The organism is Cobetia sp. LC6, assembly GCF_030264805.1.
GTDB lineage: Bacteria > Pseudomonadota > Gammaproteobacteria > Pseudomonadales > Halomonadaceae > Cobetia.
On sequence record NZ_JASSPL010000014.1, the window covers coordinates 1 to 109313 of the forward strand.

Below are 109313 nucleotides of genomic sequence, written 5' to 3' on the forward strand. Positions count from 1 at the left end.
TGCTGAGTTCTGAGTATGACATGAGCGCAATACCTTACAGGGAAACTCAGGTGTTGCACTCAGAATCTGCGGCCAAGCAGTACTATCCTTATTTGGTCTATTGTGTGCAGTGTATGCATTTTTTATATATGGTTTTAATTCTAGGGTGGTTTTAAATGGATAACATGTCTGAGAATGAAATTAGAGATTATATTTTCTCATCATACGGAGATGATTTTTTAGGCTTGGTGGAAGGGGTTAGACCGCCTATTTCTTGGCAACAAAATGGCTTTCCTACGTTAAGTTTTTTTATGCGCAGGTCTGCTGAGAAGAAAATAAATAGGCTTATAGACGCTCTTGGTTCGCTATCAATTACTGCTAAGGAATTAAGGTTAAAAAAAGTAGCAGACTCTACCACGCGTATCGATCTTTTTGGTAATTCAGAAGGTGATGGTTTAACCATTATTGAATTAAAAAAGTCTAATCAAACTGAAAGACAGGCTTTTACTGAATTGCTGGGATATGCTAACCACTTTTGCTCATTGTTCCCAGGTGTGTCGGAGTCTTGTATGACCTCAGTACTGGTAGCACCTATGGAGAATAGAGTTGTTAGAGATGCATACACTCAAGAGCTCTTGATAAACAATAAAAATATTGTTGCCTTTGTTCCTAACTTTGAAGGGGACAAGCTTTCCTTGAATGCCTGGTACCCCAAAGACACTTATTATTCATGGTTTGAGGAGAATATTTTCAGAGACGAATCAATGCTTGTTGTTGCTATATCTTTTCCTGTGATAGAGGGGTGGTTTGATACTGATCTAGTTAGTGAGGATGATGCGATTCCAGAGTATACTAAGTCTGCGCTAAATACTATTTCTAGTTTAATAGCAGGAAGGCTGGAGACGGAGAAACTTCATTCTTTTGTCTATGCTAGGCAAATGTGGGGTAGCGTTTCGCAAGGATTCCCTTATCCTAATACCATATTTGTTGTTTGTGTTAACCCCTTTTCCTCATTGCGAACAAGCGAAGCAGATGGCGAAATAGTCGGTGCCTCCGATTCTGAAAGGCTAGAAGCGATTCAGGGTTTATATGATCAGTTTCAAGATGGGGGCGAAGAAAATTGGATTGACTCTTTGGAAGGTGCTTTTAGGGGGATGCTGATTAGAAATGTAAAAGACGAATTTGAAAAATGTTTCATAGAATCTGGCGGTAAAGCAAATATTAGCTATGATATATCTAGCCCTTTATGGTCCGGGATTAAAGCTAATGCTATAGAGTCAGTTTATGTTCATAACTTAGATGTTTATGCCACGGGGTTGATAAGAGATATCTATTCAGAGTATATGCAGTATGTTCTTCGCGAAAAGTATGATCCGATTTACTATAGTGATGATCTTCCTAAATTCTTTTATCAGAGTCAAAGGGAATGGTTCCCTCTTTGGATGATCTTAAACGGAATCGGATTAGACGGTGATGATGAGTGACGGCGTTAATTAATGTAATTTTTTATAATCAGGAAAAGAGAAAATTTTTAATAATATAGCCACAAGGTGGTAAAAGCTTTAATAAAGTCATGGGGGGTAAAGCACGATAGTGATTTTTAGGTTTTTATAAGTGTTGTTTTGTATTTCCAATATTATATATCTTTATCTAAGGTGAGGGTCGTTAAAAAAACACCCTCATCCTAATTATGTATATACCTTCTTCACGGGTAAGAGCAACACCGACGGCAATTTCTAACACAATTTGTCTTAATGGCGCCCTTTTGGCAATTGACACTTTTGAGCCCGTCGTATCGGGCTTCCACCTGATAAATCATCGGCGCAACGGAAAAGGTACTGTCAATTGGTGTCGTCGGCATGGCAGTCATATCGGCTGGTTTGGGAGCAGGGATCGAAGCATCAGGTGCAGGCGCTATGGGAGCCACGAGCCATTGCTCCGCTCATGGCTCAATGCGTGTTGTTGACCTTCAGCGCCTCGATATCCTGGGCGATGTCTTCGGCGAGCTGGCGGACGGCTTCGCTTTCGCCTTCACGCTGGGCGTAGGCTCGCAGGCCCATGACTTCGGCCTGCAGGCGACGGCCGAGGCGTTCCGGCTGGTGCGCGGGGCGCTCGGGGTCGATGAGTTCACCGGCGTCGCGGGCGTCCGCGAAGGCCTGGCGGAAGCGGGCTTCCATGTTGGCGAGCAGCATCTCGACCTTGTCACGGGCGGCCTGTTCACGCTCGCCGAGTTCCAGCAGGCTCTTGGCCAGCATGCAGGCGCGGGACGGCACCTCGCAGTCGCGCAGTCCGCCTAGCTTGCGGATATAGGTGGCGAGGGCGGTCAACGGCGAGTCGTGGCTGGCCATCAGGCTTTCCATCTCGCGCAGACTGCGCGCGGAGTAGCAGTCCAGCGCTTCCTGGAAAAGGCCGTCCTTGCTGCCGAAGGTGGCATAGATGCTGCCGGGACGCATGTCGAGCGCGCGCTCGATGTCCTTCAGCGACGTGGCATGAAAGCCCTTCTGCCAGAAGAGATTGAGCGCCCGTTCGAGGGAATCCTGGCGGTTGTGCAAGGTCGCGCGTGGCATGGCTGTCCTGACGATGGGGCTCGCGAGCGACGCCTTTATTCGCGCGGCATGGCGAAGCGGGCGGTCTGCAAGGAGCAAGGTGTTGAGTGAGTACTCAATTTTAACTTGAATGATCGCTCAAATCCAGCTAGTGTGTTCCCCGACAACGCAGTGCAGCGGATTGTCAGGTTTGATTTTGAGCGTTCGCTCATGTTTTGTCCTGCATCTTCAGGGGCGCTGCTCAAGGCTTCATGCCACTGACTGGCAGCCCGCCCCTGAGACACCGCGCATCTCGCCCATCATTCCGAAGGAGTTCTCATGACTGATTTCACGCTGTATACCGCCGACAATGCCCCGCAGGACAGCAAGCCGCTGCTTGGCAAGTCCGTCGAAGCCTTCGGCATGGTACCGGGCCTGCACGCCGTGATGGCGGAAGCCCCGGGGCTGCTGGAAGGCTACCAGGTGTTGCACCAGCTATTCCTCGACAGCAGCTTCGATGATGAAGAGACCACCGTCGTGTGGCAGACCATCAACGTCGAGCACAACTGCCACTACTGTGTACCGGCGCATACCGGCATCGCCAAGTCGATGAAGGTGGATGACGCCATCACCGAAGCGCTGCGCAACGAGACGCCGCTGCCGACCGAGCGTCTGGAAGCTCTACGCACCTTCACGCTGGCCGTGGTACGTGAGCGTGGCTTCGTGGATGACGCTACCGTGCAGACCTTCCTCGATGCCGGTTATACCAAGCGCAATGTGCTGGAAGTGATTCTGGGCCTGTCCCAGAAGGTGATGAGCAACTACACCAATCACCTGGCCGAGACGCCGATCGACGAGCCGTTCAAGAAGTTCGAGTGGCACAAGCAGGGCTGAAGCTGAGGTGAGAGGCGGCGGCAAGTGCCTGACTCTCCAATGCTAATGAAAATATTTCTCATTAGTGTTGACGTCTGAGCCCGCGAGTCATATTCTGGGGTCATCGCTTCCCCGCCATGGGTAGCGGTGTCCCGGCCAGCGGAGTCAGGCCCCTGTCCGGGAGGCTTCTCATCAGACAGTTTTACGGTCCTTGCCAGCGGCTCATCCTACGGGGTGGGCCGCTTTTTTATGCGCAAAAAAAGACGCCTCCTTCGCTTGCACGAGGGAGGCGTCCGGAAGCGCTTTTCGATTCACTCACTTTCCGTCTGCCAATGACAGGGAGGAAGGCTTGCGAGTCGAGCGGTGCTTCGTGCTCGCCAGATTTGGATGTCAGGTCCCTGGCAAGCGTCTCATCAGGCCAGTCACGACCTTGATATTCTGGCGCCATGATACGTCAGCCGGTGAGGGGAGGCCAGCGACGCGTGAGATAAACGCTGACTCAATGTTAATGAAAATATTTCTCATTAGTATTGACGGCGTCTGCTGGAGAGCATAATCTGGATTCATCGCTTCCCGCCATGGAATGCGGTAGCCAGAACAGTGGAGTCAGGCCCCTGTTCGGGTTTCTCCTCATCAAGCTAGTCACGGTCTTAGGGCGACTCTCACGGGTCGCCTTTTTTCGTGTCTGGTGCTTCTTTATTCCTGTCTGGCGCTTTTCTCTGGCGCTCTATTCTGGCGCTCGATCTCGGTCTCCCTTCGGCCGCTCCCCGCTTGCCTCCCCGCTCACGCCTGTTGCGCCCCGTCGCTCGGCCTCCGCTGGCTCGCCATCTCGTTTAGAATGACGACACTCTATTCGTACGCCGCCAAGGTGCCCGGGTTTCGCTGCCTTTTCAGACGGTTGGCCTTGGTCGTCAGCCATCGCCATCGCTCAGTGCACAGGCGAGACCTGCGGGGCCTTTCGAGGAAGTCATCATGATCACACTCTATCGACTGCACGATGATGGCCGCCTGCGCGGCGAACATATCGTGTTGCCTGACCCGCAGCCCGGTCAGCCCGATGCGCCGCCGCGCCTGGCGGACAGCGCTGAAGAGGCGGCAGTCCTGCATGCCAGCTTGCTGGCCGATGACGAGCTGGCGCCACCGATTCTGGTGCGTAGCGATGTGCTGTGGATCGATCTCTGCGAGCCGGATGAGCAGGAAAAGCGCTGGGTGAGCGAACAGTTCACGGTGGAGCTGCCTGATGTCGAGGAGCTGGAGGAGATCGAGTCGTCGTCGCGCTTCTATCTGGAAGGCGATGGCATCCACGTCGTCTCGCTGTTTCCGCATCGCAAGGGGCGCGAGCCGCAGACGGCCAACGTCGCCTTTCATCTGCATGGGCGCCAGTTGATCAGCATGCGCCACGAGGATATCGGCCTGCTGCGGCTATTCCGCAACCACCTGCGTCGCCAGCGACTGAGCCCGGAGGATGGCTGGGAAGTGCTGTTGGCGCTGCTGGCGATGAAGGTCGATTACCTGGCCGATGAGATCGAGGATATCTACCGGGCCCTGGAGGCGTTGGGCAAGCAGGCGGTGCACCCCGAGGCGCTGGAAGACACCCTGCACGGCATCCTGTTGCAGGAGCGCTACAACGACAAGGTGCGCCAGTCGCTGCTGGACAGTCAGCGCCTGCTGCGTCAGCTGACGCGCCATCTGCCCTCGGCGCCACGTCAGAAATCGCGACGGCAGGAGATTCGCGACATGCTGCGCGACATCGACTCGCTCAATCCGCACACCACCTTCATCTTCGACAAGGTCAACTTCCTGCTCGATGCCTCGATCGGTTTCACCAATCTCGATCAGAGCCGCATCATCAAGATCTTCTCGGTGGCGGCGGTAGTCTTCATGCCGCCGACCTTGATCGCCAGCATCTACGGCATGAACTTCCACTGGATGCCGGAGCTGGACGAGGACTGGGGCTATCCCTTCGCGCTGTGCCTGATGGGGGTATCGGCGCTCTCGACCTATCTGTTCTTCAAGTGGAAGAAGTGGCTGTAAGTCACTGAAGACAGACATAAAAAAAGCGCCTGGCGTCGTGAGACAGCCAAGCGCACAAGAAACTTGCATTACAACACTGAAGATCGCCACCGAGGCCCGGGATGGGCCGACAGCGAAACCGCGCGTGGGGGCGTCGCCATGCAGACCAGTCACCGGGAATCGGTGGGATGAGCAGTGCAACTACCTGAGCGCGAACCTGGACGGTCGGGCTGCGCCACGCAGGCCCGGCCGTCGTCGGTCTAGTCCGGGAGCAGGCGGCCGATGCCGCGACGCGCCTGCTCCCGCATGTTCGTGGCGCACAGTATAGGGTGCCGCGCTTTGGAGAATAAGCGCGTACAATTGAAAACTAGGGTTTCCAATATGGAAACCTGAGAGATTGATGGGGTGTCTGGCCGGGTCCAGAGGGCCATGGCGATTGCAGAGCGAGGGAAAGGGAAAAACATGGCGACACTTGATGCATTGCGCGTTTTCGTCGAAGTCGTGCGCGCGGCCAGTTTCACGGCGGCGGCGCGCCGACTGGGAATTTCCAAGTCGCTGGCGTCCAAGCGGGTGGCGGCGCTGGAAGAGCAGCTGGGCGTCAGCCTGATCAATCGCTCGACTCGCAAGCTGCATCTCACCGAGGCGGGGCGCATCTACTACGAGCACGGCCTGCGCATCCGCGAGGAGCTGGAATCCGCCGAGGCCCGCGTACAGTCCGTGACCTCGCAGCCGATGGGCCAGCTCAAGGTCTCGGCACAGGTGTCGTTCGGCTTCATGTATCTGGCCGCGCCGACCACCGCCTTCATGCGTCGCTACCCGGATGTCAGCGTCGAGATTCTGCTCGAGGATCAGCGCTTCGAGCCCATCGATGAGTCAGTGGACCTGGCGATTCGCATGGGGCCGCTGCCGGATTCCTCGATGGTCTCGCGGCCGCTGTGCAAGGTGGTCTATGGCCTGTATGCGGCGCCGGACTATCTGGCGCGTGTCAATGCACCGCCGGTGCAGCCCCAGGACATCCGCGCCTTCGATACCATCTTCTACGGCAATTACGACCTGGGGGCGCATTGGCGCTTCACGCTCAATGGTCAGCCCTTCGATGTGGAGCCGGAGTCGCGGCTGGTGATCAACAATCTGCTCGGCGTGGTGGAGGCGGCCAAGGCCGGCTTCGGTCTCGCCTACCTGCCGACCTTCTCGGCCCGCGCGGCAGTGGAAAGTGGTGAACTGGTGCCGCTGCTGCAGCCCTACTGGAACGAGCATGGCTCGATGGTGGTGCTGTTCCGTTCACGCAAGTACCTGCCCGACAAGACCCGCGCCTACCTCGACTTCATCACCGAGTGGTTTCAGGAGCATCTGCAGCTCTGAGTCGCCTCTACCGAGAGGGTTACCAATCGATGGCCTGGCCGGCCCAGTCGTAGAAGCCGCCGCTGGCGGTGGGCGAGAGTTCGCAGGCGACGCGCAGCAGACGGCGCGCCACGAAACCCGTCGTGAATAACTTGCCCTCGGGCACGCGGGCCTGGAAGGGCGTCGACAGGCCGGTGTCGGTGGTGCCGGGATGCAGCGCGACCAGCAGCGCCTCGGGATTGCGCCGTGCGATCTCTATGGCGGCGGTCTTGAGCAGCATGTTGTGGCTTGCCTTGCTGGCGCGATAGGCATACCAGCCGCCGCTGCGGTTGTCGGAGATCGAGCCGACCCGCGCCGACAGCGAGGCGAAGATCACTGGCGTGCGTCGGCGCAGACGTGGCGCCAGCATCCCCAGCAGCAGGGCCGGGGCGAAGGCATTGACCTGATGCAGACGCGTCAGGGCCGCCAGGCTCAAATCCTCCAGGCGTTTCTCCGGCCATAGCTGCTCGCGCTCGTCATGCAGCAGGCCCAGCGCGTTGAGTATCAGCGCCGGTGGCTGCCCCGTCTCGCTCTCCCCATCCAGTTGCTGTGTCAGCCACTCCTCGAGGCGCGCGGTGCCTTGCTCGGTGGTCAGGTCGGCCTCCAGCGTCTCGAGCTCGGGATGCGCCGAAAGGCATGAGACATCGCGACTCACCGCCAGCACTTTTCTACAGTGCGGATGGGCGAGCAGCTCAGCGATCAGCGCCCGCCCGATCCCGCCGCTGGCGCCGGTGACCAGTGCGCAGAAGCCCTGTGGCAGGCGCGCGAAGGTGTCCGCCGCCAATGGCTGATCTTCCAGTCTGCTATCTGCCATGCATGTCTCCCTCCGTAGTGGCCGAATGTGACTGTCGTCAGGCAGTGCGCTCCATCAGCCTGGCGAGACGGGAATCGCGGCTCAGTGTGGTCGGGGTGGTGTCTTCCTGCAGGCGGCCCGCTTCCAGCAGTGCCAGACGCGCGAAGCGCTCCAGCCCCAGCGGCTGGTGAGTGATCATGATCAGGCTGCGGCCCTCGCAGGCGGCGAGAATCGCGCTCATCACCTGCTCGGCGCTGGTGCGGTCCAGTCCTTCGCAGGGCTCATCGAGCAGCACGATCGGCGCTGGTGACAGCAGCGCACGCGCCACACCGAAGCGGCGCAGCTGGCCACCGGACAATGAACGCCCCCCTTCATCCGGGAAGCCGGCAAGCCCCTGTGGCTGGCGGGCCAGCCAGTCGCCAAGGCCAAGGCTTTCCAGCATGCGCGTCAGTGCCTCATCGCTGGCCTCGGGAGCGGCCAGGCGCAGGTTGTCGGCGTAGCTGGCACAGAAGAGATGCGTGTCCTGCGGGCAGACCGCGAAGCTTGCACGCAGCGTGGCCTCGTCGAGTGAATCCAGCGCCACGCCGCCCAGCGTGATGCGTCCGGCGCTGGGGACATGGAAGCGACTGAGCACGTCCAGCAGGGTGCTCTTGCCGCTGCCGGACGGGCCGAGCAGTGCCAGATGCTCGCCTGCGGCCAGTGTCAGCGACAGCTCTTCAAGCACCGGCGTGTCGCCGTGGGTGACGCTCAGCTGCTCGATCTCCAAGGCGTGTCCCACCGGCGTGGCAGCCTCAGAGCCACTGGGGAACTGGGCCGCCGGCGTATTGGCCTGCACACCGTTGAGGCGCGCGGCCGCCGACAGACAGCGACCGAGCCCCTGCCAGGCCAGCGGCAGTGGCGCCAGTGCCTCGAAGGCGCCGAGTACCGCCAGCAGGAACAGCGCCAGCAGACGACCATCGAGCAGCTCGCCAGAATGCGTCGTGATGTCGTCGTTCGCATATGGCGCCATCTGCATGACGCCGAGCAGGGCGACCCCGGCCAGCGTCAGCCCCAGCAGACTGTGACTCAGCCAGCTGGCCAGTGCCTGACGGCGTGCCTGGGTGCGCTCGATGCGGTCCCGCTCGGCCTGTTGCTCGGCCAGGCGCTCAAGCTCTTCATTCCAGCGATCATAGATCACCAGCTCGCCCAGTCCCTGCAGGCGCTCAAGCAGGCGTGCGCGCAGGCGGCTGGCCGAGGACTGATGACGCATGGCGTCACGGCTACCCCGCCACCATGCCAGCCACGGCACCAGTCCGCCGGTCAGCACCAGCCCGATCACCGCCACCAGCGCCAGTGTCGGCGCAAAGATGCCGATCAGCGTGCCGGCGGCGAGGATGGCGCAGACCGCCACCAGCGAGGGAATCAATACGCGCACGTAGAGGCTGTCGAGGGCGTCGACATCAGCGCCCAGGCGGGTCATCAATTCTCCCTGTCCGGCATGCTGCAGGGCGGTGGGGGAGAGCGGCTCGATGGCCTCGAACAGGCGGCGGCGCAGGCTCGCCAACAGACGCAGCGTGCCCTCATGGGTGGTGACCCGCTCGCCATAGCGCCCGGCGGTGCGCGCCAGCGCCAGACCGCGCACACCTGCCGCCGGGGTGAAGAAGTTGAAGGCCTGGGTGGTGACGACGCTCAAGCCGGCTACGGCGGTGGCGGAGAGGAACCAGCCCGACAGCGCCAGCAGGCCGGTGGCGGCCAGCAGGGTGATCAGTGCCAGCAGGGCACCGATACCCAGCCAGCCGCGATGCTCGCGCATCAAGGCCAGATACGGCGTCAGTTCGCGCAGACGTGGGCGCTGTTCGACGTGTGGCTCGGCCAGTGCTGGCTCACTGGCCGTGACAGGCATGGGCGTGTCAGGCGCGGGCTTGCGGATGGCGCGGTTCATGCGTCACCTCGCGGCGTCGGGAGGGGGAGCGGGCGGTCCTGCACCAGTTGGCCATCGTTCAGATGAATCAGGCGCTGGCATAGCGTCAGCAGCTCTGGTCGATGGGTCAGCAGCAGCAGGGTGCGACCCTCGCCGAGACGCTTGAGCGCGGCGATCACGCGCGCTTCGCTGTCGGCGTCCAGGCTGGCGGTGGGTTCATCCAGCAGCACCAGTGGCGCGTCATGCAAGAATGCGCGGGCCAGTGACAGACGGCGTGCCTGACCGCCGGACAGCGCCTGACCGCCCTCGCCAAGGCGCGTCTCAAGCCCTCGCGGCAGGTGCTGGTACCAGTCGAGCAGGTCGGCATTGTCCAGCGCCGCTTCGAGCTGTGCGTCACTGGCGTGAGGCCTGGCAAGACGCAGGTTGTCGGCCAGCGTGCCGGACAGCACCACCGTCTCCTGACCGACCCAGGCCGCCATGCCCGGCGGCAGGCCGTGGCTCAGCGGATGGCCATTGAGATACAGCAGGCCGTCGCTGGCCTCGACGAAGCCGAGCAGCAGATTGAGCAGCGTCGACTTGCCGGAACCGGAAGCCCCGGTCAGCGCGACACGCTCGCCCTGGGTGATCCGCAGGGTCAGCGGCCCGAGTGCCGGTGGAGTCAACGTGCTGGTCTGGCGGTTCCACTGATTGGGATAGCGCACACAGACCTCTTCCAGCATCAGCGAGTGCAACTTGCGGGACTTAGGGCGTGCTGCGGGCAAGTCGCTGTCGGGGTTGCGCGTCAGTGCGCCCGCTTCACCATCCGACTCTTGGATAAATGGAGCGCTGCCGACGATGGGGGCGAGGTCACTGGCGGCAGCCTCGGCCTCGGCCTTGGCGTGATAGTGCACGCCCAACTCGCGCAGCGGCTGATAGAACTCGGGCGCCAGTACCAGAATGAAGAGTGCGGTCTGCAGGGTCAGCGGTGAGTCGCCCCAGGTGCCGAATTGCAGGTGGCCGAGGAAATGGAAGCCGAGGTAGACCGCCAGCAGCGCGATGGACACCGCGGTGAAGAATTCCAGCACCGTGGAGGACAGGAAGGCCAGGCGCAGTACGCGCATGGTGCGCTTGCGAAAGGCATGGCTGACTGCCTCGACCTGGGGGCCGCGTCTGGCGCTGCCGAACAGCTTCAGGGTCTTGAGACCGGTGAGCAGGTCCATGAAGTGACGGCCCATGCGGTCCATCTCCCGGAACTGCTCCTGCGAGCGCTTGCGCGCCGCGATGCCGACAAGAATCATGAATATCGGTACCAGTGGTGCGGTGGTGGCGAGAATCAGGCCGGCCGCCCAGTTGAGCGGAAACACCACACACAGCAGCATCAGCGGAATCAGCCCCGCGAGGCGTGTCTGCGGGCGGAAGTCGGCATAGTAGCCGTGCAGTGACTCGATCTGGTCCCAGGCGCGGTTGGCGAGACTGGCGCGATGCTGGCGACGCACCCACAGCGGGCCGAGTTCGGCGAAGCGCTGCAGCAGGCGTTCGCGCAGGCCACGACGGATCTGCTGGCTGGCGCGCGTGCCGGCATAGCCACGCAGGCCAGTGAGCGCGCCGCGCAGCGAGAGACTGGCGGCGAGTACCGCGATGGCCGGCCACAGTGTCGCCAGGCCTTCGCGGTCGATCGCGACGCCTTGGGCCAGGCGGGCGATGGCCCAGGCCTGGGCGAGCAGGACCAGTGTCGAGAGCAGGGCGCACAGGATGGCGAGCTGGGGCCAGCGGCCACCGGCACGTGCCAGTGTCTCCAGCCAGCGGCGTGGCACGAATTCTGCCGAGGCAGTGGCATCGGTGGGGGAGGGTGAAACATCGGGTACAGCGGCAGTTCGGGGCATTCATGCTCCTGCCGGTGGTGGCAGAGATAGTTGCAGGGAAGCGCTGGCGTCATGTCTCAAGGCAGAGAATGACGCATCTGGCGCAAGCTTACCGCCGAGAGAGCGTTGGTACACGGCGACGCACTGTCGCACATCTTCACCTTGCGTATAATATGCCCCAGCACTTGCTGCTGAGACAGCAGCGTGATTTCACGCCCCGGCAGTCAGTCATTGCCGAGACGCTTGTTGCCCTCTCTTCTCGAACTACTGGACTCCACATGACCGTTCGTACGCGCATCGCACCGTCGCCGACTGGTGATCCCCACGTCGGCACCGCCTACATCGCCCTGTTCAACCAGTGCTTCGCTCGTCAGCACGGTGGCGAGTTCATTCTGCGCATCGAGGATACCGATCAGACGCGTTCCACCGGTGAATCCGAGCAGATGATCCTCGACTCGCTGCGCTGGCTGGGCATCGAATGGGCCGAAGGCCCGGATGTCGGCGGTCCGCACGGCCCGTACCGTCAGAGTGAGCGTGGCGATATCTACGCCAGGCACTGCCAGCAGCTGATCGATGCCGGCCATGCCTTCAAGTGCTATCGCACCAGTGAAGAGCTGGACGAGCTGCGCGAGTCGCGCAAGGCCGAAGGTCTGCACATGGCGCTCAAGCCATCCGACCTCGCGCTGCCGGCAGAAGAAGTTGCTCGTCGTGAAGCGGCGGGCGCGCCCTTCGTCATCCGCATGAACGTGCCGGAAAGCGGCACCTGTGTGGTCAAGGACATGCTGCGTGGCGAGATCGAGGTCGATTGGGCCCAGGTCGATGCGCAGATCCTGCTCAAGTCCGACGGCATGCCGACCTACCACCTGGCCAACGTGGTGGATGATCACCTGATGGAGATCTCCCACGTGATGCGTGGCGAGGAGTGGATCAACTCGGCGCCCAAGCATCAGCTGCTGTATGAATACTTCGGCTGGCAGATGCCGGAACTGTGCCACATGCCGCTGCTGCGCAACCCGGACAAGACCAAGCTGTCCAAGCGCAAGAACCCGACGTCGATCCTCTACTACCGTCGCATGGGTTACCTGCCGGCGGCGGTGATCAACTATCTCGGTCGTCTGGGCTGGTCCATGCCGGACGAACGCGAGAAGTTCACCCTGAGCGAGATGCAGGAGCATTTCGATATCCAGCGTGTCTCGCTGGGTGGCCCGGTGTTCGATGTCGAGAAGCTCAGCTGGCTGAACGGTCTCTACATCCGCGATCTGTCCGAGGATGAGCTGCTGAGCGAACTGCGTCAGTGGGCCTTCAACGAGTCCTACGTCAAGCAGATCCTGCCGGAAGTGAAGCCGCGCATCGAGACGCTGTCCGAGGCGATTCCGCTGGCCGGGCACTTCTTCTCCGGCCTGCCGGCCATCACGCCGGACGACTTCGCCAAGGCGAAGCTGGAAGGCGAAGACCTGGTGCGTCAGATGCAGTTCCTGACCTGGAAGCTTGAAGCCGTGAGCCGCTGGGACAAGGAGCATCTGCTGGCGGAAGTGAAGCTGCTCTCCGAGCACTTCGGGCTCAAGATGAAGGACTTCCTGGCGCCGGTATTCGTGGCGGTGACCGGCTCGGCGACCTCCACCTCGGTGATGGACGCGATGGTCATTCTGGGCTCCGACATGACGCGCGCGCGTCTGCGCCACGCCGTGGCCGTGCTGGGTGGCGTTTCCAAGAAGGCTGCCAAGCGCTTCGAGAAGGAATATCGCGACCTGTAAGAATATCGCGACCGGCAAGGTGTCTGCGGTGTGCGGATGCCGGCCCCTGTGACGTCTGTCGTCATGGGGGCCATGCCTTGCAGCAGCACGATGAGAATTGTGTGAGAAAGAAGTTGACGACCCCGAGGGTTATCAGTAAGATACGCCTCGTTCCTGAGAGACGGGGCCTTAGCTCAGCTGGGAGAGCGCAACACTGGCAGTGTTGAGGTCAGCGGTTCGATCCCGCTAGGCTCCACCAAGTTTCTCAAGCGACTGCGTCCCATTCGTCTAGTGGTCCAGGACACCGCCCTTTCACGGCGGTAACAGGGGTTCGAACCCCCTATGGGACGCCACTCTTCAGACATCTCGAGTCACCTTTCAGGTCTCGTGAAGTCAACAAAAAAGCACACCTTGCGGGGTGTGTTTTTTTTGTCCCTGATTCTGGCTTATGCACAGCCTGTGTGTCGGCAGAAAGCATGTTATCCCCAAGTCGCCCTTGACAGACCTCGTGTCTTGTCCACTGTTCGCGCGCTGTCACATCTCCCCCTGCATCTCCTCCCAAAGTGCGGCCCCTGCGGCTGGCGCTTACGTCGTGTTGCCAAAAATTTCTTTTATATCAATGGGTTATGAGCTGGTTAAATTTTGTGCAATCTGTTGGTAAGCCCGCTGTCATGCTGGTTCGCCGCGCTTGTCTAGGGGTTATCAACGAGGTTATCCACAGATAGTGTGGAAAAGCACGCCGAGCGCCGCTGCTGTCTGGGATGTTGCGCTGCGGCACGAAAAAACGCCTCATTCCCGCGTCCATATGGCATTGGAATGAGGCGTTTTCAGTGCGAGGCCGTGTGATGCGGTTCGGCTCACTCGCTTGAGTTCAAGGCCGCTTCATCTGGAGAGGCGCTTGAGCAGCGAGGAGGTGTCCCAGCGATTGCCGCCCATGGCCTGCACGTCGGCATAGAACTGATCGACCAGCGCCGTCACCGGCAGGCTGGCATCGATGCGGCGTGCTTCCGCCAGACAGATATCGAGGTCCTTGCGCATCCAGTCGACGGCAAAGCCGTGATCGTACTCGTCCTTGATCATGGTGGCGTGACGATTTTCCATCTGCCAGGAGCCAGCGGCGCCCTTGGAGATCACCTCGATCACCGCCTCGCGATCCAGTCCTGCCTGCTCGGCGAAGTGCAGGCCCTCAGAAAGTGCCTGCACCAGCCCGGCAATGCAGATCTGGTTGACCATCTTGGTGGTCTGGCCGGCACCGGTCTCGCCGATGCGCTTCACCATGCGGCCGTAGTGCGTCAGCACCGGCTCGGCACGCGCGTAATCCGCCTCGCTGCCGCCACACATGATGGTCAGCACGCCATTCACGGCGCCTTGCTGGCCGCCGGAGACCGGCGCGTCGACGAAGCCGATACCGGCCTCGCCCGCGGCGGCGGCCAGCTCGCGTGCCAGGTCGGCACTGGCGGTGGTGTGATCCACCAGCAGACTGCCGCTCGCCATGCCGGCCAGCACGCCGTCGTCGCCGTAGGTGACGCTGCGCACGTCATCATCATTGCCCACGCACATCAGCACGATATCGGCGCCCTCGGCGGCTTCTCGCGGGGTGGCGTGATGGCTGCCGCCGTACTCCTCGCTCCACTGCTCGGCGCGTGCACGTGTGCGGTTGTAGACCCGCACCTGAAGGCCTGCGCGTTTCAGATGGCCGGCCATGGGGTGACCCATGACCCCGAGTCCGATGAAGGCGGCGGTACGTGGCGTGGTGTGTGTCTCTGACATGCTGGGAGGCTCCTTGCCATCGATCAGGGATGAGGTTGCGCCGCTCGCGGTGGGGCGCATGGCGTGCCGGCGCGTGCAGGGCGTGACGAAGCCGGTACATCAGCACGCTAGCACGTTCGGGGCGGGGCGGGGCGGCTTTATGACTTGCATCTCGACAGGGGTTGCACGCATGAGAGGCGACAGGCCAAAAAAAACCGCCTCCGAAGAGGCGGTCTGTCCTGCAGGCCGATGACCCGATATTGCCTGGTTGCCAGGCAACTGGTTACTTGGTCGGGTAGTCGCGCTGCGGGTGGCCGGTATAGAGCTGGCGCGGACGGCCGATACGGTGGCCGCCGGCGATCATCTCGTTCCAGTGGGAAATCCAGCCGATGGTGCGCGACATGGCGAAGATGACCGTGAACATGTTGGTCGGAATGCCGATCGCCTTGAGGATGATGCCGGAGTAGAAGTCGACATTCGGGTACAGCTTGCGCTCGATGAAGTACTCGTCTTCCAGCGCGATCTGCTCCAGACGCTTGGCGATCTTGAGCTGCGGGTCGTCCGCCATGCCCAGCTGCTCCAGTACTTCGTCGCAGGTCTCTTTCATGACCTTGGCGCGCGGATCGAAGTTGCGATAGACGCGGTGACCGAAGCCCATCAGCTTGAACGGGTCTTCCTTGTCCTTGGCCTTGTCGATGAAGCGCTGGATGTTTTCCTCGGACTCTTCACCGATCTCGTCGAGCATGGCCAGCACGGCTTCGTTGGCGCCGCCGTGTGCCGGGCCCCACAGTGCCGCGATACCGGCGCTGATGCAGGCGAACGGGTTGGCACCGGTGGAGCCGGCCAGGCGAACGGTAGAGGTCGAGGCATTCTGCTCGTGGTCGGCGTGCAGCATGAAGATGGTGTCCATCGCCTTGGCGAACACCGGGTTGATCTTGTACTCCTCGCACGGGTTTCCGAACATCATGTAAAGGAAGTTCTCGCCATAGGAGAGGTCATTGCGCGGGTACATGAACGGCTGACCGATGTTGTACTTGTGGCACATGGCCGCCAGGGTCGGCATCTTGGCGATCAGGCGCACGGCGCTGACGTAGCGTTCCTTCTCGTTGGTGATGTTCAGGTTGTCGTGATAGAAGGCGGCCAGACCACCGACCACGCCGCAAAGGATCGCCATCGGGTGGGCGTCGCGACGGAAGCCCTTGAAGAAGTTGACGATCTGCTCATGCACCATGGTGTGGTTGCTGATCAGCTGGGCGAACTTGTCGTATTCCTCGTCGCTCGGCAGTTCTCCGAACAGCAGCAGGTAGCACAGCTCGATGTAGTTGGAGCTCTTGGCCAGCTGGTCGATGGGATAGCCGCGATGCAGAAGCACGCCTTTCTGGCCATCGATGAAGGTGATGGATGATTCGCAGGCGGCAGTGGAGACGAAGCCCGGGTCATACGTGAACATGCCTTCGGCGGTCAGGCCGCGAACGTCGATGACGTCCTGGCCGAGCGTGCCGGAATAGACCGGGAACTCGATGCTCTTGTCGATACCGTCTACTGTCAATGTCGCTTTCTTGTCAGTCATGCCGACCTCCTCATTATTCGCGTAACTCTTTGACTTGCTTGCCATGCCGGGCTTGCATCAATCCCGCCCACTATAGAAGCCCGCCAAGGATTGTCAATTCGCCACACGGCGTAGAGACGCGCGCCATGCTGTTGTGCGTCAGTTCCCCGACGTTTACGTATCCCGTGGCGTCAGGTCGCGTCCTGTTCACTGCATTTTGTGCAATCCGTGGTTGCGGCCCTGCGACGTCATGCCATTTGTCATGCCAATGGCCAACCCCTATAATCCACCGTCGCGCGACTGGCGGGAAATTCGGCTCGGTACCGTGGATGGCCTGCGCCCGAGACCCTTCCTCAAACCACCGCCCCTGCGGGCTTGCGTCCGTGTTGGGCCAAGAGAGTGTGTAAGAGCCGTGAATAGCAAACGACCCGTAAATCTCGATCTGACGACGATAAAGTTCCCTCTCCCTGCGCTGACTTCAATCACCCACCGTATTACCGGCGTGATTCTGTTCGTGGGCCTGGTATTTGCGCTGTGGGCACTCGATGCCTCGCTGTCCTCCCCGGAAGGGTTCGAGGCAGTGCGCGACACCCTGGCAACCAACTTCCTTGCCAAGATCGTGGCCTGGGGCCTGCTGTCTGCCCTCGGTTTCCACTTCGTGGCTGGCATCAAGCACCTGCTGATGGACATGGATATTGGTGTCGAACTGGAAAGTGCTAATCGCAAGGCGCAGGTCACTGTCGTGATCAGTGCTGTTCTCGTGGTCCTGGCGGGAGTCTGGGTATGGTAAACAACATCACCAATTTCAGCCGCAGCGGTCTGTCCGACTGGGTGCTGCAGCGTGTCTCTGCCGTGATTCTGGCAGTCTATTCCGTGTTCATGGTCGGCTACCTGCTGCTCCATCCGAACCTCGACTACACCACCTGGAGTGGTCTGTTCGAGAACACGGCAATGCGTATCTTCTCTTTGATGGCATTCATCTCGATTGCCGCACACGCCTGGATCGGTCTGTGGACCGTGGCGACCGATTACATGAAGCCGACCGCACTGCGTTTCGGTTTCCAGGTCTTCGTCATCCTTGCGTTGTTCATCTTCTTGGTCTGGGGCGTTCAAGTCCTGTGGGGAGCCTGATACATGTCCACCATGCGTAGCCTGACATTCGACGCGATCATCATCGGCGGTGGCGGCTCTGGCCTGCGTGCCGGCCTCGAGCTGTCCCAGTCCGGCAAGAAGACCGCCGTGCTGTCCAAGGTCTTCCCGACCCGTTCGCACACTGTCTCTGCCCAGGGCGGTATCACCTGTGCCATCGCTTCTGCTGATCCGAATGATGATTGGCGCTGGCACATGTATGACACCGTCAAGGGCGGCGACTACATCGCCGACCAGGACGCCGCCGAATACATGTGTACTGAAGGCCCGAAAGCGGTCTTCGAGCTCGAGCACATGGGTCTGCCGTTCTCTCGCTTCGACAACGGCCGCATCTATCAGCGTCCGTTCGGTGGTCAGTCCAAGGACTTCGGCAAGGGCGGCCAGGCGGCACGCACCTGCGCCGCGGCTGACCGTACCGGTCACGCTCTGCTGCACACCCTCTATCAGGCCAACCTGAAGAATGGCACCGTCTTCCTCGACGAGTGGTACGCCATCGACCTGGTCAAGAATGCCAACGGCGATATCGTCGGCGTGATTGCCCTGTGCATCGAGACCGGCGAGACCGTGGTCGTGAAGTCCAAGGCGACCGTTCTGGCCACCGGCGGTGCGGGACGTATCTACGCCTCCACCACCAATGCCCTGATCAACACCGGCGACGGTATCGGCATGGCGCTGCGCGCCGGCCTGCCGGTCCAGGACATGGAAATGTGGCAGTTCCACCCGACCGGCATCCACGGTGCGGGCGTGCTGGTCACCGAAGGCTGCCGTGGTGAAGGTGGCTACCTGGTCAACAAGGACGGCGAGCGCTTCATGGAGCGTTATGCGCCGAACGCCAAGGACCTCGCGGGCCGTGACGTCGTCGCGCGCTCCATGGTGCTGGAAATCCTCGAAGGCCGTGGCTGTGGCGAGAATGGCGACCACGTCTTCCTGAAGCTGGATCACCTGGGCGAGGAAGTGCTGAACAAGCGCCTGCCGGGTATCTCCGAGCTGTCCAAGACCTTCGCGCACGTCGATCCGGTCAATGCACCGATCCCGGTCGTGCCGACCTGCCACTACATGATGGGCGGCATCGCCACCAACGTGCACGGCCAGGCCATCGCACAGAACGAAGACGGCAGCGACCGCATCGTCAACGGCCTCTATGCCGTGGGTGAAGTGGCCTGTGTCTCCGTTCACGGTGCCAACCGTCTGGGTGGCAACTCGCTGCTGGATCTGGTCGTCTTCGGCCGCGCCGCGGGCAAGTACATCGAAAGCGCGCTCAACGAAGGTGTCGAGTACCTCGAGCCGACGCAGAGCGACATCGATGCTGCCCTGGTGCGCCTGAACCGCTGGAACGAGTCCGAGAGCGGTGAGTCCGTGCCGGAACTCAAGCGTGAACTGCAGCAGATCATGCAGAACTCCTTTGGTGTCTTCCGTCAGGAAGACAAGATGGAAGAGGGCGTCAAGCAGCTGTCCGAGCTGCGTGAGCGTATCGCCAAGGCGGGTCTGTCCGACAAGTCTCAGGTCTTCAATACCGCGCGTATCGAAGCACTCGAGCTGGACAACTTGATGGAAGTGGCGGAAGCCACTGCCATTGCGGCCCTGACCCGCAAGGAAAGCCGTGGTGCTCACTCCCGTTACGACTTCCCGGATCGTGATGACGAGAACTGGCTCAAGCATTCTCTGTTCTTCCCGAACGAGAAGCGTGTCGGCAAGCGTGATGTGAACTTCGCGCCGAAGACCGTCGAGCGTTTCGAGCCGAAGATTCGTACCTACTGAGTCTGAACCCAAGGCGCGCGTCACGGCCCGTTGGGGCGCCGCGCCTTTCTTCAGACCAAGTTCGCACTCGCTCGAGTTCACTCTCGCTTGAGTTCGCCGTGATCGAGGTGCGTGCAGGTCACCGCACGCACCTGACCCGTTTGCCCGGAGGGGAAACCATGCTTCAGGTATCCATATACCGCTACAACCCTGAAACCGATACTGCGCCGTACATGCAGGAGTTTCAGGTCGACACCCAGGGTCGTGACCTGATGGTGTTGAACGTGATGGAAATGCTCAAGGAACAGGACAGCTCGCTGGCCTATCGTCGCAGCTGTCGTGAAGGCGTCTGTGGTTCGGACGGCATGAACATGAACGGCAAGAACGGCCTGACCTGTGTCACTGCGCTGTCCGAAGTCGTCAAGGACAACAAGCTGGTGCTGCGTCCGCTGCCGGGTCTGCCGGTCGTGCGTGACCTGGTCGTCGACATGAGCATCTTCTACAAGCAGTACGAGCGCATCCAGCCGTACCTGCTCAACGACACGCCGGCGCCGGCCATCGAGCGTCTGCAGTCGCCGGAAGACCGTGACAAGCTCGACGGTCTCTACGAGTGCATCCTGTGTGCCTGCTGCTCGACTGCCTGCCCGTCCTTCTGGTGGAACCCGGACAAGTTCGTCGGTCCTAGTGGTCTGCTGCAGGCCTATCGCTTCCTGGCGGACTCGCGTGACACCGCCACCAAGGAGCGTCTGAGCGAGCTGGATGACCCGTTTGCCGTATTCCGTTGTCGCGGAATCATGAATTGTGTCGCGGTTTGCCCCAAGGGTCTGAACCCGACACGTGCCATCGGCAAGATTCGTGAGCTTTTGCTGGCAAACGCCACTTAAAAGCCGCGCCTTAGCTTGCTATGATGCACGTCAGCTGCGGCAGGGTGTCACACCTTGCCGCAGCGCACAGCTTGCTGAAGCCGGTGCCTTGTGCACCGGCTTTTGACGATAAAAGAAGACTCAGATGGTGAAGGCCTCCATGGTTTCGCCATACAGGGCATAATCGAGTGACGCCGACAGCGCTTGTCAGGCGCCTACCCCACCCCATCAGTCAGGGTGACCGAGAGATGCAAGAAGGCACAATGGAGTTGATGTGGCGCACTTCCCATATGAGCGGGGGGAATGTCCACTACGTAGAAGATCTCTACGAGCGTTATCTTGTCGACCCGAATGAGGTTCCCGACGAGTGGCGCAACTACTTTGATACTCTGCCGCGTCATGACGGCAGCCCCTCCCAGGATGTTCCGCTAGCGCCGATCCGTGATCAGTTCTACGAGATGGGTCGCAACAGTCGCCGCCCGGTGGCTGTCTCTGCGGGCGAAAGCAGCGAGAACAAGAAGCAGGTTCGTGTTCTCCAGCTGATCAACGCCTACCGCTTCCGTGGCCACCAGAAGGCGGATATCGATCCCCTCGGTCTGCGCAAGCCGGCACCGGTACCGGACCTCGAACTGTCCTTCCATCAGCTGTCCGCCGCTGACATGGACGTCGAGTTCCAGACCGGCTCGCTGTTCCTCGGCAAGGATGTGGCACCGCTCAAGGAAATCCACGCCGCGCTGGAGCAGACCTACTGCCGCAGCATCGGCGCCGAGTTCATGCACATCGTCAACACGGAAGAGAAGCGCTGGCTGCAACAGCGTTTCGAGTCCGTGCGTTCCAAGCCGAACTTCTCACGCGATGTCCGTCATCACGTGCTGGAGCGTCTGACCGCTGCCGAAGGCCTCGAGAGCTATCTCGCCAGCAAGTACCCGGGCACCAAGCGCTTTGGTCTGGAAGGCGGCGAGTCCTTCATTCCGATGATGGATGAGCTGATCCAGCGCAGCGGCAAGTACGGTACCAAGGAAGTTGTGATCGGCATGGCCCACCGTGGCCGTCTCAACCTGCTGGTCAACCTGCTGGGCAAGAGCCCGTCCGAGCTGATCGAGGAATTCGACGGCAAGAAGCAGATCGCCAAGGGTTCCGGCGACGTGAAGTACCACCAGGGCTTCAGCTCGAACGTCATGACGCCTGGCGGCGAAGTCCACCTGGCGCTGGCGTTCAACCCGTCGCACCTGGAGATCGTCTCTCCGGTGGTGGAAGGCTCCGTGCGTGCCCGTCAGGACCGTCGTGAAGACGCCGAGGGTGACAGCGTACTGCCGATTTCCATCCACGGTGACGCGGCCTTCGCCGGTCAGGGCGTGGTCATGGAAACCTTCCAGATGTCGCAGACCCGTGCCTACAAGACGGGCGGTACCGTGCATGTCGTCATCAACAACCAGGTGGGCTTCACCACCTCGCGTGCCGATGACGCTCGCTCGACCGAATACTGCACCGACATCGCCAAGATGGTTCAGGCGCCGATCATCCACGTCAATGGAGATGATCCGGACGCCGTGCTGCACGCCGCCCAGGTGGCCATCGACTATCGCCAGCAGTTCAAGCGTGACGTCGTGATCGACCTCGTATGTTACCGCAAGCGCGGTCACAACGAAGCCGACGAGCCGTCCGGTACCCAGCCGCTGATGTACGCCAAGATCAAGTCCCAGAAGACCGCTCGCGAGAAGTATGCGCAGCGTCTGGTCGAGGAAGGTGTGCTCAGCGAGGAAGAGACCAAGCAGCTGGTCGACCAGTACCGCTCGGATCTCGATGCCGGCAATCATGTGGCCAACGCCCTGGTGAAACAGCCGAATACCGGCCTGTTCGTCGACTGGACGCCGTATCTGGGTCACGAGTGGACCGGCGTTGCCGATACCTCGATGGACATGAAGCAGCTGCAGGCGCTCGCCAACAAGATGTGCGAAGTGCCGGACGGCGTCTCGGTCCAGCGTCAGGTCAACAAGATCTATGAAGACCGTCGCAAGATGGCCGCCGGTGGCATGCCGCTGAACTGGGGTTTCGCCGAGACACTGGCCTACGCCACCCTGGTCGATGCCGACCATCCGGTACGTATCACCGGTCAGGATGTGGGTCGTGGTACCTTCTCCCACCGTCACGCGGTGGTGCACAACCAGAAGGATGGCAACACCTACGTGCCGCTGCAGCACATCAAGGATGGTCAGGCGACCTTCACCATCCATGATTCCTACCTCTCCGAGGAAGCCGTGCTGGCCTTCGAATATGGCTACGCCACTACCATGCCGAATGCGCTGGTGGTGTGGGAAGCCCAGTTCGGTGACTTCGCCAACGGTGCCCAGGTGGTGATGGACCAGTTCATCTCTTCCGGCGAGAGCAAGTGGGGCCGCCTGTGTGGTCTGACCATGTTGCTGCCGCACGGCTACGAAGGTCAGGGCCCGGAGCACAGCTCCGCACGCCTCGAGCGTTACCTTCAGCTGTGTGCCGAGCACAACATGCAGGTATGCATGCCGACCACGCCGGCGCAGATCTATCATCTGCTGCGTCGTCAGGTCATCCGCTCGCTGCGCAAGCCGCTGGTCGTGCTGTCACCCAAGTCTCTGCTGCGTCACAAGGAAGCGACTTCCACCCTCGATGAGCTGGCCGGTGGCCGCTTCGAGATGGTGCTGTCCGACAAGGGCAACCTGGAAGCTTCCAAGGTCAAGCGCGTCGTGCTGTGTGCGGGCAAGGTCTACTATGACCTGGCCGCCTATCGCGCGGAGCAGGGCCGTGAAGACGTTGCCATCATCCGTGTCGAGCAGCTCTATCCCTTCCCGAAGGAAGAGCTCCAGGCCGCCATCGCCGACTACGAGAATCTCGAGCAGGTGATGTGGTGTCAGGAAGAGCCGCTCAACCAGGGTGCCTGGTATCAGAGTCAGCATCACATGCGTCAGGTCGCTGAGCAGCACCGTCAGGGGCTTGGCATGAGCCTGGACTTCGCCGGACGCCCGGCCTCTGCGGCACCTGCCGCGGGCTACATGTCCGTTCATAACGAGCAGCAGCGCCAGCTGGTCGACGACGCCTTCAACAAGTAAAGGCTCGCGACCCGCAAGGGCACCGAGAGAGAATCGAGTTAAGGAACTCCAATGGCTATCGATATCAAAGCGCCGTCTTTTCCGGAATCCGTCGCCGAAGGCACTGTGGCGACCTGGCACAAGCAGCCCGGCGACAGCGTCGAGCGTGACGAGCTGATCGTCGAGATCGAGACCGACAAGGTCGTGCTGGAAGTCGTCGCACCGCAGGACGGCACCCTGGGCGAGATCAAGGTTCAGGAAGGCGACACCTGCGAGTCCGAGCAAGTGCTGGGCTCCATCGGTGATGCAGACGCCGCTGCGTCTTCTGACGCCAAGGACGACTCCGCCGCTGAGAGCAAGTCCGAAAGCAAGGACGACGCCAAGGCCGAGAGCAAGCCGGCCGCCGGTGGCGAAGGCAAGACGCTGGAAGTCAAGGCGCCGAGCTTCCCGGAATCCGTTGCCGAAGGCACCGTTGCCACCTGGCACAAGAAGGTCGGTGAGGCCTGCGAGCGTGACGAGCTGATCGTCGAGATCGAGACCGACAAGGTGGTGCTGGAAGTCGTGGCTCCGGCCGACGGCGCCCTGAGCGAGATCAAGGTCGAGGAAGGCGATACCTGCGAGACCGAAGCCGTGCTGGCACTGTTCAGCGCTGGTGCTTCCGGTGGCGCCGCGCCGGCCGCTGAGGCAAGCGACGACAAGTCCGAGTCTGACGAAGGTCAGGACGAGAAGGTCGGCGACAAGATCCTCGCCCCGGCAGCGCGCAAGATGGTGGCCGAGCACGATCTGGACGTCAGCAAGCTGGTCGGTACCGGCAAGGGCGGACGCGTGCTGAAGGAAGACGTGGCCAAGGCCGTCAAGGAAGGCACTGCGGCCAAGACCGCTGCCAAGCCGGCTTCCAAGTCTGATGCAAAGGCCGCGCCGAAGTCTGCACCGACCTTCGAGGGCGAGCGTCCAGAGAAGCGCGTGCCGATGAGCCGCATGCGTCAGACCATCGCCAAGCGTCTGGTCAATGCCCAGCAGACTGCCGCCATGCTCACCACTTACAACGAAGTGGACATGAGTGCGGTGATGGAGCTGCGCAAGCAGTACAAGGACACCTTCCAGAAGGTGCACGACACCAAGCTCGGCTTCATGGGCTTCTTCGTCAAGGCGGCCACCGAAGCGCTCAAGCGCTTCCCGGACGTCAATGCCTCCATCGACGGCACCGACATCGTCTACCACGGTTACCAGGACATCGGTGTTGCCGTGTCTTCCGACCGCGGTCTGGTCGTGCCGGTGCTGCGTGATACCGACAGCATGAAGCTCGCCGATGTCGAAAAGACCATCGTCGACTTCGGTCAGCGTGCCCGTGCCGGCAAGCTGGGCATCGATGAGATGCAGGGCGGTACCTTCACGATCACCAACGGCGGCATTTTCGGTTCCCTGATGTCCACCCCGATCCTGAATCCGCCGCAGACCGCCATTCTGGGCATGCACAAGATCCAGGAGCGTCCGATGGCCGTGAACGGTCAGGTCGTCATCCGTCCGATGATGTATCTGGCGCTGTCCTACGATCACCGCATGATCGATGGCAAGGATGCAGTCCAGTTCCTCGTCGCCATCAAGGACCTGCTGGAAGATCCGGCTCGTTTCCTGCTCGACGTCTGAGACCGCAATGTCTCACGGCCTTGAGGATCTCGAGGGCGTGAGCGGCCCCGGCGGGTGGCACTGACACGCGCCGGGTTGCCAACCCGAATCGAACTGCACCAACAGGAAGAGACATGGCCGATAAATTTGATGTGATCGTCATTGGCGCTGGCCCTGGTGGCTATGTCGCCGCCATCCGCGCTGCTCAGCTGGGTCTGAAGACCGCCTGCGTCGAGAAGTGGGTCAACAAGGAAGGCAAGGTCGTTCACGGCGGTACCTGCCTGAACGTCGGCTGCATTCCGTCCAAGGCATTGCTGGAAACCTCGCACAAGTACGTCGAAGCGCGTGATGAGTTCGCCGAACTGGGCATCAAGGCCGACGGCGTCGAGATCGACGTGGCCAAGATGATCGAGCGCAAGGCGCAGATCGTGAAGAACCTGACCGGCGGTATCTCCGGTCTGTTCAAGGCCAACGGTGTCACCGCGCTGGAAGGTACCGGCAAGGTGCTGCCGAACAAGCAGGTCGAAGTGACCGACCACGACGGTGGCAAGACGACCTACGAAGCCGAGAACATCGTCATCGCGTCCGGTTCCGTGCCGGTCGAGATTCCGCCGACGCCGCTGACCGAAGGTCTGATCGTCGACTCCACCGGCGCGCTCGAGTTCGAGGAAGCGCCGAAGCGCCTGGGCGTCATCGGCGCCGGTGTCATCGGCCTCGAGCTTGGCAGTGTCTGGAGCCGTTGCGGTTCTGAAGTCACCGTGCTGGAAGCGGTCGACAGCTTCCTGCCGATGGTCGATGCGGCCGTCGCCAAGGAAGCCCAGAAGCTGCTCAAGAAGCAGGGTCTGGACATCAAGCTCGGCGCCCGTGTGACCGGTTCCGACATCAAGGACAGCGAAGTCGTCGTCAAGTACACCGACGCCAACGGCGAACAGGAACAGACCTTCGACAAGGTCATCGTCGCGGTTGGCCGTCGTCCGTACACCCAGAGCCTGCTCGACAGTGATGTCGGCATCAATCTGGACGAGCGTGGCTTCATCCACGTTGATGACCAGTGCGCGACCAGCGTGCCGGGCGTCTACGCCATCGGCGACGTGGTGCGTGGCCCGATGCTGGCGCACAAGGCCTCTGAAGAGGGCGTGATGGTTGCCGACATCATTGCCGGCCACAAGGCCGAGATGAACTACGACGCCATCCCGAGCATCATCTACACCTTCCCGGAAGTGGCGTGGGTCGGCAAGACCGAACAGCAAGCCAAGTCCGAAGGCATCGAAGTCAAGACCGGCAGCTTCCCGTTCGCGGCAAGCGGTCGTGCCATGGCCAACAATGCCACTGAAGGTCTGGCCAAGATCATTGCCGACGCTGAGACTGATCGCGTCCTGGGCGTTCACATCATCGGCCAGCATGCCGGTGAGCTGATCGCACAGGGTGTGACTGCCCTCGAGTTCGGCGCAAGCGCCGAAGACCTCGCACTGATCTGCACGGCTCACCCGACGCTGTCGGAAGCCGTGCACGAAGCCGCGCTGGCCGTTGACGGGCATGCGATTCACATCGCAAACCGCAAGAAGCGCAAGTAAGCGTCCTTCCGAACAAGAGGCGCGTCGCCCCGGCCAGGCCGGGGCGAACGGTGGCAGTGGCATCTTGCGACTGCCGTTCGAGTCTAATGCAACCAATGGCATGACACGATGAACCTTCACGAATATCAGGCAAAACAACTTTTTGCCGACTATGGCCTGCCGGTGTCCAAGGGCTTTGCCGTTGACACCCCGGAAGACGCTGCTGAAGCGTGCAAGAAGATTGGCGGCGACAAGTGGGTCGTCAAGGCACAGGTCCACGCTGGTGGCCGCGGCAAGGCTGGCGGCGTCAAGCTGGTCGACAGCGCACAAGCCGCTTCCGACTTCGCGACCCAGTGGCTGGGCAAGAACCTGGTGACCTACCAGACTGACGAAAATGGTCAGCCGGTCACCAAGATTCTCGTCGAGAACTGCACCGACATCGCCGAAGAGCTGTACCTGGGCGCCGTCGTTGACCGCACCACTCGTCGCATCGTCTTCATGGCTTCCACCGAAGGCGGCGTGGAAATCGAGAAGGTTGCTGAAGAGACGCCGGAAAAGATCCTGAAAGCCGAGATCGATCCGCTGGTCGGCGCACAGCCGTACCAGGCGCGTGAACTGGCCTTCAAGCTGGGTCTGAACCCGACCCAGATCAAGCAGTTCACCAAGATCTTCCTGGGTCTGGCGAAGATGTTCGCCGACAAGGATTTCGCGCTGCTGGAAATCAACCCGCTGGTCATCACCGACGAAGGCAACCTCCACTGCCTCGACGGCAAGATCAACATCGACGCCAACGCCGTCTACCGTCACCCGGATCTGCAGGCGATGCACGATCCGTCCCAGGAAGACGAGCGTGAAGCGCATGCTGCCCAGTTCGAACTGAACTACGTTGCCCTCGACGGCAACATCGGCTGCATGGTCAACGGCGCAGGCCTGGCGATGGGCACCATGGACATCGTCAACCTGTCTGGCGGCAAGCCGGCCAACTTCCTCGACGTGGGTGGCGGTGCTACCAAGGAACGCGTTGCAGAAGCCTTCAAGATCATCCTGTCCGACGACAACGTCAAAGCTGTTCTGGTGAACATCTTCGGCGGCATCGTACGTTGTGACATGATCGCCGAAGGCATCATCGGTGCCGTCGAGCAGGTCGGTGTCAACGTGCCGGTCGTGGTGCGTCTGGAAGGTAACAACGCTGAACTCGGCGCCAAGAAGCTGGCCGAAAGCGGTCTGAACATCATCGCTGCTACCAGCCTGACTGACGCGGCGCAGCAGGTTGTCAAAGCTGCGGAGGGCAAGTAATGAGCATTTTGATCGACAAGAACACCAAGGTGATCTGCCAGGGCTTCACTGGCGGCCAGGGTACCTTCCACTCTGAACAAGCCATCGCCTACGGCACCAAGATGGTCGGTGGCGTGACGCCGGGCAAGGGTGGTCAGACTCACCTGGGCCTGCCGGTGTTCAACACCGTCGCCGAAGCCGTTGCCGAGACTGGCGCTGAAGCGTCCGTCATCTACGTGCCGGCACCGTTCTGCAAGGATTCCATCCTTGAAGCGGCCAATGCAGGCATCAAGCTGATCGTCTGCATCACCGAAGGCGTGCCGACTCTCGACATGCTGGAAGTCAAGGTCAAGTGCGACGAGCTGGGCGCGCGCGTCATCGGTCCGAACTGCCCGGGTGTCATCACTCCGGGTGAGTGCAAGATCGGTATCATGCCGGGTCACATCCACCAGCCGGGCAAGGTCGGTATCGTGTCCCGTTCCGGCACCCTGACCTACGAAGCCGTCAAGCAGACCACTGACCACGGTTTCGGTCAGTCCAGCTGTGTCGGTATCGGCGGCGACCCGATCCCGGGTTCCAACTTCATCGATATCCTCGAGATGTTCGAGAAGGACCCGAAGACCGAAGCCATCGTCATGATCGGCGAGATCGGCGGTTCTGCTGAAGAAGAAGCGGCTGCCTACATCAAGGCGAACGTCACCAAGCCGGTCGTCTCCTACATCGCTGGTGTGACTGCGCCTCCGGGCAAGCGCATGGGCCATGCAGGCGCCATCATCTCCGGCGGCAAGGGTACTGCCGACGAGAAGTTCGCGGCTCTGGAAGCGGCTGGCGTCAAGACTGTGCGTTCACTCGCGCAGATCGGCGATGCCATCAAGGAAGTCACTGGCTGGTAAGCCATTGATCTCCTGACAGCGATCGGCGCCAAGCGGATCGCATGTCACCGAAAGGGCAGGCCCACAGGGCCTGCCCTTTTTTCGTTTCTGGCCCTCAACAGTCTCTCCCGAGTGCATGCCGGCGGTTCTACCTGCAGCCGGTGACGTGCGCGAGGGCGAGGTGTTTCACAGGTACAGGCGCGACAGGTGCGTTCATATCAAGCAGTTGCTAATCTGATGACTGTTCATTGGCACCTGACCAAGCGACACGTGCAGATGCCCCACGGCGCAACACGACTCACTGATAAGGATGTTCCATGCTCAAGTCATTCCCCGCCCTCACGCGTTCCGCGCGCCTGCTGGCGCTGCTGTCCCTGCCGTTGGCTGCTGGCGTACCGCTGGCTGCCAGTGCAGATTCCGGCGCGGCGGCAGCCTCCGCCCCTGAAGCTTCAGCGAGCATGCAGGTGCCTGCCAAGGGCATCGAGTCGGTGACCAGTCGTGATGATGTCGCCTCCGTCCAGGCGCGTCTCGAGACGGCGATCGAGGCCAAGGGGCTGACGCTGTTCAGCGTCATCGATCATGAAGCGGGAGCCAAGAAGGCGGGCATGGAGCTGCCTGCGACGCATACCGTCGTCTTCGGCAATCCCAAGGTGGGCACTCTGTTGATGCAGTGCAATGGAGCGGCCGCCCTGGACCTGCCGCAGAAGATGTTGATTCGTGCCGTGGAGGGCGGCAGCGTGATCGAGTGGAATGACCCGCAGTACATGGCCAATCGTCATGATCTGGGCGACTGCAAGCTACCGCTGGACAAGATCGCCGGGCTGCTCAAGGGGCTGGCCGCCGAAGCGGCGGGTCAATGAAGGTAGCGCGCACCACGTGTCGATACTGATATCGTGAACTGACAACGGGAACTGACGATCGATCGCTGCCAATCAAGCAGGACGAGAAACAAGCAGGACGAGAAAGCCGGACTCCTCATGGAGTCCGGCTTTTTGATGGCCCCCTAACCACCTGTCTTGCAGGGAGGGATTGCAGACAGGGCTTGTAGACAGGGCTTGCAGACAGGGCTTGCAGGGTTTGCTTTCAGAGCTGCTTACAGAGCATCACCGTGCTGCTTCAGCCACTGCACGGCGCGGTCCGGGTAGTCCGTGAAGACACCATCTACCTTGGCGTCGATGAAGAAGGCGCGCAGCATGTCATCGTAATCGCTGGCCCAGTCGGGGATGCGCCCTTCATCGAGGCGGAAGGTGTAGGGCATCACGATCAGGCCCTGCGCATGGGCTTCCTCGACCATCGGAGTGACCTTGATGTCGTCCCGGGTCGAGCTGTCTTCGATCACCATCGGTTTCCATGGCCCGATGCCATCGGCGTAGGTGGCGATGCGCTGCATGCCGCCTTCCTGATACATCCAGTCATAGTCGTAGGGCTCAAGCTTGCCATCCGCATCCGGCTGGAAGGTCATGTCCCAGCTGGTCTCGCCCATCAGCTGTACCAGGCGCAGGTCCATCTCCAGCTCAGGCTGCAGCGTGTCGTGGATGCGCTTGAGGCCATTGGGGTCGAAGACCTGTACGACAGCGTTGTCATCGTGCGCGACGTAGCCGTACTGCTTGAGGGTCTCGAGCACGGCTCGGGAGACCTGCTTGCCTTCCGACTGGTGGAACCAGGGTGCCTTGATCTCCACGTACAGGCCGACATCGCGTCCGGTGGAGTGATTCAGGCCCTGGATCATCTCGATTTCTTCACTCAGGGTATGCAGGCCGAAGTGCGACTTGCCCAGCGGGAAGCGCTCAGGGTAGTCGGCGACCTGCTCGCCATCCTTGACGGTGAAGCCCTCGCTGAACGACAGCTTGCGCAGCTCATCCAGCGTGAAGTCGATGGCGTAGTAGCGGCCATCGTCGCGCGCACGCTCGGGGAAAACCTCGGCGACATTGGTCACGCGATCCAGGAAGCGGTCGTGCAGTACCACCAGCTGGTCGTCCTTGCTCATCACCACGTCCTGCTCGAGGAAGTCGGCGCCCTGGGCGTAGGCCATCGCCTTGGCGGCGAGTGTGTGCTCGGGCAGGTAGCCCGAGGCCCCCCGGTGGGCGACCACGACCTTGTCGGTGCCATGGCCGGGGTCGATGCTGCGCAGAGGCCTGTCATCAGCGAGTGCCGCTGAGGTCGAGGTGGCCAGCAGAGAGCCGACCACGCCCATCATGGCCAGCGGGCGACGAATGCGGGCGGAAGTCGGGTGACACTGGGAAGGATGCGGCATGTGAGATCACCTTGAGCTGTGGTTATTGTATGGCCGTTCAATAAAGCCGTCTGCCAACATAACAAATTCTTATTCATAAGGCGATGATCAAGTGTTTTTAATGATGAGCAAGAGCCGCTGCTCGGTCGTTCGGTCATGTGGTCGCCGAGCGACGCTTGAGCAAGCTTCCCAGCATGCTGCGTCCCGCCATCACGAAGAACACCGGAGCGCCGGCGATCAGGTAGAAATAGAAGGTCACGGCCCGCCATATCACCACGGCCGCCGCGGCACTGGCGGCGCCGATCATCGGGCTGAGCAGGGCGGTGGAGGACAGCTCCGCGCCTCCGGCACCGCCGGGCAACAGCGTCAGCTGGCCCGCTGCCAGCGAGAGCATCTGCACGATGAAGGTCCAGCTCCAGTCGATGTCCTGCCCCAGCCCGGACACGGCCAGATAGAGGATCGAGTAGCGCAGCAGCCAATGCGCGCAGCAGAGCAGGAAGATCAGGCTCAGTGTCAGGCGCGGCAGGGCGAGCGTCTCGACCAGCGCATGGCGAAAGTGGATCAGACCCCTCGCCAGCTTGACGCGTGAGCGATGGCGTACCTTGAGCCAGCGCAGCAGGCGTCCGCTGGTCTTGAGCAGGCGCCGATGGTGCTTGCCCAGCGCAGCCAGCAGGCCAAAGCCGATGATCAGCAGCAGCGCCGGCACGGCCAGCATCCACCCCAGGCGCAGGTCGATGGTATGCGAGAGGGCGTAGAGCCCGATGCTGGCCAGTGCCGAGAGGAAGAACAGCATGTCGGTGATCTGATCGACCGCGAATACTGCCGTGGCCTGCGCCGGGCGCACCCCCTGACGTGACAGCAGCCCCATCAGGGTAAGCGGGCCGCCGCTGCCGCCGGGGGTGGCGCTGATGGCGAATTCGGTCGCCATCACCATGCCGACGGCGCGCCGCTGCCCCAGATGACCGCCACGTCCGGCCAGCAGTAGACGCAGCCGGCCGGCGTTCAGGTTCCAGCACATGACGATCATGCAGAGCATCAGGAGGAAGGTGTCGAGGGGGAACTGGCGCAACTGGCCGCCCAGTCCACTGCCACCCAGCACCAGCGGTATCGCGATGACCATCACAAGGCCAGCACCCAGTAACCAGAGGGCACGATTCATGGCAGATTCCCGCAGCGGGTTGATACAAGGCCCATACAACGGGACTCATCGGGTGGGTGGGTCTCAGGCAGCACTGTGTTCCGCCTGGTGCGAGTTCAGTTGCGTCATGTCAGGCGTGGCGGGGGTGAGCAGCCCCTGCTGGGTCAGCCACCCGATCTTGGTCATCGGCAGGCGCCCCTCATCGAGCAGGCGCTCGACCAGCGTCAGCCAATACTGGCGTGAGCGTGCATGGCGCATATCGACCGGATGCAGGCCCAGACGCAACACTGGCGCCTGTTGCTCGCGGCTCAGCTTGCGCTGCGTCACCCACTGCGACATCAGACGGCGGGGCGCTGAGCGTGCGCTCCAGACCAGTCCGGGCGCATCGATGACCGTGAAGTCAGGTAGTCGATAGAGATGCTGGGGGTCGCTGGTGTAGCGGAAGTCGAGGGACTTCAGCGCCTGACGAGTGCCGTCGCTCATCAGCCAAGCGGGAGCCACGAAGCCCTCCAGCGGCCAACCAAGACGCTTGAAGAGTGCGGCGCCTTCCAACAGGCGACGTCTGGCTTCGGCCTCATCGAGGGGGTAGAACTCACCCTCCCAGGTCAGCACGCGGCGCATCAGGTAATCGCGCGGGGTGCGGGGGGCTGGCGCGTCATCGCAGTGATAAAAGCCATGCAGGGCAAGCTCGTCTCCCTGTTGGCGGCGAGAGTCCAGCAGGGCGATGAATTCGGGAGCGTCTTCCAGGGCGCTGCGATGATGGAAATCAGGTACCACCAGCCAGGTGATCGGACAGGGATGATTCAGGCGTGCCTGGCAGAGGGCATCCACCTCGGCGACGAAGTCCCGGTAGTCGGACCATGTCTCGGGCGCGACATCATGCAGGACCAGCAGAAAGTGCTGCTTGGCAGGTGGCGACTCAGCCATGGGTCACCTCTTCCAGTACCGGTTGCATGCGAGTCCCGGTGACCGCGTGATAATGCCCGAGCAGACCATCCACGACACGGTCCCAGGCGTGATGCTTCTCGACATGACGACGCGCCTGGCGGCCCAGTGCCACGGGGTCATTGGCGAAGACTTCCTGTACGGCACGCGCCATGGCATGCGGCGAGTGCGGGTTGCAGAGCTGACCGCAGCCCAGTGGCACATTCTCAGCCAAGGCGCCTGCGCGTGCCGCCACCACCGGCGTACCACAGGCCATGGCTTCCAGCACCACCAGGCCAAAGGTTTCCTGGGTGCCGGCATGCAGCAGCACATCCACCGAGGCCACCAGACGCGCCACTTCGGTGCTGCTGCAGAAATGCCCGGTCACGCTGACATTGTCGGGTAGATGTCGCGGCATGCCCGAGCCGATCAACAGCAGATGGTAGTCGGGGCCGAGCAGGCGAGCGGCCTCCAGCAGCTCATCCAGATTCTTCTCGCGTGAGCCGCGTCCGGCGAAGGCCAGCAGTCGCACGTGGTCTTCCAGACCAAGCTCACCACGCAGACCCTCATCGCGGCAGTCAGGGTGGAAGGTGGTGAGATCGACTCCGAGTGGCTGGATATGGACATTGGCGACACCGAGCCGGTCGAGTCGGTCGGCCATCACCTGGCTGGGGGCCAGTACGCGATCGAAGTGGCGATAGAGGCGTTTGACGTAGCGATCGACATTGGCCCCTGACCATTCACCCAGACGATTGGTGATCAGGCGTGGCAGGTCCGAGTGATAGAAGCCCAGCACCGGGGCATCGAGCTTGCGACCGGCATCGAGTGCTGCCCACGCCGTGACGTAGGGGTCGCCAGCCTCGATGACATCCGGCTGCAGTGCCAGCAGCGTGCTGACCCAGCCGCCCCGGCGCAGGGGGAAGCGATAGCCGTTGCCGAAGGGAATGGGCGGTGCCGGCACGCTGTAGAGGTCATCACTGACGCTGGTGGTCTCACCGGGGACCAGCAGGCTGTGACGAACATCAGGCCGCTTCCGCAGACGTCGTCGCTTGGCTTCCAGGTAGGTTCTGACCCCGCCACTGGAGGGGGCATGGAACATGGTCATGTCAGCGATATGCACACGGACTCCTCAAGACCGCTTTACCGGTCGTGCGCGATGAAGATGAATCCCGACGTCACTGCCTGCCATGGCTGCCTTGTCGTGCTTCAGAGGGCTAGAGAAAGACGCAATCGAACACACGGATTCCAGCTAGCCAGTGGCATTGACGAACGAGCCTCTGGTCAGTCATGGGGGGAACCCGACGTGAAACCAAGGGTACGAGGCATGACATGCGGTGTCGCGCGTGACGAGACGCCTCGCCACGCGATATTCCACACTGCGCCTGGCAGTGACGTTACATCAGGAGATGACTGGACTGTGTGACAACAGGGAACAAGGTTGGTGCGATGCGCTCCTGCGCTCAGTCTCTTGGCATAAGGCCCCTGACATCAGGCTTCTGGCATCCGGTTCACTGCGAGGGGAAGAAAGATGTTTCGCCATGCTGGCGATGGTTCAGGAGGGAGTGCGGCAGCTGGCCTCTCAGCTGCGCCGGGCAAGAAAAGCCCTACGACAGGCAAAAAAAGACCCTGTCCGGAGCCACCGGACAGGGCAAGTGCGTGCACTACAGGAATACAGGGGGCGACAGGGGGAGGGTCGCCGGAGCGGGCATTGCAGGATCTAGCAGTGGATCGACTCAGTCATGTCTGGCATCCGTGCCTGGTGTTGCATGGGGTCCTGGCATCGTTATCTGTCCTGATGGATGGAGATCGGGCGTCATCACGCCAGTCCATGCCGGGACAGGTGCAGGGCGCTGGGCATGGCCTGGCCAAGCTCCTGCGAGAAGGCGGCTTCCGGCTCGGCTGGGCGCTGGCTGGCGAGCAGCACAAGGCTCAGCAGCAGGCCGGCGGCCAGCAGCAGACGGTTGCGGGTCCGGCGACGATCACGTTCCAGCAGCATCGCGACATGTTCCATCGCTTCACGTTGAATCTCACGCTGGCGCTCCGGAGAGGTGGAGCTGCCATCCGAGCTTCTGCCTGAGCTGCTATCTGCTCCGGAGTCGACACGGGCATAGCTCATGGCCGGGTGACGAACGATGGCGGCATGCTCGGCCAGGTGACGCAGTGAGGTAGCTGCAGTGGAGCGATGAGTTTTCATTTCCGGGTCCTCGCATGGACGAACTTCATCAGGGACAGGCTTCAGTCATTCGCGCTTGGTCAATCCAGTAACGCTGCAGCAGTGAAAGCAGATGTCGTGTGTCGATGTGAGGAGTATAGCGTGAGCTTCTGTTTCACAAAATTACAATTTCTCACGCTTGGTACACGCACCGTATACGCAATACACGAGAACGAAAAACGCCCCGGGCGCAGAGCGCTCCGGGGCGTAGATGGCCGGGGCAATTGCCCATGATCACAAGGCAGTTACATACGGCAGTGGTGGGTCGCGGCTTATTCGGCCGGACGACCTACCAGTGAACGACGCTCTTCACGGGCTTCGGTCAAGGAGACCTTGATGATGTCGCCCAGTGAGTAACGCAGCTCGTCTTCGATGCGCACGCGGCCTTCCTTGTCATCGATCGCGACCTTCTTGCGATCGCTGTGGATCAGCGGTGCCGGAATGAAGACGCTGGCGCCATTCTCTTCCAGACGCACGCGCATGCCGCCACGACGGATGTCGATGATCTCGCCAGTGAAGACCTGCTGTTCTTCGGCGGCCTTGGTCAGGTAGCGCACGTAGAGCCAGTCCTTCACATCACGCTCGGCCATGCGGTTGAGACGACGACGTTCGCTGAGGTGCTCGGTCAGCTGCTCGGTGGCTTCCGCCGGCACGTCCTGGCCGAGAATCACACGCTTGATCAAGCGGTGGTTGACCATGTCGCCGTACTTGCGGATCGGCGAGGTCCAGGTCGCGTAGGCTTCCAGACCCAGACCGAAGTGCGGCCCCGGCTGTGCGGACATCACGGTGTAACCCTGGAAGCGACGCATGCGCACGTCCAGCCAGGTGTCTTCGCGACTGTCCAGCTCCTGACGGATCAGGCGGTAGCCTTCCAGGCTGCCCAGCTGTTCCGGCGTGGCGGTGATGTTCTGGCCAGCCAGGAACTCGATGGTGTCGTCGTACTTCTCCGGCGCGAAGCCCTGGTGCACGTTGAAGATACCGTGACCGATGTGCTTGGAGAGCAGACGTGCGCAGCTCAGGTTCGCGGTGATCATGGATTCTTCGATCATGCGATTGCTGATGCGGCGGTGGTCGGCACGTACGTTGAGCACGTTGCCTTCCTCATCCAGTTCGAACTCGAAATCCGGACGCTCGCGGAAGACCTGGGAATTGCGTGCACGCCAGGCGATACGCGCCTGGGTGAAGGCTTCCAGCTGACGCAGTCCTTCGGCCAGCTCTTCGGTTTCCGGCTTCCAGCTGCCTTCCTGGCCTTCGATCCAATCGGAGACGTTGTCGTAGGTCAGGCGGTGGTGGGAGCGCATGGTGGCCGCGAAGAATTTCGGCTCACCGATCACGCCATCGGTATCGATGTCGACGATGCACATCAGCGTCGGACGGTCTTCACCTTCCTTCAGCGAGCACAGGTCATCGGCCAGGATTTCCGGCAGCATGGTGACGTTCTGGCTCGGCAGGTAGACGGTGAAGGAGCGCGTGCGCGCCTCTTCGTCGACAGGGCTGCCTTCCGGCACGTAGGCGGTCGGGTCCGCGATGGCGATGCTCAGGGTCCAGCCGCCTTCCGGGCGCTCGACGATGTGCAGGGCGTCATCCATGTCACGCGTCTTCTCACCATCGATGGTGAAGAAGGGCACGTGGGTCATGTCTTCGCGGGTCAGGCCCTCATCCAGCAGCGGCCAGTCGTTGCCGCCCTCCGGTGAGGCCTGTTCCAGCGCATGGCGCGCCAGGGTGACACGCCATGGCACGCGCGGGTTGTCCACCTCGGCGATGACTTCCTCTATCTGGGCGAAGAAGCTGCGGTCATCCTTGCGCATCGGGTGACGCAGCAGACGTGCCACGACCCAGTCGCCATCATTGAGGGCTTCCTCATTGATGCCACGCTTCACGCGCGCTTTCATGCGCGTGTTGATGGACGGGTGATCCGGCATCACGTTCAGGCGGCCATCACGTTTGCCGACACGAGCGACGAAGCGATCGACACCCGTCTCAATCAGCACTTCCGGCTGTACGGACTTCTTCTCACCTTCCACCTTGACGGTCGCTTCGACGGTATCGCCGTGCAGTACCTGCTTCATGGCGGGTGGCGGCACGAAGTAAGACTCGCCGTCCTCGCATTCGAGGAAGCCGAAGCCCTTGTCGGTGCCTTTGATCACCCCCGTGACACGGGGAATTTCCTGGCGGATTTGATCTTTCAGCTGCGCCAGCAGCGAATTGTTCTGCAGCATTTCGGAAGTTCTGTTGGCGGGGTCAGTGGCTCACTATACGGACATGGAGCATGGGGGGAAAGCGGCCAGATGGCCCAACGCCCGCGCGGGCTGCGCGCAGGCGTGGATGAGCGGTGGGACAACCGCGGGCAACCCAGGTGAAAGCGGCCTGCCTGCGTACCTTGTCACAGGCTCAGGCGCGCGCTCAGTCGGCGGTCGCCGTGGCGTTGATCAGACGCGAAACCGGGGTATCACCGTCGAACAGGGTGAAGATGGGCGCCTTGCGCTGACGGCCACCGATCTCGCGAGCCTTGATCAAGCCAAGCAGGAACTCGGCGACATTGGCGCGCGAGACCTGCATCTCGTCGGAGTCATCGGCGTTCTGGGTCAGCTTGCCGCTGCCGCTGTCGTTGGTGAGACGGCCGGGCTTGACGATGACATGACGCAGGCCGCTCTCGGCGAGGCACAGGTCGGCCGCCTTCTTGGCCGCGAAGTAGGGGCGCATCGCTGCCGGGCCGGCCAGTGGTGTCTCGGAGCGGATCGAGCTGACCTGGATCACGCGCGACAGCCCGAATTCGGCGGCCAGCTCTGCGGTGCGCATCGCACCATGCAGGTCAATAGTCAGCGTCTTGTCCGGGCCGGTGTTCGGGCCGGAGCCCGCGACGAACACCGCCTGATCGCAGCCATAGAAGGCCTGGCGCATCTCGCCTTCCAGGTCGCCCAGTACCGTCGGGATGCTGCGATCATGGAACCAGCTCTGCTGCTCGGTCGAGCGGATCATCGCCACGATGGGTTCGCCGGCGGCCTGAGCCTTCTCGCAGAGTTGACGACCGATCTTGCCGTTGGCACCGATGATGAGCGTCTTGCGCATGCTGTCTGCTCCTTCGCGAATCAAATGGGCGAGGTGGCTTGCGAGTGGTATTCCCACTCACTGCCACGCCCCTCCTTGTAGAGCAAGGTCTGCGGGCTGAATCACGAGACTTCAAGGGGGCCGTTCAATCGCGGGCATTACGCGGCGCCTCGCTCGCGGGATGAAGTCTGCGATGGTCAAGCATTAAAGGCGGCTGTCATCTCTGTCTGTGGCACGGGAGCCTTGCTAGGATGGCGCTGCCAGGTACGACTCCCCAAAGATTGCGCCAACGACAAGGATGCCCGATGAGCCGCATAGCCCACCCCGATAATGATGAGCACAGCGACACTGCCGCATGGCACGGCGCCGCCTTCCCCTCCGAGAGCGCGATCCGGGTCGGGCTGATCGGTTATGGCATGGCGGTGCGCACCTTCCACGCGCCCTTGATCGAGGCCACGGACGGGCTGGCGCTGGTGGCACTGTCCACCTCGCGGCCCGAGATCGTCAGGGCCGAGCGTCCGCAGCTGGAGGTGGAGGCCACCCCTGAGGCCTTGCTTGCGCGTGACGACATCGACCTGATCATCATCGCGACGCCCAACGAGACCCACGCTCCGCTGGCCTCTGCAGCGCTGGCGGCAGGCAAGCATGTGGTCGTCGACAAGCCCTTCACGGTGACGCTTGAAGAAGGTGAGGCCCTGACCCGCCAGGCCGAGCAGGCCGGACGGGTGCTGGCGGTATTTCACAATCGGCGCTTCGATGCCGACTTCCTGACGCTGGCGGAATTGATCAACGACGGCACGCTGGGCCGTATCGCGCATCTGGAATCCCACTTCGACCGCTTCCGTCCTACGGTGCCGAACCGCTGGCGTGAGCAGGCACTGCCCGGCAGCGGCCTGTGGTATGACCTCGGTCCGCATCTGCTGGATCAGGCGCTGTGCCTGTTCGGCGAACCGAGCACCATCCAGCTCACGCGTCGCGCCCAGCGCGAGGGCGCGGTGACCGATGATTTCTTCCACGCCGTGCTCGATTACGCCCACCATCCAAGGCACCCGGGTCTGGTAGTGGAGCTGCACGCCAGTGCACTGACGGCGGCGCCGACGGCACGCTTTGCCGCACACGGTACCCGTGGCAGCTACGTGGTATTCGGGCTCGACCCTCAGGAGGATTGCCTCAAGGCCGGTGACTGGCCCTCGCGTGACCCGCTGGAGCGCCAGGCGCGCCAGTGGGGGCGGGATGCGCGTCCCGGAATGCTGACCGTGCTGGAGGCCGACCCGGATGGCGCCGAAGGCGAGCAGGTGCTGGTGGGTGGCACCCATCAGGGCCGCGATGGCGACTATCCGGCCTGGTATGCGGGGCTGCGCGACTGCATTCGTGGCCAGGGCGGCAATCCGACTTCACCCCATGAGGCGCTGCGCGTGATGAAGTGGCTGGAGGCCGGCATCGCCAGCGAAGGCTGAAACCATCGAAGGTGAGATGACTCACGAAAGACGCGCGCCCTGAAGGCCCGAATGGCCAGCTATCAGAGGCGCGCGTCTTGTTTTTCAAGGCAGTGGCAGGCGAGGACGCGGCCTGCTCAGCTCGGGTCGTTCTCGCCCTTGTCGGCCTTGCGCATGCGCGAGAACAGCTCCGCGCGCAGCTCACCGATGCGCGGCACCTCCTCGGCATGGAAGGGGATGGGGCGCAGCAGGCGCATGGCTCGCAGGCCGAGACGTGCGTTCATCAGGCCACTGCCCAGTCCCTGACCGGCCTTGGTGGAGAGGCGGCCGGCCAGATTCATCGACAGCAGGTCCATGCTGGCCTCGGCAGCCAGTTCGCTGGCACCGGCGAAGGCCATCGAGGCCAGCACTTCCTTGAACAGCCGCAGGCGGCTGGCATAGCCCAGCTCCAGCCCGTAGAGGCGCGACAGGCGCTCCATCATGCGCAGACCGCGCCAGGCCACCAGGCTCATGTCGACCCAGGTCAGCGGCGAGACCGCCACCATCACCGCTGTCTCGCCACTCATGCGCGAGATCAGACGCCGCGCCTCACGGTCCCGCGGCCCCAGCACGTGGAAGGCGAACAGCTCGCGGCGCTCCGATGGGGAGTGATGCGCTTCACAGGCGGCGCGCCAGGCGCGCACGCCGGCGTCATCATCGCCGAGCTTCATCTGGCGACGCAGCTGTTCGAGCAGGTCTTCCTGCTGGCTGTCGGCCTTGCCGCCTGCCTTGCCCGAATCCTCGTCAGGCGTGGACAGCGCATCACCGCGCTGGCCAAAGCCCTGTTGGCCAAAGCTTTTCTGGCCAAAGCTCTCCTGGCCAAAGTCATCCTGCTGATGCTCTTCCAGCTCGGCGCGCAGCGCGACGTGCCTGCGCAGGTGACGCAGCCTGAAGAGCTCCTTGCCCAGCGCACGGGCGCCAAGCCCGATGGCGCCAAGGCCCAGCAGACCCCAGGCGCCGGCGATCAGGTCGCCGCCCATGGCCGCCTGATAGAGCGCATGACCGGCTTCGACACCCCCGAGTGTCAGGGTGCCGAGCAGCAGCCATTTGAGGCCGCGATGACGTGGCCGGGCGCTCAGCGTCGCATCCAGTCCCGGCGTGGCGGGTTCCGGTTCGGCCGCCGCCAGCGGCTGGCTTTCCATCTCCGGCGAGAAGTGACGCGCGCCGCGCAGGGCCTCTGCCGTGCTCTTCGATGCGCTCTCGGTGGGGCGCTCGGCATAGGGGGGCGAGGCGGCATCGGCCTGCGCCGAATCGGGGCTCGTGAAGCGTTTGCCCGGGCGCGGATGGCGGGATTCGGTGTTCATTTCAGGTGGTCTCCCAGCAGCCAGTCGAGCACGGCGTCCATGCGGATGTGAGGTGGCGCATTGTCATCGATCTTCGGCGGCGCGAAGTGGGGGAAGTCGAAGCGGCTTTCGGCCCAGAAATTCGGGTCGGGCAGCCGTGAAGGCACCTCGCCCGGGAACAGCAGCACGGACTCGCGGCCAGTGCCTTGTGTGTCCGAGTCGCCCGCTCCCTCGTGCTCGCCTAACAGTTGTCCCGCCAGTGCCGGATGACGTTGGCCATTCTCTACCACCTCACGCGCCTCACTGGCGCGGATGGCGGCGATGGTGAAGGCCTTGAGTGGCACATCGCGATAGCGCAGGCGCTTGAGCGGGTCCGCCAGCAGCTGCTCGAGCAGGTCGCGCATCGCGCCATGCTGCTCTGGCGTGACGTGGTCGGCCTTGGTGGCGGCGATGGCCAGGCGGTCGATGCGGCGGTCCATCAGGCGCGCCAGCAGGTGGCGGCGGCCATAGGCGAAGCTGTCGAACAGCTTGTCCAGTGCACGGCTCAGGTCGCGGAATGGCGCCGGGCCGGCATTCAGCGCGCCCAGCACGTCGATAAGCACGATCTGGCGATCAAAGCGCCGGAAGTGGTCGTGATAGAAAGGGCGCACCACGCGGCGGCGATAGTGATCGAAGCGCCGCGCCAGGGTGGGATACAGGCTGGCTTCCGGCAGGGCGGCCAACGCGTCGGGTGTCCAGTCACCGAGCCCCGGCAGCGGGAAGAACTGCAGCACCGGCGCCTCGTCCAGCTCGCCGGGCAGCAGAAAGCGGCCCGGTGTCAGGTCGACGAAGCCACCCTTGCGGCGCGCGGCGTGCAGATAGCCGGTATAGAGGCTCGCGATCTCGGCGAGGCGGTCTTCATCCACTTCGCTGTCCGGTGTCAGGCCCTCTATGGCCGCCATCCAGTCCTGCGCCCAGTCGCCACGCCCGTCGGCCAGCTGGGTCTCGCACTCACTGCTCCAGCCGCTGAAGTCCTGCTCCAGCATCGGCAGGTCCAGCAGCCATTCGCCGGGATAGTCGATCAGGTCCAGCGTCAGGGTGGCGCGCTGGCTGTCGAGCATGCGCGCGGCGCGCGAGGTGGGGCGAAAGCCTATCTTGAGACGCAGCTCGCTGATGCTGCGGGTCGGCGTCGGCCATTCGGGCCCGTGGGGTGACTGCTGGCCGGACAGCGAACGCAGGCCGGCTTCCAGCGGAAAGCGCGGGATGGAGAGGTCCGGCTGGCTGACGCGTTCCGCGCCGAGCAGGCGGCCGTCGCGTGCGGCAGGCAGCAGTTCCAGGCGCGCGCCGAGTCCGGCATGGCGCAGCTGCTCGATCAGCGAGACGAGAAAGGCGGTCTTGCCGGCACCGGACAGGCCCGTGACGGCGAGCCGCAGCTGGCGGTCGAGACCGCGCTCCAGCAGGTCATGTGCTTCGCGGCCCACATCGCGGGCAAGCTGGCGGGCGTTGCGGGTCATGGTGTTGAACATCAGGCATTCCCTGTCAGTGGGGGCGAGGCGGCGGCGCGACGTGATGGCATCCTGGCAGTTGATGATGAGCTGGATGATGGCCGGGACTTGTCAGCGTGCGCCGTACGGCTCGCCATCAACCCTCTATCTGCGGGCGATCGGCGCGCAAGGCAAGCTGACGCCACACCAGCAGGGCGATGGGTAGCAGGCAGGCGGGGATCAGCAGCAGGTTGAGCAGCGCCCAGCCCAGCGTGCTGACCAAGGGGCCGGCCAGCAGCGCCGTCACCGCCCCGGTGGTGAAGACGAGGAACTCGTTGACAGCCTGGGTGCGGGCCTTCTCGTTGGGGCGATGGCAGTGGGTCAGCATCGTGGTGGCGGGCAGGAAGGTGAAGTTCCAACCGATGCCGAGCAGGATGAGACCGAGGAAGAACCCCTGGGTTCCCGTCAGGTAGTCGGCGGCCAGCAGCTGCGCGGTGGCAAGACTTGCCAGCAGGAAGGCGCAGCCGGTCACGATCATGGTGCCCGACCCGAAGCGGGCGACCAGCCGCCCGGTGAAGAAGGACGGCAGGAACATGGCGACCACATGCCATTGGATGGTGGTGGCGACGTGATCGAAGCCGTGTCCGGCATGGGCCATCGCCAGCGGTGTGGCCGTCATCGCCAGATTCATCACCCCATAGCCGACCATCGCGCTGAGCACGGCCAGCAGGAAGGTCGGCTGACGCAGGATCACGCCCAATGGACGTGCAGGTTCCACTGCATCACCGTCGGCTGACCGGGCATTGTCCTCGCTGGGCAGGCGGATGAAGGCCAGCAAGAGAAGCGCCACCAGATAGAGCGCCCCCAGCCCGATGAAGCTACCCAGGAAGGGCGTGTCGGCCAGCGCATGACTGGTGCGGGCAAGCCAGGGTCCGAAGAAGGCCGCCAGCACGCCACCCCCCATTACCAGCCCGATGGCGCGTTCGCGCTGCTCCTCCGGGGCGGCCTCCATCGCGGCGAAGCGATACAGCTGACCGAAGCCGATGCCGATGCCCACCAGCCAGGTGGCGAGCAGGAACAGCCCGAAATGCTGCAGATGCAGTGCCAGCACGGCCAGCCCCGCGCCAGCCAGCCCGCACAGATTGCCGAGCACGAAGCCACGTCGCCGCCCGAGGCGGGCGGTGATCAGTGAGGCGGGAATGGTGGCACACATCAGTCCCAGCCACTGGGTGGCGACCGGCGCGGTCGACCAGCTGCTCGAGGCCAGCTGGGCACCGATCAGTGGTGAGACCGCGATCAGCAGGATGTTGCCGCTGACCAGCAAGGCCTGACACAGCGACAGCAGCGTGACGGCCAAGGGCAGGCGTGCCCGGTCGGCAGCGGGAGAAGATAGTGGCATGAAGGCGCAGCTCCGTCGGATATCGGCGCCCGGTGCGCCTGTCCTGATTATGCCTGTACTCCGTCCAGGCGTTCCAACTCCATGCCCGGGGTCGCGCTCACGGCGAGCCTAGTCTCCCGCCCATTCCCGCAGGCTGCCCTGGCGCACACGGTGAATGGCGTGTGACAGCTCGCCCTGCTCGGCAAGGCGCTGGATGACTGCGGGCAGCGCAGCGCGGATCTGTGTAGCTGACATGCCGGGGGAGAGTTCCGAGGCATACAGCATCTTGAGCAGCACGTAATCCAGCGGGCTCAGCCAGGTATCCACCGTGACGTCACTGAAGACGGAGGGAAAGACGTTATCCGAATCATTGGGCAGCCCCATCAACTGGGCGCTCTCCTCGACGACGCAGTCCACCAGGCGCGCCTTCTGGCGGGCATAGTCCGCGGGGATCAGGATCAGGCCGCTGGTGATGGCGTGATCCGGCCCGGTCTTGAACAGCGTCAGGCATACGCCTTCCCGCAATGCCTTGCGCATGCCCGGGGTGGCGGCCTGCTGCTTGCCGACATAGGCGGCGGCCTCGCGCGTCATGTTTTCCCGGGCGATGAAGGCGATGCGCAGATTGGCCTCTCTGGCGGAAGGCACGAAACTCAGCGGATGACCGGTGATGGTGGATAGATGACGGAACTGGATCTCGCTCATCTGTCGCTGCAGAGATGAGTCGCCCAGCTGCGAGTCGACCCAGACCGTGATCGGTTTCTGCCAGCGCACCAGCGAGGCGCTGCTGCCGAGCAGGTATTCACGCTTGAGTGCCACTTCCATGAAGCTGTCCGCCAGTACAGCGGCCCGCTGCCAGCGCTCGGCGGCCTGGCTCGGGCTGACGGTGGCCAGACAGGACAGCAGCAGACCGATCCCCAGCGCCTTGAGTGCCCAAGGCGCCCTCAGCGAGGAAGCGAAAGAAGCCCTCAGCGTGGAAAAGAACAGCCCCTTGAGCTGGCGATGGGGTAAGCAGAGCATGGGCGACCTCTTCAGGGAACATGCAGTCCAGCATGCCTGAAATGCAAACGCCCCGCGTGTCCGAGAGGGCAACGCGGGGCGTGATACTCATTTGATGACGATTTGCCGTCCCAAAAAGGCGGCTTTCAGGCGTCAGATGAAGGCCAGATAGATGGCGATCACCAGCACGACCAGCAGCAGTGCACAGACCTTGGCACCTTTCCAGGGCGTCATGTCGATGGCGCCGACATCCTGCTGGATCCACGGCTCGTCACGCGGCGCCAGCTTGCCGATGATCAGCATCATCGCGATCAGCAGCACGAACACCAGACCGACGAAGTGGAACTCGTGGATCACGTCCAGCACGCCGGAGAAGGCCGGCACGAAGTAGACCACCCCGATCACGCTGCAGCCGATCAACAGTGCCAGGTTGGCGGCGATGGTCGGCACGCGACGTGTCAGCAGCCCCATCAGCACCACGGCGAAGATCGGGATGAAGTAGATGGCATTCATCTTCTGCAGGTAACCGAACAGGCTCTCCTGACCGGCCAGCAGCGGCGCGAGGGTCATGGAGGCGATCGCCAGCACCCAGCCGAAGCCCTTGGAGACCTTGACCACTTCCTCGTCGCTGGCATCACGACGCAGATGCGCCTTGTAGATGCCGGTGGAGAACAGCGTGGTGGTGGCGTTCAGCGCCGAGTTGAAGGACGACAGGATCGCGCCGACCATCGCCGCGGCGAAGAAGCCGGTCAGCGGTGCGGGCAGTACATCGAACACCAGCTGGCCGTAGGCGCTGTCGGCCTTGACGCCGGAAGAGGCGTAGAGGTGGTAGGCGATGATGCCGGGAATCACCAGATACAGCGGGCCCAGCAGCTTGAGGGCACCGGTCAGCAGCACGCCTTTCTGGCCCTCGGCGAGGGTCTTGGCGGCGAAGGTGCGCTGGATGATCTGCTGGTTGGTACACCAGTAGAAGAAGTTGATGATCATCACGCCGGTGAACAGAGTCGAGAAGGGTACCGACTGGTCTTCGCCGCCCATTGAGTTGAATTTCTCCGGATTGGCGGCGGTCAGCGTGTCCCAGCCGGCCATCGCGCCCTGGCCATCACTGACGGCATCGAGGCCGAAATAGACGATCAGCATGCCGCCGATCAACAGGCCCACGCCGTTCAAGGTGTCGGAGATGGCGATGGAGCGCATGCCGCCGAACAGGGCATAGATGGCACCGATGATGCCGACGACCCAGATGGTCATCCACAGCAGTGCATTGGGCGAGCTGATACCGGTCAGCGAGGGAAGGTCCAGCATGCCCTGCAGGCCGATGGCACCGGAGTAGAGGATGATCGGCAGCAGGATCACCGCGTAGGCGAACAGGAAGATCAGGTTGGTGATCAGCTCGGTGCTGCGTCCGAAGCGCAAGGCCAGCAGCTCAGGCAAGGTGGTGATGCCACTCTTGAGGAAGCGTGGCAGGAAGAACATCGCCATCACCACCATGGCCAGTACCGCCATGACTTCCCAGGCCATCACTGACAGACCATCGGTGAAGGCGGCGCCATTCAGGCCGACCATCTGCTCGGTGGACAGGTTGGTCATCAACAGGGAGCCCGCGATCAGCGGGAAGGTCAGGCTGCGTCCGGCGAGGAAGTAACCGGTGGAATGCGAGGTGTCATCGCGGTGTGTCCACCACCAGGTCAAGACAGCGACCAGGCCGGTAAAGAACACGAAAGAAACAAGTGTCAGAGCATGCATGGGGGGAGGGTTCCTTTAGGCGTGCGGCGTCGAATCAGAAGGGGTCAGACTCATGATCCGAGGAGATGATTCGATGCCGATCCAGCCGTGGCGATGCAATGCACACAGCAGGCTGTGTCATCGTCCGTGAAGAGACTCACCGGTAACATTCACGGCAAGACTGGCGATAGTGTAGGTATCTGCCGATTTCTCGCTATCCGCCATTTGTAGAACATACGTTGGTTTTGAGGTGCAGCTGGCGTCGATTGAGCGTTGAGAATGAACAGGAGGTCGTTGCTTCTCAGTCTCTGGTATCAGGCTTTGATCGCAGTGTCGTAAAAAGACGCATGTCGCGGTTTTCACCGCGCATTGCGGGTCACCTTTGATGCCCAGTCAGAGACGCCAGCGCCCCGTCATCGGTGAAGATGACGGGGCGCTGGCGTGAGCATGTCGTGCGTTCATCTCGTACGCACATGTCGTGAGGTCATGACGATGACGATGACGATGACATGCGGCGTGCGATCGCGTCGTGCGGGTGGGGCGATCAGCTGGCGAAGGCCAGGTAGATGGCCATCACCAGTACCAGCAGCACGATGCTGGCGATACGAGTGCCGGCCCAGGGCGTCATGTCGATGGCGCCGACGTCCTGCTGGATCCAGGGTTCGGCGCGCGGTGACAGCTTGCCGATCACCAGCATCATGGCGATCAACAGCACCAGCACGATGGCGATGAAGTGGAAGTTGTGCACCCGATCGACCAGTTCGGAAAGCGTCGGCACGAAGTAGAACAGGCCGATGACCGCGCAGCCGAGCACCAGCGCCAGATTGGCGGCGATGGCCGGCACGCGCTTGGACATCAGTCCCACCACGATCACCGCCAACAGCGGGATGTAGTAGATGGAGTTCACCTTCTGCACGTAGACGAACAGGCTTTCCTGGGTCGCCAGCAGCGGCGCGATGGCCATCGCGGCGGCGGCCATGATCCAACCGGCCCACTTGGAGGCCTTGACCACCTCTTCATCGCTGGCCTGCGGCTTGAGGCGTGCCTTGTAGACATCGAGGCTGAACAGGGTGGCGGTGGAGTTGAGCGCCGAGTTGAAGGACGACAGGATCGCGCCGACCATCGCCGCGGCGAAGAAGCCGGTCAGCGGCGCGGGCAGCACATCGAAGACCAGCCGACCATAGGCGGCGTCGGCCTTGATGCCGTCACCGGCGTAGAGCTGGAAGGCGATGATGCCCGGCAGCACCAGATACAGCGGGCCCAGCAGCTTGAGGGCACCGGTCAGCAGCACGCCCTTCTGGCCCTCGGCGAGGGTCTTGGCGGCGAAGGTGCGCTGGATGATCTGCTGGTTGGTACACCAGTAGAACATGTTGAGCAGCAGCACCCCGGTGAACAGGGTCGAGACCGGCACTGACTGGTCATCCCCGCCCAGCGAATTCAGCTTTTCCGGGTGGGTCTCCTTGAGCGTCTCCCAGCCAGCGAGGATACCGTTGCCGTCGCCGACGCGGTCCAGCCCGTAGTAGACGATGATCATGCCGCCGATCAGCAGGCCGATGCCGTTCAGAGTGTCGGAAATGGCGATGGAGCGCAGGCCACCGAAGAGGGCATAGATGGCACCGGCGATGCCGACGGCGATCACGGTGCCGGTCAGCAGCACCATCTGCGAGTCGATGCCGGTCAGGGCTCGCAGGTCGAGCACGCCCATCAGACCGAGGGCGCCGGAGTAGAGAATGCTGGGCAGCAGGATGATGGCGTAGGCCAGCATGAAGATCAGGTTGGCCAGCAGCTGGGTGGTGCGATCGAAGCGCAGTGCCAGCAGTTCCGGCAGGGTGGTGATACCGCTCTTGAGGAAGCGTGGCAGGAAGAACATGGCCATCGCGACCAGCGAGACCACGGCTACCACTTCCCAGGCCATCACGGAGAGGCCGTCGGTGAAGGCGGCGCCGTTGAGGCCCACCATCTGCTCGGTGGAGAGGTTGGTCATCAGCAGGGAGCCTGCGATGATCGGGAAGGTCAGACTGCGTCCGGCGAGGAAATAGCCGGTGGAATGTTGATGGTCGTCACGACGGGTCAGCCACCAGGTGATCACGGCGACCAGCCCCGTGAAGAACACGAAGGAGCTCAGGGTGAGGGCGTTCATGGCATTATCCTTGTTGAACAACAGGGCTCGGAGGCCTGCTTGCTCAGCTGCCCATCGTCTGCAGAACATGCCTCACCGTTGGCGCGCGGTAGCACGAGACACGCTGTCAGCGACCGACATCTAGCGTGCCGATCAGTGTCAAAGAAATGCCGGACCCTCACCATTGATAATTTGTCTGACATTTTTCTGCAATTGTCTGATTCGTGCAGACATAGCCCGGTAGCGGCTGTCGACCTGTCGCCATGACCAGAACGCCCCGCCTCTTGCGTGTCGATCGACGGCAGGAGGCGGGGCGTTGTCGTTGTCAGAAGCTGGTATCGCAAGCTGATAGTCAGCAGCGGGTGTCAGTAACCGACACCGCTGTCAGACGCTGGCGCCGGAGGGGGTCAGCACCTGCTGGTAGAGCGAGGCGCCGTGGATGTCTTTCAGTGTGACGGTCAGCGCTTCGCTCTCGGGATCGAGATCCACCTGGCCGAAGAACTGGAAGCCTTCGCTGGGCGACATGTTGGCCCGTCCCTCAGGCGGTGCCTTCACGAATTCGAGTCTTGGTCCGAAGGTGTTGTCCAGCTCGCCAGGGCCGTAGGTGCCGGCGTGGATCGGGCCACTGACGAATTCCCAGAAAGGTGTGAAGTCCTTGAATACGGCGCGCTCGGGCGAGTAGTGATGTGCGGCGGTGTAGTGCACATCGGCGGTCAGCCAGACCAGATTCTGGATGTCGTGATCGCGCACGAACTTGAGCAGTTCGGCGATCTCCTGCTCGCGTCCCAATGCCTCGCCATCCCCATTGGCGCCGTTCTCGAAATTGTCGCCGTCACGCACCAGCAGTCCGATGGGCATGTCGGAGGCGATGACCTTCCAGGTGGCGGTACTGGCCTTGAGCGACTGCTTGAGCCAGGCCAGCTGATCGCGACCCAGGAAGTCGGTCTGTGGCCCGCGCCCCGTCTGGCGGTTGGCGGAATTGGCACCGCGGAAGCTGCGCATGTCGAGCATGAACATCTCGAGCCCCGGCCCGAAGCTGAAGTTGCGGTGGATGCGCTCCGGCGCGGCAGGGCCGGTGCGCAGCGGCATGTTCTCGAGGAAGGCGCGCCGCGCATTGGCGGACAGCACGTCGAGATTCTTCTCGGTGTAGCGATCATCCTCGAGAATCTCGCCCGGGTACCAGTTGTTGGTGGTCTCGTGGTCATCCCACTGGGCGAACATCGGCACTTCGGCATTGAAGCGGCGCAGGTTCTCGTCCATCAGATTGTAGGCGTACTGGCCACGATACTCGTCCAGCGTTTCTGCCACCTTGGACTTGGCGGGCGTGACGATATTGCGCCACAGGCTACCGTCGTGCTGGGTGACGCTCTCCTTGAGCGGGCCATCGGCGTAGATGGTATCGCCGGAGTGCAGGAAGAAGTCCGGCTTGACCTGGCGCATGGTCTCGTAGAGGCGCAGGCCACCGAAGTCCGGATTGATGCCCCAACCCTGGCCGACGGTGTCACCGGACCACACGAAGCGCAGCGCACGCGGTGCCTGCGCGCTGGGCGGCAACACCAGGCGACCGGCTGTGGCCTCGCTGATGGCGCGGTGATCATCCAGCGCCGCGTAGCGCACCCGGTAGAAGACCTCGCCGCTGGCGTTGGCGCGAGTGCCGATGCGAGTCAGGTCGAGCTTGCTGGTCAGGCCATCCGTCGGCAGGGCCACCGGACCGCGCATCTGGAAGGCGCCGCGCATCTCGGGATTGTCGGCCAGTTCGATCAGCATGCGTGCCGGCTTGTCGCTCTGGCTCCACAGCATGGCGCGGCTGGCGGTCACGTCGCCGCTCATCACACCGGAGGGCATGCGAGGTCGTCGTCCCTCGGCCATCACGATCGCGGGGGCGCCGAGCAGGCCCGTGGTCGCCAGCAGCCCGACCCCGGCGCCTTGCAGGCCGCGCCCCAGCAGCTGGCGGCGGTCCATCCGTGACGGGGCACCGGCGGGGGTGCCTGGTGCAGCACCATTGCCGGCTGGCGCAGTGCTTGGCGAGACGGGGGAGGTGTGGGAGGTGGGGGAAACGTGAGCGGCGTGGGACTTGCGAGAGGAGCGCAAAGGCAGCAGATCAGACAGACGGCGGGACATGAGGGGCTTCCTTGTAACAATCTGGCGTCAGGTTGGGATAGCAAGTGGCATCAGAAGTGACATCACGAGTGACATCAGGGCGCCAACCATCGCGGGGCAGGCCGCAAAGGCTGACAGCGCTGATGGGAGAGACTACTTTCCACGCTCAAGATGAAGATCCGGTGTCAGAACCATGATCGCTCCACGCCGCCCACGCCCGGCACTTGCAGTACAAGGTGCCGCACTCAGTCAGGCCTTTCTCGCGGCTTATTGCCCGATTTCACGCAAGGACACCCCTCATGCCCCGCTCAACCCCCTCGGAGTTCTCACAACCTGACCCTGCCAGGCTGATCACGGACAGCCACCCCCAGGCACGGCATGTACTCGATTACTGGTTCACTCAGCTGACGCCCAAGGACTGGTTTCGCAAGAGCGATGCACTCGATGGCCAGCTGCGTGAGCGATTCGCCATGCGCCTCGAGCAGGCGCTCGCCTGTGAGCTATGGGAGTGGCGGACGAGCGTCGGTGGGCGGCTGGCGGAAATCCTGCTGCTGGACCAGTTCGCGCGCAATATCCATCGCGATACGCCGCGTGCCTTCAGCGGCGACAACCTGGCGCTCGCGCTCTCGCAACAGGCCGTCGCGCTGGGCGACCTGGACCGTCTTCCGCTGGCCTGGCAGCCCTTCGCGATCATGCCGTGGATGCACAGCGAATCGTTGCGCATCCATGAACACGCCGAACAATTGTTCGCACGCCCCGGCCTCGAGCACACCCTGCGCTATGAGCATCGGCATGCGGACATCGTGCGTAGATTCGGCCGCTACCCGCATCGCAATGCGATTCTCGGCCGCGAGTCCACGCCGGAAGAGATCGCCTTCCTGGGCCAGCCCGGCTCCTCATTCTGACAAATGAAGAATCGACCCCTTTTAATTGCGTGACGTCGTCTCCAAGACTTGTACAGCGGCGCCAAGCGCCCGTACATCAGCAAGGAAGGAGACAGCAGATGGGTATCATTCTTGGGTTGATCATCGGTGGTCTGGCCGGCTGGATCGCAGGCAACATCATGCGCGGCGGCAGCTTCGGCATTCTTGGCAACATCGTCGTCGGTGTTGTCGGCGGCCTGCTGGGTAGCGTCATCTTCAAGCTGCTGGGGCTGGCCTCCACCGGCATCATCGGCTCGCTGGTCGTCTCGGTCGTGGGGGCGGTGGTGTTGCTGTGGATCGTCTCGAAGGTCAAGTCCAAGGCCTGACGGCGCGAAGTCGAGCCCCGTCAGGCGGTTTTCAGCAAGCGCAAGTCGCAAGTGCAAGCAGCAAGTGCAATCGTCAACAGCAAGTGAAGTCCCTTGCGGGTGTCTGGATGGATTCGATGTAGCCACCCGCCGCAGCAACGCCTCTTGTCACCCGGGCTCCTGACTGCCCGGTGATCTGTCACGGCGCCGAGAGGCGCCTTGTCGAGGCGTGTACCTGGACAGGAAGTACTTGGAAGGAAGTACCTGGACAGGATGCACCTGGACAAGAATTACGCCGGCAAGAGGCGGCAAGGCCGAATCATCCTTCAGCGCCACATTGGTGGCGCGTTGCGGATCTAGCGAAAACAGGAGCGTTTGAGCATGGCGAGCAATGAGCACGATTCAGCACCTTCTTCCCAGTGGAATGCCGACAGTGCGAAGTGCCCCTATCACGAGGGCCAGAATCGCTCGGCAGAGGGAGAGAACCCCTATACCCACCCCAACCGCAACGGGCCGCACGACATCAGGCCCAATGCCGGTGACGGCCATGCCAAGGACGAGGCGCTGGAGACCTATCGCGCCGACGCCGAAGGGCATGACCTGCGCACCAACCAGGGGTTGCGCATCGCGGACAATCACAATTCGCTGAAGGCGGGGGAGCGCGGTCCGACCCTGATGGAAGACTTCATCTTCCGCGAGAAGATGAACCACTTCGACAATGAACGTATTCCTGAGCGTATCGTTCATGCGCGTGGCGCGGCCGCGCACGGGTATTTTCAGGCTTACGACAATGCCGCCAGGTATTCCAAGGCCGGCGTGTTCAGTGACCCGTCCAAGAAGACGCCGGTGTTCGTGCGCTTCTCGACCGTGCAGGGCTCGCGTGGTTCCAACGACACGGTACGTGACGTGCGCGGCTTCGCGACCAAGTTCTACACCGATGACGGCAACTGGGACCTGGTCGGCAACGACATGCCGGTCTTCTTCATCCAGGACGCGATGAAGTTCCCCGACTTCGTGCACGCCGTGAAGCCGGAGCCGCACAACGAGATTCCCCAGGGCCAGTCAGCCCACGACACCTTCTGGGACTTCGTGTCGCTGATGCCCGAAAGCACGCACATGGTGCTGTGGACCATGTCGGACCGCGCCTTCCCGCGCCATTACCGCAACATGGAAGGCTTCGGTGTCCATACCTTCCGTCTGATCGACCGTGAAGGCGTGTCGCGCTTCGTCAAGTTCCACTGGAAGCCGGTGGCCGGTACCTGCTCGCTGATCTGGGATGAAGCCCAGAAGCTGTGGGGGCGTGACCCGGACTTCAACCGTCGCATGATGTGGGATGACATCAAGAACGGTGCACCTCTGGAGTGGGAGCTGGGCATCCAGGTGGTCGAGGAGAAGGACGAGCATAGCTTCGACTTCGATATTCTCGATCCGACCAAGCTGATCCCCGAATCGCTGGTACCGGTGGTGCCGATCGGCAAGATGGTGCTGGACCGCAATCCGGACAACTACTTCGCCGAGACCGAGCAGGTCGCCTTCAATCCGGCCAACATCGTGCCGGGGATCGACTTCTCCAATGACCCGCTGCTGCAGGGGCGCCTGTTCTCCTATCTGGACACCCAGATGCTGCGTCTTGGTGGGCCGAACTTCCACGAGATTCCCATCAACCAGCCGGTGTGCCCGTTCCACAACAACCAGCGCGATGCCCAGCATCGTCAGACCATCAATACAGGGCAGGCGTCCTACGAGCCGAACTCCATCGATGGCGGCTGGCCGGCCGAGACACCGCCGTCCCAGGACGCCCATGGTGGTTTCGAGCCGTATCATGAGCGCGTCGAGGCGCACAAGGTACGTGCGCGCAGCGCCTCCTTCGGGGATCACTATTCCCAGGCCACCCTGTTCTGGAACAGCCAGACTGACGTGGAGAAGGAACACATCATCGCGGCCTACACCTTCGAGCTCTCCAAGGTCGAGCGTCCGTGGATCCGTGAGCGGGTGATCACCGAGATCCTGCCCAATATCGATCTGGAGCTGGCACGTCGCGTCGGTGAGAATCACGGCATCGAGACACCGACCAGCAAGCCCGCGCCGGACGGTGAGCTGGGCACCAGCCAGGTCGAAAGCGATCCGGCGCTGAGCCTGATGGCGCGTCTGCCGGATTCCATCGCCACCCGCAAGGTCGCGATCCTGGCTGCCGATGGCGTCGCCATGGAAGATGTTCGCTCGATCAAGGATCAGCTGGCCGCCGAGGGTGCCGAAGGGCTGTTGATCGCCCCGAGCATGGCGCCGATCAAGGCCGGAGATGGCACCATGCTGTCGCCGGATGCGATGCTCAATGGCCTGCCGTCCGTGACGGTGGATGCCGTTGTCGTCGCTGGCGGCGTGGACAGCGTCGAGGCACTTAGCGGCTCGGGCCTTGGACTCTATTATGTTCAGGAAGCCTACAAGCACCTGAAGCCCATCGTGGCGATCTGCGAAGGCAAGGAGCTGCTGGCCGCCGCGCGTGTGCCGGTCGAGGAGGGCGTCATCCTGGTGGATGATGTACTCGCCGCCAGCCTGCCGCTGCGTGATGCCCTGATGGCTCACCGTGTGTGGTCGCGTGATGCGCGTGCCAATCAGATGCCGGCATGAGGCATTAGCACCCTAAAAAGGTATGATGCGACTCACGAAGCCCCCTGACCTGCGAAGGTCGGGGGGCTTTTTCTTGGTCATGAGGCGGTCATTTGTGGACGTGAAAATGGGGGGACGAAGAAAGGTGTAAACAGGGTTGGTGATACCACCGGATCGAGGGCCATCCTGTGGTTCTCGTCGCTGAGAGTGGCTGATAGGCTCAGTGATAGGGGCTGATTATCGAAGGCATGCTGGTAATTGATTATCACTAGAAGCACCAGATGCGTAAGGTAAGCAGGCATCAAGGGGCCACTAGCCAGCACATGCCGGGCAGGCATCGGCCCCGACCCGATTCGACAATGGGCTGCAGGCCTTCACATCAAGCAGCGCATGAAAATGTGACATCAGCAGTATCTGGCCTTGCCAGTCGAGTTTGATAGCGCTTTTTTCTACCTGACAGGAGAACGTCTACATGTCCCAGACTCCACGCTATACCACAGGTAACGGCGCCCCGGTGCCTCACGATGACATCAGCCAGACAGCGGGCCCGAATGGTTCACTGACCTTCGACAACTGGCGTCTGTTCGAGAAGCTGGCGCACTTCAACCGTGAGCGCATTCCGGAGCGTGTCGTCCACGCCCGTGGCGTCGCCGCTTACGGCACCTTCACCCTGACCCGTGACCTGTCTGATCTGACCATCGCCCGCTTCCTGCAGGGTGTCGGCAAGCAGACCCCGTTGCTGGCGCGTTTCTCCACCGTGGCCGGTGGCCAGGACAGCGGCGACAACACTCGCGACGTGCGCGGCTTCTCGCTGAAGTTCTACACCGAGGATGGCAACTGGGACATGGTCGGCAACAACACGCCGGTGTTCTTCATCCGCGAGCCGTCCAAGTTCCCTGACTTCATCCACACCCAGAAGAAAGACCCGCGTACCAACATGGTCGATTGGCAGAACCGTTGGGAATTCTGGGCCAACCATCCGCAGGCACTGCATCAGGTCACCATCCTGATGTCCGACCGCGGTATCCCGAAGTCGCTGACCACCATGAACGGCTACAGCTCGCACACCCTGAGCCTGTGGAACGACAAGGGCGAGCGTGTCTGGGTCAAGTGGCACTTCAAGACCGATCAGGGCCACGAGACACTGACCGATGACCAGGCGGCGCAGGTCGCCCCGGACTTCCACCAGCACGACCTGTTCACTCGTCTCGAGCGTGGTGAACGTCCGAGCTGGACCGTCAACCTGCAGGTGATGACTGAGCAGCAGGCGCGTGACTACCACATCAACCCGTTCGACCTCACCAAGGTGTGGCCGCACGGTGACTTCCCGCTGATGGAAGTCGGCAAGATGGAGCTCAACCGCAATCCGGAGAACTACTTCGCGGAAGTCGAGCAGTCCGTCTTCTCGCCGTCCAACTTCGTGCCGGGTATCGGCGCCTCGCCGGACCGCGTGCTGCAGGCACGTCTGTGGGCCTACGCCGATGCACACCGCTACCGTGTCGGTGCCAACGCCGAGCAGCTGCCGGTCAACCGTCCGGTCTGCCCGGTCAACCACTACCAGCGTGATGGCGTGATGGCGGGCATGTGCCCGGTCACCGGTCACGGTGGCGGCCCGCTGGGCGGCCAGGTCGGTCAGGGCGTGCCGGGAGAAACGAAGGAAGGTGGCCAGTACTCACGTACCAACTTCTATCCCAACGAGCGTGCCGATCAGGGTGCCCCGGTGCCGGACGCTACCGTCGCCGAGCCGGCGATGCCGCTGGAGCAGAATGCCTGGATGGGCTATCACGACAACAGCGATGAGGATAACTACAGCCAGGCCGGCAACCTCTATCGTCTGTTCGATGAAGGCCAGAAGACGCGCATCACCGACGTCATCGCCGGCACCATGGTAGGCGTCAGCCACGTGGTCCAGGACAAGATGATCGCGCACTTCCGTCAGGCGGATGCCGATTATGGTGATCGTATCGCCACCAAGCTGGCCAAGCTCGATCCGCGCTGAGTCAGTCATGCCGCACTCTCGTCAGGTCAAGAGTGACACCTTGAGCTGACGAAAACATCAAGGCCCCCGCCGGGTAACCGGCGGGGGCCTTGTCGTATGCGGCTGTCAGGGTGCTATCCGACAGTCACAGCGCCGTGCAAGAGATACGCAGGCACACACCTCAGTCGTTGACGCGCATGGCCTCATCAGCGTCGGCTTTCTCGCACACGCCCAGCGCCCACAGCAGGAAGGCATCCTGTCGCGCATTGTCACGCCACGCCTTGAAGCGACCCGAGGCGCCGCCATGCCCGGCGCTCATGTCGGTGCGCAACAGGACCGGATGCGGTGTGCAGTCCATCTGGCGCAGCCGGGCATAGAGCTTGGCCGGCTCCCAGTAGGGCACGCGGGTGTCATGCCAGCTGCCCTGAAGGAACAGCGGCGGATAGGGCGCGGCGCTCAGGTTGTCCAGCGGGGAATAGGCGCGGATGCGCCGCCGCGCCTCGTTTTCGTGCGGGTTGCCCCACTCGGTGTACTCCGCGGTGGTCAGCGGCAGTTCCGGGTTTTCCATGGTGCGCAGCACATCGACGAAGGGCACATCGAGCACTGCGGCGCAGAAGGCCTCGGGGCGCTTGTTGAGGCTGGCGCCGACCAGCAGACCACCGGCGCTGGCACCGTAGGCGGCGATGCGATCCGCGGCCCCGATGCCGTGCTCGACCAGCGCATCACGCGCGGCGAGGAAGTCGTTGAAGCTGTTTTCCTTGTGCTCCAGCTTGCCGGCCAGATACCAAGGCTCGCCACGGTCCCCGCCGCCACGCACGTGGGCGACCGCGAAGGCGACACCGCGCGTCAGCAGTTCCAGGCGGGCGATCGAGAACCAGGGGTCCAGCGTCTCGCCGTAGGCGCCATAGCCGTAGAGCAATACCGGCAGCGGGGCGTGGGGGCGGCCTGCGTCATCACACAGATCGCGCCGCATGACCACCGAGACCGGCACCTGCTCGCCATCGTCGGAGGTCGCCCACAGGCGGCGGCTGATCAGCTGCTCGGGCGTGAGGTCACCATGCACGGTCTGGCGCTTGAGCAGGCGACGCTCGCCTGTGTCGAGGTCCAGCTCGATCCAGCTCGGCGGCGTGGTGAAGCTTTCCTCACGGATACGCAGGCGGCGAGCGTCGAAATGCGGGCAGTCGCCCAGCCCCTGGCTCAGCGGTTGCTCCGGCATCGCCAGGCGTTCGTCGCGGCATATCGTGTGCGCAGGCGCCGTGTCTTCGAATTCGATCACGCGTAGCCAGGCCTGGGCCTGACGGTGATCGCGTTCATCGACCATCAGCCCCCAGCTGAAGGCCTCGACGCCTTCCAGCGTCACTTCATCGCGGGTGGCGATCAGTGGCTGCCAGTCGTCGGGCGCATGCTCGGAGGCGATATCGAGCTGGAAGTGCGGTGCTTGCCTGTTGTGCAGCACATAGAAGTGGCCGGGACGGTGATCGACGCCATACTCGACACCGGTCTCGCGGGCGCGCACCAGACGCATCTCGCCCAGCGGGGTGTCGGCCTTGAGCAACCATGTCTCGCTGGTGTCCTTGGAGGCGGTCTCCAGAATCAGCCAGGCGCGTGAGCGGGTCTTGCCCATGCCGACCCAGAATTCGCTGTCTTCCTCACGATAGAGCAGCGTCTCGGCGCGGCTCGCCACATTCAGGCACCAGATCTCGAAGGGGCGCTGGGTGCTGTCATAGCGCGTGAACAGCAGGTGCTGGCCGTCCTCGGCCCACACCAGATCCGGCCCGATATCCTCCAGCAGACACTCGTCATCGTGGCCGGCGTTGCGTGAGTCGCCATTCGTCGCGTTCAGTGTTGCAAGACGCAGGCTGAACACCTCATCGCCGCTGGTGTCCAGAGTCCATGCCAGTTGCTGTTCATCCGGGGAGATGGCCATCTCGCCCAGTTCGACGAAGTCGTGATGGCGCGACAGGCTCTGCAGGTCCAGCAGGCATTCGTGCTGGCGGGTATCGGCGGGGTCGGCGCCGATCGCATGGCGCCACCAGACCGGATAGTCGGCGTCGGCGGCGGTCTCGCTCCAATAGACGTAGTGATCCAGTGCCTCGGCCAGGCTTGAGACGGCCAGTTCGCGGCGCGCAAGATGGCCGTGATAGAGGGCGTCGCTCAGCGGCGCGAGCGAGGCGAACCAGCGATCACTCTCGGCGTTGACCGCCGTGAGAAAGGTGGTGACCTCTGGCGTGTCGCGTTCTTCAAGCCAGTGCCATTCGGGGTCATCGGCACGATAATGGCGCTGGACGGGGCTATCGGGCATGGCTACCTCGTGAAAGTGGGGTGCTCGAGTGTGTCGGGCGGGCATGGAGTGTAACATTGAGCCTGTCCCACAGCGTGCGCAAGCCCTTGCCTCATGGGAGGCATCGCCGCCGTGAGAGATGAATGCGCAGCCTCTGGTGCCACGCAACGTGTGGCCCCGATGATGGGATGACTCGATGGCTGAACTGAGGTGTCGGGTGCTTCTGCACAGGACAGGCACCCCTCAGAATGTCAGTCTCGACAGGATGTTATGACAGGAGTGAAGGGCATGATGATTTCCGATTCGCTGCCGCAGATGTGGCTGATCTATTTTGGCCTGGCGGCGGTAGTGCTGTTTACCGGCTATATGGCGGTGCGAATGCTGCCGCGTTTTCTGCGCTGGATCCTGGTCGGCGGCATCGCCGGCATGATCGCCGTGCCGACCAGTTTTCACGTCACGGCCAGCGTCGCGGAAGATGCCTACACCGGCCTTGCGCCAGCCATCGTGGCCTTTGCCGTCAGCGTGATACAGAAGGATGGTGGTGGCATGGCCTCGGCTTTCGGCATGCTGGTACTGGGTATCGGGGCCGGTGTGGTGCTGGGGCTGGTGATCTGGTGGCTGGGACGCGGGCGTGAACAACGTCGCCGTGCCGCCCAGCAGCGCCACCAGCCTCATGCCCACGGGCAGGAGGATGAGGAAGTGCGCGAGGGCAACGCCGCTGGCGCCAGCTTGCGTAGCGAGAAACGTGGCACCCCGGCCCGTGCGGCGGCGCGTACCCGCGCAGGCCGTGACCGTCAGGAACCGTCGCTCTGATCGAGCGTCGTTCGATCAGCGCCAGCCGTGCATTGTCCGAGCGTGGACTAAGGATCTGTCATGCCCCGTGATGTAGCTGTCACTTCGTCTCTTGAGCCAGTCCGTTCACCAGGGCATGTATCCGGCTCTTCATTCGGCCCTGTCGCAAAGGTTGCGGGGGCGCGCTGGCTGGCTGCCCTGATGCTGGCGGGCATCAGCCTCGCGTCGCCCTCGGCCTTCGCCGAGCAGGCATCGCCGGCGGACAACGCCTCGGCCAGCGAGTCGATGAGTGAGTCGGTAAGTGGGCTGGTAGATGAGTCGGCCAGCGAACAGGCTGAGCAGATGCCGTTCGTGGCCCGGGATGTCGCGAGTGACGCGAACGCAGGCAATGGCTCGGCACGCGACATTGCGCCTGACCTGCGCATGGCGATCGATGTCTCCGGCAGCATGAAGCACAACGACCCGACCAATCTGCGCGCCAGTGCGCTGGACCTGCTGGTCACCTTGCTGCCGGAGCGCTCGCGTGCAGGACTGTGGGGCTTCGGTGAGCAGGTACAGCCACTGCTGGCGCTGGGCGCGGTCGATGCGGGCTGGAAACAGGCGGCCCGCGGGCTGGAAGGGCGGCTGGACGATTACGAGCAGTACACTGACCTCGAGGCGGGGCTGCGAGCTGCCGCCGAAGGCGCCGATGCGAGCATCGATGGCCAGGGGCCGCGTCAGGTCATTCTGCTCTCCGATGGCATGGTCGACCTGCGTGAGCCGAGCAGCGAGAAGGCCGCCTCGGACAGCGCCTCGCGTCAGCGCATCACCGATGAGCTGACGCCACAGCTGGCGGCGCACAACATCACGGTGCACACCGTCGCGCTGTCGCGCAATGCCGATATCGATCTGCTGCAGCAGGTCGCCGATGGCACCGGCGGGTTGGCGACGGTTGCCGAGACCCCGGAAGACCTGCTGCGTGCCTTCCTCGGGGCGCTAGACCGTATCGTGCCCGGCGAGCTGGTGCCGCTCGAGGACAAGCGCTTCACCATCGATGGCAGCGTCGAGGAGTTCACGGCGCTGGTTTTCCATGGCCCCGATGACAGCGCGCCGGTGTTGATCGCGCCGGATGGTCAGCGCTATTCGCTGGCCGACAAGGCGTCGCTGCCCGAGGGCGTGCGCTGGGAACACCAGCCGCGCTATGACCTGATCACCGTGACCGACCCCGAGGCCGGGCAGTGGCGTATCGAAGGGCAGGTGGGTGTCGATAGCCGCATCACCGTGGTATCAGACCTGGCTCTGGTATCGCGCCCGCTGCCGGCCACACTGTACCGCGGCTTTGGTTATTCCCTTTCAGCCTCGCTTGTCGACGGCGCACGTGATGTCGACGAGCAGGACTTCCTGGCGACGCTGGACGGAAATGCGCGTCTGGTGCCGGAAGACGAGGGTGGCATGTCAGCAGAAACGGCAGTCGTGACCACCGCCCAGCAGCGCGGTCTTGAGCGTGACGGCGCGCAGTTCAGCGTCAACATGCCGCCGCCGCAGCAACCGGGTGGTGCTCGCCTGACGCTGACCATCGAGGGTCAGCGCGATGGCGCGCCCTTTGCGCGTCAGTTGAGCCAGCGCACCAGCGTGGTAGACCCGCTGCTGGTCGAGCCGATCGGTGGCAATGCGCAGAACTCGACGCCGCCGAGCGCGCTGGAGGTCAGCGCGCGTCATCCGCTGCTCAACACCGCCAATACCCAGCTGGACGCGACGCTGCAGGGTGAGCTGTTGAGTGTGGCGGAAGCGGGCGAGAGTCGCTGGCGTATCGAACTGCCGCCACTGGAACGTGACGTCAGTGCCGATGTGCAGATCAGTGCGCGCATCGTGCTGGGCGGGAGTTCGCGAGTGATCGATCTGGCGCCCTATACCCTCAACGAGAATGCGGCGCGGCGTGCCGCCAATCTGGACCGCTCGCCCATCGAGGGTGAGTCCTTCGGTGAGATTCAGGGCCTGGACCAGGCGGTAGAGGAGCAGGAAGACCTCAATGATCTGCTGATGAAGGGCCGCCTGCCCATCGACAAGGTGCCTGCGTTGATCAGTCAGTGGTTCGAAGGAGCTTCGGACTTTGCCCAGCGTGAGGCAGAATCACCGCAAAGCCGCATGATCGCTTACGCCGTTGCCGGTGTGATCGGCCTGCTGGTGGTGATCATGTTGGTGCGTCGCATGACGCGCAAGCCGACTCAGCGGGAGGAACCCCATGTGTGAACTGCTCGGCATGAGTGCCAATGTGCCGACCGATATCTGCTTCAGCTTCGCCGGTTTTCTGCAGCGAGGTGGTGGTACTGGTCCGCACCGCGATGGTTGGGGAATCGCCTTCTACGAAGAGGGCGGTTATCGCGAATTCCGTGACCCGCATCCGTCGGTGGATTCGCCCATCGCGCGCATGATTCTCGACTATCCGATCAAGTCGCAGATGGTCATCAGCCATATCCGCCAGGCCAATGTCGGCCAGGTGACGCTGGCCAATACCCACCCGTTCACGCGCGAGCTGTGGGGCCGACAGTGGTGCTATGCCCACAATGGTCAGCTGGCGGACTGGCAGGCGCTGCCCCTGCCGTACTATCGCCCGGTGGGCAGCACGGACAGCGAGCACGCTGCCTGCTTCCTGCTCGGCGAGATCCGGCGCGCCTTCCCGAATCCGCCGGCGCGGTGTGAAGACCTGTGGCGGCATCTGCACGCCCAGTGCGAGCGTCTGCGCGGGCTTGGCGTCTTCAATCTGCTGCTCTCCGACGGCGTGCATCTCTACGCCTACTGCTCCACCAGGCTGGCGCACATCACGCGCCGAGCGCCCTTCGGGCAGGCGAGTCTCACCGACTTCGAGATGAGCGTCGACTTCCAGCAGCACACCACCGATGCCGATGTTGTCTCGGTGATCGCAACCGATCCGCTGACCGACAACGAGCAATGGCAGCGCCTGCTGCCGGGGCAACTGGTGGTGTTCCGCGAAGGCGAGCTGGTCGCCAGTCTTGGTGGCGAGTTGCCGCTGAGCCAGGAAGAGCCAGGGCAGGTGCAGGCCGAGAGCGGGGCAGTCGATCGCACCGCGACCGCGCGTCGCAAGCCCGACTGGCTGGCGTCTGACTTGAGCTGCTGACGTTTGGTGATCTGAGTTGCTGACACTGAGCGACCGAGAAAGAGCTTGAACGCCAGATACACGAAGGGCCGCGATTGCGGCCCTTCGTGTTTGCGGCTTTTGCCTGGTCAATATGTGAGGCTCAGCCTTCGACGTCGTCGAACATGCCGGCGAACATCGGTGAGGACAGGTAGCGCTCGCCGCTGTCCGGCAGGATGACGACGATGGACTTGTCGGCGTAGGCCGGGTCTTCTGCCAGACGCAGCGCCGCGGTCATCGCCGCGCCGCAGGAGATGCCGCACATGATGCCTTCTTCCTGCATGATGCGACGCGCCATGGCCATGGCGTCTTCACTGGCGACGGGCTCGACGCGGTCGATCAGCGCCAGGTCTAGGTTGTCGGGAATGAAGTTGGCACCGATGCCCTGGATCTTGTGCGGGGCCGGCGTGATCGACTCGCCCTGCATGCGCTGGGTGATGATGGCGGACTCCGCCGGTTCCACCGCCACGGCTTCGAGTGACTGGCCGCGCACCGTCTTGAAGTAGCGGGCGATGCCGCTGATGGTGCCGCCGGTACCGACGCCCGCGACCAGCACATCCATTTCGCCATCCAGCGCGTCCCACAGCTCCGGGCCGGTGGTCTCTTCGTGGATGCGCGGGTTGGCCGGGTTGGAGAACTGCTGCGGCAGGAAGTAGCGTTCCGGCTCGGCCTTCTGCAGCTCGCAGGCCTTGTCGATGGCACCCTGCATGCCCTTGGCCGGGTCGGTCAGCACCAGATTGGCGCCGAGGGACTTCAGCACCTTGCGGCGTTCCATGCTCATGGAGGAGGGCATGGTCAGGGTGACGGGGTAGCCACGGGCCGCGCCGACGAAGGCCAGCGCGATACCGGTGTTGCCGGAGGTCGGCTCGATGATTTCCATGCCCGGCTTGAGCGCGCCGCGTTCCTCGGCGTCCCACACCATGCTGGCACCGATACGGCACTTGACCGAGAACGCCGGGTTGCGGGCTTCCACCTTGGCGTACAGGCGTGGATGGCTGCTGAGGCGGTTGATCTTGACCAGCGGCGTATTGCCGATGGCTTGCGAGTTGTCCTGATAGATCCTGGCCATGCGAGGTCCTCTGGGTATCTGGCGGCTAGACAGCGAGCAGGCCCGCTGCTTGAGTGAAGTGATGATGCTCAGCAGCGGCCGTCGCGACTGTATGAGCATAAGGTTAAGGGCTAGCCGAGCGCGACTCAAAGGCCTGAAGCGCATAACGACATGGCAAGGTTGGCAGTCGCGCTCAGCATCTGACCAAGGTCGTACAAGAGTAGTGGTCTGATTTTCCGAGTTTTTTTCGGATGTGAACGATGGTTTCAATCGGTCGTTTTACATCATTGGCCTGACTGGTTAAGGTGAAGCGCGGCGGCCCTGGAGGTTTTTGCCGAGATGTTGCCAAGGTGTTGCCGGTGCGTTGTCGACACCTGCGCGCGTATTGTCGTGCCGTCCTTTTCCCCATCACGCCGTCATTCATGTCATTGTTCACATGTGGGCGTGACGCCCTGATAACAACAAGTGCTGAATTCTCGCCTGTGGCTGCCAGTGAAAGACTTCGCGCCCGGCCACGATCCAGCAGACGAATGCAGTCATGGAGCCCAAGCCATGCATGATGCCAATCCTGCCAACGCCTCGGCAGACCCGGAAGCCGACAAGGCGTCTGATCCCGCTGGCCCCGTGACCGGGAACGCCAACCTGATCCTCAGTGGTGAGCCGTTGTCCGGTCTCGAGGATTACCCCTCGATTCTCGAGGTCTTCGAGGCCAGCTGCGCCAACTATGCCAACCGTCCGGCCTTCAGCTGCATGGGCAAGACGCTCAGCTACGCCGATGTGGACCGCCTGTCGCGCAATTTCGCCGCCTGGCTGGAACACGAGACCGGCCTTGAGCCCGGTGACCGCATCGCCATCCAGCTGCCGAACCTGCTGCAGTTCCCGGTGGCGGTATTCGGCGCGTTGCGCGCCGGCCTGGTGGTGGTCAACACCAACCCGCTCTACACCGAGCGCGAGATGCAGCACCAGTTCCATGACTCCGGCGCCCGCGCCATCGTGATTCTGGCCAACATGGCGGACAAGCTCGAGAAGGTGCTCAAGCGCACGTCCATCGAGGAGGTCATCATCACCGAGATCGGTGATCTGCATGACTTCCCCAAGCGTCCGCTGATCAATCTGGCGGTGCGCTACGTCAAGAAGATGGTGCCGAAGTACCACCTGCCCGACGCACACGGCCTGCGTGACGTGCTCAAGCGCGGGGCGGGCCTCTCGCACACGCGTGTCACGCGCCAGCCCGAGGACATCGCCGCTCTGCAGTACACCGGCGGTACCACCGGCGTCGCCAAGGGCACCATGCTGACCCACCGCAATCTGGTCGCCAACATGCTGCAGGCACGTGGCGTGATCAGTGATGTGCTCAATGAAGGCCAGGAGGTGCTGATCGCACCGCTGCCGGTCTATCACATCTATACCTTCACGGTGAATTGTCTCTACAGCATGGAGAGCGGCAACCACAGCGTGCTTATCACCAACCCGCGCGATATCGATGGCTTCATCAAGACGCTGGCCAGGACACCGTTCACCGCCTTCGTTGGCCTCAACACGCTGTTCTCGGCGCTGTGCCAGCGTGATGACTTCAAGACGCTGGACTTCTCGAGTCTCAAGCTGACCATCTCCGGCGGGATGGCGCTGACGCGCAGCGCGGCCGAGCGCTGGGAAGCCGTCACCGGCTGCCCGATCGCCGAGGGCTACGGCATGACCGAGACCTCGCCCATCGTCAGCTTCAATCCGCCGCGTGAGCTGCAGCTGGGTACCATCGGCAAGCCGGTGCCGGGCACCGAGCTCAAGGTGGTGGACGCCGATGGTGTGACGCTGGGGCGCGATGCGCCGGGCGAGCTGTGCGTGCGCGGCCCCCAGGTGATGAAGGGCTACTGGCAGCGTGACGACGCCACGCGTGAGGCGATGGATGACGAGGGCTTCATCCGCACCGGCGATATCGCGGTCATCCAGCAAGATGACTTCGTGCGCATCGTCGATCGCAAGAAGGACATGATCATCGTCTCCGGCTTCAATGTGTTCCCCAACGAGATCGAGGATGTGGTCAGCGGCCATCCGGATGTCGTCGAGGCGGCGGCAGTGGGCGTGCCGGACGAGCAGAGCGGCGAGGCGATCAAGCTGTTCGTGGTCGCAAGCAACCCGGATCTCGATCGCGACACCCTGCGCAGCTGGTGCAAGGAGCAGCTGACCGGTTACAAGGTGCCGCGCTTCGTCGAATTCCGCGATGAACTGCCCAAGACCAACGTCGGCAAGGTGCTGCGCCGTGAGCTGCGCGACAGCGAAGAGAGCGGTGGCAATACACCGCTACGCGAGCACTGAGGGCAGCGCTGAATCGGCGGCGTGGCAGGGGACAAGCGCCGCCAAGGTTGGGCGCGGCTACGCGCAGGGCTACAATGGACGGCCCGTCACTTGTTGACGGGCCGTTTTGTCATTCAGGCGTCATGGCTTGCTGTCTCGTGCAGGCGAGCGTGAGGCTGAATTCCCGAGAGTTTCCGGCTGCGCGCGTGGCGTGTGGTCGCTGGTTGAGAAGAGGCAGTCCTTGAGCGACACCGCTACCGCACCGTCCGAACATGCGCGTCTTGAAGCCCTCGCGGCTCGCCTTGAACGCGCCCTGAGCCGTGATCAGCGCGAGCTGGGCAAGCGCCTGGCTGGCCTGCGGCGGCGTCTCAAGGATGGCAAGCCGGTCGATCGTGCCATCAACGACATCGAGAGCCGCCTGGAGGCGAGCATCGCCCAGCGCGCCGCTCGCGAGACGGCACTGGCACGCTGGCTGACACCCGCCGCGCTCAACTATCCGCCGGAGCTGCCGGTGGTGGAGCGTCGCGAAGATATCCTCGCCGCGCTTGCCGAGCATCAGATCGTGGTGGTCGCCGGTGAGACCGGCTCGGGCAAGACCACCCAGCTGCCCAAGCTGTGTCTGGAGATGGGGCTGGGGCGCAACGGCCTGATCGGCCACACCCAGCCACGTCGTCTGGCAGCACGCTCGGTGGCGGCGCGTCTGGCCGAGGAGCTCGAGACGACACTCGGCGAGACGGTCGGCTATCAGGTGCGCTTCAACGACACCACCGGCCCGTCGACGCTGATCAAGCTGATGACCGACGGCATCCTCCTGGCGGAAACCCAGCATGATCCGGACCTGAGCCGCTACGAGGCGATCATCATCGATGAGGCCCACGAGCGCAGTCTGAACATCGACTTCCTGCTCGGTTACCTCAAGCGTCTCACCGCGCGCCGTCCGGACCTCAAGATCATCATCACCTCGGCGACCATCGACGTGGAGCGCTTCAGTCAGCACTTCGCGGCCCAGGATGGCACGCCGGCGCCCATCGTCTCGGTCAGTGGGCGCAACTTCCCGGTCGAGACCCGGTACCTGCCGCTGGTGCGCGATGCCGAGGATGAGGAAGACCTCAGCCTGCAGGAAGGTATCCTGCGCGCGGTGGAAGAGCTGTCGGTGATCGAGCGCGAGAAGGGCTGGATGCGGGGCCCGCGTGACGTGCTGATCTTCCTGCCCGGCGAGCGCGAGATCCGTGCTACCGCTGACACCCTGCGTCGCGCCCAGCTGCGTGATACCGAGGTGCTGCCGCTGTACGCGCGACTCTCCAACGAAGAGCAGAACCGCGTCTTCCAGCCGCATCGTGGTCGCCGCATCGTGCTGGCCACCAATGTCGCCGAGACTTCGCTGACCGTGCCGGGCATCCGCTACGTGATCGATCCGGGCCTGGTGCGCATCAGCCGCTACAGCTATCGCTCCAAGATCCAGCGTCTGCCTGTGGAGCCGATCAGCCAGGCCAGCGCCAACCAGCGCAAGGGCCGCTGCGGGCGTATCGCCGAAGGCCTGTGCATCCGCCTCTACAGCGAGGAGGACTTCCTCGCGCGTCCGGAATACACCGAGCCGGAAATCCAGCGCACCAACCTGGCCTCGGTGATCCTGTCGATGCTGTCGCTCAAGCTGGGTGACATCGAGAAGTTCCCCTTCGTCGATGCGCCGGATTCGCGCTTCGTCACCGATGGCTTCCGCCTGCTGCGCGAACTGGGCGCGGTGGATGAACACAACCGTCTGAGCCGTGATGGCCGCACCCTGGCGCGTCTGCCCATCGACCCGCGTCTGGCGCGCATGGTGCTTGAGGGCGCCTCGCGCGGCTGCCTGCGAGAAGTGCTGATCATCGTCAGCGCGCTGTCGATCCAGGACCCGCGCGAGCGTCCCGCCGACAAGCGCCAGCAGGCCGATCAGATCCACCACGAGTGGGATGACGACAACTCCGACTTCGTGAGCTGGCTGAATCTGTGGGAAGGCTTCGAGCTGGCGCGTGACGCCTTGGGTGCCAACCCGCTGCGCCGCTGGTGCAAGGCGCGCTTCCTCAACTATCTGCGCCTGCGCGAGTGGCATGACACCTTCCGCCAGCTCAAGCAGCTGACGCGTGACCTGGGGCTGGAGATGACCAGCGCCCAGCATGAGCGCGACGCCGAGGCGCAGGCCGAGGTCACCGCGCGGGTGCTGGCCTCACCGGGACAGGGCCGCCGCCCGTCGGTGGCCATTGATCACGAATCACTGCATCGCGCGCTGTTGACCGGGCTGCTCTCCAATCTCGGCCTCAAGCAGGAAAATCGCGAGTATCTCGGCGCGCGCAATCGACGCTTCTTCGTTCACCCGGGCTCCGGTGTGGCCAAGAAGTCGCCCAAGTGGGTGATGGCGGCCGAGATGGTCGAGACCACCAAGCTCTACGCGCGTCAGGTCGCGGCGATCAAGCCCGAGTGGGTCGAGCCGCTGGCCGAGCATCTGGTCAAGCGCAGCTACAGCGAGCCGCACTGGGAGATGAAGCGCGCCCAGGTGGTCGCCAGTGAGCAGGTGACCCTGTTCGGGCTGCCCATCGTCACCGCGCGCAAGGTGCATTACGGCCCGCTGGCGCCACAGGAGTCCCGCGAGCTGTTCATTCGCCGTGCGCTGGTCGAGGGCGAATTCCAGACCCGTGCGCCGTTCTTCGCCCACAATCGCGGCCTGATGGATGAGGTTGGTGAGCTTGAGGACCGCGCGCGCAAGCGGGACATCCTCGTCGACGAAGAGACGCTGTTCGCCTTCTATGCCGAGCGGATTCCGGAAGGCATCTACAACGGGCGCAGCTTCGACAAGTGGCGCAAGGAGGCCGAGCGCGACAATCCCGATGTCCTGCATCTGAATCTCGACGACCTGATGGCGCGCGACGCCGAGGAAGTCACCGTCGCGCGCTACCCCGAACAGCTGCACCACAACAGCGTCGCCTACCCGCTGAGCTATCACTTCGCGCCCGGCGCGGTGGATGACGGCGTGACGATGATCGTGCCGGCGGCGATGCTCTCGCAGCTGCCGCGCTATCGCATCGAATGGCTGGTGCCGGGGCTTCTGCGTGACAAGGCCATCGCGCTGATGAAGTCGCTGCCCAAGCAGTACCGCAAGCAGGTGGTGCCGATTCCCAACTGGGTCGATGCCGCACTTGAGGCGCTGACCCCGGACGACGTGCCTCTGACCGATGCGCTAGCCGAGTTCATGCGCGTCAAGACTGGTCTGCGTCTGCCGCAGGATGCCTGGGCGCCCGAAACGCTGGAACCGCACCTGAAGATGAACCTGCGCATCGTCGATCAGGACGGCAAGGTGCTGGGTGAAGGGCGAGATCTCGAAGCGCTGGAAGCTCGCTTCAAGGACTCGGCCGCGGCCGCGGCGCGGGCGATGGCCAACCGCAGCCGTGCAGCCGACAGCGAAGTGCTGGAGGATCTGCCGGAGACGCCGATCGCCACCTCGCACAGCACCACCCAGGCGGGCATTCGCGTCGAGGCTTATCCGGCGCTGGTGGTGAAGGCGGCGGCGCCTGCCGACGGCGGCATGAGTGCCAAGCAGCGCAAGCTGGCGCGCAAGACCGGCAAGAACAGCGCGCCATCCAGCCATGCGCCTGCCAGCGCGACGGCTCAGGTCGAGCAGAATCTGAGCGTGGAGCTGTTCGATCATCCGGCCAAGGCCGCCGCCGCGCACCGTGATGGCATCACGCGTCTGGCGATGGCACGCCTGCCGGACCAGGTGCGCTATCTGGACCGTGACCTCAAGGCGCTGGAGCGCTGTGCGCTGCTGTTCGCCAAGGTCGGCACGCGTCGCCAGCTGGCGGATGACTTCATCTACAGCGTCTTCGAGCAGGTGATGGCCGTCGAGCCGCTGCCGCGTTCGCGCAGCGAGCTGCAGGCGCGTCTCGATGACAAGCGGGCCGAGCTGGTGCCGCACGCCGAGGCGCTGCTCAAGCCATTGGAAGCCGCGCTCAAGCAGCATCTGGAGCTTTCCAAGCGTCTCAAGGGCAAGATCGACTTCTCGATGGCGCTGGTGGTGGCTGATCTCAAGGCCCAGCAGGCGCGCCTGATCACGCCGGGCTTCATCCAGGCCTCCGGTGAATGGCTGCATCAGCTGCCGCGTTATGTGGAGGCGATGTTGATCCGTCTCGACAAGGCGCCGCGTGAGCGCATGCGTGACCAGCGTGACATGGAAGAGGTCAAGGGCTTCGAATCCCGCCTTGATGCCCGCCTGAGCAAGGCGCGTGAGCAGGGACTGCCGGATGCGGAGCTGGAAGAGTTCGGCTGGTGGCTGCAGGAACTGCGCGTCTCGCTGTTTGCCCAGCAGCTCGGCACCCTGGAGACCGTCTCTGCCAAGCGCCTCGAGAAGCGCTGGCAGGAGCTGATGGCGCGCCGCTGATGTCCTGGGGCTGGGCTTTGTTCTGGCTGAGCTTTGACTTGGCTGAAGTTCTGCCTTGGCTGAAGCTCGGCCTTGTCTGGGGCAGCGCCAGGGCGTTGTGCGCGGCATCAGAGTCTTGCGTGACCGGTACGTGGAGGCGTGCCGAGGCGGGATGGCCCAAGCTGCAGACAGGAATTGCTGTTTAAGCATTCACTGTGGTCGCCCGACAAATGCTGACTCGGGCGTCTGGAATCGCCGAGACAGCGTACACTGAACATGGGGCATGACGACGCGGTACCGGGTCGTGCCCCGCTCAATTCTGGTGATATCCCGCGGGATAACACTGTCAGGAGTGGATGCATGCCAAACAATGACAATGTTCACGCTGCCGATACGCAACACGCCAACGCCGGTCAGTCCATGAGCGCCAGCGGCAATCATCGGGTACTGATCACCGGCAGCGGGCTCTACACGCCGCCCAACGCCATCAGCAACGAGGCACTGGTGGCGTCCTTCAATGCCTGGGTGGCGGCGGACAATGCCGCCAATGCCGACGCCATCGCGCGTGGTGAGCGTGAGGCGCGTACCGAGTCCAGTGCCGAGTTCATCGTCAAGGCCTCGGGTATCCACAGCCGCTACGTGCTGGATGCCGAGGGCATTCTCGACCCGGAGCGCATGCGTCCACGCCTGCCGGCGCGCGCCAATGACCAGCCCTCGGTGCAGTGCGAGATGGGCGTGGCGGCCGCGCGTGAAGCACTGGCAGCGGCGGGCGTCAACGCCGCGGACTTGGATCTGGTCATCGTGGCCTGTTCCAACCTCGAGCGCCCCTATCCGGCGGTGGCGGTGGAGCTGCAGGCCGCGCTTGAGGCCGGTGGCTATGCCTTCGACATGAACGTGGCGTGCAGCTCCGCCACCTTCGGCATCGAGACCGCCGCCAACGCGATTCGCAGCGGCAGTGCCAGGCGTGTGCTGATGGTCAATCCGGAGATCTGCAGCGCGCACCTGAATTTCCGCGATCGTGACAGCCACTTCATCTTCGGGGATGCTTGCACGGCCGTGGTGCTGGAGGCTGCGGATGTCGCCACGCGCACCGATGGTTTCGAGGTGCTCGGCACGCGTCTGGTGACGCGCTTCTCCAACGCGATACGCAACAATTTCGGCTTCCTCAATCGCACGGCGGTGCTTGAGGACGATGTGGCATCCGCGATGACACTCGACAGCGCAAGCCTTCGTGAACAGGCCGATGACAAGCTGTTCATCCAGGAAGGTCGGCGTGTCTTCCGCGAGGTCTGCCCGATGGTGGCCGAGCTGATCACCACCCATCTGGGCGAGATCGAGGCGGACGGCGGGGATCTTGATCGCATGTGGCTGCACCAGGCCAACCGCCACATGAACGACATGATCGCGCGGCGTGTGCTGGGGCGTGACCCGTCGAGCGAGGAAGCGCCGATCATTCTCGATCGCTACGCCAATACCAGCTCCGCGGGCTCGGTGATCGCTTTCCACCTCCATCATGCGGATCTGGCGCCGGGGAGCCTTGGGGTATTGTGTTCTTTCGGGGCAGGCTACAGTGCCGGCAGCGTGCTGCTGAAACGCTGCGGTTGAAGCAGGATATTGCGCGAATCCACGTGGCCTGTGCTGGCTCTTGGCGGGCGCGGAACGTATAAAGAAGGCCGGACCTGACAGCCAGGGATGTGGCAAGGACCGCTGCAGGAATCCAATAGACTTACAGGTGACGAGATGCACACGATCAAGACTTCCCTGCCGGCACTGCTGGCCATGTCCCTGCTGGCGGGTTGCGCCAGCACCGGAGACAGCGAGCCGAATCCTCAGGACCCCTGGGAGGGCTTCAACCGTAACGTCTATACCTTCAATGACACCCTGGACCGCTATGCCCTCAAGCCGGTGGCACAGGGCTACGACTATGTGACGCCGGAGCTGGTGCAGGATGGCGTGGGCAACTTCTTCTCCAATCTGGGAGAGGTCCGTACCATGTTCAACTCGGTGCTGCAGTGGAAGTGGGCCAATGCCGGTGTCTCCACCGGCCGCCTGCTGCTCAACTCCACCGTCGGCATCGGCGGTCTGTTTGACCCGGCCAGCGAACTGGGCTGGACAGTGGACGAGGAAGACTTCGGTCAGACCCTCGCCGTCTGGGGAGCAGGGCAGGGGCCATATCTCGTTCTGCCGTTGTTTGGTCCGAGTACCGTGCGTGATACCGCGGGCATGCCGGTGGATTACTTCGCTGACCCCGTCAACTACGTCGAAGATGACAAGGTGCGTTACGGCCTGAAGGCGCTGGATCTGGTCGACACCCGTGCCGGTCTGCTCGAGCAGGAGAAGTTGATCCAGGGCGATCGCTACAGCTTCATTCGTGATGCCTACCTGCAGCGTCGCAACTTCGAGATCAACGATGGCAAGCTGGGCGATGATCCCTTCGCCAGCGACAGCTTCGATGATGCCGATCTCGATGGTGCCTTCGCACCGGAAGACGACAGCCAGTAACGCGTCATCCGCAGCAGGCGGCCGGTGTCGTTGAGCGGCAGCTGGCACCGGCCGTGAGGGCAAGCAGCATCAAGACTGCGAGTGGATGGCAGCAAGGACGGGAATGAGGGGTTGGCATGGCGGATGAGCAAGGCAAGCGTCTGTTGATCGGTCTGATTGATCTTCCCGGCTCGCGGCGTGATGCGCTGGCGAACCTGTTGACGGATGAACGCTGCGCGGTGGCGGCCTGTGATGGCATCGCGGCACTGCCCAGCGGGGTGGCGGTGGTGGTCGCGCATGTCGAGGCCGTTTCCAGTCATGAGTGGGCGCGTCTGGCCGAGCGCCTGCCGACGGTAGTGGTGGCCGAGAGCCGTGGCGATGAGTGCCTGTTGCCGGCGGTGGAGGCCGGGCTGGTCGATTACCTCATCTCGCCGCGCGAGCATGGCTCGGTATTGCGCAGTCTGCTCAAGCGGGCGGCGGAGCATCACCAGCTGGCCCATGAGCACGCCAAGGCACGCGCGCGCCTCGAGGAGCTCAACGAGCACCTGGAGACGCATCTGGCGCTGCTGCGTCAGGACCAGCAGGCCGGGGGCCAGATCCAGCAGCGCCTGCTGCCCCAGAGCGGGCAGCACATCAATGGCGTCAGTTATGAGTACTGCCTGTCGCCGTCACTGTATCTCTCGGGTGACTTCCTCGAGTATCAGGCGATCGACGAACGCTTCAGCCTGTTCTACTTTGCGGATGTCTCCGGTCATGGCGCCTCATCGGCCTTCGTGACCGTGCTGCTCAAGCTGTTGTTCGCGCGGGCGACCCGGCATTGGGAGGAACATACGCCGGAAACCTTCGGCCCCGAGTGGCTGGCATTGCTCAACCGTGAACTGATCGACAGTGGTATCGGCAAGCATGCCACGGTGATGTGTGGTGTGATGGACCGTGACACGCGCACGCTGCATTACACCCTAGGCGCCCAGTTGCCGATGCCGGTAATGGTCACGCCCGAGGGCGAACTGTGTGAGCTGGAAGGCAGCGGTCGGCCGGTAGGGCTCTTCCCAGACACCCGCTATCCAGCGTATCGTGTGGCGCTCCCTGAGCGCTTCCGTCTGTGGCTGGCCAGTGATGGTGTACTGGAATGCCTGCCGGGCGACGCGCTGGAGGACAGGACTCGAGCACTGCATCAACGGATTCTGAGCAGTGAGGATGTGCAAGGATTGCGTCGTGGTCTGGCGCTGGATGGCGAGCTGCCGGATGACCTTACCTTGATGACGCTGACAGGATTCCATGATGGATGAAGGACGTATCCAGGCCGTGTTCGAAGATGGCCTGTTCGTGCTCAAGCTATCCGGTGATGTACGCCTGACGCTGTGTGCCACGCTGGATCAGCAGGTACAGCGCGTGGCTGCGGTTGAGGGACTGGAAAGCGTGATCATCGATCTGCGCGAAGCGACCAATGTCGATTCCACCGCACTGGGCTTTCTGGCCAAGCTGGCGCTGGCGGTCCGCGACCGGCTGGTGATGCCGGCGCAGGTGGTGGCTTCCCATCCCGACGTGCTGACCATGCTCAAGGTGATGGGGTTCGACGAGGTGGCCAGTGTCGTGGACGCCGGCAGCCTGCCGGAGGCGGACCAGGCCGATCTGGACGGGGCTTCCTGCTGCAACGCGCCAGCGCTGAACGAGTCTCAGGATGACGCCGATGCCTCGCCCCAGCAGGAACAGGAGCTGCGCGGGCGCATTCTCGAGGCTCACCGGCTGTTGATGTGCCTGAACGGCCACAATCGCCTGGAATTCCAGCCGCTGATCGAACTGCTGGAAAGCGAGGAGCATCGTCAGCTGCACTGAAGGCGCGTGCCGGGACGTTGAGCCTGACAGCACGATTCGGAATGCACGATGCAAAAGCGCCTGCCGTGAAACACGGCAGGCGCTTTTTGTTGCCTTGGCCATTCAATGAGCTCTTGCTTAACAAGAGTTCACTATCGGCGCTAGGCTCAGTGGCTGCGCAGTTCGGCCAGCAGGGTCTCGAGCTTGCGCTGATCGGCCATGAACTTGCGGATACCTTCGCCCATCTTCTCGGTGGCCATGGCATCTTCGTTCATGTCCCAGCGGAAGTTGGACTCGGTCAGCACTTCCGGCACGTTCTGCTCGGCATCGCCGGCCAGCAGGCGACGTTCCAGCGTGCCGGTGCTCTCGGCCAGCTCACCCAGCAGTGCTGGCGAGATGGTCAGGCGATCACAGCCGGCCAGCGCTTCGATCTCGCCGGTGTTGCGGAAGCTGGCGCCCATCACGATGGTCTTGTAGCCGTGTCCCTTGTAGTGCTCGTAGATGGCCTTGACGGACTTCACACCCGGGTCGTTGTCGCCGCTGAAGTCGGCGTCCGGCTGATTGGCCTTGTGCCAGTCGAGGATACGGCCGACGAAGGGCGAGATCAGCGTCACGCCGGCATCGGCACAGGCCTGGGCCTGGGCGAAGCTGAACAGCAGCGTCAGGTTGGTGCGGATACCTTCGCGCTCGAGCTTCTCGGCGGCGCGGATGCCTTCCCAGGTGGAGGCGGTCTTGATCAGGATGCGTTCCTGACCGACGCCATTGGCGGCGTAGCGCTCGATGATGCGATGCGCGCGACGGATGGTCTCATCGGCATCGAAGGACAGACGGGCACTGACCTCGGTGGAGACATAGCCCGGCACCAGGCCGGCGATCTCGGTGCCGATGTCCACGGCCACGGCGTCGACGGCATCATCGATGTCGGTGGCCTTGCGCGCGACTTCGGTCAGGCGCTCGCGACGTGACGGGTCCTGAGCGGCCTGCAGGATCAGTGACGGGTTGGTGGTAGCATCAGTGGGCGCGAAGCGACGAATGGCCTCGAGGTCACCGGTGTCGGCGACGACGGTGGTCATTTCCTTGAGTTGGGAGAGCTTGTCCTGTGCCATGCAAGAGTTTCCTGTACTGAGCGTGAGCCACCCGAAGGGGTGAGTGGCCCTCATGAATAAGGCAAGAGGTGAAGGGCAGGGGCCGCCGGAGCGAGCGCTGCCACCGAGTGTGCACCCACGCCTGCCGGCTGTGAAGACACCTCGGGCCGATCGCCCCAAGTGGATGATCCGCGGGGATTTCATCAGCTTGATGTGACATTCGTCACCTGTGTAGGTCAACTGTATCAATTGTGCGGCGGCGCGCCCACTGTCGTCATCTGACGGCAAGGGCGTGGCGTTTTCGGCACGTGGCTATACCATCGACGAACGATTGCAGGAGGGGATGTGGACAAGCGTCAAACCCGTCAGCTGGCCTTGCTGGTCGCGGCCAATACGGCCCTGGCTCCATTGGCCATCGATGCCTACCTGCCGGCACTGCCGGCCATGGCGGAAGACCTGGCGACCACGGTGCACCATACGGAGCTGTCGCTGTCGATCTTCCTGCTCGGCTTCTCGCTGGGGCAGTTGATCTTCGGCCCGCTGTCAGACCGTATCGGGCGCAAGCCGGTCCTGCTGTCAGGTATCTTCGTCTTCCTGCTGGCGAGTCTGGCCATCACCCGGGTCGAGAGCCTCGAGGGACTCTATGCGCTGCGCTTCCTGCAGGCGCTGGGCGGCGGCGCCTCGGTGGTCAATTCCTCGGCGATCGTGCGCGATTGCTTCAGTGGCCGAGAGGCGGCCAAGGTGCTGTCCACCGTCGCGGTGATCATGATGCTGGCGCCCTTGATCGCGCCTGCCATCGGCAGTCTGCTGCTGGGCATGGCGGGCTGGTGGCTGATCTTCGCCTTCCTGGCCATGTATGCCGCCTTCCTGCTGGTGGTGCTGCCACTGCGCTTGCCCGAGACCCGGCGCAAGCGCGAGGCGGACGACCCCCCGGCCAGTCTCATGCAGGTTGTGCGTGACTATGCCAGCGTGCTGCGTCACGGGCCGGCGATGGGGTATGCGCTGACGCAGGCGATGGGCTTCGGTGGCATGTTCGCCTTCATCACCGCGTCGCCTTACGTCTATATGCAGCATTTTGGAGTGACGGCGGCCTGGTACCCGGTGCTGTTCGGCGCCAACATCCTGTTCATGTTCACCGCCAACCGGCTCAATGTGCGTCTGCTGTCACGCCTGTCGCCGCCGCGTCTGCTGCGCATCGGCATCGGTATCCAGCTGTCTGCCGCCATCCTGCTGGTATCGGCGCTGGCACTGGGGCTGGACCTGCTCTACGTCATCGCGCCGTTGCTGATGGTGTTCGTCGGGGCCAACGGCATGGTGGCGCCCAACGCGATCTCTTCGGCGCTGGAGTATTTCCCGCGCATCAGCGCCACGGCCAATGCGCTGATCGGCAGCATGCAGTTTGCCAGTGGCGCCGTGATCGGCATGCTGATCGCAGGCCTGGCGATGGATAGCCTGTGGCCGATGATTCTCGGCATGCTGGGCACGGCGCTGATCAGCAATATTCTGCTGCGGGTGCTGGCAGGGCGCCGCGCTCTGGCGCGCCATGCGACGCCGCCCGACTGAGAATGGCTTGAGTCGGCGACTGTCACACAGTTGTCATGAATGCTTGGCAAGGTACTCCCTGTAGACAAGAAGCCACCTCACTGGCTCATTCCTATCGCAAGGAGTTTCAGGCATGAAGGCGTTCCTCAAGTCCGGTCTCGCAGTGGCTGTCATCGCTGCATCAGTGGGTGCAGCAGAAGCCCGTGAACAGCTGCGTATCGTGGGGTCTTCCACGGTCTATCCGTTCTCCAGCTACGTCGCTGAAGAGCTGGGTGCCACCAGCGATTTCCCGACTCCGGTCATCGAATCCACCGGTTCCGGCGGCGGCATGAAGCTGTTCTGTGAAGGTGTCGGTGACAGCACTCCGGACATCACCAACGCCTCTCGTCGCATGAAGACGTCTGAATTCGAGCGCTGTGAAGAGAACGGCGTGACCGATATCACCGAAGCGATGATCGGCTTCGACGGTATCGCCTTTGCCCAGTCTGTCCGCGATGGCAGCATCGATCTGACCCGTGAGCAGATCACCCTGGCGGTCGCCGCTCAGGTGCCGGTTGACGGCAAGCTGGTCGACAATCCCTACACCAAGTGGTCCGAGATCGACTCCTCCCTGCCGGACCGCAAGATCACCATCTACGGGCCGCCTTCCACTTCCGGTACCCGTGACGCCTTCGAAGAGCTGGTGATGGAAGTCTCCACCGAAGAGATGGAAGGCTACGGCGGTGAGGGTTACACCAACATCCGTCAGGACGGTCACTACATCGCTGCCGGCGAGAATGACAACCTGATCATCCAGAAGCTGGTCGAGAACACCGAAGCCTTCGGTATCTTCGGCTACTCCTTCCTCGAAGAGAATGCTGACAAGGTCGTCGGTGCTTCCATCGATGGCGTGCAGCCGGAAGCCGATGCCATCTCTTCTGGCGAGTACCCGGTTTCCCGCTCCCTGTTCTACTACGTGAAGAACCAGCACAAGGATGACGTGCCGGCTCAGCAGGCCTACAACGACCTGTTCATGAGCGAGAAGATGATCGGCGAGCTGGGCTACCTCAAGGGCATCGGTCTGATCCCGCTGCCGAAGGAAGAGCGCGCCACGCTTCGTGAGCAGGTCGCTGAGCGCACCAAGCTGACTCTGGCCGACCTCCAGAAGTAAGCAACGCAGCTGACCCTCTGACGCGGCCGGTTGCCCTTGGCAGCCGGCCCGTTTGCTTGACTGGTCGCAGGGTTTCGCAAGGCCTGAAGCCTTCCCCCTGTGAACAACGCGACTCCGGGACCCGAAAGATGCAGACTCAGCAGATCTTTCTCTTCTTCATAGGCATCGTGGCGCTGGTTGGCCTGGTGGCCTTCTTCAGCGGCCGCAGCAAGGCACAGCGCGTGCGTGCCAGCGGTGCTGAAATGTACGCCCAGCCGGATCAGTACGGCTGGTTCACGGCAATTTCCAGCGCAGGGCCTGCTCTGCTGGTCGGTCTGGCAGCCGTCGTTGCGATTGCCACCGCTGATATCGATATCGAAGGCATGCAGCTGCTGATCGCCAGTCTGGTCGTCGCAGCCGTCGGCCTGGTCATCGGCCTCGCCCTGGTGAAGCCTGATTTCCATGCGCGCAATGCCATCGAGACCCTCATTCGCTATGTGTTGATCGGCGCGGCGATGATTTCCATCGTCACGACGTTCGGCATTCTGGTCTCCATCATCTTCGAGGCCATCCGCTTCTTCCAGATGGAAAGCTTCTGGACCTTCATCACCGGGACCACCTGGGATCCGGGCAACAGCTTCCAGATGGCCGCCGGCCGTGGCGAAGGTGTCGAGAGCACCGCCAACTTCGGCGCCGTACCGCTGTTCGCCGGTACCTTCATGATCACCCTGATCGCGATGCTGGTGGCCATTCCCATTGGTCTGCTCGCCGCGGTCTACATGGCAGAGTGCGCCCCCGAGAAAGTGCGTACCGTCGCCAAGCCGGTACTGGAAGTGCTCGCCGGAATCCCGACCGTGGTGTATGGCTTCTTCGCTGCCATCACCGTCGCGCCGCTGATCGTCGACATCTTCTCGCCGCTGGGTATCGAGGCGTCCTACAACAACGCGCTGGCACCGGGTCTGGTCATGGGCATCATGATCATTCCGTTCATCTCCTCTCTGTCTGATGACGTCATCACTTCTGTCCCGGACACCATGCGTCAGGGTTCTCTGGCGCTGGGCATGACCCACGGCGAGACCATCCGCAACGTCATCCTGCCGGCCGCGTTGCCGGGCATCATCTCCGCGTCTCTGCTGGCCATGTCACGCGCCCTCGGCGAGACGATGATCGTGGTGATGGCGGCGGGCATGCGTCCGAACCTGACCGCCAACCCGCTGGAAGACATGACCACCGTCACGGTGCGCATCGTTGCCGCGTTGACCGGCGACCAGGAATTCGCGAGTGCCGAGACACTGTCGGCCTTCGCGCTGGGTCTGGTGCTGTTCGTTGTCACTCTGCTGCTGAACATGGTCTCGGTGGTCCTGATCCGCCGCTTCCGTGAGAAGTACAGCGCCAACAATCTCTGAGGCCGAGACTAGACATGAGCCATTCATTCGACGATATCTCGGCCCAGCTGAAGGGCCGTCATCGCCGCACCAAGCGCCTGAAATTCATGTCCATGGGCGCACTTGCCCTGGCCGCCACCTTCCTGGTGGTCTTCATCGGCGACATGGTCATGCGCGGCTATCCGGCCTTCCAGCAGGCAGAACTGCACGTGCCGGTCACCTACAGCGAGCAGTCGCAGGAAATCCCGCTGGCAGCGGTGGAGGAAGACGTGCGTGATCTGGTCAGCCGTGGCTGGCTGCGGCAGCTGCCGCGCGACATGGCCGCGGACGCCAGCCTGATGGGGCATACGATCGACCGCTGGGTGATCGCCGATGACCAGGTCGATCAGTATCTCAAGGGCCACAAGTCACACCTGAAGCCCAGGCAGACCGCCGTGCTGGACCGCATGGTCGAGAACGGCACGGCCGAGCTCAAGTTCAACATCAACTTCTTCACCACCGGTGACTCGAAGCTGCCGGAATACGCCGGTATCTGGTCGGCGGCGATGGGGACGATCCTGACGCTGCTGGTCACGCTGGCCTTCGCCTTCCCGGTCGGGGTGCTGACGGCGGTCTACCTGGAGGAGTTCGCACCGGACAATCGCTTCACCCAGGCGATCGAGGTCAACATCAACAACCTGGCGGCGGTGCCGTCGATCCTGTTCGGTCTGCTGGGTCTGGCGATCTTCATCAACTTCTTCGGCATGCCGCGCTCCTCACCGCTGGTCGGCGGTCTGACGCTGGGTCTGATGACCTTGCCGGTGATCATCATCACCACGCGCTCGGCTCTGCGCAGCGTGCCCGACACCATTCGTCAGGCCGCCTTCGGCGTCGGCTGCTCCCGCTGGCAGGTAGTGCGTGACCACGTTCTGCCGCTGTCACTGCCGGGAATCCTGACCGGTTCGATCATCGGCCTGGCACAGGCAATGGGTGAGACCGCGCCGCTGATCATCGTCGGCATGGTGGCCTTCATTCCGGATGCGCCGACGGCCATCACCCAGGCCGCCACCGTGCTGCCGGCCCAGATATTCACCTGGGCGGGCGAGCCGGAGCAGGCCTATGTTGAACGTACTGCGGCGGGCATTCTGGTGCTGCTGTCAGTGCTGATCTTCCTCAATGCCGCAGCCGTGATGCTGCGCAAGAAATTCGAGCGTCGCTGGTAGGCCGCTGCGAGGCGGCCCGCCGAATGGTCGGTCGCCTGCATCTCAGGCCCGGACCCACGACCCATCAAGGAATACGAGACATGAACAGCACCGTCGCCACTCCCGCCAAGCCTGCCGTCGCCACGCGTGCCGGAAGCCCGGTCGTCATCAATGAAGATGCCAACCATGATCTGGCCATTCGCGTGGAAGACCTCAACCTGTGGTACGGCGAGAAGCAGGCCCTGAAGAACATCAACATCGACATCTTCCAGAAGAATGTCACCGCTCTGATCGGGCCGTCCGGGTGCGGAAAATCGACCTTCCTGCGCTGCCTGAACCGCATGAACGACTTGATCCGCAGCGTGCGCATCGAAGGCCTGGTCGAGATGGATGGCCGTGACGTCAACGCGCGCGACATGGATGAAGTGGCCCTGCGTCGTCGTGTCGGCATGGTGTTCCAGAAGCCCAACCCGTTCCCCAAGTCCATCTACGACAACATTGCCTACGCGCCGACCATGCACGACCTGGTCAGCCGCCGCGCCGACAAGGATGATCTGGTCGAGAGCGCGCTGCGTGACGCGGGTCTGTGGGAAGAAGTGAAGGATATTCTCGACCAGCCGGGCACCTCGCTGTCTGGTGGTCAGCAGCAGCGTCTGTGCATCGCGCGTGCCATCGCGGTCAAGCCGGACGTCATCCTGATGGATGAGCCGACCTCGGCGCTCGACCCGATCTCCACCGCGACCATCGAAGACCTGATGGACAAGTTGAAGACCCAGTTCTCCATCGTCACCGTGACGCACAACATGCAGCAGGCGGCACGTGTCGCGGATTACACCGCCTTCTTCCACATGGGCGAGCTGGTGGAGTACAACGACACCAAGACGATGTTCTCCAATCCGAATACCAAGAAGGCCGAGGACTACATCACCGGTCGCTATGGTTGAACACCTGACTGCTTCGTGAGTGCCTTGCAGACCCCACGACGACACTGGCCCGGATCAATGATCCGGGCCAGTGTCGTTGCAGCATCAGGTCGAGTCAGTGTCGAGTGGGATGTCAGTCTTCCAGCTCGACGGCGATCGCGGTGGCTTCGCCGCCGCCGATACACAGCGCCGCGATGCCACGTTTCTTGCCACGGCGCTCCAGCGCGTTGATCAGAGTGACGATGATGCGCGAGCCGGTGGAGCCGACCGGATGCCCCTGGGCGCAGGCCCCTCCGAAGACATTGACCTTCTCATGCGGGATATCGTGGGCATCCATCGCCAGCAGGGTGACCACCGCGAAGGCCTCGTTGATCTCGAACAGGTCGACGTCGTCCGTGGTCCACTCCAGGCGCTTCATCAGCGAGTCGATGGCGCCGATGGGCGCCAGCGTGAATTCGCTGGGGTGCTGGGAGTGGGTGCTGTGACCGAGGATACGCGCCTTGACGGCCAGCCCGCGTCGTTCGGCTTCATCACGGCGCATCAGCACCAGCGCCGAGGCGCCGTCGGAGATGGAGCTGGCATTGGCGGCGGTGATGGTGCCGTCCTTGGCGAAGGCCGGACGCAGGGCGGGGATCTTGTCGAGATTGGCCTGGAAGGGCTGCTCGTCCTGCTCGACCACGCTCTCGCCCTTGCGGCTCTTGACCGTGACGGCGGCGATTTCCGGCGCGATGTCGCCCGACTCGGTGGCCGTCATGGCACGCCTGAGCGATTCGATGGCGAAGTCGTCCATGCGCTGGCGATCGTAGCCTCGGGCATCGGCCACTTCCTGGGCGAACACGCCCATCAGCTTGCCGGTCTCGGCATCTTCCAGCCCATCGAAGAACATGTGGTCCTTCAGCTCGCCATGGCCGAGGCGATAGCCGCCACGTGCCTGGGTGAGCAGGTGCGGGGCGTTGGACATCGACTCCATCCCGCCGGCCAGCATGATGCGGTTGGTGCCTGCGCGTATCAGGTCATGCGCCAGCATGGTGGCCTTCATGCCGGAACCACACAGCTTGTTGATGGTGGTGGCACCGATGCTGTCCGGCACGCCGGCCTGGCGCATGGCCTGACGCGCCGGTCCCTGCTTGACGCCAGCGGGCAGCACGCAGCCGAAGATGCCCTCGTCGACATCGGCAGGCGTGAGGCCCGCACGTTCGATGGCCGCCTTGATGGCCACGGCGGCGAGCTGTGGCGCGCTCAGCGTCGAGAGTGAGCCCTTGAGGCCACCCATCGGCGTGCGGGCTCCGGCGAGAATCACGATGTCATCGCTGCTGGCGGCAGGGCTTGGCGTAGTGCGGGAAGCGGTCGTCATGACGGTCTCCTGTGTCTTGTTATTGGAAGATCGAGTCGTGCAGTCGGCGTTGTGATCACTGCGTGGCTATGCTTTGATCCATTCAATCCCATAAACCAAGCAAGCGCTAGTTATACGATGAATGTAGCCACCGCCTCACCCCGTCGCAAGGAGCTGGTCCGCATCGCTGCCCGCCTGTTCGTCGAGGAGGGTTTCGATCGCACCACCGTCCGCATGCTGGCCCAGGAAATGGGCATCAAGTCCGGCAGTCTCTTCCATCACTTCGCCGACAAGCAGGAAATCCTGTGCGCCGTGATCGAGGAGGGCATGTTCAGTGCGCTGGCCATCGCCCGTGATCATCTGGCGCGCTGCGAGCCGTACCAGGCAAGCGAAGTGACCGCCTCGGCAGCGTCACAGCAGCAGGCGCGTGAGCGACTGCTGGCCCTGGCGCGCGCGCATCTGGACACGCTGCTCACCGACCGCAATGCCCATGTGGTCGCGCTCTATGAGTGGCGACGGCTGGAAGGCCCGGCGCGCGAGCATCTCGTCCAGCTGCGCGATGACTACGAGGACCTGTGGCGTGATGCCATCGCCTCTGCCGTCGCTGCAGGGCTGCTCAAGGGCGACGCCGCGCTGCTGCGCCAGTTCATGCTTGGCGCGCTCAACTGGACGGTACGCTGGTATCGCCCCGATGGAGAGCGCTCGCCCGATGAGCTGGCCGAAGCGCTGGTCGACAGCCTGTGTCGTCTGTCCTGATCGAACGTCCGTTACACGCCATCTGCTAGACAGCGTCCGTTACACGCCGTCCGTTACATAGCGTGCGTTACACGCCGTCTGCAACTTTTGGCCAGTCGAGCGTCACAATGCTTGCCGCCCGACAGGCTTGTCGCTAACTTGACGTTTACGTTAACTGTAGATGGCTGGCGCCCAGTCATCTCACATCGCCCCGGAGCACCACTCAGGAGCCAGTCACGCCATGACGCCAAGCGATACAACAACAAACCGCACGTCACGCGCCGCCTCTGCTGTATCTACGAACTTATACGCCATGCAACCTGCCGCCAGTCAGACGCTGAGCGATTATCTGGCCGCCTTCGATATTCAGGCATTGCGCGATGAACTGTTCACCACGCCGCCTGACGCCGATGTCGAGGGCGAGCTCGGCAATGCCTATGAGGCGTGTGTCGGGCGTCATCTGCGCGCCGGGCAGGGCGAACGTATCGCGCTGGTCCATGAAGATGAACAGGGCCGGGTGCGTGAGCTGAGTTACGCACAGCTCGACGAGCAGAGCGCGCGGATGGCGGCTGCCTTGAAGGCACAGGGCGTGATGGCGGGGCAGCGGGTCGCCTGCATGCTGTCGCGTACGCCGGAGCTGATGATCGCGCTGGTCGCGACCTGGCGGCTGGGCGCCGTCTATCAGCCGCTGTTCACCGCCTTCGGCACCGATGCGCTCGACTATCGCCTGTCGCGCGCCGAGACGCAGATCGTGATCACCGAGACGAGCCAGCGCAGCAAGTTCACTGAGCTTGCCCGCCATCCCGTGATCATCTGCGTGCGTGGTGAGGAAGATGCGCTGGAGGCGGGCGATCTCGACTGGCAGACATTGATGCAGAGCGAGCCACTGACCGAGCCGCCAGTGTGGCTTCCGGCGGAGGCGCCCTTCCTGCAGATGTTCACCTCCGGCACGGTCGGCAAGCCCAAGGGCGTGGCGGTGGCGCTGAATGCGTTGCCTGCCTTCTGGCTCTATCAACGCCTGGCGGTGGACCTGCGCCCCGGCGAGCGCTTCTGGAACATGGCCGACCCCGGCTGGGCCTACGGGCTCTACTACGCCATCACCGGCCCGCTGTTGCTGGGCGCCACCACCTACTTCATGCAGGCACCGTTCAGTGCAGAAGGCGGGTTGGCCTTCCTGGAGCGTCATCGCATCGACAATTTCGCGGCCGCGCCCACGGCCTATCGCATGCTCAAGGCCTCCGGGCTCGGTGAAGGGGCCTTCGAGCGCTTGAACCTGCGGGTCGCAAGCTCCGCTGGCGAGCCCCTCAACACCGAGGTGGTGGGTTGGGTCGCGCGGGAGCTGGGCTGTGCAGTGATGGATCATTACGGCCAGACCGAGACCGGCATGACCTGCTGCAACCATCACGCGCTGGCCCATGAGGTCGTGGTCGGCAGTGTCGGCTTCCCGCTGCCCGGCTATCGACTGGCCGTGCTCGACGCCGAGTATCGTGAACTGCCGCCGGGCGAGCCGGGTGTGCTGGCGGTGGATATCGCCCGCTCTCCCGCGCACTTCTTCGCCGGCTACACCTGGCAGGAGAAGCAACCCTGCGTCGAGGGCTATTACCTGACAGGAGACGTGGTGGTGGCAGAGCCCGATGGCCGCTTCACCTTTGCCGGGCGTGATGACGACATCATCACCACCGCGGGCTATCGCGTCGGTCCGGCGGATGTCGAGAACGCTGTGCTGGTGCATCCGGCGGTGGCGGAATCGGCGGCGGTCGGCAAGCCGGATGCGCTGCGCGGCGAGATCATCAAGGCCTATGTGGTGTTGCGCGATGACCATGTCGGCAGTGACGAACTGGCGGAGGAAATTCGCGCCAGCGTGCGTCAGCGTCTCTCGGCGCACAGCTACCCTCGCGAGATCGACTTCGTCGACAGCCTGCCCAAGACGCCGTCGGGCAAGATCCAGCGTTTCCTGTTGCGGGCACAGGCGCGCGAAAGCTGAACGCCGAGCCATATACGGGACTTTTCTGTCATCGCCCGCCTCTCATCACCTTTCCTGCCATCACCTTTCGGGAGACTCGTTTCATGAAGATCGCCGACCACTGCTTTCTGATCACCGGCGCAGCATCCGGCCTCGGGGCCGCCACGGCGTCACGTATCGTCGCGGCCGGCGGCCAGGTGGTGCTGGCCGATCTCTCGGAGACCGCCCGAGAACAGGCCGATGCGCTGGGGGAGGCAGCACGCTTCTGTCATTGCGATATTACCGACAGCGCCAATGTCGAGGCCGCGCTGGATGTCGCGGAGCAGACCTTCGGAGCCATCCATGGGGTGATCCATTGTGCGGGGGTGGTGAGCGTCGCCAAGCTGGTGGATCGTGACGGCGAGCCTGCTCCGCTGGAGGGCTTCGAGAAGACGCTGTCGATCAATCTGAGCGGTACCTTCAACGTGGCGCGCCTGACGGCGGCACGCATGGCGCGCAATGCCGCCGAGGGCGAGGACGGCGAGCGGGGCATCATTCTCAATACCGCCTCGGTCGCGGCCTTCGACGGCCAGGTGGGGCAGTGTGCCTATAGCGCCTCCAAGGCCGGGGTCGCCGGCATGACACTGCCGATGGCGCGCGAGCTGGCACGCCATGGCATTCGCGTGATGGCGATCGCGCCCGGCGTGTTCGAAACACCGATGATGGCCGGCATTCCGGAGCCTGCCCGCGAAGCGCTGTGCGAGGCGGTGCCGTTTCCCAAGCGACTGGGCAAGCCCGATGAGTTCGCGCGTCTGGCCGAGCACATCATTACCAACAGCATGCTCAACGGGGAGGTGATCCGCCTCGATGGCAGCATCCGCATGGCCTGAGGCTGGCGGACGAGGCCTTTGCCGTTTGGATCGGGCTCTCTGGTTCGGCTCTGGGGAGAGAGCACGGGACACAAGGAATCTTGCAGGACAGGTTATCTCTGGGGGAGATATTGCTCGATCGCGGCTGCGGTCGGGCTTTTTTGTGTCTATCTGTTTTTTGTTTTTGCCATGTGCGCGGCGCGGCGCGGCGCGGCGCGGCCTGGGCACAGGGCTTGCCACTGACGAGACAGGGCTTGCCACCAATGTCGCAGGCCAGAAATCAAACGACCGCTTGACGGTGTGGCGAAGGAGGGGTTAGTTTCAAACGCATGTTTGATAGTGTTGCGCCAGACCTGTTCGCCGCCAGCGACTCGCTTCTTCATTGCTCGAGCGAGTGTTGCGCCGCCTGACAAGTGTCCTGCCGCCACCTGTCGTTGTTCAGGTCAGTGCCGCCGCGTCGCGACGGCTCAAGGAGTAAAGCATGCCGGACTATCAGGCGCCGTTGCGCGACATCCGCTTCGTGATGAATGAGCTGCTCGACTATCCCGCGCACTATGCCAGCCTGCCGGGTGGCGATGAGGCCAGCGACGATATCGTGACCGCCATCCTGGAGGAGGGCGCACGCTTCGCGCATGAGGTGCTGACGCCGCTGAACCAGTCGGGCGACCGCGAGGGTTGTACCTTCGAGGGCAGCGAGGTCAAGGCGCCGAGCGGCTTCAAGGCTGCCTATCAGCAGTATGTCGAGGGCGGCTGGCCGAGTCTGGCTGCCTCACCGGAACATGGCGGTCAGGGGCTGCCGCCGTCACTGGCGATGGTGCTCTCGGAAATGGTCGCCTCCGCCAACCTGTCGTGGGGCATGTATCCGGGTCTCTCGCATGGCGCGATGAATGCACTCGAGCATCACGGCAGCGAGGTGCTCAAGCAGACCTATCTGACCAAGCTTGTCGAAGGCAGCTGGACCGGCACCATGTGCCTGACAGAGCCGCATTGCGGCACGGACCTGGGCCTGATCAAGACCCGCGCCGTGCCGCTGGATGACAGCGATGACAGCAAGGGCTACCGCATCAGCGGCACCAAGATCTTCATCTCGGCCGGTGAGCACGATCTGTCCGATAACATCGTGCACCTGGTGCTGGCCAAGCTGCCGGATGCTCCGGAAGGCTCGCGTGGCATCTCGCTGTTCGTGGTGCCCAAGTTCCTGCCCGACGCCAATGGCGAGGCTGGTGAGCGCAATGGCGTCAGCTGTGGCTCCATCGAGCACAAGATGGGCATTCACGGCAACGCGACCTGCGTGATGAACTTCGACTCCGCCAAAGGCTTCCTGGTCGGCCCGCCGCACAAGGGGTTGGCCTGCATGTTCACCATGATGAATGCCGCGCGTCTCGGCGTGGGGATCCAGGGCGTCGCGCTGGCGGAGGCCAGCTTCCAGAATGCGCTGGGCTATGCGCGTGACCGTCTGCAGATGCGTGCCCTGTCCGGCGCCAAGGCGCCGGAGAAGGCGGCCGACCCGATCATCGTGCATCCGGACGTGCGCCGCATGCTGCTGACCCAGAAGGCCATCGCCGAGGGCGGGCGCATGCTGGTGATGTATGCCGCCCAGTTCAATGACATCGTCGAGAATGCCCCGGACAGCGAAGACAAGGCGCGTGCCGATACCTTGCTCGGCCTGCTGACGCCCATCGTCAAGGCCTTCCTGACCGAGACCGGCTTCGAGGCGACCAATCACGGCGTGCAGGTCTATGGCGGCCACGGCTTCATTCAGGAATGGGGCATGGAGCAGTTCGTGCGCGATGCGCGCATCACTCTGCTTTATGAAGGCACCACCGGTATCCAGGCGCTGGACCTGTTGGGCCGCAAGATCCTGATGAGCCAGGGCGAATCGCTCAAGGTCTTCACCAAGGAGATCCACAAGTTCTGCCAAGCCAGCGAAGGAAGCGAGTTTGCCAATCCGCTCGCCGAGCTCAACCGCGAATGGGGCGAGCTGACCATGGCGGTGGGCATGGGCGCGATGCAGGACCGCGAAGCGGTCGGCGCCGCCAGTGTCGATTACCTGATGTACGCCGGTTACGTCACGCTGGGCTACCTGTGGGCGCGTGCCGGCGAGACGGCCAAGGCGGCGCTGACGGCCGGCGAAGGGGATACTGCCTTCTATCAGGCCAAGCTGGATACCGCGCGCTTCTACTTCCAGCGCATCCTGCCACGTACGCAAGGCCATGCCGCAATGATTCGCGCCGGTGGCGAGACGCTGATGGCGCCGACGGTGGAAGGCTTCGGCAGCGGCTTCGAGATCTGATGACGGCTTCAAGCCTGACAGTAGTTTCAAGTCCGACAGTAGTTTCAAGACTCAGCAGTTCGATGTATCGGTAACAGTCGTGTCTTATGCCTCCAGTCAGTGCGCTCTGACTCGGTACCCTTGGGGAGACTTCGGTCTCCCCATTTTTTGTGCGTCTTGAGGGAGGTGGGAGTTTCCCCCGGCACGAGCAATCAATCTCGTTTCAGTCTTGGCTTGTGGCAGGCATGCGCCCAAGATAGGCGCATCGAAGACTGTCTCGGTTAACCCGCAGAGCAGCGACGCGCATTTACTTGTGGCAAGTACTGATGGCAAGTACTGATGGCAAGTACTGACAGGATAGGTGGCGCAGGATGCACGCGAACGACACGCCCGACGAAAGATCGCGACACGAGGAAGTACTGCCCGAGGCGCAGATGGCTGAAGCGCAAGCGCCTGACGATAGCGTTGGCGAACCCCGCGGTGTCAGTGAGGGCACTTCCATCGAGGAAGCCGTGACACGCATGCAGGTGCCACGCGACGAGCGTCAGCAGGAGGCACTCGAACGCTCCGGACGTTCTCGTCACGTCCCCAACGTGCGCCGCGCGCTGGAGATTCACCCCTTGCTGGTCGGCATGGCCGCAGTGGTCATCATCATCGGCGGCCTCAAGCTGGCGGCGGACCTGGTGGTTCCGCTGCTGCTGGCGGTGTTCGTCGCTGCGGTCTGCGATGCGCCGGTGCGCTGGCTGGCCCGTCACGGCATCGGGCAACGCTTCGGGGTGCCCATCGTCATCCTGACGGTCTGTGTGCTGTTCTCGTCACTGACGGCACTGCTGGTCTCGCGCTTCACCCTGTTCAGCGATGAGATGCCCAAGCTTGAGGAGAGCCTGCGCGAACAGTACCAGAGCATGCTGGAGTGGCTGGCGGACAGTGGCGTATCCATCGCACCGGCCCGCTTCAGCGAGCTGGTCGATCCGGCCTCGCTGACCCAGTGGGTGCCGAACCTGCTGACCGGACTGGGGGGGATTCTGTCCTCGAGCGTCATCATCGTGCTGACGGCCACCTTCCTGCTCTATGAGGCGCTGTCACTGCGCGACAAGCTGGTCAGCACGCTGCGCAGCCCGCATGTCAGTCTGCGCCGTTTCACGCTGTTCTCGCTGACGCTGCGCCGCTATCTTGCGGTCAAGACCTTGATCAGCCTCGTGACCGGGGGGCTGGTCGCGATCAGCTGTCTGGTGCTCGACGTGGAGTTCGCCTTCCTGTGGGCCACGCTGGCCTTCTGCCTCAACTACATCCCCAACATCGGCTCGGCACTGGCTGCAGTGCCTGCGGTGTTGCTGACGCTGGTGATGCCGGAGGGTGGCGCGGTCAAGGCGCTGATGCTGGGCGGCTGTTATCTGGCGATCAACTTCATTCTCGGCAACTTGATCGAGCCGCGCGTGATGGGGCGCACTCTGGGGCTGTCGACGCTGGCGGCCTTCCTGTCGCTGGTGGTGTGGGGCTGGGTATTCGGGCCGGTGGGCATGCTGCTGTCGGTGCCGATCACCATGACGCTCAAGATCGCCTTCGACTCGCACCCGGGCACGCGCTGGGCGGCGCGCTTGCTGGGCCCCTCCGTGCGCCGGATACGCCGTCGCCGACGCATGGCGGAGGAATGACCCGCGAGCCAGGCCCTTTTGAATGAACCACCAGAATGTCGAAGGCCCCGTCACGCTGTGCGTGATGGGGCCTTCAATGATCGAATCAGTGCGCGGTGGCTGTCGGGGCAGTCACCTGTCAGCAAGTCGACTCAGAGGTTCTGCTCGATGAACTGGCTCAGCTGACCCTTGGACTGGGCACCGACCAGAGAGGCGACCTTGGCGCCAGACTTGAACAGGATCACGGTCGGCACGCCACGCACGCCTTGCTCGGCGGCGATTTCCGGCGCGTCATCGACATTGACGTTGACGATCTTCAGGCCTTCGCCTTTCTCGTTGGCGACTTCTTCGACGACCGGCGCCATCATCTTGCACGGACCACACCACGGGGCCCAGAACTTCAGCAGGACCGGGGCTTCAGCGTTGAGAACTTCCTGTTCGAAGTTGGCGCCGGTGACATCGACGTGATTGGACATCTTGTTTCTCCAGGGGATTCGTTTCGCTGTCTGCGGCATTGCCGGACATGCAGGCTGCGTCCGATGGTAGCGCCACTTTGCATCACTGACAAATGAGCATTGCCCATCGGCTCAATAGCACGGGGTTATGATCGCTAGTGTTTTTATAGCTGTTTTATTGGTTTGAGGGAATAGCAACGGGGCAGGCAATGTGGATTGCCTGCCCCGACTTTGGTATTGCCTGTGCGAAGGCCCTTCAGCAAGAAGAGCTCAGAAGAAGGCGTAACGGATACCCAGCCCCAGCAGCAGTGTCGTCAGCAGACCCTGCAGCAGGCCGCTGGGCATGTGGCGCGTCAGGCGTGCACCAAGGTTGATGGCAGGCAGTGAGCCGACCAGCAATGCGCCAAGCAGCAGGAAATCGACGTTGCCCAGCCATAGATGTCCCAATCCCGCGACCAGTGTCAGCGGTACGGCGTGAGCGATATCGGTGCCCACGATGCGCGCGGTGCTCAACAGCGGGAACAGCATGATCAGCACGGCAGCGCCGAAGGCACCGGCACCCACGGAGGACAGGGTGACGCACACGCCGAGCACGATGCCGGCCAGCACGGTCAGCGGTGCCGCGTGGCGTACGATGAAGCTTTCCGGGCTGATCAGCCCCAGCAGGCGTTTCTTGAACAGCAGCACGCCGGCGGTGAGGATCAACATTACACCGAGCATGCCCTTGATCAGGCCGGCGTAGGCGGTAGGGTCAGTGAAGAAGGTATGCAGGACCGCAATCGTCAACAGCGCCGCCGGCAGCGAGCCGATGGCCAGACGTCGGGCGATGGTCCAGTCCACATGGCCCTGGCGATGGTGCGCGAAGGCGCCGCCCGCCTTGGTAATGGAGGCATAGAGCAGGTCGGTGCCCACGGCGATGTGCGGCGGGAAGCCGAACATCAACAGCAGGGGCGTCATCAGCGAGCCGCCGCCCACGCCAGTGACACCGACCGCGAAACCCACTCCGGCGCCTGCCAGCACGTATAGCAGCAGTTGTGTGACTTCCATCCCTACCTACCCCCTTGTCAGGTTACTGTCGCCAATCTACTCTTGAGCGTATATTCCCGAAAGGAATCATTATTCATGATTTTATCGCCCGATCATCTTAGCAAGGTGACCGGCCATGTCCGGGCCACTGTCACGCCGCTTCGCGTCGATGGTGCTTCTCAGGAGAGTGAAGCCGCATGAAACTCCAGCAGTTGCGTTATATCTGGGAAGTCACCCGTCACAACCTGAACGTGTCCGCTACCGCGCAAAGTCTGTATACCTCCCAGCCGGGCATTTCCAAGCAGATTCGTCTGTTGGAAGATGAGCTTGGCGTCGAAATCTTCGCGCGCAGTGGCAAGCACCTGACGCGGGTGACCCCGGCCGGCGAGTCCATCGTCGAGCTGGCAAGCCAGGTGCTGCGCACGGTGGAGAACATCAAGCACGTCGCCCAGGAGCACAGTGACGACCGTCGCGGCAGCCTGTCGATCGCCACCACGCACACCCAGGCGCGTTATGCCTTGCCGCCGGTGATCGCCGATTTCACGCGCAAGTACCCGGATGTCGCGCTGCACATGCAGCAGGGCACGCCGAAGCAGATCGCCAACATGGTCAGTGAGGGGCAGGCCGACTTCGCCATCTGCACCGAGTCGCTTGAGCTGTTCAACGACCTCATCCTGCTGCCGTGCTATCGCTGGAATCGCTGCGTGCTGGTGCCCAAGGATCATCCGCTGGCCAATGGTGAGGAGCTGACCCTCGAGTCGCTGGCCAGCTATGCGCTGGTTACCTATACCTACGGCTTCACCGGCCGCAGCCAGCTGGACGATGCCTTCAAGTCCCACGGCCTGGCGCCCAACGTGGTGCTGACCGCCTCGGACGCCGATGTCATCAAGACCTATGTGCGTCTCGGCATGGGCATCGGCATCGTCGCGCATATGGCGGTGGATGAGGTGGCCGACGAAGACCTGGTCGCGCTGGACGCCACGCATCTGTTCGAGAGCTCCACGACCAAGATCGGCATCCGCCGCGGCACCTTCATGCGCAGCTACATGTTCGAATTCGTCGAGCGCTTCGCGCCGCACCTGACGCGGGAACGTGTCGAAGCGGCACTGGCCGCCGGCCCGCGCCACGAGCACGAGATCTTCCACGACATCGAGCTGCCGGTGCGCTGAGTGCCGGTGAACTGAGTGCCGCTCGCCAGATCTGCCACAGCGCAGATGAAAAAGCCCGCCTCCTGAGAGGCGGGCTTTTTGCTAGCTGAGCTATTCGAGCGCACAGCGTCAACCACAGGGCTCAGTGTGCCAGGTGCAGGCCACACTCGCGGTTGTCTTCCGCCTTGGTCGGGTCGACGTAGTCGAACTCGTTGGGCAGGTCGTGGGCGACCAGGTACTCGTGCATCTGCTTGGATGACCAGTTGAGCACCGGGGCGACCTTGATCAGGCCATCGCCGTTCAGCGAGACCGGCTGCATGCCGGCACGGAAGGCGGTGTCACTGGCGCGCACGGCGGTGAACCACATCTCGGGGTTCAGTTCGCGCAGCGCACGCTCGAACGGTTCGAGCTTCACTTCACGGGTGAAGGCTTCGTGGCGCGGGTCATCGATATGCGGAGTGAGGCCATCGACGGCTTCACGGTGCGCACGCGTACGCTGCGGCAGATAGATGATGCGGTTCAGGTTCAGCTTGCGCGTCACCTCATCGGCGAAGCGATAGGTGGCATCGGTATTGTAGCCGTTGTCCATCCACACGATCGGGATGTCAGGACGGAAGCGCGTCACCATGTGCAGGATCACCGCCTCGAAGGGACGGAAGTTGGTGGTGCAGATGGCGTGCTTGTCCAGCGACAGGGCCCAGCGGGTCAGGGCTTCCGGGTCGTTGCCGAATTCGGCGTTGATGCGAGAGAGATCGAAGGTGTCGGACATGAGGAGTCTCCAGAACGAGGGCACGTCCGATGGAGCGGGGCGCAGGGCTGATCAATGGCCAGGAAGGACCATCAGCAGAGGCGGGGAGCGCTCAAGGAGACGTGCAGGAATGCGCCTACCCTATCAAAGGCAGGCACCGCTTCCCCAATACGAATTCGTTCGAACGTTATATGCCATCGAGTTATGGCGCTCGTGATGGCTTATAACGCAGTCTGTCAGCCAAGCGCTTCCATCAGCCGCTGGATCTTGGCCAGGCTCTCGCGGTATTCGGCTTCTTCCTCGGAGTCGGCAACCAGACCGCCGCCGCCCCACAGATGCACCTGTCCTTCGGCGATCACCGCCGTGCGGATCGCGATGGAGGTATCCATGTGGCCGCGGATATCCAGATAGCCGAGGCTGCCGCAATAGGCGCTGCGGCGTACCGGCTCCAGCTCCTCGATGATCTGCATGGCACGGATCTTGGGCGCGCCGGTGATGGAGCCACCGGGGAAGGCGGCGCCGAGCAGGTCCAGCGCATCGCGTCCTTCATCCAGGGTGCTGGTGATGGTACTGACGGAATGGTGCACGTTGGCGTAGCTCTCCAGCGCGCACAGCGATGGCACCTTGACGCTGCCGGGCGCGGAGACGCGGCCCAGGTCATTGCGCAGCAGGTCGACGATCATCACGTTCTCGGCGCGGTCCTTGGGGCTTTCCAGCAGCTCGGTGGCCAGCCGCGCGTCCTCTTCCGGTGTCGCGCCACGTGCGCGGGTGCCCTTGATCGGCTTGGTCTCGACCGCGCGGTGATTGACCTCGACGAAGCGCTCCGGCGAGACGGAGACGATCGCCATCTCCTCGCCCTTGGCGTCCTGCCAGCTCAGATAGCCGGCGTAGGGTGTCGGCGTGGCCTGACGCAGGCGCAGATAGGCATCCCAGCTGTCGCCACTGCAGTCGGCGGAGAAGCGCTGGGTCAGGTTGATCTGATAGCAGTCCCCGGCATGCAGATACTCCATCACCTGGCGGAAGCGCTCTCCGTAGCCTGCGCGATCCAGCAGCGGCGAGAAGGGGGTGTCGAGGGCGAAGTCAGCGCTGCGCGGCGCCGGTTGCTCCAGCCACTCAAGCACCTGCCTACGCCGTTGGGGCGAGGCGATCAGCCAGCTCTGCTGGCGCTGATGGTCACTGATCAATGCCCAGTCATAGAGACCGAGACGCGCCCAGGGCAGCGCGATGTCGTCCTCGGTCGTGGCGGGCAGGTCTTCCAGCGCGCGCCCGAAGTCGTAGCTCCAGTAGCCCATCAGGCCGGCGATGAACGGCAGGTCCTCGGCTGTCAGGTCATGCCGGGCGAGCTCTTCGCCTGCCAGCGTCTGCGGAAGCAGGGTCAGCAGCTGGCGCTGGGCTTCGATCACCGGCAGGCGGGCGAGGCGCTCCAGTGCTTCACTGAACTGGCTCAGGTCACGCATCGTCTCCGGCAGCGGGCCAGTGAGCTTGCCACCCTGTGGGCCTTGCTCCAGTACGGCCAGCGGGTCGCTGCTGATGATGTCGAAGCGACCGCCGGCCAGCGAGGGCTGGCCGCTGTCGAGCAGCACGGCGTCGGGACGTGAGCGCAGGCGTGCGAAGCGCGACATCGTGGAGGCTTCATCCTCGGCGGCGAGGGCATAGGGTAGGGCGTTGATTTCGAGCGAGATGGTCATGACAGCTTCCGTTGGCGGACAGGGCATTCTAGGCATCCGAAGGCGTTTTGTCCGCCCATGCGTGCGGATTCCGGTGAGGGGCGGCCCTTGTTGGCTTGCCGTTCTCCCGCGTGCTGATTAAGGTGCCTGCCTCTGAATGCCCTGCGTTGTCATCGATGACGGCGTTGGCGCACGTGCAGACATTCGCCCAGCCCTATTGCCCAGCCCCTGGCACCCCACCGGAGCCCCTGCATGCATCCCGAGTTCGAACATGGCCAACACCTGCTGTCACGTCCCGATCAGAACATCTTCTGGCAGCGTCTCAAGCGGCATGACGCCCAGGGCGGGCGCCGACTGCTGATGTTGCACGGCGCGGGGGTGGCCGGCACGCTGACCTGGGCACCGCTGGTCGGGCATCTCACGGCCCATGATGAGCTGATCATCCCCGACCTGCGTGGCATGGGGCAGACGCTGGCGCCACAGGGTGGCGAGCCTCCTTTCACTCTCGAGCAGGTGGTCGAGGACGTGATGGCGTTGATCGAGACCCAGCGCATCACGCATTTCGACCTGATCGGCTACAGCTTCGGCGGGCTGGTCGCCATGCGTCTCGTCCAGCGCCTGCGCGCCGAGCGCCCGGAGGTGAAGGTCGGCGACATCAGTCTGCTGGAGCCGGCGCTGCTGGAGCGCGAATGCCACGCCACCATGGTCAAGGTGCGTGACGGCTACGCCGAGGCGGCGCGTGCCATGCGCGAAGCCCCAAGCCCCGAGGCGGGCATCACCGCCTTTCTCGACCTCATCTCGCCGCATCGTACGCGCAACCCGCGCGCCGAGCGCATGATGGTGGCACGTCTGGCGCATCGCCATCTGGGCTTTGCCAATGCGCTGGACTGTGTCACCCATGCCGTGCGCGAGATCGACCGCGAGGCGCTGCTGGCCGACGTGCTGGCCTCAGGCAGCGAGGTGCGCAGCCTGGTCGGTGGCAAGAGCCCGCAGACCCTGCGCGACTATCACAGCCTGCTGGCCGAGCGTCATGTAGGTTGGCAATCGCTGGAAATTCCCGGCACCGATCACTCGCTGCCTTTCCAGAAACCCCGCCGCATCGGCGCGGAGCTCAGCTTCACATAAATCGCGTGATTGTCGACAAGCCGGCCGATGAACGGTCTGGCCTTGAGACGAAAGACGCCCCGTCAGCCTGTGCTGACGGGGCGTCTTTCGTCTCGGCCTCTGCCAGCTGGAATGCCTCTGTCCTGTCGGTGTGTGAAGGCTGACATGGCGGCTTCTCAGGCGGTTCGTCCTTGTTCTTGCAGCCGTTTATCCAGCGCATGCCAACTCTCTTACGCCAAAGGTGTAGAGGATTTGGCGGATTGCGTCTTGACCCACTCAGGCTCGCTGGCTAGTCTGGCAGTCATTGAATGATTGTCGACAATGGTGCTGGAAGTCCCTCATTGCCATTGTCCTGTCTCAGCCCCTCGTCCAGCCGGATCGCCTGACCACCATGACCACCGATGCCTTTCACAATGCCACCACCGCTCGAAGCCTCGCGCGCGGCGCCACTGCCGAGGAGGCAGGCCACACCGCCTCCGCGAGTGCTCCGGCGCCTGAGGTGCGCACCCTGGCCGAGCGCGTCTTCCACCAGCTGCAGGACGCCATCGTGCGCGGCGAGCTGGCACCTGGCAGCAAGATCACCGAGCCGGGGCTGGCACAGGCCTATGGCATCTCGCGCGGCCCGCTGCGCGAGGCGATGCGTCGCCTCGAGGTCCACCGCCTGATCGAGCGCGTGCCTCACGTCGGCGCGCGGGTGGTCAAGCTCTCGATGACCGAGCTGCTGGAGCTGTTCGACGTGCGTGAGGCGCTGGAGAGCATGGCCGCGCGCCTGGCGGCGCGGCACATGACGCAGGAGGAGGTCACGCGACTGCGCAGCGTGCTCAAGACCCACGAGCAGCAGTCGGACCTCAAGACCGGCACCGCCTACTTCCAGAAGGAAGGCGATCTCGACTTCCACTATCAGATCGTCCTCGGCAGCCACAACCACATGCTGATGACGATTCTCTGCGACGACCTCTACTACCTGGTACGCATGTATCGCACCCAGTTCAGCGCCAGTGGTTCGCGTCCGCAGAAGGCCTTCGTCGAGCACCACCGTATCGTCGATGCCATCGAGGCCGGCGACGAAGAGCTGGCAGAACTTCTGATGCGGCGCCACGTCAGCGCCTCGCGGGAGAACGTCGCCCGCCGCTATGCCGCCACGCTCAAGGAAGAGCAGGGCGAGGAGTGAACTGCCACACCGCTTGCGACCGGATCATCACCAACAATTCCAACCCCGTCATGGGCCCAGCCCGGGAGATGTCATGTCACGCCATCTGAGTTCCACCGCCTTGCCAAGCCCCGGCGCCCGCTTCCGCGCGGCGCTGGAAGCCAACCGTCCGCTGCCCATCGTCGGCACCATCAATGCCTATACCGCCATCATGGCCGAGCGCGTCGGGCATCAGGCGATCTACCTGTCCGGTGGCGGCGTGGCCAACGCCTCCTACGGTCTGCCGGACCTGGGCATGACCAGCATGAATGACGTGCTGGAAGACGCGCGTCGCATCACCGCCGCCAGCGAGCTTCCGCTGCTGGTGGACATCGACACCGGCTGGGGCGGCGCCTTCAACATCGCGCGCACCATTCAGGAGATGGAGCGTGCCGGTGTGGCGGCCGTGCATCTGGAAGACCAGGTCGCCCAGAAGCGCTGTGGTCATCGCCCCAACAAGGCCATCGTCTCCAGTCAGGAGATGGTCGACCGCATCAAGGCCGCTGCCGATGCCCGCCGTGATGACGACTTCTATCTGATCGCGCGTACCGATGCCTTCCAGAAGGAAGGGCTCGAGGCCGCCGTGGCGCGTGCCAACGCCTGTGTCGAAGCCGGAGCGGACGCCATCTTCGCCGAGGCGGTGCATACCCTCGAGGACTACCGCGCCTTCTGCGAGGGCGTCGACGCGCCGATTCTGGCCAACATCACCGAATTTGGTGCCACGCCGCTGTTCAATCAGCGCGAGCTGGGCGATGTCGGCTGCCGGATGGTGCTCTATCCGCTGTCCGCCTTCCGCGCCATGAATGCCGCCGCCCTCAAGGTCTACCAGAACATCCACGACAAGGGTGATCAGAAGGACGTGGTCGACGACATGCAGACCCGCATGGAGCTCTACGACTTCCTCGATTACCACACCTTCGAGCAGAAGCTGGACACCCTGTTCGAGGCCGAAAGCCGCAAGGATTGATGCCAGACGCTCGAGGCGGACGCCATGTCTCGTCTCATGAGGCCATTGGCTTCACGGGCCGGCACTTTCGGCCCGACCGTTTCTCCCTCGCTGGCAGACGCCTGGCCGGCGAGGGGCTTGACGCTTTATGCCCTACAAGAAAAAGAACAACTCAATGACGTCACTGCCAAGGAGATCGCGCCATGTCAGATACCATCGCCAACCCGGCCACCGCTACCCCGAGCACAGGTGCTCCCAGCGGCCTGCGCGGCCAGAGCGCCGGCGAGACCGCTCTGTGCACCGTTGGCCAGACCGGCTCCGGCCTGCGCTATCGCGGCTACGATCTGGAGGATCTCGCCGCCCACGCAAGCTTTGAAGAAGTCGCCTATCTGCTGCTCAAGGGCAAGCTGCCCAATCGTGAAGAGCTGGACGCCTACATCGCGCGCCTCAAGGGCCTGCGTGGCCTGCCGGATGCCCTGAAGGCGGTGCTGGAGCAGATTCCGGCCAGTGCCCACCCGATGGACGTGATGCGCACCGGGTGTTCGATGCTCGGCAATCTGGAAACCGAAGAGAGCTTCGAGGAACAGTCCGACCATGCCGACCGCATGCTGGCGGTGTTCCCGTCGATCATCAATTACTGGTATCGCTTCAGCCATGACGGCGTGCGCATCGACACCGAGACTGATGATGACTCCATCGGCGCGCACTTCCTGCACCTTTTGCACGGCGAGGCCCCCAGCGAGCTGCATGCCGCGGTGATGAACACCTCGCTGATCCTCTATGCCGAGCACGAATTCAATGCCTCGACCTTCACCGCGCGTGTCTGCGCCTCGACGCTCTCCGATCTGCATTCCTGCGTGACCGGGGCCATCGGCTCGCTGCGCGGCCCGCTGCATGGCGGTGCCAACGAGGCGGCGATGGCGATGATCGAACACTGGCGCTCACCGGAGGAAGCCGAGCGCGAGATTCTCGGCATGCTGGAACGCCGCGAGAAGATCATGGGCTTCGGCCACGCCATCTACCGTGAACGTGACCCGCGCAACGCCATCATCAAGGAGTGGTCACGCAAGCTGTCCGAGGATGTGGGCGACACTCAGCTCTACGCCGTCTCCGAGCGCGTCGAAGCCGTGATGTGGCGCGAGAAGAAGCTGTTCTGCAATGCCGACTTCTTCCACGCCAGCGCCTATCACTTCATGGGCATCCCCACCAAGTTGTTCACGCCGATCTTCGTCTGTTCACGCCTGACCGGCTGGGCGGCGCATGTCTTCGAGCAACGCGCCAACAATCGCATCATCCGCCCGAGCGCCGATTACACCGGCCCGGAGCATTGCGACTGGCTGCCCATCGAGCAGCGCGACTGACCCTTTCCTCGGCCAGTCCGCGTGCTGGCCGATCGTTTTCTTGACCGCCTGATGAGTCCGGATGCCCATGAATACCGAGTATCGCAAACCCCTGCCTGGCACGGCGTCACCGGGTACCCCGGTCGACTACTTCGATGCGCGTGCCGCCGTGGAAGACATCGCCCCCGGCGCCTATGCCGGTCTGCCCTATACCTCTCGCGTACTGGCCGAGAACCTGGTGCGTCGCTGCCCCCCGGACCAGCTGCGCGACAGTCTCGTGCAATTGATCGAGCGTCGGCGTGATCTCGATTTTCCGTGGTACCCCGCGCGCGTCGTGTGCCATGACATCCTCGGTCAGACCGCGCTGGTCGACCTTGCCGGTCTGCGCGATGCCATCGCCGAGCGCGGCGGAGACCCGGCCAAGGTCAATCCGGTGGTGCCGACCCAGTTGATCGTCGACCACTCGCTGGCGGTGGAGCACGCCGGCTTCGACAAGGACGCCTTCGCCAAGAACCGCGCCATCGAGGAGCGGCGCAACGAGGACCGCTTCCACTTCATCGACTGGACCCGTCAGGCCTTCGAGAACATCGACGTGATTCCGCCGGGCAACGGCATCATGCACCAGATCAATCTGGAGCGGATGTCGCCGGTGATCGAGTCGCGCGCCGATGAGAAGGGCCATCAGGTCGCCTTCCCGGATACCCTGGTGGGTACCGACAGCCACACGCCGCATGTCGATGCGCTGGGCGTGATCGCCGTCGGCGTCGGTGGGCTCGAGGCCGAGAGCGTGATGCTGGGGCGCGCCTCCTACATGCGCCTGCCGGACATCATCGGCGTGCGCCTCACCGGGCGTCCGCAGCCGGGCATCACCGCCACCGACATCGTGCTGGCGCTGACCGAATTCCTGCGCGCCGAGAAGGTCGTCTCCTCCTATCTGGAATTCTTCGGCGAAGGCGCGGCCAGCCTGACCCTGGGCGATCGTGCCACCATCTCCAACATGACACCGGAGTACGGCGCCACGGCGGCGATGTTCTACATCGATCAGCAGACACTGGACTACCTGACCCTTACGGGGCGTGAGCCGGAGAACATCGCGCTGGTCGAGCGCTACGCGCGTGAGACCGGGCTGTGGGCCGATGAGAGCGGCCATATCGAAGGCGCGGTGGAATATGAGCGCGAGCTGACCTTCGACCTGTCCTCGGTGGTGCGCACCCTGGCGGGCCCCTCCAACCCGCACAGTCGCGTGCCGACCAGCGAGCTTGCCGCGCGTGGCATCTCCGGGGTGATCGAGCATGAGCAGGATGAGGACGGGCGCGACCTGATGCCGGATGGCGCGGTGATCATCGCCGCCATCACCAGTTGCACCAATACCTCGAATCCGCGCAACGTCATCGCCGCCGGCCTGCTGGCCAGACGCGCCAATGCGCTGGGGCTGACGCGCAAGCCGTGGGTCAAGACCTCGCTGGCGCCGGGCTCCAAGGCCGTGCAGCTGTACCTGGAAGAGGCGGAACTGCTGCCGGAACTCGAGCAGCTCGGCTTCGGTATCGTCGGCTTCGCCTGCACCACCTGCAATGGCATGAGCGGTGCGCTGGACCCGGCGATCCAGCAGGAAATCGTCGAGCGCGACCTCTACTCCACCGCAGTGCTGTCCGGCAACCGCAACTTCGATGGCCGTATCCACCCCTACGCCAAGCAGGCCTTCCTGGCCTCGCCGCCGCTGGTGGTCGCCTACGCCATCGCCGGCACCATCCGCTTCGACATCGAGAAGGATGTTCTCGGGCATGCGCCGGACGGCTCGCCGATCATGCTCAAGGACCTGTGGCCGAGCGACGAGGAAATCGACGCCATCGTCGGCGCCAGCGTCAAGCCGGACCACTTCCGTCAGGTCTACATCCCGATGTTCGAGGCCCGTCAGGATCGCGATGACACGACCAGTCCGCTCTACGACTGGCGCGAGATGAGCACCTACATCCGTCGTCCGCCGTACTGGGAAGGCGGCCTGGCAAGCGCGCCGACGCTCAAGGGCATGCGGGCACTGGCGGTGCTGGGGGACAACATCACCACCGATCACCTGTCACCCTCCAATGCCATCATGGCCAGCAGTGCGGCGGGCGAGTACCTGGCTGCGATGGGCCTGCCGGAGGAGGACTTCAATTCCTACGCCACCCACCGTGGCGATCACCTCACCGCGCAGCGGGCCACCTTCGCCAACCCCAAGCTGATCAACGAGATGGCCGTGGTGGAAGGGGCGGACGGCAAGCGCGAGGTCAAGCAGGGCTCGCTCACACGCCTGGAGCCGGAAGGCAAGGTGGTACGCATGTGGGAGGCCATCGAGGCGTACATGCAGCGCAAGCAGCCGTTGATCATCATCGCGGGCGCGGATTACGGCCAGGGCTCGTCGCGTGACTGGGCGGCCAAGGGCGTGCGGCTGGCGGGTGTCGAGGCCATCGTCGCGGAAGGTTTCGAGCGTATCCACCGCACCAATCTGGTCGGCATGGGCGTGATGCCGCTGCAGTTCGCCGCCGGTACCACGCGCAAGACGCTGGCGCTGGATGGCAGCGAGATCTACGCCGTCGAGGGCGAGCCGGCGCCGGGGGCAGAACTCACGCTGGTGATCGAGCGCACCGCCGGTGACAAGGCGGGTCAGCTCGAGCGCGTGCCGGTCACCTGCCGTCTCGATACCCGTGAGGAGGTCTCCATCTACTCGGCGGGTGGTGTGCTGCAACGCTTCGCCGAGGACTTCCTGAACTCGCAGGCACCGGGCGAGACGGCGGCGGAGGTGACGGCATGAGCCAGCAGGCACAGCTCAGGATTCCCGCCACCTACCTGCGTGGCGGCACCAGCAAGGGCGTGTTCTTCCTGCGCGATGAACTGCCGGAAGCGGCGCAGGTGCCGGGCCCGGCGCGCGATGCCCTGCTGCTGCGCGTGATCGGCAGTCCCGACCCCTACGCCAAGCAGATCGACGGCATGGGGGGCGCGACTTCCAGCACCAGCAAGACGGTGATCATCAGTCGCAGCGAACAGCCGGATCACGACGTCGACTACCTGTTCGGCCAGGTCTCCATCGACTCGCCCTTCGTCGACTGGAGCGGCAACTGCGGCAACCTCTCGGCGGCGGTCGGGCCCTTCGCCATCGAGAAGGGCCTGGTGCCGACCGAGCGCCTGCCGCGTGATGGCATCGCCGAGGTGCGTATCTGGCAGGCCAACATCGCCAAGACCATCATCGCACGGGTGCCGATGTGCGAAGGGCGCGTCCAGGAAACCGGCGACTTCGCCCTGGATGGCGTGACCTTCCCGGCCGCCGAAGTGGCGGTCGCCTTCCGCGACCCTGCCGCCGGCGAAGGCAGCATGTTCCCCACCGGAAATGTGGTCGATACGCTGGAAGTGCCGGAATCGGTGGTCGCGGGCGGGAGAATCCGGGCGACTCTGATCAATGCCGGCATCCCGACCATCTTCGTCGATGCCCGCGATCTCGGCTATCAGGGCACCGAGCTGCAGGAATCGATCAATGGTGACGCCGAGGCCCTCGCGCGCCTCGAGACATTGCGCGCCCACGGCGCGCTGCGCATGGGACTGATCAATGATCTCGCAGAGGCGGCCACGCGCCAACACACCCCCAAGGTCGCCTTCGTGGCGCCGCCGGTGGATCACGTTGTCTCCAGTGGTCGCGAGATCAAGGCCGACGAGATCGATGTGCTGATCCGCGCCGTGTCGATGGGCAAGCTGCACCATGCCATGATGGGCACCGCGGCCGTCGCCATCGCCGCGGCGGCTGCGGTACCGGGCACGCTGGTCAATCTTGCCGCCGCTGGCGGAGCCAGTGCTGAGTCTGGGGCCGGGCAGACAGTCACCGCGCGTGACTCGGTGTGCTTTGGTCATCCCTCCGGCACGCTCAGGGTCGGTGCGAGTGCCCATCGTCAGTCACCCTCGGGCCAGGTCGGTGGCGGTCAGCAAGGCGAGGGCGAGTGGACCGTCAGTGAAGCGGTGATGAGTCGCAGTGCGCGTATCCTGATGGAAGGCTGGGTGCGGGTGCCTGCGGAGACCTTGATGCGCTAGCGCCGGTATTGGCAGGCGATGGTCTATTGTCACTATATCCCTCTTTGCGGCACCCCGATGAAAGCCGGCCTGGCATGCATGTGCAGAGGGCCGGCTTTCGCGTGTCTGTGGTGTGTACACAGGTATTTCGGGGGATGTGCTGGTGTCGCGGGAGCCGCACACGGGCAAAGACGATTCACGACAGGAGGTCATGTATGAGCACGCCATCCTCTGATCAGAAAGGCGAAAGCCGTCTCAGCGCCACTCAAGCCAGTACAAGTCAGGCCAGTACCAGCCAGGCCAGTACCAACCAGGCCAGCGCCAATCAGCGCCCGGACTATGACTCGGAGCTGCAGCAGATTGCCGACTATGTGCTGGGGTATTGCGACGATCCCCTTATCGCGGATTCGGATGCGGATGTCCGGGCTGGCAAGCACGAGCGCTCAGGTCCCACGGCGGAGGCGATGGACACCGCTCGGCTGTGTCTGATGGATACCCTCGGCTGCGGCATCCTGGCGCTGCGCTTCCCGGAATGCACCAAGCATCTCGGGCCGCTGGTGGCCGAGACCGTGGTGCCGCATGGTGCGCGGGTGCCTGGCACCGCCTTCAGTCTCGATCCCGTCAAGGCGGCGTGGGATATCGGCTGCACCATCCGCTGGCTGGATTACAACGATACCTGGCTGGCGGCGGAGTGGGGGCATCCCTCGGACAATCTCGGCGGCATTCTGGCAGTGGCGGATCACCTCTCGCGCCAGCGTGTCGCGCAGGGCAAGCCGCCTCTGGTGATGCGTGATGTGTTGGAGAGCATGGTGATGGCCCACGAGATCCAGGGTGTGCTGGCGCTGGACAACAGCTTCAATCGCGTCGGGCTCGACCATGTCATGCTGGTCAAGGTGGCGACCACTGCCGTGACGGCGCGCTTGATGGGGGCGAATCGCGAGCAGTTGCTGTCAGCGCTGTCGCACGCGTTCGTCGATGGCCAGAGTCTGCGTACCTATCGTCATGCGCCCAATGCCGGCTCGCGCAAGAGCTGGGCGGCGGGGGACGCCACCTCACGCGGCGTGCGGCTGGCGGATATCGCCCTGCGTGGCGAGATGGGCATCCCCGGCGCTCTCAGTGCGCCGCAGTGGGGCTTCAATGATGTTTCCTTCAGTCACGGCAACAGCGATCTCGCCCTCAAGCCTGAAAACGAACGGCACCTGACGCTGGCGCGCCCTCTGGGTAGCTATGTGATGGAGAACGTGCTCTTCAAGGTCTCCTTCCCAGCCGAATTCCATGCCCAGACCGCCGCCGAGGCGGCTATCCGGCTCCATCCCGAGGTTCGCGACCGGCTCGAGGAGATCGAGCGCATCGAGATCACCACCCACGAATCGGCGATCCGCATCATCTCCAAGCAGGGTGCGCTCGCCAATCCGGCGGACCGCGATCACTGCCTGCAATACATGGTCGCGGTGCCGCTGATCTTCGGCGAGTTGAACGCGGACCACTATGAAGATGGCTTCCATGCCGCTCACCCGGAGATCGACCGGCTGCGTGACAGGATGGTCGTCAAGGAAGAGGCGCGCTTCACCCGCGAGTATCTGGAAGCCGACAAGCGCTCGATCGCCAATGCCCTGCGGGTGGTTTTCCACGATGGCAGTGCCACTGAACAGGTGATGGTGGAATACCCGCTGGGACATCGCCGGCGGCGTGAAGAGTCGCTCGTCCCGCTCGAGGACAAGTGCCGGGCCAATCTGGCCACCTGCTTCCCGCCTTCGCGTTGCGACACCTTGATGGCGTTGCTGGGCGATCGCGAGCGACTCGAAGCACTGCCGGTGCACGAGTTCATGGCGCATTGGGTGCCGTGAGGTTGCTGGCCGCATGATGCCCCGTTGGCAATCAGTCATCCAATTGTCTGGTGCCGTCATCCGGTATGGGTAAACTGGAAGCGGATTGCACAGGAAGCCCGGCAGGGGCGCTTGTAAAGACTCGCTGGAGAGCGGGGCAACGCCTGCCGAGCCTTCATGGCAAAGGCATCATGGCAAAGGCTTCATCACAAGGGACTCATCATGAAAACATTTCTGCTGCTGGGCGCCATCGCGCTGATCGTCATCTACGTGATCTCGATCTACAACAAGCTGGTCAGCCTCAAGGCGCGCTTCGAGAATGCCTTCGCGCAGATAGAGGTGCAGCTCAAGCGGCGCTACGACCTGATTCCCAATCTGGTCGAGACGGCCAAGGGCTATCTGAGTCATGAGCGTGGCACCCTGGAAGAAGTGATCAATGCCCGCAACAAGGCGATGGCTGCCTTGAATGCCGCAGCTGCGCATCCCGGCAGCATGGACAAGCTGGCCAGCCTGGCCGGTGCCGAGCAGGGGCTGGCAGCGAGTCTGGGCAAGCTGGATGTGGTGGTCGAGGCCTATCCGGAGCTCAAGGCGGACCAGACCATGAGCGACCTGATGGAAGAGCTGACTGCCACCGAGAACCGCGTCGCCTTCGCGCGTCAGGCCTACAACGATGCCGTCACCGACTACAACGTCTATCGCCAGAGCTTCCCGCAGGTGATGTTCGCGCCGACCTTCGGTCATCGCAGTGATGCAGGTCTGCTGGCCTTCGATGACAGCGTGAAGATCCGCCAGGCGCCGGATGTCAGTTTCTCGTGAGTCGACCGGCTGATGCTTCTCTCGCAGCGGTCTTGCGCTGTGATCCGTGACTGGGTAGATGGCGAGCGCGAATGAATTTCTATCATGAGCAGGACAGTGCGCGGCGTCGTACACGGCTATTGCTGATGGCCTTCACGGTCATGTCGCTGGTGGTGTCTCTTGCCGCCGGCGCCGTGGTGCATGTCGCGATCAGCAGTTTCCTGGGGCGCCCGGCCACCACGACGTTTGAATATGTCTGGCCAGTGGCGAGCATCATCTTCCTGTGCAATGCACTGGTCGCAGCGCGTGAGCTGCGGCGTCTGCAGCAGGGCGGCGCGGTCGTGGCCGCACGCCTGGGTGGCAAGCTGGTGGATGTCGAGACGCAGGACTCGAGCGAGCGGCGGGCACTGAATGTGGTGGAAGAGATGGCGATCGCCGCCAATCTGCCCACGCCGCAGCTGTTCCTGCTTCCGCATGAGGCGATGATCAATGCCTTCGCGGCGGGCTATCGGCCACATGATGCGGTGATCGCGCTGAGTCGCGGGGCGTTGGAGCAGCTGGATCGCAATGAGCTGCAGGGCGTGGTCGCTCACGAGTTCGCCCATATCGCCAATGGCGATATTCGCCTCAACCTGCGTCTGGCGAGTGCGGTCCATGGCCTGGTGTTTCTCTCCGAGGCGGGACGCTTCCTGATGGGGACGGGGCGCATCGGCTTCGTGTTGGGCAGGGCGCGTTCCTCCGGCTCCGACAGGAAAGGCGGCATGCCACAGCTGATGCTGGTCGGTGTGGCGCTGTGGTTGCTCGGCAGTCTCGGCGGGCTGGGCGGCAGGCTGCTGCAACGCGGGGTAGCGCGCTCACGCGAATATCTCGCCGATGCCAGTGCGGTGCGTCTGACGCGCTTCCCGGATGGCATCGCCTCGGCCCTCAAGCGTATCGGTGGCATGGGCTGGCAGGGGCGCATCCAGCATCCGCGCGCAATGACCTACAACCATCTCTTCTTCGTCGAAGCGCGCCCGCCATGGCTGACGGGCTGGTTCGACTCGCATCCGCCGCTGGATGAACGCATCAAGCGCCTGGAACCCCGTTGGGACAGGCAATATCTGAGCGCGCGTCAGCAACCGGTGCATACCTTCGAGCAGCAGGGGCCCATCGGGGCAGAAGTGCTTGGCGGGGTCATGGCGGGTATCGCCGGCGCGGCTGTCCTGGGCGAGCTGTCGCGTTCCCGGGGTGAACTCGAGAACCTGACGCTGTCACGCTTTCTCTGCCCGCAGCTGGTGGTGGCGATGATCGCGCCCTCGGAGCTCACCCGGCGTGGGGTCTGGCTCACCGAGCTTGAGCGTCAGCATGACTGGCTGGATGGCAAGCGCGTGCGCGAGGCGCGGCGCAAGCTCGAGTCCTTGCCGCGAGTCGAGTGGATCCCCTTGCTCAACCGGCTGATACCGCGCTGGCGGGAAGCGGATGAGCGCGCTCATCGCATGCTCAAGGCGCAGACACCTCCGCAGGACATGTTCATCTGGTGTCTGTGGCAGTTGTTGTTGGAGTCACTGGACCCGCGAATCGATCGCAAGAGTGACTCGCTGGCCTTGCAGCAATGTCAGCCGGCCTGTCAGCACTGGCTCATGCTGATGGTCGGACTCATCGACGATGAAGCGCTGCGCGAGGGCATCTTCCTGGACGCCAGTGCGGAACTTGGTCTGGCGCTTGCGTATCCGCAGTCGCAGCCGGATGGGGATAATCCTGCGCTGCGCTGCCGTCATCTCACGCAGCTGGCTCACCTGCGCCCGATGGACAAGCAGCGCTGGTTCACGGCGCTTGCCCAGGTGGTGCATGCCGACCAGACACTGGCCGATGAGGAGGTGGCCCTGCTGACACTGCTGGCCCGCGTCATGCAGCTGCCGGAGGCACGCCTGGAAGCGGCGCTTGAGACACAGTCCCATTCGCGTGGTGGCTGGCAGGCGCGCCCAGTATCACGGCCTGCGGATGGCAGGGCGGTCTGAGTATCGATCAGGCGAGCGGCTATTTTCTGCGTCAAAGCTCTTGCCATCAAACCGATTCCTGCGTAAAGTACGCATCCGCTGCCGGGGACGCATGGCGTTGCCAGCGGTGAAAGAGGTTTGCAGGTGATTGTTTTGCTTGATGTTTTTGAAGTCCGCTTCGAAATCATCGATTGACAATCCCGGGCGATTGGCTAGAATACGCCACACTCCTTGTGGGACAGGTGATCGAGCAATGCTCCTCACCGCTTGATGATGCTTAGAGGCAGTCGATTGACTCATCATTAAGTGCTTGACTTATCAAGCGTTCCGGGTAGAATGTGCCTCCTCGCTTCACAGCGACGCTCTTTAAAAATTTGATCAGGTAATTCGTGTGAGCGCTTGCCGATGAGTGGTGACAAG

Annotated in this window: 77 protein-coding genes and 2 tRNA genes; 51 read left to right on the forward strand and 28 right to left on the reverse strand. The window is 63.1% G+C overall.

Translation table 11 applies throughout. The annotated features are described in order from the left end of the window. Positions 1–155: 155 nt before the first annotated feature. Positions 156–1463 (forward strand): hypothetical protein, encoded by a 1308-nt coding sequence (locus tag QQF40_RS14480; protein ID WP_285461718.1) that lies wholly within the window; start codon positions 156–158, stop codon positions 1461–1463. 465 nt (positions 1464–1928) lie between these two features. Here the strand turns inward: QQF40_RS14480 and QQF40_RS14485 are convergent, their stop codons facing one another. Continuing rightward, on the reverse strand, positions 1929–2546 hold the full coding sequence (locus QQF40_RS14485) for a TetR/AcrR family transcriptional regulator (protein WP_285461719.1): 618 nt from the start codon (positions 2544–2546) through the stop codon (positions 1929–1931). 297 nt (positions 2547–2843) lie between these two features. On the opposite strand from QQF40_RS14485, the gene QQF40_RS14490 reads away from it, so the two are divergent. The 3 genes from QQF40_RS14490 (at position 2844) to QQF40_RS14500 (ending at position 6752) form a co-directional block, all read left to right on the forward strand. Further along, a complete protein-coding gene (locus QQF40_RS14490) occupies positions 2844–3398 on the forward strand; it encodes a carboxymuconolactone decarboxylase family protein (RefSeq protein ID WP_176676161.1) in 555 nt (184 codons plus the stop codon). A 951-nt stretch (positions 3399–4349) separates the two neighbouring features. Beyond that, positions 4350–5411, forward strand: coding sequence for a magnesium/cobalt transporter CorA (gene corA, locus QQF40_RS14495; protein ID WP_175090447.1), 1062 nt, complete (start codon positions 4350–4352; stop codon positions 5409–5411). 441 nt (positions 5412–5852) lie between these two features. Beyond that, complete coding sequence (locus tag QQF40_RS14500) at positions 5853–6752, forward strand: LysR family transcriptional regulator (RefSeq protein ID WP_043333112.1); 900 nt, start codon at positions 5853–5855, stop codon at positions 6750–6752. 19 nt (positions 6753–6771) lie between these two features. On the opposite strand, the gene QQF40_RS14505 is transcribed toward QQF40_RS14500, so the two are convergent. Genes QQF40_RS14505 through cydD form a run of 3 tightly spaced genes read right to left on the reverse strand, consistent with a single transcriptional unit; the run spans position 6772 to position 11325 of the window. Then, complete coding sequence (locus tag QQF40_RS14505; RefSeq protein ID WP_285461720.1) at positions 6772–7584, reverse strand: SDR family NAD(P)-dependent oxidoreductase; 813 nt, start codon at positions 7582–7584, stop codon at positions 6772–6774. 37 nt (positions 7585–7621) lie between these two features. Further along, positions 7622–9484: a thiol reductant ABC exporter subunit CydC gene (gene cydC, locus QQF40_RS14510; protein WP_285461721.1), complete on the reverse strand. Its 1863-nt coding sequence runs from the start codon at positions 9482–9484 to the stop codon at positions 7622–7624. Next, a complete protein-coding gene (gene cydD, locus QQF40_RS14515) occupies positions 9481–11325 on the reverse strand; it encodes a thiol reductant ABC exporter subunit CydD (protein ID WP_285461722.1) in 1845 nt (614 codons plus the stop codon). Before cydD ends, cydC begins: the two co-directional genes overlap by 4 nt. Before the next feature lie 257 nt (positions 11326–11582). Here cydD and gltX point away from each other — a divergent pair, with 257 nt between their 5' ends. The 3 genes from gltX to QQF40_RS14530 all read left to right on the forward strand — a co-directional run bounded on the left by gltX (position 11583) and on the right by QQF40_RS14530 (position 13390). Then, positions 11583–13058, forward strand: coding sequence for a glutamate--tRNA ligase (gene gltX / locus QQF40_RS14520; RefSeq protein ID WP_285461723.1), 1476 nt, complete (start codon positions 11583–11585; stop codon positions 13056–13058). 162 nt (positions 13059–13220) lie between these two features. Continuing rightward, positions 13221–13296: transfer RNA gene (locus QQF40_RS14525), tRNA-Ala, on the forward strand. Positions 13297–13314: 18 nt separating this feature from the next. Then, a tRNA-Glu gene (locus QQF40_RS14530) sits at positions 13315–13390 on the forward strand. A 529-nt stretch (positions 13391–13919) separates the two neighbouring features. Here QQF40_RS14530 and QQF40_RS14535 read toward each other — a convergent pair. Further along, a complete protein-coding gene (locus tag QQF40_RS14535) occupies positions 13920–14807 on the reverse strand; it encodes an NAD(P)-dependent oxidoreductase (protein ID WP_285461724.1) in 888 nt (295 codons plus the stop codon). 262 nt (positions 14808–15069) lie between these two features. After that, complete coding sequence (gltA, locus tag QQF40_RS14540; protein WP_285461725.1) at positions 15070–16356, reverse strand: citrate synthase; 1287 nt, start codon at positions 16354–16356, stop codon at positions 15070–15072. Between the two features lie 391 nt (positions 16357–16747). Between gltA and sdhC the strand changes: the two genes are divergently transcribed. From sdhC to QQF40_RS14590, 10 genes are all read left to right on the forward strand, one after another. Next, a complete protein-coding gene (gene sdhC, locus QQF40_RS14545) occupies positions 16748–17125 on the forward strand; it encodes a succinate dehydrogenase, cytochrome b556 subunit (protein ID WP_043333108.1) in 378 nt (125 codons plus the stop codon). Beyond that, positions 17119–17466 carry a succinate dehydrogenase, hydrophobic membrane anchor protein gene (gene sdhD, locus QQF40_RS14550; protein ID WP_043333107.1) on the forward strand — a complete coding sequence of 116 codons (348 nt, stop codon included), beginning with the start codon at positions 17119–17121 and terminating at the stop codon, positions 17464–17466. The genes sdhC and sdhD overlap by 7 nt, the downstream gene beginning before the upstream one ends. A 3-nt stretch (positions 17467–17469) precedes the next feature. After that, the gene (gene sdhA / locus QQF40_RS14555) at positions 17470–19242 is read left to right on the forward strand and encodes a succinate dehydrogenase flavoprotein subunit (protein WP_175090455.1); all 1773 of its coding nucleotides are present in this window, start codon (positions 17470–17472) and stop codon (positions 19240–19242) included. 158 nt (positions 19243–19400) lie between these two features. After that, the gene (locus QQF40_RS14560; protein ID WP_043333105.1) at positions 19401–20105 is read left to right on the forward strand and encodes a succinate dehydrogenase iron-sulfur subunit; all 705 of its coding nucleotides are present in this window, start codon (positions 19401–19403) and stop codon (positions 20103–20105) included. Between the two features lie 227 nt (positions 20106–20332). Further along, positions 20333–23167, forward strand: coding sequence for a 2-oxoglutarate dehydrogenase E1 component (locus QQF40_RS14565; protein ID WP_285461726.1), 2835 nt, complete (start codon positions 20333–20335; stop codon positions 23165–23167). Positions 23168–23218: 51 nt separating this feature from the next. Further along, positions 23219–24793 carry a 2-oxoglutarate dehydrogenase complex dihydrolipoyllysine-residue succinyltransferase gene (gene odhB, locus QQF40_RS14570; RefSeq protein ID WP_285461727.1) on the forward strand — a complete coding sequence of 525 codons (1575 nt, stop codon included), beginning with the start codon at positions 23219–23221 and terminating at the stop codon, positions 24791–24793. A 113-nt stretch (positions 24794–24906) separates the two neighbouring features. Beyond that, a complete protein-coding gene (lpdA, locus tag QQF40_RS14575; RefSeq protein WP_175090458.1) occupies positions 24907–26346 on the forward strand; it encodes a dihydrolipoyl dehydrogenase in 1440 nt (479 codons plus the stop codon). Positions 26347–26454: 108 nt separating this feature from the next. Then, entirely contained in the window at positions 26455–27621 is a 1167-nt protein-coding gene (sucC, locus tag QQF40_RS14580) for an ADP-forming succinate--CoA ligase subunit beta (RefSeq protein WP_175090459.1), read from the forward strand. Further along, positions 27621–28493, forward strand: a complete 873-nt coding sequence (gene sucD, locus QQF40_RS14585; protein ID WP_043333998.1) for a succinate--CoA ligase subunit alpha — start codon at positions 27621–27623, stop codon at positions 28491–28493. Before sucC ends, sucD begins: the two co-directional genes overlap by 1 nt. Positions 28494–28789: 296 nt before the next feature. After that, the gene (locus QQF40_RS14590) at positions 28790–29332 is read left to right on the forward strand and encodes a DUF302 domain-containing protein (RefSeq protein ID WP_285461728.1); all 543 of its coding nucleotides are present in this window, start codon (positions 28790–28792) and stop codon (positions 29330–29332) included. A gap of 233 nt (positions 29333–29565) precedes the next feature. On the opposite strand, the gene glpQ is transcribed toward QQF40_RS14590, so the two are convergent. From glpQ to QQF40_RS14625, 7 genes are all read right to left on the reverse strand, one after another. Continuing rightward, complete coding sequence (gene glpQ / locus QQF40_RS14595; protein WP_217485942.1) at positions 29566–30726, reverse strand: glycerophosphodiester phosphodiesterase; 1161 nt, start codon at positions 30724–30726, stop codon at positions 29566–29568. Between the two features lie 133 nt (positions 30727–30859). Next, on the reverse strand, positions 30860–31864 hold the full coding sequence (gene gpgF / locus QQF40_RS14600) for a glucosaminyl phosphatidylglycerol flippase (RefSeq protein ID WP_175090461.1): 1005 nt from the start codon (positions 31862–31864) through the stop codon (positions 30860–30862). 63 nt (positions 31865–31927) lie between these two features. Then, positions 31928–32770 (reverse strand): N-acetylglucosaminyl phosphatidylglycerol deacetylase, encoded by an 843-nt coding sequence (gene gpgD, locus QQF40_RS14605; protein WP_175090462.1) that lies wholly within the window; start codon positions 32768–32770, stop codon positions 31928–31930. Further along, positions 32763–33887 carry an N-acetylglucosaminyl phosphatidylglycerol synthase gene (gene gpgS / locus QQF40_RS14610; RefSeq protein WP_285461729.1) on the reverse strand — a complete coding sequence of 375 codons (1125 nt, stop codon included), beginning with the start codon at positions 33885–33887 and terminating at the stop codon, positions 32763–32765. The genes gpgD and gpgS overlap by 8 nt, the downstream gene beginning before the upstream one ends. A gap of 696 nt (positions 33888–34583) precedes the next feature. Continuing rightward, on the reverse strand, positions 34584–34961 hold the full coding sequence (locus tag QQF40_RS14615) for a hypothetical protein (RefSeq protein WP_285461730.1): 378 nt from the start codon (positions 34959–34961) through the stop codon (positions 34584–34586). A 290-nt stretch (positions 34962–35251) separates the two neighbouring features. Beyond that, the gene (locus QQF40_RS14620) at positions 35252–37198 is read right to left on the reverse strand and encodes an exoribonuclease II (RefSeq protein ID WP_175090465.1); all 1947 of its coding nucleotides are present in this window, start codon (positions 37196–37198) and stop codon (positions 35252–35254) included. Between the two features lie 184 nt (positions 37199–37382). Further along, positions 37383–38048, reverse strand: a complete 666-nt coding sequence (locus QQF40_RS14625) for an SDR family oxidoreductase (RefSeq protein ID WP_285461731.1) — start codon at positions 38046–38048, stop codon at positions 37383–37385. Between the two features lie 284 nt (positions 38049–38332). Between QQF40_RS14625 and QQF40_RS14630 the strand changes: the two genes are divergently transcribed. Further along, complete coding sequence (locus QQF40_RS14630) at positions 38333–39484, forward strand: oxidoreductase (protein WP_285461732.1); 1152 nt, start codon at positions 38333–38335, stop codon at positions 39482–39484. Positions 39485–39600: 116 nt separating this feature from the next. On the opposite strand, the gene QQF40_RS14635 is transcribed toward QQF40_RS14630, so the two are convergent. The 7 genes from QQF40_RS14635 to QQF40_RS14665 form a co-directional block, all read right to left on the reverse strand. Continuing rightward, entirely contained in the window at positions 39601–40806 is a 1206-nt protein-coding gene (locus QQF40_RS14635; protein WP_254627188.1) for a TIGR01620 family protein, read from the reverse strand. Then, positions 40803–42290, reverse strand: a complete 1488-nt coding sequence (locus QQF40_RS14640; protein ID WP_285461734.1) for a YcjX family GTP-binding protein — start codon at positions 42288–42290, stop codon at positions 40803–40805. Before QQF40_RS14640 ends, QQF40_RS14635 begins: the two co-directional genes overlap by 4 nt. Positions 42291–42405: 115 nt before the next feature. After that, complete coding sequence (locus QQF40_RS14645; RefSeq protein ID WP_285461759.1) at positions 42406–43611, reverse strand: MFS transporter; 1206 nt, start codon at positions 43609–43611, stop codon at positions 42406–42408. A gap of 144 nt (positions 43612–43755) precedes the next feature. Next, entirely contained in the window at positions 43756–44643 is an 888-nt protein-coding gene (locus QQF40_RS14650) for a DUF2927 domain-containing protein (protein WP_285461735.1), read from the reverse strand. Between the two features lie 132 nt (positions 44644–44775). After that, entirely contained in the window at positions 44776–46368 is a 1593-nt protein-coding gene (locus tag QQF40_RS14655) for a solute:sodium symporter family transporter (protein ID WP_175090469.1), read from the reverse strand. 523 nt (positions 46369–46891) lie between these two features. Beyond that, positions 46892–48487 carry a solute:sodium symporter family transporter gene (locus QQF40_RS14660; protein ID WP_175090470.1) on the reverse strand — a complete coding sequence of 532 codons (1596 nt, stop codon included), beginning with the start codon at positions 48485–48487 and terminating at the stop codon, positions 46892–46894. Between the two features lie 363 nt (positions 48488–48850). Next, a complete protein-coding gene (locus tag QQF40_RS14665; RefSeq protein ID WP_285461736.1) occupies positions 48851–50587 on the reverse strand; it encodes an alkaline phosphatase D family protein in 1737 nt (578 codons plus the stop codon). A 278-nt stretch (positions 50588–50865) separates the two neighbouring features. Between QQF40_RS14665 and QQF40_RS14670 the strand changes: the two genes are divergently transcribed. From QQF40_RS14670 to QQF40_RS14685, 4 genes are all read left to right on the forward strand, one after another. Further along, entirely contained in the window at positions 50866–51471 is a 606-nt protein-coding gene (locus tag QQF40_RS14670) for a DUF924 family protein (RefSeq protein ID WP_175090471.1), read from the forward strand. Positions 51472–51569: 98 nt separating this feature from the next. Then, a complete protein-coding gene (locus QQF40_RS14675; RefSeq protein WP_043333988.1) occupies positions 51570–51815 on the forward strand; it encodes a GlsB/YeaQ/YmgE family stress response membrane protein in 246 nt (81 codons plus the stop codon). Between the two features lie 360 nt (positions 51816–52175). After that, positions 52176–54422: a catalase HPII gene (gene katE / locus QQF40_RS14680; protein WP_285461737.1), complete on the forward strand. Its 2247-nt coding sequence runs from the start codon at positions 52176–52178 to the stop codon at positions 54420–54422. A gap of 451 nt (positions 54423–54873) precedes the next feature. Next, positions 54874–56400 (forward strand): catalase, encoded by a 1527-nt coding sequence (locus QQF40_RS14685; protein ID WP_175090473.1) that lies wholly within the window; start codon positions 54874–54876, stop codon positions 56398–56400. Positions 56401–56560: 160 nt separating this feature from the next. Here QQF40_RS14685 and QQF40_RS14690 read toward each other — a convergent pair whose 3' ends face one another. Beyond that, positions 56561–58681, reverse strand: coding sequence for a S9 family peptidase (locus QQF40_RS14690; protein ID WP_285461738.1), 2121 nt, complete (start codon positions 58679–58681; stop codon positions 56561–56563). A gap of 267 nt (positions 58682–58948) precedes the next feature. On the opposite strand from QQF40_RS14690, the gene QQF40_RS14695 reads away from it, so the two are divergent. The 3 genes from QQF40_RS14695 to QQF40_RS14705 are packed head-to-tail and all read left to right on the forward strand — an operon-like array spanning position 58949 to position 62567. Further along, entirely contained in the window at positions 58949–59473 is a 525-nt protein-coding gene (locus tag QQF40_RS14695) for a hypothetical protein (protein WP_175090475.1), read from the forward strand. 60 nt (positions 59474–59533) lie between these two features. Further along, positions 59534–61681 (forward strand): VWA domain-containing protein, encoded by a 2148-nt coding sequence (locus QQF40_RS14700; RefSeq protein ID WP_285461739.1) that lies wholly within the window; start codon positions 59534–59536, stop codon positions 61679–61681. Next, positions 61674–62567 carry a class II glutamine amidotransferase gene (locus QQF40_RS14705; RefSeq protein ID WP_285461740.1) on the forward strand — a complete coding sequence of 298 codons (894 nt, stop codon included), beginning with the start codon at positions 61674–61676 and terminating at the stop codon, positions 62565–62567. The genes QQF40_RS14700 and QQF40_RS14705 overlap by 8 nt, the downstream gene beginning before the upstream one ends. 121 nt (positions 62568–62688) lie before the next feature. Here the strand turns inward: QQF40_RS14705 and cysK are convergent, their stop codons facing one another. Next, entirely contained in the window at positions 62689–63654 is a 966-nt protein-coding gene (cysK, locus tag QQF40_RS14710; RefSeq protein WP_175090478.1) for a cysteine synthase A, read from the reverse strand. Between the two features lie 531 nt (positions 63655–64185). Between cysK and QQF40_RS14715 the strand changes: the two genes are divergently transcribed. The 6 genes from QQF40_RS14715 to QQF40_RS14740 all read left to right on the forward strand — a co-directional run bounded on the left by QQF40_RS14715 (position 64186) and on the right by QQF40_RS14740 (position 74629). After that, the gene (locus QQF40_RS14715; RefSeq protein WP_502871437.1) at positions 64186–65946 is read left to right on the forward strand and encodes an AMP-binding protein; all 1761 of its coding nucleotides are present in this window, start codon (positions 64186–64188) and stop codon (positions 65944–65946) included. A 220-nt stretch (positions 65947–66166) separates the two neighbouring features. Beyond that, a complete protein-coding gene (hrpA, locus tag QQF40_RS14720; RefSeq protein ID WP_285461741.1) occupies positions 66167–70333 on the forward strand; it encodes an ATP-dependent RNA helicase HrpA in 4167 nt (1388 codons plus the stop codon). A 399-nt stretch (positions 70334–70732) separates the two neighbouring features. Further along, complete coding sequence (locus QQF40_RS14725; RefSeq protein ID WP_175090509.1) at positions 70733–71917, forward strand: beta-ketoacyl-ACP synthase III; 1185 nt, start codon at positions 70733–70735, stop codon at positions 71915–71917. A gap of 135 nt (positions 71918–72052) precedes the next feature. Beyond that, a complete protein-coding gene (locus QQF40_RS14730; RefSeq protein ID WP_107335497.1) occupies positions 72053–72814 on the forward strand; it encodes an MlaA family lipoprotein in 762 nt (253 codons plus the stop codon). 116 nt (positions 72815–72930) lie between these two features. Continuing rightward, the gene (locus QQF40_RS14735) at positions 72931–74082 is read left to right on the forward strand and encodes a PP2C family protein-serine/threonine phosphatase (RefSeq protein ID WP_285461742.1); all 1152 of its coding nucleotides are present in this window, start codon (positions 72931–72933) and stop codon (positions 74080–74082) included. Next, complete coding sequence (locus QQF40_RS14740) at positions 74075–74629, forward strand: STAS domain-containing protein (protein WP_285461743.1); 555 nt, start codon at positions 74075–74077, stop codon at positions 74627–74629. Before QQF40_RS14735 ends, QQF40_RS14740 begins: the two co-directional genes overlap by 8 nt. Positions 74630–74775: 146 nt before the next feature. Here the strand turns inward: QQF40_RS14740 and tal are convergent, their stop codons facing one another. Then, a complete protein-coding gene (tal, locus tag QQF40_RS14745; RefSeq protein WP_175090482.1) occupies positions 74776–75714 on the reverse strand; it encodes a transaldolase in 939 nt (312 codons plus the stop codon). A gap of 324 nt (positions 75715–76038) precedes the next feature. On the opposite strand from tal, the gene QQF40_RS14750 reads away from it, so the two are divergent. The 5 genes from QQF40_RS14750 to pstB all read left to right on the forward strand — a co-directional run bounded on the left by QQF40_RS14750 (position 76039) and on the right by pstB (position 81874). Beyond that, the gene (locus QQF40_RS14750) at positions 76039–77256 is read left to right on the forward strand and encodes a Bcr/CflA family multidrug efflux MFS transporter (protein ID WP_285461744.1); all 1218 of its coding nucleotides are present in this window, start codon (positions 76039–76041) and stop codon (positions 77254–77256) included. 112 nt (positions 77257–77368) lie between these two features. After that, positions 77369–78385 (forward strand): substrate-binding domain-containing protein, encoded by a 1017-nt coding sequence (locus QQF40_RS14755; protein WP_175090484.1) that lies wholly within the window; start codon positions 77369–77371, stop codon positions 78383–78385. Between the two features lie 128 nt (positions 78386–78513). After that, positions 78514–79770 carry a phosphate ABC transporter permease subunit PstC gene (gene pstC, locus QQF40_RS14760; protein ID WP_285461745.1) on the forward strand — a complete coding sequence of 419 codons (1257 nt, stop codon included), beginning with the start codon at positions 78514–78516 and terminating at the stop codon, positions 79768–79770. A 14-nt stretch (positions 79771–79784) separates the two neighbouring features. After that, complete coding sequence (gene pstA / locus QQF40_RS14765; RefSeq protein ID WP_285461746.1) at positions 79785–80951, forward strand: phosphate ABC transporter permease PstA; 1167 nt, start codon at positions 79785–79787, stop codon at positions 80949–80951. 80 nt (positions 80952–81031) lie between these two features. Continuing rightward, positions 81032–81874, forward strand: coding sequence for a phosphate ABC transporter ATP-binding protein PstB (gene pstB, locus QQF40_RS14770; RefSeq protein ID WP_285461747.1), 843 nt, complete (start codon positions 81032–81034; stop codon positions 81872–81874). Positions 81875–81986: 112 nt separating this feature from the next. On the opposite strand, the gene QQF40_RS14775 is transcribed toward pstB, so the two are convergent. Further along, positions 81987–83207: an acetyl-CoA C-acyltransferase gene (locus QQF40_RS14775; protein ID WP_285461748.1), complete on the reverse strand. Its 1221-nt coding sequence runs from the start codon at positions 83205–83207 to the stop codon at positions 81987–81989. A 117-nt stretch (positions 83208–83324) separates the two neighbouring features. On the opposite strand from QQF40_RS14775, the gene QQF40_RS14780 reads away from it, so the two are divergent. The 5 genes from QQF40_RS14780 (at position 83325) to QQF40_RS14800 (ending at position 90659) form a co-directional block, all read left to right on the forward strand. After that, positions 83325–83942 (forward strand): TetR/AcrR family transcriptional regulator, encoded by a 618-nt coding sequence (locus QQF40_RS14780; RefSeq protein ID WP_285461749.1) that lies wholly within the window; start codon positions 83325–83327, stop codon positions 83940–83942. A gap of 292 nt (positions 83943–84234) precedes the next feature. Further along, positions 84235–85905 (forward strand): AMP-binding protein, encoded by a 1671-nt coding sequence (locus tag QQF40_RS14785; RefSeq protein WP_285461750.1) that lies wholly within the window; start codon positions 84235–84237, stop codon positions 85903–85905. A gap of 83 nt (positions 85906–85988) precedes the next feature. Continuing rightward, positions 85989–86753: an SDR family NAD(P)-dependent oxidoreductase gene (locus tag QQF40_RS14790; RefSeq protein ID WP_285461751.1), complete on the forward strand. Its 765-nt coding sequence runs from the start codon at positions 85989–85991 to the stop codon at positions 86751–86753. A gap of 460 nt (positions 86754–87213) precedes the next feature. Beyond that, complete coding sequence (locus QQF40_RS14795) at positions 87214–89025, forward strand: acyl-CoA dehydrogenase C-terminal domain-containing protein (RefSeq protein WP_285461752.1); 1812 nt, start codon at positions 87214–87216, stop codon at positions 89023–89025. Between the two features lie 413 nt (positions 89026–89438). Further along, the gene (locus QQF40_RS14800; RefSeq protein ID WP_254627192.1) at positions 89439–90659 is read left to right on the forward strand and encodes an AI-2E family transporter; all 1221 of its coding nucleotides are present in this window, start codon (positions 89439–89441) and stop codon (positions 90657–90659) included. Between the two features lie 131 nt (positions 90660–90790). On the opposite strand, the gene trxA is transcribed toward QQF40_RS14800, so the two are convergent. Both trxA and QQF40_RS14810 read right to left on the reverse strand, forming a co-directional pair. Continuing rightward, a complete protein-coding gene (trxA, locus tag QQF40_RS14805) occupies positions 90791–91114 on the reverse strand; it encodes a thioredoxin (RefSeq protein WP_043333971.1) in 324 nt (107 codons plus the stop codon). A gap of 249 nt (positions 91115–91363) precedes the next feature. Then, complete coding sequence (locus tag QQF40_RS14810; protein ID WP_285461753.1) at positions 91364–92140, reverse strand: sulfite exporter TauE/SafE family protein; 777 nt, start codon at positions 92138–92140, stop codon at positions 91364–91366. Between the two features lie 176 nt (positions 92141–92316). Between QQF40_RS14810 and cysB the strand changes: the two genes are divergently transcribed. After that, entirely contained in the window at positions 92317–93288 is a 972-nt protein-coding gene (cysB, locus tag QQF40_RS14815; RefSeq protein WP_043333969.1) for an HTH-type transcriptional regulator CysB, read from the forward strand. A 121-nt stretch (positions 93289–93409) separates the two neighbouring features. On the opposite strand, the gene QQF40_RS14820 is transcribed toward cysB, so the two are convergent. Together QQF40_RS14820 and pabB are read right to left on the reverse strand one after the other, a co-directional pair. After that, a complete protein-coding gene (locus QQF40_RS14820; RefSeq protein ID WP_175090494.1) occupies positions 93410–94036 on the reverse strand; it encodes a phosphoadenosine phosphosulfate reductase domain-containing protein in 627 nt (208 codons plus the stop codon). A gap of 215 nt (positions 94037–94251) precedes the next feature. Further along, entirely contained in the window at positions 94252–95703 is a 1452-nt protein-coding gene (gene pabB / locus QQF40_RS14825; protein WP_285461754.1) for an aminodeoxychorismate synthase component I, read from the reverse strand. A gap of 231 nt (positions 95704–95934) precedes the next feature. Here pabB and QQF40_RS14830 point away from each other — a divergent pair, with 231 nt between their 5' ends. The 9 genes from QQF40_RS14830 to QQF40_RS14870 all read left to right on the forward strand — a co-directional run bounded on the left by QQF40_RS14830 (position 95935) and on the right by QQF40_RS14870 (position 108914). Further along, the gene (locus QQF40_RS14830) at positions 95935–96807 is read left to right on the forward strand and encodes an alpha/beta fold hydrolase (RefSeq protein ID WP_175090496.1); all 873 of its coding nucleotides are present in this window, start codon (positions 95935–95937) and stop codon (positions 96805–96807) included. A gap of 370 nt (positions 96808–97177) precedes the next feature. After that, the gene (locus tag QQF40_RS14835; protein ID WP_175090497.1) at positions 97178–97957 is read left to right on the forward strand and encodes a GntR family transcriptional regulator; all 780 of its coding nucleotides are present in this window, start codon (positions 97178–97180) and stop codon (positions 97955–97957) included. Between the two features lie 73 nt (positions 97958–98030). Then, positions 98031–98942, forward strand: coding sequence for a methylisocitrate lyase (prpB, locus tag QQF40_RS14840; protein WP_043333964.1), 912 nt, complete (start codon positions 98031–98033; stop codon positions 98940–98942). A 182-nt stretch (positions 98943–99124) separates the two neighbouring features. Continuing rightward, on the forward strand, positions 99125–100282 hold the full coding sequence (prpC, locus tag QQF40_RS14845) for a bifunctional 2-methylcitrate synthase/citrate synthase (protein WP_285461755.1): 1158 nt from the start codon (positions 99125–99127) through the stop codon (positions 100280–100282). A 67-nt stretch (positions 100283–100349) separates the two neighbouring features. After that, the gene (gene acnD, locus QQF40_RS14850) at positions 100350–103052 is read left to right on the forward strand and encodes a Fe/S-dependent 2-methylisocitrate dehydratase AcnD (RefSeq protein WP_175090511.1); all 2703 of its coding nucleotides are present in this window, start codon (positions 100350–100352) and stop codon (positions 103050–103052) included. Next, a complete protein-coding gene (prpF, locus tag QQF40_RS14855; RefSeq protein WP_285461756.1) occupies positions 103049–104317 on the forward strand; it encodes a 2-methylaconitate cis-trans isomerase PrpF in 1269 nt (422 codons plus the stop codon). Before acnD ends, prpF begins: the two co-directional genes overlap by 4 nt. 194 nt (positions 104318–104511) lie before the next feature. Further along, positions 104512–106143, forward strand: a complete 1632-nt coding sequence (locus QQF40_RS14860; protein WP_285461757.1) for a bifunctional 2-methylcitrate dehydratase/aconitate hydratase — start codon at positions 104512–104514, stop codon at positions 106141–106143. 201 nt (positions 106144–106344) lie between these two features. After that, positions 106345–106938: a LemA family protein gene (locus tag QQF40_RS14865; RefSeq protein ID WP_166019876.1), complete on the forward strand. Its 594-nt coding sequence runs from the start codon at positions 106345–106347 to the stop codon at positions 106936–106938. A gap of 71 nt (positions 106939–107009) precedes the next feature. Beyond that, on the forward strand, positions 107010–108914 hold the full coding sequence (locus QQF40_RS14870) for a M48 family metallopeptidase (RefSeq protein ID WP_285461758.1): 1905 nt from the start codon (positions 107010–107012) through the stop codon (positions 108912–108914). Positions 108915–109313: the final 399 nt, after the last annotated feature.

Bases quoted from the DNA above. Each gene is read 5' to 3' on its own strand.
- QQF40_RS14480 (WP_285461718.1), top strand. From the start codon at position 156: ATGGATAACATGTCTGAGAATGAAATTAGAGATTATATTTTCTCATCA.
- QQF40_RS14485 (WP_285461719.1), bottom strand. From the start codon at position 2,546: ATGCCACGCGCGACCTTGCACAACCGCCAGGATTCCCTCGAACGGGCG.
- QQF40_RS14490 (WP_176676161.1), top strand. From the start codon at position 2,844: ATGACTGATTTCACGCTGTATACCGCCGACAATGCCCCGCAGGACAGC.
- corA (WP_175090447.1), top strand. From the start codon at position 4,350: ATGATCACACTCTATCGACTGCACGATGATGGCCGCCTGCGCGGCGAA.
- QQF40_RS14500 (WP_043333112.1), top strand. From the start codon at position 5,853: ATGGCGACACTTGATGCATTGCGCGTTTTCGTCGAAGTCGTGCGCGCG.
- QQF40_RS14505 (WP_285461720.1), bottom strand. From the start codon at position 7,584: ATGGCAGATAGCAGACTGGAAGATCAGCCATTGGCGGCGGACACCTTC.
- cydC (WP_285461721.1), bottom strand. From the start codon at position 9,484: ATGAACCGCGCCATCCGCAAGCCCGCGCCTGACACGCCCATGCCTGTC.
- cydD (WP_285461722.1), bottom strand. From the start codon at position 11,325: ATGCCCCGAACTGCCGCTGTACCCGATGTTTCACCCTCCCCCACCGAT.
- gltX (WP_285461723.1), top strand. From the start codon at position 11,583: ATGACCGTTCGTACGCGCATCGCACCGTCGCCGACTGGTGATCCCCAC.
- QQF40_RS14535 (WP_285461724.1), bottom strand. From the start codon at position 14,807: ATGTCAGAGACACACACCACGCCACGTACCGCCGCCTTCATCGGACTC.
- gltA (WP_285461725.1), bottom strand. From the start codon at position 16,356: ATGACTGACAAGAAAGCGACATTGACAGTAGACGGTATCGACAAGAGC.
- sdhD (WP_043333107.1), top strand. From the start codon at position 17,119: ATGGTAAACAACATCACCAATTTCAGCCGCAGCGGTCTGTCCGACTGG.
- sdhA (WP_175090455.1), top strand. From the start codon at position 17,470: ATGTCCACCATGCGTAGCCTGACATTCGACGCGATCATCATCGGCGGT.
- QQF40_RS14560 (WP_043333105.1), top strand. From the start codon at position 19,401: ATGCTTCAGGTATCCATATACCGCTACAACCCTGAAACCGATACTGCG.
- QQF40_RS14565 (WP_285461726.1), top strand. From the start codon at position 20,333: ATGCAAGAAGGCACAATGGAGTTGATGTGGCGCACTTCCCATATGAGC.
- odhB (WP_285461727.1), top strand. From the start codon at position 23,219: ATGGCTATCGATATCAAAGCGCCGTCTTTTCCGGAATCCGTCGCCGAA.
- lpdA (WP_175090458.1), top strand. From the start codon at position 24,907: ATGGCCGATAAATTTGATGTGATCGTCATTGGCGCTGGCCCTGGTGGC.
- sucC (WP_175090459.1), top strand. From the start codon at position 26,455: ATGAACCTTCACGAATATCAGGCAAAACAACTTTTTGCCGACTATGGC.
- sucD (WP_043333998.1), top strand. From the start codon at position 27,621: ATGAGCATTTTGATCGACAAGAACACCAAGGTGATCTGCCAGGGCTTC.
- QQF40_RS14590 (WP_285461728.1), top strand. From the start codon at position 28,790: ATGCTCAAGTCATTCCCCGCCCTCACGCGTTCCGCGCGCCTGCTGGCG.
- glpQ (WP_217485942.1), bottom strand. From the start codon at position 30,726: ATGCCGCATCCTTCCCAGTGTCACCCGACTTCCGCCCGCATTCGTCGC.
- gpgF (WP_175090461.1), bottom strand. From the start codon at position 31,864: ATGAATCGTGCCCTCTGGTTACTGGGTGCTGGCCTTGTGATGGTCATC.
- gpgD (WP_175090462.1), bottom strand. From the start codon at position 32,770: ATGGCTGAGTCGCCACCTGCCAAGCAGCACTTTCTGCTGGTCCTGCAT.
- QQF40_RS14615 (WP_285461730.1), bottom strand. From the start codon at position 34,961: ATGAAAACTCATCGCTCCACTGCAGCTACCTCACTGCGTCACCTGGCC.
- QQF40_RS14620 (WP_175090465.1), bottom strand. From the start codon at position 37,198: ATGCTGCAGAACAATTCGCTGCTGGCGCAGCTGAAAGATCAAATCCGC.
- QQF40_RS14625 (WP_285461731.1), bottom strand. From the start codon at position 38,048: ATGCGCAAGACGCTCATCATCGGTGCCAACGGCAAGATCGGTCGTCAA.
- QQF40_RS14630 (WP_285461732.1), top strand. From the start codon at position 38,333: ATGAGCCGCATAGCCCACCCCGATAATGATGAGCACAGCGACACTGCC.
- QQF40_RS14635 (WP_254627188.1), bottom strand. From the start codon at position 40,806: ATGAACACCGAATCCCGCCATCCGCGCCCGGGCAAACGCTTCACGAGC.
- QQF40_RS14640 (WP_285461734.1), bottom strand. From the start codon at position 42,290: ATGTTCAACACCATGACCCGCAACGCCCGCCAGCTTGCCCGCGATGTG.
- QQF40_RS14650 (WP_285461735.1), bottom strand. From the start codon at position 44,643: ATGCTCTGCTTACCCCATCGCCAGCTCAAGGGGCTGTTCTTTTCCACG.
- QQF40_RS14655 (WP_175090469.1), bottom strand. From the start codon at position 46,368: ATGCATGCTCTGACACTTGTTTCTTTCGTGTTCTTTACCGGCCTGGTC.
- QQF40_RS14660 (WP_175090470.1), bottom strand. From the start codon at position 48,487: ATGAACGCCCTCACCCTGAGCTCCTTCGTGTTCTTCACGGGGCTGGTC.
- QQF40_RS14665 (WP_285461736.1), bottom strand. From the start codon at position 50,587: ATGTCCCGCCGTCTGTCTGATCTGCTGCCTTTGCGCTCCTCTCGCAAG.
- QQF40_RS14670 (WP_175090471.1), top strand. From the start codon at position 50,866: ATGCCCCGCTCAACCCCCTCGGAGTTCTCACAACCTGACCCTGCCAGG.
- QQF40_RS14675 (WP_043333988.1), top strand. From the start codon at position 51,570: ATGGGTATCATTCTTGGGTTGATCATCGGTGGTCTGGCCGGCTGGATC.
- katE (WP_285461737.1), top strand. From the start codon at position 52,176: ATGGCGAGCAATGAGCACGATTCAGCACCTTCTTCCCAGTGGAATGCC.
- QQF40_RS14685 (WP_175090473.1), top strand. From the start codon at position 54,874: ATGTCCCAGACTCCACGCTATACCACAGGTAACGGCGCCCCGGTGCCT.
- QQF40_RS14690 (WP_285461738.1), bottom strand. From the start codon at position 58,681: ATGCCCGATAGCCCCGTCCAGCGCCATTATCGTGCCGATGACCCCGAA.
- QQF40_RS14695 (WP_175090475.1), top strand. From the start codon at position 58,949: ATGATGATTTCCGATTCGCTGCCGCAGATGTGGCTGATCTATTTTGGC.
- QQF40_RS14700 (WP_285461739.1), top strand. From the start codon at position 59,534: ATGCCCCGTGATGTAGCTGTCACTTCGTCTCTTGAGCCAGTCCGTTCA.
- QQF40_RS14705 (WP_285461740.1), top strand. From the start codon at position 61,674: ATGTGTGAACTGCTCGGCATGAGTGCCAATGTGCCGACCGATATCTGC.
- cysK (WP_175090478.1), bottom strand. From the start codon at position 63,654: ATGGCCAGGATCTATCAGGACAACTCGCAAGCCATCGGCAATACGCCG.
- QQF40_RS14715 (WP_502871437.1), top strand. From the start codon at position 64,186: ATGCATGATGCCAATCCTGCCAACGCCTCGGCAGACCCGGAAGCCGAC.
- QQF40_RS14725 (WP_175090509.1), top strand. From the start codon at position 70,733: ATGAGCGCCAGCGGCAATCATCGGGTACTGATCACCGGCAGCGGGCTC.
- QQF40_RS14730 (WP_107335497.1), top strand. From the start codon at position 72,053: ATGCACACGATCAAGACTTCCCTGCCGGCACTGCTGGCCATGTCCCTG.
- QQF40_RS14735 (WP_285461742.1), top strand. From the start codon at position 72,931: ATGGCGGATGAGCAAGGCAAGCGTCTGTTGATCGGTCTGATTGATCTT.
- QQF40_RS14740 (WP_285461743.1), top strand. From the start codon at position 74,075: ATGGATGAAGGACGTATCCAGGCCGTGTTCGAAGATGGCCTGTTCGTG.
- tal (WP_175090482.1), bottom strand. From the start codon at position 75,714: ATGGCACAGGACAAGCTCTCCCAACTCAAGGAAATGACCACCGTCGTC.
- QQF40_RS14755 (WP_175090484.1), top strand. From the start codon at position 77,369: ATGAAGGCGTTCCTCAAGTCCGGTCTCGCAGTGGCTGTCATCGCTGCA.
- pstC (WP_285461745.1), top strand. From the start codon at position 78,514: ATGCAGACTCAGCAGATCTTTCTCTTCTTCATAGGCATCGTGGCGCTG.
- pstA (WP_285461746.1), top strand. From the start codon at position 79,785: ATGAGCCATTCATTCGACGATATCTCGGCCCAGCTGAAGGGCCGTCAT.
- pstB (WP_285461747.1), top strand. From the start codon at position 81,032: ATGAACAGCACCGTCGCCACTCCCGCCAAGCCTGCCGTCGCCACGCGT.
- QQF40_RS14775 (WP_285461748.1), bottom strand. From the start codon at position 83,207: ATGACGACCGCTTCCCGCACTACGCCAAGCCCTGCCGCCAGCAGCGAT.
- QQF40_RS14780 (WP_285461749.1), top strand. From the start codon at position 83,325: ATGAATGTAGCCACCGCCTCACCCCGTCGCAAGGAGCTGGTCCGCATC.
- QQF40_RS14785 (WP_285461750.1), top strand. From the start codon at position 84,235: ATGCAACCTGCCGCCAGTCAGACGCTGAGCGATTATCTGGCCGCCTTC.
- QQF40_RS14790 (WP_285461751.1), top strand. From the start codon at position 85,989: ATGAAGATCGCCGACCACTGCTTTCTGATCACCGGCGCAGCATCCGGC.
- QQF40_RS14795 (WP_285461752.1), top strand. From the start codon at position 87,214: ATGCCGGACTATCAGGCGCCGTTGCGCGACATCCGCTTCGTGATGAAT.
- QQF40_RS14800 (WP_254627192.1), top strand. From the start codon at position 89,439: ATGGCTGAAGCGCAAGCGCCTGACGATAGCGTTGGCGAACCCCGCGGT.
- trxA (WP_043333971.1), bottom strand. From the start codon at position 91,114: ATGTCCAATCACGTCGATGTCACCGGCGCCAACTTCGAACAGGAAGTT.
- QQF40_RS14810 (WP_285461753.1), bottom strand. From the start codon at position 92,140: ATGGAAGTCACACAACTGCTGCTATACGTGCTGGCAGGCGCCGGAGTG.
- cysB (WP_043333969.1), top strand. From the start codon at position 92,317: ATGAAACTCCAGCAGTTGCGTTATATCTGGGAAGTCACCCGTCACAAC.
- QQF40_RS14820 (WP_175090494.1), bottom strand. From the start codon at position 94,036: ATGTCCGACACCTTCGATCTCTCTCGCATCAACGCCGAATTCGGCAAC.
- pabB (WP_285461754.1), bottom strand. From the start codon at position 95,703: ATGACCATCTCGCTCGAAATCAACGCCCTACCCTATGCCCTCGCCGCC.
- QQF40_RS14830 (WP_175090496.1), top strand. From the start codon at position 95,935: ATGCATCCCGAGTTCGAACATGGCCAACACCTGCTGTCACGTCCCGAT.
- QQF40_RS14835 (WP_175090497.1), top strand. From the start codon at position 97,178: ATGACCACCGATGCCTTTCACAATGCCACCACCGCTCGAAGCCTCGCG.
- prpB (WP_043333964.1), top strand. From the start codon at position 98,031: ATGTCACGCCATCTGAGTTCCACCGCCTTGCCAAGCCCCGGCGCCCGC.
- prpC (WP_285461755.1), top strand. From the start codon at position 99,125: ATGTCAGATACCATCGCCAACCCGGCCACCGCTACCCCGAGCACAGGT.
- acnD (WP_175090511.1), top strand. From the start codon at position 100,350: ATGAATACCGAGTATCGCAAACCCCTGCCTGGCACGGCGTCACCGGGT.
- prpF (WP_285461756.1), top strand. From the start codon at position 103,049: ATGAGCCAGCAGGCACAGCTCAGGATTCCCGCCACCTACCTGCGTGGC.
- QQF40_RS14860 (WP_285461757.1), top strand. From the start codon at position 104,512: ATGAGCACGCCATCCTCTGATCAGAAAGGCGAAAGCCGTCTCAGCGCC.
- QQF40_RS14865 (WP_166019876.1), top strand. From the start codon at position 106,345: ATGAAAACATTTCTGCTGCTGGGCGCCATCGCGCTGATCGTCATCTAC.
- QQF40_RS14870 (WP_285461758.1), top strand. From the start codon at position 107,010: ATGAATTTCTATCATGAGCAGGACAGTGCGCGGCGTCGTACACGGCTA.